Origin of the sequence: Lysobacter sp. S4-A87, assembly GCF_022637455.1 — a bacterium.
Taxonomy (GTDB): Bacteria; Pseudomonadota; Gammaproteobacteria; order Xanthomonadales; family Xanthomonadaceae; genus Lysobacter_J.
Map to the genome: position 1 here is coordinate 3,702,587 of NZ_CP093341.1, position 115,343 is coordinate 3,817,929.

87 protein-coding genes and 1 riboswitch (2 of these 88 running past the window's edge) are annotated in these 115,343 nt (G+C 67.8%); of the genes, 37 read left to right on the plus strand and 50 right to left on the minus strand.

Translation table 11 applies throughout. The features are described from left to right. Window positions 1-2,410, plus strand: the 3' portion of a protein-coding gene (locus MNR01_RS16715) for a M1 family metallopeptidase (protein WP_241918839.1). Its footprint begins 254 nt before the window's first position; only the last 2,410 of its 2,664 coding nucleotides appear in the window; its start codon lies beyond the left edge, outside the window; it ends in the stop codon at window positions 2,408-2,410. Window positions 2,411-2,706: 296 nt separating this feature from the next. Here MNR01_RS16715 and MNR01_RS16720 read toward each other — a convergent pair whose 3' ends face one another. Together MNR01_RS16720 and MNR01_RS16725 are read right to left on the minus strand one after the other, a co-directional pair. Continuing rightward, window positions 2,707-5,553, minus strand: a complete 2,847-nt coding sequence (locus MNR01_RS16720) for a PAS domain S-box protein (protein WP_241918840.1) — start codon at window positions 5,551-5,553, stop codon at window positions 2,707-2,709. 95 nt (window positions 5,554-5,648) lie between these two features. Further along, window positions 5,649-6,365: a response regulator gene (locus MNR01_RS16725; RefSeq protein WP_241918841.1), complete on the minus strand. Its 717-nt coding sequence runs from the start codon at window positions 6,363-6,365 to the stop codon at window positions 5,649-5,651. Between the two features lie 164 nt (window positions 6,366-6,529). Between MNR01_RS16725 and MNR01_RS16730 the strand changes: the two genes are divergently transcribed. The 3 genes from MNR01_RS16730 (at window position 6,530) to MNR01_RS16740 (ending at window position 8,411) form a co-directional block, all read left to right on the plus strand. Continuing rightward, a complete protein-coding gene (locus MNR01_RS16730) occupies window positions 6,530-7,345 on the plus strand; it encodes a methyltransferase domain-containing protein (RefSeq protein ID WP_241918842.1) in 816 nt (271 codons plus the stop codon). 29 nt (window positions 7,346-7,374) lie between these two features. Next, window positions 7,375-7,653, plus strand: a complete 279-nt coding sequence (locus MNR01_RS16735) for a DUF4242 domain-containing protein (protein WP_241918843.1) — start codon at window positions 7,375-7,377, stop codon at window positions 7,651-7,653. A 221-nt stretch (window positions 7,654-7,874) separates the two neighbouring features. Next, complete coding sequence (locus MNR01_RS16740) at window positions 7,875-8,411, plus strand: hypothetical protein (RefSeq protein WP_241918844.1); 537 nt, start codon at window positions 7,875-7,877, stop codon at window positions 8,409-8,411. 118 nt (window positions 8,412-8,529) lie between these two features. Here MNR01_RS16740 and gcvP read toward each other — a convergent pair whose 3' ends face one another. Next, window positions 8,530-11,409 (minus strand): aminomethyl-transferring glycine dehydrogenase, encoded by a 2,880-nt coding sequence (gcvP, locus tag MNR01_RS16745; RefSeq protein WP_241918845.1) that lies wholly within the window; start codon window positions 11,407-11,409, stop codon window positions 8,530-8,532. A gap of 34 nt (window positions 11,410-11,443) precedes the next feature. Next, a riboswitch (glycine riboswitch) is annotated at window positions 11,444-11,569 on the minus strand. A 263-nt stretch (window positions 11,570-11,832) separates the two neighbouring features. Between gcvP and MNR01_RS16750 the strand changes: the two genes are divergently transcribed. The 3 genes from MNR01_RS16750 to MNR01_RS16760 all read left to right on the plus strand — a co-directional run bounded on the left by MNR01_RS16750 (window position 11,833) and on the right by MNR01_RS16760 (window position 14,493). Next, window positions 11,833-12,606, plus strand: coding sequence for a hypothetical protein (locus MNR01_RS16750; protein ID WP_241918846.1), 774 nt, complete (start codon window positions 11,833-11,835; stop codon window positions 12,604-12,606). Window positions 12,607-12,702: 96 nt separating this feature from the next. Then, the gene (locus tag MNR01_RS16755) at window positions 12,703-13,158 is read left to right on the plus strand and encodes a VOC family protein (protein WP_241918847.1); all 456 of its coding nucleotides are present in this window, start codon (window positions 12,703-12,705) and stop codon (window positions 13,156-13,158) included. Between the two features lie 75 nt (window positions 13,159-13,233). Further along, window positions 13,234-14,493 (plus strand): multidrug effflux MFS transporter, encoded by a 1,260-nt coding sequence (locus MNR01_RS16760; RefSeq protein WP_241918848.1) that lies wholly within the window; start codon window positions 13,234-13,236, stop codon window positions 14,491-14,493. 126 nt (window positions 14,494-14,619) lie between these two features. On the opposite strand, the gene MNR01_RS16765 is transcribed toward MNR01_RS16760, so the two are convergent. Further along, entirely contained in the window at window positions 14,620-15,708 is a 1,089-nt protein-coding gene (locus tag MNR01_RS16765) for an aromatic ring-hydroxylating dioxygenase subunit alpha (RefSeq protein WP_241918849.1), read from the minus strand. Window positions 15,709-15,723: 15 nt separating this feature from the next. Beyond that, a complete protein-coding gene (locus MNR01_RS16770; RefSeq protein ID WP_241918850.1) occupies window positions 15,724-17,184 on the minus strand; it encodes an amidohydrolase family protein in 1,461 nt (486 codons plus the stop codon). 146 nt (window positions 17,185-17,330) lie between these two features. Here MNR01_RS16770 and MNR01_RS16775 point away from each other — a divergent pair, with 146 nt between their 5' ends. Further along, window positions 17,331-18,704, plus strand: a complete 1,374-nt coding sequence (locus tag MNR01_RS16775) for an MBL fold metallo-hydrolase (RefSeq protein WP_241918851.1) — start codon at window positions 17,331-17,333, stop codon at window positions 18,702-18,704. A 54-nt stretch (window positions 18,705-18,758) separates the two neighbouring features. Here MNR01_RS16775 and MNR01_RS16780 read toward each other — a convergent pair whose 3' ends face one another. Together MNR01_RS16780 and MNR01_RS16785 are read right to left on the minus strand one after the other, a co-directional pair. Continuing rightward, complete coding sequence (locus tag MNR01_RS16780; protein ID WP_241918852.1) at window positions 18,759-19,925, minus strand: low temperature requirement protein A; 1,167 nt, start codon at window positions 19,923-19,925, stop codon at window positions 18,759-18,761. A gap of 13 nt (window positions 19,926-19,938) precedes the next feature. Next, a complete protein-coding gene (locus MNR01_RS16785; protein WP_241918853.1) occupies window positions 19,939-20,292 on the minus strand; it encodes a DoxX family protein in 354 nt (117 codons plus the stop codon). Between the two features lie 471 nt (window positions 20,293-20,763). Between MNR01_RS16785 and MNR01_RS16790 the strand changes: the two genes are divergently transcribed. Continuing rightward, window positions 20,764-22,074 (plus strand): DEAD/DEAH box helicase, encoded by a 1,311-nt coding sequence (locus MNR01_RS16790; RefSeq protein WP_345779018.1) that lies wholly within the window; start codon window positions 20,764-20,766, stop codon window positions 22,072-22,074. A 269-nt stretch (window positions 22,075-22,343) separates the two neighbouring features. Here the strand turns inward: MNR01_RS16790 and MNR01_RS16795 are convergent, their stop codons facing one another. From MNR01_RS16795 to trxA, 9 genes are all read right to left on the minus strand, one after another. Next, a complete protein-coding gene (locus MNR01_RS16795) occupies window positions 22,344-23,393 on the minus strand; it encodes a L,D-transpeptidase (protein ID WP_241918854.1) in 1,050 nt (349 codons plus the stop codon). A gap of 76 nt (window positions 23,394-23,469) precedes the next feature. Next, window positions 23,470-24,246, minus strand: coding sequence for a murein L,D-transpeptidase catalytic domain family protein (locus MNR01_RS16800; protein ID WP_241918855.1), 777 nt, complete (start codon window positions 24,244-24,246; stop codon window positions 23,470-23,472). Window positions 24,247-24,489: 243 nt separating this feature from the next. Next, window positions 24,490-26,304 carry a DUF885 family protein gene (locus MNR01_RS16805; protein ID WP_241918856.1) on the minus strand — a complete coding sequence of 605 codons (1,815 nt, stop codon included), beginning with the start codon at window positions 26,302-26,304 and terminating at the stop codon, window positions 24,490-24,492. Window positions 26,305-26,378: 74 nt separating this feature from the next. Continuing rightward, the gene (locus MNR01_RS16810; RefSeq protein WP_345779019.1) at window positions 26,379-28,190 is read right to left on the minus strand and encodes a DUF885 family protein; all 1,812 of its coding nucleotides are present in this window, start codon (window positions 28,188-28,190) and stop codon (window positions 26,379-26,381) included. A 126-nt stretch (window positions 28,191-28,316) separates the two neighbouring features. Continuing rightward, on the minus strand, window positions 28,317-29,096 hold the full coding sequence (locus MNR01_RS16815) for a queuosine precursor transporter (protein WP_241918857.1): 780 nt from the start codon (window positions 29,094-29,096) through the stop codon (window positions 28,317-28,319). A 10-nt stretch (window positions 29,097-29,106) separates the two neighbouring features. Beyond that, a complete protein-coding gene (locus MNR01_RS16820) occupies window positions 29,107-29,799 on the minus strand; it encodes a DUF502 domain-containing protein (RefSeq protein ID WP_241918858.1) in 693 nt (230 codons plus the stop codon). A gap of 64 nt (window positions 29,800-29,863) precedes the next feature. After that, window positions 29,864-31,870: a bifunctional serine/threonine-protein kinase/formylglycine-generating enzyme family protein gene (locus MNR01_RS16825; protein WP_241918859.1), complete on the minus strand. Its 2,007-nt coding sequence runs from the start codon at window positions 31,868-31,870 to the stop codon at window positions 29,864-29,866. A 141-nt stretch (window positions 31,871-32,011) separates the two neighbouring features. Continuing rightward, entirely contained in the window at window positions 32,012-32,482 is a 471-nt protein-coding gene (locus MNR01_RS16830; RefSeq protein ID WP_241918860.1) for a DUF4442 domain-containing protein, read from the minus strand. Between the two features lie 118 nt (window positions 32,483-32,600). Then, complete coding sequence (gene trxA / locus MNR01_RS16835; RefSeq protein ID WP_241918861.1) at window positions 32,601-33,473, minus strand: thioredoxin; 873 nt, start codon at window positions 33,471-33,473, stop codon at window positions 32,601-32,603. A gap of 126 nt (window positions 33,474-33,599) precedes the next feature. Between trxA and MNR01_RS16840 the strand changes: the two genes are divergently transcribed. Then, window positions 33,600-34,211 carry a DUF998 domain-containing protein gene (locus MNR01_RS16840; RefSeq protein WP_241918862.1) on the plus strand — a complete coding sequence of 204 codons (612 nt, stop codon included), beginning with the start codon at window positions 33,600-33,602 and terminating at the stop codon, window positions 34,209-34,211. 72 nt (window positions 34,212-34,283) lie between these two features. Here the strand turns inward: MNR01_RS16840 and MNR01_RS16845 are convergent, their stop codons facing one another. Continuing rightward, window positions 34,284-35,609 carry an amidohydrolase family protein gene (locus MNR01_RS16845; RefSeq protein ID WP_241918863.1) on the minus strand — a complete coding sequence of 442 codons (1,326 nt, stop codon included), beginning with the start codon at window positions 35,607-35,609 and terminating at the stop codon, window positions 34,284-34,286. Window positions 35,610-35,889: 280 nt separating this feature from the next. Here MNR01_RS16845 and leuS point away from each other — a divergent pair, with 280 nt between their 5' ends. The 5 genes from leuS (at window position 35,890) to rsfS (ending at window position 41,645) form a co-directional block, all read left to right on the plus strand. After that, on the plus strand, window positions 35,890-38,616 hold the full coding sequence (gene leuS, locus MNR01_RS16850; RefSeq protein ID WP_241920664.1) for a leucine--tRNA ligase: 2,727 nt from the start codon (window positions 35,890-35,892) through the stop codon (window positions 38,614-38,616). A gap of 123 nt (window positions 38,617-38,739) precedes the next feature. Then, the gene (gene lptE / locus MNR01_RS16855) at window positions 38,740-39,393 is read left to right on the plus strand and encodes an LPS assembly lipoprotein LptE (RefSeq protein WP_241918864.1); all 654 of its coding nucleotides are present in this window, start codon (window positions 38,740-38,742) and stop codon (window positions 39,391-39,393) included. Window positions 39,394-39,415: 22 nt separating this feature from the next. Then, on the plus strand, window positions 39,416-40,492 hold the full coding sequence (gene holA, locus MNR01_RS16860) for a DNA polymerase III subunit delta (RefSeq protein ID WP_241918865.1): 1,077 nt from the start codon (window positions 39,416-39,418) through the stop codon (window positions 40,490-40,492). 11 nt (window positions 40,493-40,503) lie between these two features. Further along, window positions 40,504-41,181, plus strand: coding sequence for a nicotinate-nucleotide adenylyltransferase (gene nadD / locus MNR01_RS16865; protein WP_241918866.1), 678 nt, complete (start codon window positions 40,504-40,506; stop codon window positions 41,179-41,181). A 32-nt stretch (window positions 41,182-41,213) separates the two neighbouring features. Continuing rightward, on the plus strand, window positions 41,214-41,645 hold the full coding sequence (gene rsfS / locus MNR01_RS16870) for a ribosome silencing factor (RefSeq protein WP_241918867.1): 432 nt from the start codon (window positions 41,214-41,216) through the stop codon (window positions 41,643-41,645). A gap of 328 nt (window positions 41,646-41,973) precedes the next feature. Here rsfS and MNR01_RS16875 read toward each other — a convergent pair whose 3' ends face one another. Continuing rightward, the gene (locus MNR01_RS16875; protein ID WP_241918868.1) at window positions 41,974-43,527 is read right to left on the minus strand and encodes an alkaline phosphatase PhoX; all 1,554 of its coding nucleotides are present in this window, start codon (window positions 43,525-43,527) and stop codon (window positions 41,974-41,976) included. Window positions 43,528-43,643: 116 nt separating this feature from the next. Between MNR01_RS16875 and rlmH the strand changes: the two genes are divergently transcribed. Continuing rightward, window positions 43,644-44,114: a 23S rRNA (pseudouridine(1915)-N(3))-methyltransferase RlmH gene (gene rlmH / locus MNR01_RS16880; RefSeq protein ID WP_241918869.1), complete on the plus strand. Its 471-nt coding sequence runs from the start codon at window positions 43,644-43,646 to the stop codon at window positions 44,112-44,114. A gap of 163 nt (window positions 44,115-44,277) precedes the next feature. Here the strand turns inward: rlmH and MNR01_RS16885 are convergent, their stop codons facing one another. Both MNR01_RS16885 and MNR01_RS16890 read right to left on the minus strand, forming a co-directional pair. After that, window positions 44,278-44,955, minus strand: coding sequence for an energy transducer TonB (locus tag MNR01_RS16885; protein WP_241918870.1), 678 nt, complete (start codon window positions 44,953-44,955; stop codon window positions 44,278-44,280). Window positions 44,956-45,149: 194 nt separating this feature from the next. After that, complete coding sequence (locus MNR01_RS16890; RefSeq protein ID WP_241918871.1) at window positions 45,150-45,932, minus strand: SIMPL domain-containing protein; 783 nt, start codon at window positions 45,930-45,932, stop codon at window positions 45,150-45,152. A gap of 122 nt (window positions 45,933-46,054) precedes the next feature. Here MNR01_RS16890 and MNR01_RS16895 point away from each other — a divergent pair, with 122 nt between their 5' ends. The 4 genes from MNR01_RS16895 to tldD all read left to right on the plus strand — a co-directional run bounded on the left by MNR01_RS16895 (window position 46,055) and on the right by tldD (window position 53,725). Further along, a complete protein-coding gene (locus MNR01_RS16895) occupies window positions 46,055-46,639 on the plus strand; it encodes a Maf family nucleotide pyrophosphatase (protein WP_241918872.1) in 585 nt (194 codons plus the stop codon). Further along, window positions 46,636-48,129, plus strand: coding sequence for a ribonuclease G (gene rng, locus MNR01_RS16900; RefSeq protein WP_241918873.1), 1,494 nt, complete (start codon window positions 46,636-46,638; stop codon window positions 48,127-48,129). Before MNR01_RS16895 ends, rng begins: the two co-directional genes overlap by 4 nt. Window positions 48,130-48,255: 126 nt before the next feature. Then, entirely contained in the window at window positions 48,256-52,131 is a 3,876-nt protein-coding gene (locus tag MNR01_RS16905; protein WP_241918874.1) for a YhdP family protein, read from the plus strand. 151 nt (window positions 52,132-52,282) lie between these two features. Continuing rightward, the gene (tldD, locus tag MNR01_RS16910; RefSeq protein ID WP_241918875.1) at window positions 52,283-53,725 is read left to right on the plus strand and encodes a metalloprotease TldD; all 1,443 of its coding nucleotides are present in this window, start codon (window positions 52,283-52,285) and stop codon (window positions 53,723-53,725) included. Window positions 53,726-53,797: 72 nt separating this feature from the next. Here the strand turns inward: tldD and yjgA are convergent, their stop codons facing one another. Beyond that, window positions 53,798-54,355 carry a ribosome biogenesis factor YjgA gene (gene yjgA / locus MNR01_RS16915; RefSeq protein ID WP_241918876.1) on the minus strand — a complete coding sequence of 186 codons (558 nt, stop codon included), beginning with the start codon at window positions 54,353-54,355 and terminating at the stop codon, window positions 53,798-53,800. Between the two features lie 116 nt (window positions 54,356-54,471). Between yjgA and pmbA the strand changes: the two genes are divergently transcribed. Both pmbA and MNR01_RS16925 read left to right on the plus strand, forming a co-directional pair. Continuing rightward, window positions 54,472-55,839 carry a metalloprotease PmbA gene (gene pmbA, locus MNR01_RS16920; RefSeq protein WP_241920665.1) on the plus strand — a complete coding sequence of 456 codons (1,368 nt, stop codon included), beginning with the start codon at window positions 54,472-54,474 and terminating at the stop codon, window positions 55,837-55,839. Window positions 55,840-55,944: 105 nt separating this feature from the next. After that, window positions 55,945-56,388 carry a DUF4870 domain-containing protein gene (locus tag MNR01_RS16925; protein ID WP_256451852.1) on the plus strand — a complete coding sequence of 148 codons (444 nt, stop codon included), beginning with the start codon at window positions 55,945-55,947 and terminating at the stop codon, window positions 56,386-56,388. A 106-nt stretch (window positions 56,389-56,494) separates the two neighbouring features. Here MNR01_RS16925 and MNR01_RS16930 read toward each other — a convergent pair whose 3' ends face one another. The 3 genes from MNR01_RS16930 to tilS all read right to left on the minus strand — a co-directional run bounded on the left by MNR01_RS16930 (window position 56,495) and on the right by tilS (window position 59,078). Beyond that, window positions 56,495-57,379, minus strand: coding sequence for a farnesyl diphosphate synthase (locus MNR01_RS16930; RefSeq protein ID WP_241918877.1), 885 nt, complete (start codon window positions 57,377-57,379; stop codon window positions 56,495-56,497). A gap of 15 nt (window positions 57,380-57,394) precedes the next feature. Beyond that, on the minus strand, window positions 57,395-57,694 hold the full coding sequence (locus MNR01_RS16935) for an exodeoxyribonuclease VII small subunit (protein ID WP_241918878.1): 300 nt from the start codon (window positions 57,692-57,694) through the stop codon (window positions 57,395-57,397). A gap of 88 nt (window positions 57,695-57,782) precedes the next feature. Beyond that, window positions 57,783-59,078: a tRNA lysidine(34) synthetase TilS gene (tilS, locus tag MNR01_RS16940; RefSeq protein ID WP_241918879.1), complete on the minus strand. Its 1,296-nt coding sequence runs from the start codon at window positions 59,076-59,078 to the stop codon at window positions 57,783-57,785. A gap of 137 nt (window positions 59,079-59,215) precedes the next feature. Between tilS and MNR01_RS16945 the strand changes: the two genes are divergently transcribed. Continuing rightward, the gene (locus MNR01_RS16945; RefSeq protein WP_241918880.1) at window positions 59,216-60,277 is read left to right on the plus strand and encodes an NADH:flavin oxidoreductase/NADH oxidase; all 1,062 of its coding nucleotides are present in this window, start codon (window positions 59,216-59,218) and stop codon (window positions 60,275-60,277) included. 21 nt (window positions 60,278-60,298) lie between these two features. On the opposite strand, the gene MNR01_RS16950 is transcribed toward MNR01_RS16945, so the two are convergent. Further along, window positions 60,299-60,592 carry a hypothetical protein gene (locus MNR01_RS16950; protein WP_241918881.1) on the minus strand — a complete coding sequence of 98 codons (294 nt, stop codon included), beginning with the start codon at window positions 60,590-60,592 and terminating at the stop codon, window positions 60,299-60,301. 198 nt (window positions 60,593-60,790) lie between these two features. Next, entirely contained in the window at window positions 60,791-61,750 is a 960-nt protein-coding gene (locus MNR01_RS16955; RefSeq protein ID WP_241918882.1) for an acetyl-CoA carboxylase carboxyltransferase subunit alpha, read from the minus strand. A 234-nt stretch (window positions 61,751-61,984) separates the two neighbouring features. On the opposite strand from MNR01_RS16955, the gene MNR01_RS16960 reads away from it, so the two are divergent. Beyond that, entirely contained in the window at window positions 61,985-64,444 is a 2,460-nt protein-coding gene (locus tag MNR01_RS16960; protein ID WP_241918883.1) for a glycoside hydrolase family 31 protein, read from the plus strand. Window positions 64,445-64,518: 74 nt separating this feature from the next. On the opposite strand, the gene dnaE is transcribed toward MNR01_RS16960, so the two are convergent. The 3 genes from dnaE to MNR01_RS16975 all read right to left on the minus strand — a co-directional run bounded on the left by dnaE (window position 64,519) and on the right by MNR01_RS16975 (window position 69,787). Next, on the minus strand, window positions 64,519-68,046 hold the full coding sequence (gene dnaE, locus MNR01_RS16965) for a DNA polymerase III subunit alpha (protein WP_241918884.1): 3,528 nt from the start codon (window positions 68,044-68,046) through the stop codon (window positions 64,519-64,521). A gap of 189 nt (window positions 68,047-68,235) precedes the next feature. After that, window positions 68,236-68,868: a hypothetical protein gene (locus MNR01_RS16970; protein ID WP_241918885.1), complete on the minus strand. Its 633-nt coding sequence runs from the start codon at window positions 68,866-68,868 to the stop codon at window positions 68,236-68,238. Window positions 68,869-69,130: 262 nt separating this feature from the next. Continuing rightward, window positions 69,131-69,787, minus strand: coding sequence for a YkvA family protein (locus MNR01_RS16975; protein ID WP_241918886.1), 657 nt, complete (start codon window positions 69,785-69,787; stop codon window positions 69,131-69,133). A gap of 139 nt (window positions 69,788-69,926) precedes the next feature. On the opposite strand from MNR01_RS16975, the gene MNR01_RS16980 reads away from it, so the two are divergent. Beyond that, window positions 69,927-72,260, plus strand: a complete 2,334-nt coding sequence (locus MNR01_RS16980) for a tetratricopeptide repeat protein (protein ID WP_241918887.1) — start codon at window positions 69,927-69,929, stop codon at window positions 72,258-72,260. Window positions 72,261-72,315: 55 nt separating this feature from the next. Further along, window positions 72,316-72,735, plus strand: coding sequence for a hypothetical protein (locus MNR01_RS16985; RefSeq protein ID WP_241918888.1), 420 nt, complete (start codon window positions 72,316-72,318; stop codon window positions 72,733-72,735). A gap of 48 nt (window positions 72,736-72,783) precedes the next feature. Here the strand turns inward: MNR01_RS16985 and MNR01_RS16990 are convergent, their stop codons facing one another. From MNR01_RS16990 to pyrH, 13 genes are all read right to left on the minus strand, one after another. After that, window positions 72,784-73,416, minus strand: coding sequence for a ribonuclease HII (locus MNR01_RS16990; RefSeq protein ID WP_241920667.1), 633 nt, complete (start codon window positions 73,414-73,416; stop codon window positions 72,784-72,786). A gap of 10 nt (window positions 73,417-73,426) precedes the next feature. Further along, window positions 73,427-74,626 carry a lipid-A-disaccharide synthase gene (gene lpxB / locus MNR01_RS16995; RefSeq protein ID WP_241918889.1) on the minus strand — a complete coding sequence of 400 codons (1,200 nt, stop codon included), beginning with the start codon at window positions 74,624-74,626 and terminating at the stop codon, window positions 73,427-73,429. A 180-nt stretch (window positions 74,627-74,806) separates the two neighbouring features. Beyond that, a complete protein-coding gene (gene lpxA / locus MNR01_RS17000) occupies window positions 74,807-75,610 on the minus strand; it encodes an acyl-ACP--UDP-N-acetylglucosamine O-acyltransferase (RefSeq protein ID WP_241918890.1) in 804 nt (267 codons plus the stop codon). Between the two features lie 3 nt (window positions 75,611-75,613). Then, on the minus strand, window positions 75,614-76,069 hold the full coding sequence (fabZ, locus tag MNR01_RS17005) for a 3-hydroxyacyl-ACP dehydratase FabZ (RefSeq protein WP_241918891.1): 456 nt from the start codon (window positions 76,067-76,069) through the stop codon (window positions 75,614-75,616). A gap of 137 nt (window positions 76,070-76,206) precedes the next feature. Next, on the minus strand, window positions 76,207-77,223 hold the full coding sequence (gene lpxD, locus MNR01_RS17010; protein ID WP_241918892.1) for a UDP-3-O-(3-hydroxymyristoyl)glucosamine N-acyltransferase: 1,017 nt from the start codon (window positions 77,221-77,223) through the stop codon (window positions 76,207-76,209). 23 nt (window positions 77,224-77,246) lie between these two features. Further along, window positions 77,247-79,721, minus strand: a complete 2,475-nt coding sequence (gene bamA / locus MNR01_RS17015) for an outer membrane protein assembly factor BamA (protein WP_241918893.1) — start codon at window positions 79,719-79,721, stop codon at window positions 77,247-77,249. 74 nt (window positions 79,722-79,795) lie between these two features. Further along, complete coding sequence (gene rseP / locus MNR01_RS17020) at window positions 79,796-81,160, minus strand: RIP metalloprotease RseP (RefSeq protein WP_241918894.1); 1,365 nt, start codon at window positions 81,158-81,160, stop codon at window positions 79,796-79,798. A gap of 69 nt (window positions 81,161-81,229) precedes the next feature. Beyond that, a complete protein-coding gene (locus MNR01_RS17025) occupies window positions 81,230-82,423 on the minus strand; it encodes a 1-deoxy-D-xylulose-5-phosphate reductoisomerase (protein WP_241918895.1) in 1,194 nt (397 codons plus the stop codon). Window positions 82,424-82,425: 2 nt separating this feature from the next. After that, window positions 82,426-83,277: a CDP-archaeol synthase gene (locus MNR01_RS17030; protein ID WP_241918896.1), complete on the minus strand. Its 852-nt coding sequence runs from the start codon at window positions 83,275-83,277 to the stop codon at window positions 82,426-82,428. Next, on the minus strand, window positions 83,274-84,059 hold the full coding sequence (uppS, locus tag MNR01_RS17035; protein WP_241918897.1) for a polyprenyl diphosphate synthase: 786 nt from the start codon (window positions 84,057-84,059) through the stop codon (window positions 83,274-83,276). Before uppS ends, MNR01_RS17030 begins: the two co-directional genes overlap by 4 nt. A 19-nt stretch (window positions 84,060-84,078) precedes the next feature. Continuing rightward, window positions 84,079-84,636, minus strand: a complete 558-nt coding sequence (frr, locus tag MNR01_RS17040; protein WP_241918898.1) for a ribosome recycling factor — start codon at window positions 84,634-84,636, stop codon at window positions 84,079-84,081. 113 nt (window positions 84,637-84,749) lie between these two features. Further along, the gene (locus MNR01_RS17045; protein ID WP_241918899.1) at window positions 84,750-85,703 is read right to left on the minus strand and encodes a cation diffusion facilitator family transporter; all 954 of its coding nucleotides are present in this window, start codon (window positions 85,701-85,703) and stop codon (window positions 84,750-84,752) included. 83 nt (window positions 85,704-85,786) lie between these two features. Further along, entirely contained in the window at window positions 85,787-86,512 is a 726-nt protein-coding gene (gene pyrH, locus MNR01_RS17050) for a UMP kinase (protein ID WP_241918900.1), read from the minus strand. Between the two features lie 338 nt (window positions 86,513-86,850). On the opposite strand from pyrH, the gene MNR01_RS17055 reads away from it, so the two are divergent. The 5 genes from MNR01_RS17055 (at window position 86,851) to MNR01_RS17085 (ending at window position 99,135) form a co-directional block, all read left to right on the plus strand. After that, complete coding sequence (locus tag MNR01_RS17055; protein WP_241918901.1) at window positions 86,851-89,904, plus strand: TonB-dependent receptor; 3,054 nt, start codon at window positions 86,851-86,853, stop codon at window positions 89,902-89,904. Window positions 89,905-90,261: 357 nt separating this feature from the next. Further along, window positions 90,262-90,861 (plus strand): sigma-70 family RNA polymerase sigma factor, encoded by a 600-nt coding sequence (locus tag MNR01_RS17060; protein ID WP_256451853.1) that lies wholly within the window; start codon window positions 90,262-90,264, stop codon window positions 90,859-90,861. Between the two features lie 8 nt (window positions 90,862-90,869). Continuing rightward, the gene (locus MNR01_RS17065) at window positions 90,870-91,853 is read left to right on the plus strand and encodes a FecR domain-containing protein (RefSeq protein ID WP_241918902.1); all 984 of its coding nucleotides are present in this window, start codon (window positions 90,870-90,872) and stop codon (window positions 91,851-91,853) included. 127 nt (window positions 91,854-91,980) lie between these two features. Further along, a complete protein-coding gene (locus MNR01_RS17495; RefSeq protein ID WP_256451854.1) occupies window positions 91,981-94,812 on the plus strand; it encodes a TonB-dependent receptor in 2,832 nt (943 codons plus the stop codon). Window positions 94,813-95,943: 1,131 nt separating this feature from the next. Then, complete coding sequence (locus MNR01_RS17085; RefSeq protein WP_241918903.1) at window positions 95,944-99,135, plus strand: autotransporter serine protease; 3,192 nt, start codon at window positions 95,944-95,946, stop codon at window positions 99,133-99,135. 104 nt (window positions 99,136-99,239) lie between these two features. On the opposite strand, the gene tsf is transcribed toward MNR01_RS17085, so the two are convergent. Then, a complete protein-coding gene (tsf, locus tag MNR01_RS17090; RefSeq protein ID WP_241918904.1) occupies window positions 99,240-100,121 on the minus strand; it encodes a translation elongation factor Ts in 882 nt (293 codons plus the stop codon). A 150-nt stretch (window positions 100,122-100,271) separates the two neighbouring features. Beyond that, complete coding sequence (rpsB, locus tag MNR01_RS17095; protein WP_241918905.1) at window positions 100,272-101,096, minus strand: 30S ribosomal protein S2; 825 nt, start codon at window positions 101,094-101,096, stop codon at window positions 100,272-100,274. A gap of 331 nt (window positions 101,097-101,427) precedes the next feature. On the opposite strand from rpsB, the gene map reads away from it, so the two are divergent. From map to dapE, 5 genes are read left to right on the plus strand one after another with little or no spacing between them, the layout of a single operon-like run. After that, a complete protein-coding gene (gene map / locus MNR01_RS17100; RefSeq protein WP_241918906.1) occupies window positions 101,428-102,213 on the plus strand; it encodes a type I methionyl aminopeptidase in 786 nt (261 codons plus the stop codon). Next, window positions 102,135-104,867 (plus strand): [protein-PII] uridylyltransferase, encoded by a 2,733-nt coding sequence (glnD, locus tag MNR01_RS17105; RefSeq protein ID WP_241918907.1) that lies wholly within the window; start codon window positions 102,135-102,137, stop codon window positions 104,865-104,867. The genes map and glnD overlap by 79 nt, the downstream gene beginning before the upstream one ends. Beyond that, on the plus strand, window positions 104,846-105,775 hold the full coding sequence (gene dapD, locus MNR01_RS17110; protein WP_241920670.1) for a 2,3,4,5-tetrahydropyridine-2,6-dicarboxylate N-succinyltransferase: 930 nt from the start codon (window positions 104,846-104,848) through the stop codon (window positions 105,773-105,775). Before glnD ends, dapD begins: the two co-directional genes overlap by 22 nt. A 1-nt stretch (window position 105,776) precedes the next feature. Further along, window positions 105,777-106,142, plus strand: coding sequence for a Spx/MgsR family RNA polymerase-binding regulatory protein (locus tag MNR01_RS17115; protein WP_241918908.1), 366 nt, complete (start codon window positions 105,777-105,779; stop codon window positions 106,140-106,142). Window positions 106,143-106,147: 5 nt separating this feature from the next. After that, window positions 106,148-107,278 carry a succinyl-diaminopimelate desuccinylase gene (dapE, locus tag MNR01_RS17120; RefSeq protein WP_241918909.1) on the plus strand — a complete coding sequence of 377 codons (1,131 nt, stop codon included), beginning with the start codon at window positions 106,148-106,150 and terminating at the stop codon, window positions 107,276-107,278. Window positions 107,279-107,338: 60 nt separating this feature from the next. Here the strand turns inward: dapE and MNR01_RS17125 are convergent, their stop codons facing one another. Further along, window positions 107,339-109,681, minus strand: coding sequence for a penicillin acylase family protein (locus tag MNR01_RS17125; RefSeq protein ID WP_241918910.1), 2,343 nt, complete (start codon window positions 109,679-109,681; stop codon window positions 107,339-107,341). A gap of 355 nt (window positions 109,682-110,036) precedes the next feature. Between MNR01_RS17125 and asnB the strand changes: the two genes are divergently transcribed. Then, window positions 110,037-111,743 carry an asparagine synthase B gene (asnB, locus tag MNR01_RS17130; protein ID WP_241918911.1) on the plus strand — a complete coding sequence of 569 codons (1,707 nt, stop codon included), beginning with the start codon at window positions 110,037-110,039 and terminating at the stop codon, window positions 111,741-111,743. Between the two features lie 188 nt (window positions 111,744-111,931). On the opposite strand, the gene azu is transcribed toward asnB, so the two are convergent. The 5 genes from azu to fabB form a co-directional block, all read right to left on the minus strand. Continuing rightward, window positions 111,932-112,390, minus strand: coding sequence for an azurin (azu, locus tag MNR01_RS17135; RefSeq protein ID WP_241918912.1), 459 nt, complete (start codon window positions 112,388-112,390; stop codon window positions 111,932-111,934). A 33-nt stretch (window positions 112,391-112,423) separates the two neighbouring features. Further along, window positions 112,424-113,011: an SCO family protein gene (locus MNR01_RS17140; RefSeq protein WP_241918913.1), complete on the minus strand. Its 588-nt coding sequence runs from the start codon at window positions 113,009-113,011 to the stop codon at window positions 112,424-112,426. Continuing rightward, window positions 113,008-113,769 carry a formylglycine-generating enzyme family protein gene (locus MNR01_RS17145; protein ID WP_241918914.1) on the minus strand — a complete coding sequence of 254 codons (762 nt, stop codon included), beginning with the start codon at window positions 113,767-113,769 and terminating at the stop codon, window positions 113,008-113,010. The genes MNR01_RS17140 and MNR01_RS17145 overlap by 4 nt, the downstream gene beginning before the upstream one ends. A gap of 20 nt (window positions 113,770-113,789) precedes the next feature. After that, window positions 113,790-114,866, minus strand: a complete 1,077-nt coding sequence (gene nirK, locus MNR01_RS17150; RefSeq protein ID WP_241918915.1) for a copper-containing nitrite reductase — start codon at window positions 114,864-114,866, stop codon at window positions 113,790-113,792. 368 nt (window positions 114,867-115,234) lie between these two features. Continuing rightward, on the minus strand, window positions 115,235-115,343 hold the 3' end of the coding sequence (fabB, locus tag MNR01_RS17155; protein ID WP_241918916.1) for a beta-ketoacyl-ACP synthase I. 1,115 nt of this gene lie beyond the right edge of the window; the window shows 109 of its 1,224 coding nt (coding positions 1,116-1,224); its start codon lies off the right edge, out of view; it ends in the stop codon at window positions 115,235-115,237.

Sequence of the window (115,343 nt, forward strand, 5' to 3'; positions counted from 1 at the left end):
CGACATGACCTTTGCTTCGGCGAAGCTGTCGCCCGCCACCGGCAAGGGCAAGGCCGTCGCGGCAAAGGTCGGCGTCGACGCCGACGCGCAGACCGCCACCTTCACCTTCGACAAGCCGCTGGCCGTGGGCAGCTACCGCCTGGCAATGGAGTACACCGGCAAGATCGGCACGCAGGCCAACGGCCTGTTCGCGATCGACTACGACACCAGGGCCGGCAAGAAGCGCGCACTGTTCACGCAGTTCGAGAATTCCGATGCGCGCCGCATGATCCCGTCCTGGGACGAGCCGTCGCACAAGGCCACCTTCACCCTCGAGGCGACCGTGCCGAGCGGCGAGATGGCGGTCAGCAACATGCCGGCGACGGCGACCACCGACCTGGGCAACGGCCTCACGCGTGTGCGCTTTGCGCAGTCGCCGAAGATGTCGACCTACCTGCTGTTCTTCAGCCAGGGCGAGTTCGACCGCGCCACCGCCAAGCTGGGCGAGACCGAAGTCGGCGTGATCACACAGAAGGGCGTGGTCGACCAGGCGCGTTTCGCGCTCGATTCCTCGGTGGACGTGCTGCGCGAGTACAACGACTACTTCGGCACCCCGTATCCGCTGCCCAAGCTCGACAACGTCGCTTCGCCCGGCGCCAGCCAGTTCTTCAGCGCCATGGAAAACTGGGGCGCGATCTTCACCTTCGAACACACCCTGCTGCTCGATCCGGCCTTCTCGACGCAGTCCGACAAGCAGCGCGTGTTCTCGGTCGCCGCGCACGAGATCGCCCACCAGTGGTTCGGTGACCTGGTGACGATGAGCTGGTGGGACGACCTGTGGCTCAACGAAGGCTTCGCCACCTGGATGGCCTCGCGCACCACGCAGAAGCTGCATCCGGAATGGAACACCCAGCTGTATGCCGTGTCCGGCCGCGAAGGTGCGATGAGCCGCGATGCCGTGGCCACCACGCACCCGGTGGTGCAGCACGTGGAAACCGTCGAGCAGGCCAGCCAGGCGTTCGACGCCATCACTTACCAGAAGGGCGGCGCGGTGATCCGCATGCTCGAAGGCTACGTCGGTGAAGAGGCGTGGCGCGAGGGCGTGCGCAACTACATGAAGGCACACGCCTACGGCAACACCGCGTCGGACGACCTGTGGAAGCAGGTGCAGGCCGCCGCCGGTAAACCCATTCTCGACATCGCCCACGACTTCACCCTGCAGCCGGGCATCCCGATGATCACCGTCGCCTCGGCGACGTGCAGCGATGGCAAGACCACGCTCAAGCTGACCCAGGGCGAGTTCACCAAGGACCGTCCCGACAAGCAGCCGCTGTCGTGGCGCGTGCCGGTGATCGCGCAGGCGGTCGGCGGCGAAGCGGTGCGCACGATCGTCGAAGGCGGCGCCGGTTCGCTGGATGTGCCCGGCTGCGGCCCGGTCGTCGTCAATGCCGGCCAGAGCGGTTACTACCGCACGTTGTATTCGCCTGAGCAGTTCGCCTCGATCCGTGGCGGGTTTGCCAAGCTGCCGCCGATCGACCAGCTCGGCCTGATGAGCGACACCTGGGCGCTGGGCCTGGCCGGCCTGCAGTCGCCGGCGAACTACCTCGACCTGGTCAAGGCGACGCCGGCCGGTTCCGACCCGCAGATCTGGGGTGACATCGCTGGCAAGCTCGACAGCCTCAACGACTATTACCAGGGCGACGGCGCTCGCCAGGCCCGGTTCCGCAAGTTCGCCATCGCGCAGCTGGCGCCGGTGTTCGCGCGCATCGGCTGGGACGAGAAGCAGGGCGAGGCCGATCCGGTCAAGATCCTGCGCACGCGCCTGATCGACACGCTCAGCTCGCTGGGCGATGACAAGGTGGTCGCCGAGGCACGTCGTCGTTACGCGGCGCAGGACACGGACCCCGCCGCCGTGCCGGCGGCGCTGCGCAAGACCATCCTGGCGGTGGTTGCACGCCACGCCGACGCGGCGACCTGGGACCAGCTGCACACTTCCGCGCAGGCGGAAAAGACGCCGCTGATGAAGGACGAGCTGTACCAGATGCTGTCCTCGAGCGAGGACAAGGCACTGGCGCAGCGTGCCCTCGACCTGGCGCTGACCGATGAGCCGGGTGCGACCAACAGCGCCGGGATGATCCGCGCGGTCGCGTCGCAGCATCCCGAGCTGGCGTTCGACTTCGCCATGGGCCACATGAGCGACGTCGACAAGCGCGTCGATTCGTCCTCGCGCAGCCGCTACTACCCGGGCCTGGCCAATGGTTCGCTGGATCCGGCGATGGTCGGCAAGATCCAGGCGTACGCGGAACAGCACCTCGCCGCCGGTTCGCGCCGCGACGCCAATACCGCGGTCGCCAACGTGATCTATCGGTTGAAGGTGCGCAACGAGCGGTTGCCGGCAGTGGATGCGTGGTTGAAGACGCACGGCGGCTGAACGGTTGAGCGGTTCAGCGTGAAGGAAGGGCCCCGCAGTGCGGGGCCTTTTTTTCTCGTATCGGCCGTGACGTAGCGTGTCATCTCTCGCGCGTGCTCAGTGGGGGAGGAGGTGGGGTGCATTCCGCGAACGGAATACACCCGCCCCCTTCCTTCCGGAAGCTTCAGTCGTTTCACCGACTTCGCGCGTTGGCGCTATGCGTAGCCCGGGTAAGCGCAGCGCACCCGGGGCGGGGGCGCCATGCTCCCGTTTCCCCGGCCCGGCGGACAACGCCACTCCGGAGAGGGGCGCACGCGTCAGGTCACCGTGGACCGCAGGATCGCCGACAATTCGCGCGCGAGATGCGCGTGATCGATCGGCTTGCGCAACACCGTCTTCAGCATGTTCGCCGGCAGTGCCTGCTCGCTGACTCGATCGGCAAGTCCGGTGTAAAGCAACACCGGCAGCTCCGGCGCCACCGCCTGCAGCGACTGCGCCAGCTGGATGCCTGTGATCGACGGCATCGAGTGGTCGGTGATCAGCAGTTGATAGTGCTCTGGTGCCTGCCGCACACGCTCCAGCGCCTGCGCCGGCGCGGCGACGAAGTCCGCCTCCAGGCCCCAGCTCGACAGCAGTTCGCACATGAACTCGCCGACGCTACGCTCGTCGTCGACCACGAGCACTCGGCCCTGCAGTCGCGGATTCGTCGATGGTGCACTCGCGGGTTGCTGCTGCACGGCCTCGCCGGCCTCTGCTTCGCAGATCGGCAGCAACACCCGGAAGCGGGTGCCGCGACCCGGTTCTGACTCGACGACCAGATGCCCGCCATGCTCGTGCACGATGCCGTGCACGGTCGCCAGGCCCATGCCGGCGCCCTTGCCCGGTGGCTTGGTCGAGAAGAACGGATCGAAGATGCGTTCCAGCACCGCCGGTTCGATGCCGGGGCCGGTGTCGCCGATGGCGATCTCGACGAACGTGCCGGACACCGGCTGCTGGCAGGCGCTGCATAGCCGGCCGTCCTCGCTGGTTTCATGCAGCCCGATGTCGAGGCGGCCCTGGCCCTGCATCGCATCGCAGGCATTCAGGCACAGGTTCAGCATGACCTGGCCGAACTGGACCGGGTCGAAGCAGATGGCGCCGGCGCGCCCAACCGTATCGACGACGACGTCCACTTCGCAGGGAATGCTCGGGCGCAGCACCGCCAGGTTCTGCTCGATGCACTGTGCTGGATCCAGCAGGCGTGGCTCGCCCTTCTGTCCACGGCTGAACATCAGCATCTGCTGGATCAGGTCGCGCGCGCGTTCGCACGACTGCAGCGCGTGACCCAGGTAGTTCTCAAGCCGCGCGTCGCCGCCGCCGGCGCTGCGTTCGCTGGCCATCGCCACGTAACCCATGATGCTGGCCAGCAGGTTGTTGAAGTCGTGGGCGATGCCGCCGGTCAGATGGCCCAGCGCTTCCATCTTCTTGGCTTGCAGCAGTTGCGCCTCCAGCCGGCAGCGGCGCTGCTCGGCCTCGATGCGCTCGGTGATGTCGCGCAGGTAGCCGATGAAGATGCGCCCGGACGGACTCTCGTCGACGCCGATGGCAAGCTCCGCCGGGAACTCGCTGCCGTCGGCGCGCAGCGCTGTCACCTCCAGGCGCCTTTGCAGGTACGGGCCGGGGCCGCCTGAAAGGAAGCGCTGCATGCCCTGGCGATGACGCTCGCGGTAGCGCTCCGGGATGATCAGCTCGGCCAGCGATTGGCCGAGTGCCTCGCGCTCGCGATAGCCGAAACAGGTCTCGGCGGCCGGATTGAACTTGATGATGGTGCCGTGCTCGTCCATGGCGATGATGCAGTCGAGCGCGGCGCTTACGGTCGCACGCAGGTGCTCGGCATTGCGCTGCGCGGCTTCCTCGGCGAGTTTGCGCTCGGTGATGTCGCGCGTGAAGGCGAGGATCCGCGGCTCGCCGCCGATGCTGGCGGACTTGAGGAACACTTCGTCCCAGTACAGGCTGCCGTCCTTGTTGCGGCGACGCCATTCGAAACGGGCCGATCCGTGCTCGCGTGCGTGCTGCAGGTGGATGGCCGCATCGGCACCGGTATAGGGCGCTTCGCCCGAGCCGAGGTGGTCGACGGCAATGTGCAGCAACTCATCGTGGCTGTAGCCGGAGGTCACGCAGGCCTTCGGGTTGACGTCGACGATTCGGTCGGTGGCCTGGTCGTAGACGATGATCGCGTCCTCGCTGGCCTCGAAGATCTGCCGGTAGCTGACCTGCGAGGCCAGCAAGGCGGCATCGGCGCGCTGGCGCTCGATCTCCGCGGAAGCGCGCACGGCGAAGATCTTCATCACCGACTCGATGAACTCGGCCTGCTCCAGCGGCCGCCGCGAGACGATCGAGATCAGTCCCAGCGGGCGCCCCTGGGTGTCGGTGAGCGGGTACCCCGCGTAGCCCTCGGCGCCGAGTTCGATGAAGTCGTCATCCAGCGGGAACAGGTTGCCAAGGCCGGCGGGATAGATGCGGAAGCCGTGGCCGACGACCGTGTCGCAGGCAGTATTGGCCAGGGCGTAGTCGAAGTTCTCGCGAGGCGCGCTGTCGGCAACGAAGGCGAGCACGCGCATCATCCCCGGGTCTTCCTCGCGCATCTCGGCGATGAAGGACACGTCGACGTCGAGGATCGCGCCCAGGTAGCGCGACAGCTCGACGAACAGGTCTCGGCCGCGCGCATTCGACACCGCCAGTGCCGAGCTGCTCAGCGCAGTTTCGATTTGCTTGCGCCGGGTGATGTCGGTGGCGATGCCGCAGACGGCGTAGGGCACGCCATCGCAATCGAGCAGCGGGAACTTCGCCGAGAGGTAGGTGCGCTGCTCGCCGGCGAACACGCCGCTTTCCTCGAACTCCATCGCCCGCGCCTCCAGCAGCACGCGCATGTCGTTGCGGCGCAGTCCGGCGGCCTGTTCGGCGGGGAAGATGTCGCGGTCGCGGCGTCCGATCAGCGCTGCCGCGCCGTGCCCGGTGAGGCGTTCGAACTCGCGGTTGACGAACAGGTAGCGGCCGCTGCGGTCCTTGGCGAATACCGCCGCGGACGTGTTGTCGAGCACCTGCTGCAGGCGCAGTTCGCTGTCGCGCAGTGCGCGCTCGCGATCGTCGGCGAGGGCGTTGCTGGACAGGTCGCCGGGATTCATGGCGTGGCTCCGCTGCAGGCGTGGATCGAGTATAGGAGCGCGCAACCCGGGCGCGGGCCGCTGTTACTCGGCAGAAACAATTCCGCTCGCGGCAGTTACGCAGACGGCACGAACATGTAGCCGACGCCGCGGACGGTGCGGATCGCGCGCGGGTTGTCCGGGTCGACCTCGACCTTGCGCCGCAGCCGGGCGATGCGGATGTCGATCGAGCGGTCGAACGGCTCCCATTCACGATTGTGGGTGAGGGTCAGGATCTGGTCGCGCGAGAGCGCCTTGCCGGGGTGTTCGTACAGCACGCGCAGCAGGTCGAATTCCATGTGCGTGACCATCACCTCGGTGCCGTCGGCATCGAGCACCTGGTGTGCGTCCAGGTCGAGCGTGCAGCGGCCGAAGCTGACGCGGCGGCCAGCGACGCTGGCGACCGGGGCTTCGGGAGGCCGCGCCTGGATGCGGCGCAGCACGCTCTTGATCCGCGCCAGCAGCTCGCGCGGGTCGAAGGGTTTGGCCACGTAGTCATCGGCGCCGATCTCCAGCCCGACGATGCGGTCGATCACGTCGCCGGAGCCGGTGACCATGATGATGCCGACGTCGTAACGCTCGCGCAGGAAGCGCGCCAGGCTCAGGCCGTCCTCGCCGGGCAGGCGGATGTCGAGCAGGACGATGTCGGGCGCCTCGCGCTCGAGTTCGGCGCGCATCGCGGCACCGTCGCCGGCCTGCAGGGCGCGGAAATCGTGCGTGCTCAGTGCCTCCACGAGCATCTCGCGGGTCGCCTGGTCGTCGTCGACCACCAGAACACAGGGCGTATGCGCCATCACCTGCTCCTGCCTCCATAGCCGCGCCGACAGTATTGGCCGGCGTTACCAGCTGTTACAAACGCGCCGCGGGCGGACATCGGATCGATACGCGCGCTTTCTAGATTGGTCCCCATGCCGGCGGATTGGCCGTCGGCAATTCCGACAGGAACTGGGAGACCACCATGGGCCGTTGTCCGCTCGCGATCGACAGCAATCGGCTGCACAGGCAGGTCCGCGCCGTCTACGAGCGCGTCGCCCGGGACCCGGCCAGCGGCTTCCATTTCCATACCGGTGCAGCCTACGCCGTGCAGCGCCTGGGCTACGACGAGGCGGCGCTGGCGGCATTGCCGGCGCTGTGCACCGACCGCTTCGCCGGGGTCGGCAACCCGTTCCGGATTGGCACGATCCCTGCCGGAAGCGTCGTGCTCGACCACGCCTGCGGCGCCGGCATGGACCTGCTGCTGGCAGCGCGCGCGGTCGGCCCGAACGGACGCGCGATCGGCGTCGACCTGACCGCGGCCATGCGCACCTGCGCGATCTCGGCTGCGGCGCAGGCTGGCTTGCTGGAACGGGTGGAACTGCATGAAGGCACCTTCGAGGATCTGCCGGTTGCCGACGCCAGCGTCGACATCCTGATCTCAAACGGAGTTCTCAACCTCGCACCGGACAAGCCCCGGGTTCTGTCGGAGGTCATGCGCGTTCTGCGGCCGGGTGGCGCCCTGTACCTGGGCGACGTCGTGGTCGACCGCGAGCTGGCCGCCCGCGCCCGCAGCAATGCCGACCTGTGGGCGGCCTGCATCGGCGGTGCCTCGACCGAGGCGGCGCTGCTGCGGTTCATCGCCGACAGCGGCCTGGGCCAGGTCCGCGTCGGCGAACGCTTCGAGTCGTTCGCCGGCACCGGCATCGACCGCAAGTTCCACGGCCACCTGCATGCCTATGGCGTGAACGTACGCGCCGTGAAGCCGAATTTTCCGAAGAAGCAACAGCCGTCGGCCTGATGCCGGCATCCCGTCCAGGAGACATCGTCATGCTCAGAAAGTACGTCATCGAACGAAACATCAACGGCATCGGCAAGGGGCCCTACGAGGCACTGTGCGATGTCGCCCAGCGCTCCAACGAAGTGCTCGACCAGCTCGGCACCGGCGTGCAGTGGCTGCATTCGTATGTCGCCAACGACAAGACCTACTGCGTCTACCTGGCGAACGACGAGGCACTGATCCGCGAACACGCCGAACGCGCGGGCTTCCCGGCCGACGCCGTCGTCGAAGTGCAGTCCGTCCTTGATCCGACCATGGCACCTGCATGAGCCAGGGTCATTTCATGCCGGTGCAGTGGCACCCGCGACTCACCGGCATGACGAGGCAACGCAACAGCGCAGCTGCCTGGCATTGGTAACGATCCATCCGGCCTGAGGGCCGACCCGGTCCTTCAACGCTCCATCGATGTAACGCATGGCCTTTTCGGCCCCCGGCCCAGGGAAAGCGGGCAGGGCATCGCCGTTCGGCCACGAATAAAGGAATTGCCACAATGAACGTGATGACCCTGATTTCCGCACTGGCGATGATCGCTGCCACTCATTCGATCGCGACCCGCGTGGTTGCGCAGCCCGTGGGAGATGGGCCGGTCCAGACGATGCAGATTCACGACCTGCCGGGCGTGCGCGTGATCGCCACGCTTGAGCCCGAGCTGACGCCCTTGTCGTCGACGGCGGTGGTGTCGTCGACAGAACCCGAGCGCGTGTTCGATCTCCCGGCCGTGCGTGTGTATCCCAGCCATGACCAGGTCATGCAGTACCGCCTGGCGCGCTCGCGCACGGCGCTGGCGGTGCCCGGTGCGAGGACGCGTCGCGGCGCGTCGCCGCAGCGCACGCTGGCCAGCCAGTCGAGCAGCGAGCGCGCCGGCGACGAACGCCGTGACCGTTGGCAAGCGGTGGCCTGCATCGCCCGCATGCGCCTGTCGCGGGTGTGGCCTGTGTCGCGTTGCGACATCGCCGACAACGCACGGTCCGCGGCGCGCGTCGGGATGATGCTGGCAGGCCAGCCGGCCCCCGTGCGACGACGATGACCGTAGCCCGGGTAAGGCCGAAGGCCGCACCCGGGGGAATGTGGCAGGTCCCGGGTGCGCTGCGCTTACCCGGGCTACAAAAAAAGGCCCCGCATTGCGGGGCCTTTTCTTCTTGCGGTTACGCCTCGACCGGCTCGTCCTTGTACGCATCCACCGGGATGCAGGCGCACATGACGTTCTTGTCGCCGTAGACGTTGTCGACGCGGGCCACCGGCGGCCAGTACTTCTGCAGGCGCAGCGACGGCAGCGGGAACGCCGCCAGTTCGCGCGGATACGCGTGGGTCCACTCGCTGGCCGTGACCGCGGTGGCGGTGTGCGGCGCGTGCTTGAGCGGGTTGTCCTCGCGGTCCAGCTTGCCGTCCTCGATCGCACGGATCTCGTCGCGGATCTGGATCATCGCGTCGATGAAGCGGTCCAGCTCGTGCTGCGATTCCGACTCGGTCGGCTCGACCATCAGCGTGCCGGCGACCGGGAAGCTCAGGGTCGGGGCGTGGAAGCCGAAGTCGATCAGGCGCTTGGCCACGTCCTCGGCCGACACGCCGGTGGCGTCCTTGAGCGGGCGCAGGTCGAGGATGCACTCGTGCGCGACCAGGCCATTGCGGCCGGTGTAGAGCGTCTCGTAGTGCGGTGCCAGGCGGGTGGCGATGTAGTTGGCGTTGAGCAGGGCAACCTGGGTGGCCTTGCGCAGGCCCTCGGCGCCCATCATCGTCACGTACATCCAGCTGATCGGCAGGATCGAGGCCGAACCAAAGCTCGCCGCCGAGACCATGCCGACATCGCCTTCGCCGCCGAACGTGCGCGGCAGGAACGGGGCGAGGTGCGACTTGACCGCGCACGGGCCGACGCCCGGGCCACCGCCGCCGTGCGGGATGCAGAAGGTCTTGTGCAGGTTCAGGTGCGACACGTCCGAGCCCCACTTGCCGGGCTTGGCGACGCCGACCAGGGCATTCATGTTGGCGCCGTCGGTGTAGACCTGGCCACCGTGCGTGTGCACGATCTCGCAGATCTTGACGATGTCTTCCTCGAACACGCCGTGCGTGGACGGGTAGGTGATCATCAGCGCGGCCAGGCGCTCGCTGTACTTCTCGGCGGCGCGCTGGATGTCGTCGACATCGACGTTGCCGTTGGCATCGCACTTGGTCACCACGACCTGCATGCCGCACATCTGCGCCGAAGCCGGGTTGGTGCCGTGCGCCGATTCCGGGATCAGGCAGATGTCGCGGTGGTCTTCGCCGCGCGAACGGTGGTAGGCGCGGATCGCCAGCAGGCCGGCGTATTCGCCCTGCGCGCCGGAGTTCGGCTGCAGGCTCACGGCGTCGTAGCCGGTGCACTCGACCAGCATCGCTTCCAGGCCGTCGATCAGTTCCTTGTAGCCCTGCGCCTGCGTGGCCGGGGCCAGCGGGTGCAGGTTGCCGAACTCGGGCCAGGTCACCGGGATCATCTCGGCGGTGGCGTTGAGCTTCATCGTGCAGCTGCCCAGCGGGATCATGGTGCGATCCATCGCCAGGTCCTTGTCGGCCAGGGCACGCATGTAGCGCAGCAGCTCGTGCTCGCTGTGGTGGGTGTTGAACACCGGGTGCGCCAGGAAACCGCTGGTGCGCTTCAGGCCGGCCGGCAGGGCGTCGGCGGTGGCGCTGTCGAGTGCATCGATGTCGCTGATCGCGGCGCCGAACAGGCCCGCCAGTGCGATCACGTCGGCGCGCGTGGTGGTCTCGTCGAGGCTGATGCTGACGCTCTGGCCATCGATGCGGCGCAGGTTGATGCGCGCGACCTCGGCCTTGGCGTGGATCGCGGCGGCATCGACGCCGACCACATGCAGCGTGTCGAAGAAGTCCGGACCGACCGTGAGGCCGGCCTGGCGCAGCGCGCCGGCGAGGATCGCGGCGAGGCGATGGGTGCGGCGGGCGATGCGGGTCAGGCCCTCGGGGCCGTGGTAGACCGCATACATGCTCGCCATCACCGCCAGCAGCACCTGCGCGGTGCAGATGTTGGAGGTCGCCTTCTCGCGGCGGATGTGCTGCTCGCGCGTCTGCAGGGTCAGGCGGTAGGCGGCCTTGCCCTCGGCGTCGATGGATACGCCGATCAGGCGGCCCGGCATCGAGCGCTTGTAGGCGTCGCGGCAGGCCATGAAGGCCGCATGCGGGCCGCCGAAGCCGAACGGCACGCCGAAGCGCTGGGTGTTGCCGACGACGATGTCGGCGCCCCATTCGCCCGGTGCGGCGATCAGGGTCAGGGCGAGCAGGTCGGTGGCCACGGCCACCAGGCCGCCGCGCGCATGCACGGCATCGGCCAGCGCCTTGTAGTCGTGGACCTGGCCGAAGGTGTTGGGGTACTGCAGCAGCACGCCGAAGCTGTCGATGCTGATGGCTTCGGCGTCGTCGGCGACGACCAGCTCGATGTCGAGCGGTTCGGCGCGGGTGCGCAGCACTTCCAGCGTCTGCGGATGCACGCCGTTGGAGACGAAGAACACGTTCGACTTCGACTTGGCCGAGCGCTTGGCCAGGGTCATGGCCTCGGCGGCAGCGGTGCCTTCATCGAGCAGGGACGCGTTGGCGATCTCCATGCCGGTGAGGTCGGCGCACATCGTCTGGAAGTTGATCAGCGCTTCCATGCGGCCCTGCGAGATCTCCGCCTGGTACGGCGTGTAGGCCGTGTACCACGCCGGGTTCTCGAGGATGTTGCGCAGGATGACGTTGGGCGTGTGCGTGCCGTAGTAGCCCTGGCCGATGAAGCTGCGGAAGACCTGGTTCTGGTCGGCGATCGCGCGGATCTTGGCGATGGCCTCGACCTCGGTGATCGGCGCCGGCAGTGCCAGGGGCGAAGGCGACTTGATGTTCGCAGGCACGATCGCATCGGTCATCGCATCGAGCGAGTCGTAGCCGACCACGCTCAGCATCTGGGCGATTTCAGCGTCGTTGGGGCCGATGTGACGCTCGAGGAAAGCGTCGTGGTGCTCGAGGTCGCGCAGGGAAGCGGGCTGGGTCTGGCTCATTGGCATGGGGCGTCCGATAGTCTCGTGCTTGCCGCACGAAAGGCGCCCCTCTGTCCTTTTGCCTGAGAGTTTGGAAGCGTGCCACCCGGTGTGCTGGGCAGCGGGGGAGGGTGCGCTTCGTGCCCCTTCGGCGCCGGATTGAACCGGTCTCTCCAGAGTTGTTAGGCACGCGGCGGTAATGGGGCCTGAGCGATTACGGGCGATTGCGCCTTCGGCAGCAGCCTGGCCATGGTTCCGGCCGGCCGCTTCTCCCACCGCGTGCTTGACCGGTGAATTATAGCCGCTGTCGGGGTGATTCCGGTGCTGCCCGGCACGGCCGGAGCGTGCCCGTGTTCCCTGTTCAGATTCCCCGCGATGGCCGTACCATGGCCCGGAACCGTCGCATGGGCGGGCCGCCGGCGACGCCGGTCATCAGGGAGCGAGCAGACCATGAACGTCGAGACCGATCCGGCCGTGTCGCCCCCTGCGTCGCAGGCGGTCGTCGAAGCGCCGGCAACCGTGGCCGTCGCCACTCGCCAATCCGCGCCCTGGGTCACGCAGGCATGGCGACGGATGCTGCGCGAGCCCAGCCTGTTGTTCAGCGCGGCCTATTTGTTTGTCTCCTTCCTCGGGCTGTGGGCCAACTACTGGTTCTATCGCGGTTTCGACCTGCCGATCCTCGAGTACATGCAGGCCAGCGACTACCTCGTCGCCGGCCTGCGGGACCCGGTCTACGCGCTGCTGCTGCTGAGTTCGGTGCTGGTGGCGTTGCTGGTGTCGTGGCCGGAGACATTTCGCCGTGATCATCCCGAGCGGGTGGTCGAGCTGCGCCGGCGCTGGTGGGGCCGCCTGGTCTTCATGGACGTGCGCGGGCTGTACTGGAAGGGCGTGGGTCTGGCGCCGGAAACGGGCATCGTGCTGGCAGTGTTCTGGGGCGTGGTGATGGCCTCGGCCGCCTACGTTGCGTCGAAGGCCAGTTACATCCGCGAGGGCACCTCGGGCAACCGCGTCGAGGTGACCCTGGCCGGCGATTCGCGGCCGCAGCCGCACAGTGCGCGCCTGCTCGGCACCAGTGGTGCGTTCGTGTTCCTGTGGTGGCCTCACGCGCACCGCGCCGAAGCAGTGCCCATCGAGAGCATCGCGCGCTTGCAGACGTGGATTGCGCCGGTTGCGGTCACCGCCAAGCCTGCGGCAAGGCCCGTGGGCCAGGCAGCAAGACGCTGAACGACGTCACCCCTCCTGTCGTCAGCGCGTCCGTCGTCGCACGCCGCGTGCACCGGTGAGGCGTATTCTTTGCGGCCCGCTTGCAGGATGCACGATATGAGCGCTGCACCGTTCCGGTTGCTGCAACTCGACCATGTGGTGTTGCGCGTACGCGACCCGGCACGGATGGAGGCGTTCTACTGCGATGTGCTGGGTTGCGTGGCCGAGCGCCGGGTGGAGGCGGTCGGCCTGGTGCAGTTGCGGGCAGGCAATTCGCTGATCGACCTGGTGGCCGTGTCCGGCAAGATCGGGCGCATGGGCGGCGCCGGGCCGGGCGCCGAGGGGCGCAACATGGATCATCTGTGCCTGCGTGCCGATCCGTTCGACCGCGAGGCGATCGTGGACTATCTGCTGTCGCGTGGCGTGCAGGTCGGCGAGTTCGGGCGGCGCTACGGTGCCGAAGGTGAAGGTCCGTCGCAGTACCTGCTCGATCCGGAAGGCAATCTGGTCGAGCTCAAGGGGCCGCCGGATGAAGTGCCGATCGATACTGCTGCGTCGAACGCCAGTACCTGAGCTACGCCGCCTGGACCCTGTGTGGGAACCCGGGTGCGCTTCGCTTACCCGGGCTACTGACTTAAGAGATTTGTGATGCCTACTGCTGCACCTGCGCCTTCGCTGTCCATTTCCATTCGCCTGCTGGCCTTGCTGCTTGGCGGACTGGCGATGTTCGGGCCGTTCTCGATCGATACGATCTTCCCGGCGTTCCCGGCGATCGGCACGCAGTTCGGCGCCGACAAGCTGGCGATGCAGCAGACCATCAGCGTCTATCTGATCGCGTATGCGGCGATGAGCATCGTGCACGGGCCGCTGTCGGACGCGATCGGGCGCCGGCGGGTCATCCTGGGTGGGCTGACGGTGTTCACCGCGGCCTCGGTCGGTTGCGCCCTGGCAACCGACCTGACCACGCTGCTGGTGTTCCGTGCGCTGCAGGGTCTGTCGTCGGGCGTGGGCCTGATCGTCGGTCGCGCAGTGATTCGCGACGTGTTGCACGGCCATGATGCGCAGCGTCTGATGAGCCAGGTGTCGATGATCTTCGGCGTGGCGCCGGCGGTGGCGCCGGTGATCGGTGGCTGGATCCTGGGCTGGAGCCATTGGCCGGCGATCTTCTGGTTCCTGGTGGCGTTCTCGCTGGTGTTGCTGGTATTCACCTGGCGGACGCTGCCGGAAACCCATCCGCCGCAGGCACGCCTGCCGATGGTGCCGCGCCGGTTGCTGCGCGACTACATCGCCATCGTCATCAATCCGCGCTTCCAGCGCCTGGCTGCGGCCAGTGCATTCAATTTCGCCGCGTTGTGGCTGTACATCGCCTCTGCGCCGGCGTTCGTGCTCGACATCCTCAAGCTCGATGAGCGCCAGTTCGGCTGGTTCTTCGTGCCGATGATCAGCGGCATGGTGCTGGGTGCATTCGTGTCCGGTCGTGCCGCAGGCAAGGTCAGCGGCGAGCGGCTGGTGGCGATCGGTTTCGCCTGTTCGGCCGTGGCGATGCTGCTCAACCTGGGCTACAACCTGTGGACCGATACGCCGCAGGTGCCGTGGGCGGTGTTGCCGATGATGCTCAATGCATTCGGCATTGCCCTGGTGTTCCCGATCGTGACCCTGGCCATCCTCGACATGTATCCGCGCCAGCGCGGTTCGGCCTCGTCGATGCAGGCCTTCACCAGCCTGGTGCTCAACGCGCTGATCGCTGGCGTGCTGTCGCCGTGGATCAGCGACCACATGCTGTGGATGGTGGGCGTGGCCAGCGCGTTCCTGCTGATCGCGTGGGGGTTCTGGCGCTGGGAGGCGAGGGTGGTGCGGACGCAGTGCCCGGCCGAGCCGAGCGCGACGGTGCCGGAAGAGAGCCTGTAACGCGCGACATGGCCCACCGGTGTCCGCGAACGCCCGATCCCGGGTGCGGCCTACGGCCTTACCCGGGCTACCAGACGCGGCCCAGCGACGTAGCCCGGGTAAGCGAAGCGCACCCGGGTCCGCCGGTCACGCCTCGCGATATACCCGGCGCAGCAGCTCGTGGAAGTGGTGCACCGCGGTCTCGCGCAGCGGATTCAAGCGGCCCGGCTGGTACGAGCCCGACGCCATGCCGCGTTGCACGTCCTCGCAGATGGTCAGGTCCTCGAACTGCACTTCGTCGCTGAAGTTGAGGTCGGCCAGGCGTCGCGCCGCGGCCTCCTCGGACTCGTCCATTGCGTAGTAGAAGTCGAACTCGACGCGGCAGCGGTCCACGCCCTTGGCGATCACGCGGTTGGTCTGCAGGCGGCCGGGGACGATGTTGAGCATCGTGTTCGGCCAGATCCAGTAGTACAGCGCATCGCCGCTGCCATAGAGATCGTCCCCGCTCTCCAGCGGACTGAACTGCAGCGAGTACCATTCGTGCGTGTCGGTCGTGTAGCTGCGGTAGTCGAGCAACCGGTTCAACCCGGGGTGCACGTGCGGGACGTGGTAACCCTCCAGGTAGTTGTCGATGTAGATCTTCCAGTTGCAGTTGATGTCGTAGCCGACGCGGCGGTGGTGGCCGTAGCGCTCCAGGTGGCGATCGGCGCCGATGCGCTCGTCAATGCCGGCGACCATTGTGTCGAAGTCGATGGCATGCGCGGCATCGACCGCGGCGAACACCAGCCCTTGCCACACCCGCACCGCCAGTTGCGGCAGCTTGACGTCGGCGACATTGAAATCCGGCGCCGTGCCCATCTCCGGCGCCGAACGCAGCGTGCCGTCGAGGGTGTAGGTCCAGCCGTGGTAGCGGCAGCGCAGCGACTTGGCCGCCAGGCCGTCGCAGGCCGCCAGCGGTCCGGCGCGATGGCGGCAGACGTTGTGGAAAACGCGGATCTCGCCGTCGGCACCGCGCACGGCGATCACCGGCAGGCCGTTGAAGTCACCGACGACGTGGTCGCCGGCGTTCTGAAGCTGGCAGACATGGGCCAGGATCTGCCAGCCGCGGTCGAAGATCCGTTCGCGGTCCAGCGCTACCGTCGCCGGATCGGCGTAGTAGCGCGCGGCGAGGGAGGTGGCACGGTCAGCCGACTGGGCGGCGAGAGCGGCGGGATCGAGCAGGTCAGGGCGGTCCATCCGCCAAGTATGCCTTCACTGCGCCTGCTGCGCGGCCACCCGGGCCTCGACGTCGGCCAGCATCGCGTCCAGGTGGCTGCGGTCGTAGGCATGGCCTTTCATCACCACCGTGTCGATGCGACGGGTGGCCGTGATGTCCTGCAGCGGGTCGGCGTCGAGCAGCACCAGGTCGGCGGCCTTGCCCGCTTCGAGCGTTCCGTTGGTGTCCGCGTGGCCGAGGAAGCGCGCGCCGTTGATGGTCGCCGCCTGCAGGGCCTGCAGCGGCGTCAGGCCGTACTTCACCAGCAGTGCCAGCTCGTCGTGCAGGCCGATGCCCGGGTAGTTGTACGAGTTGAGGAAACCGGCGTCGGTGCCGGCCAGGATCGTCACGCCGGCCTGCTGCAGCAACGGCAGCACCGAGGCGTTGCGTTCGAAGCGCAGGTGGCGCGCGGCAATGGCCGCCGCATCGTCCTTGGCCGCGCGCTCGACCCGCCAGGTGTAGGTTGCCCGCAGTCCCGGGCCGATGTACTTCAGGTAGGCGTCGTTGCGATGGTCGTCCTGGTCGAGCCAGGCCACGACCTGGCTGCCGTTGAGGGTCGGCGTCACCGCCGTGCCCCGCTGTGCCATGCGCTTGTAAGTGGCATTGGCGAGCTTCGGGTCGAAGGTCGCATTCCACTGGGTCCACGCGTCGCGGCTGTTGATTTCGCCGCGGGCGATGGCCTGGCCCAGTTCCTTTTCCTTCGGTGAGCCGGCCTTGAAGGCGTAGTCGATGTGTTCGACCGAACTCAGGCCGGCGGCGCTGACCTCGTCAATGGTGATCGGGTAGGGCACGTGCGCGGACGTCTTCAGGCCGCGGCGACCGGCTTCCTTCACCGCGGCCATGAACAGCTCCGGCGACAGCGTGTTGTCGGTGATCTTGACGAAGTCGACGTTCCAGCCCTGCAGCTTGTCCAGGGCCTGGTTCAGTTCGGCAATCGTGCCGATCTCCAGGTCGCCGGGCCAGATGGACTTGTAGCCTTCGATCTTCGGCCCGGAAGTGAAGATGCGGGGGCCGAGCAGGGTGCCGGCGGCGGTCGCGGCGCGCCATTCGAACACGCTCGGGCTGAGGTCGCCGGCGGCATCGCGCACGGCGGTGATGCCGTGGGCCACATACAGCGGCAGCAGGTTGCGATTCTCTTCGATCAGGGCCTCGCCGCCACCGAAATGCACGTGCATGTCCCACAGCCCTGGGATGGCGAACTTGCCGCTGGCATCGACGGTCTGCGCGGCATCGAAGCGGCTGGCGCGGGCGTCGTCGACGATGGCGACGATGCGCGTCCCGCGCATGGCGATGGCCTGGTGCGGATGCCGCTGGCCGCCGACGACGTCGATCACGGTCGCATCGCGCACCAGCAGGTCGACATGTTCGGCTGCGTGGAGGGTGCCACTGGCCAGGGTCGTGGCGAGGGCGGCGGCGAGGGCCGTTGCGAGGACGGGGGACCGCAGGGGCGTGTTCATCGAGGGGTGGTACCTGGCAATGCGGCAAAGCGGACGGACGGCAATTGTGGACGCGTTGGCCGGGGGGCGGGGCGATGGCGGTCACGGCGCCTGTCGATGCCCATGCTAGGTTTCGCCTGTCACCACGACGGGCAAAGGATGCGGCGATGCGCGTGCATTTCCATGGGGCGGCGGGCGAGGTCACCGGTTCGCTGCACGAGGTCGAGGCGGCCGGGCGGAGGCTGCTGCTCGACTGCGGGTTGATCCAGGGCAGTCCGGAAGCGGAGCGGCGCAACCACGAGTCGTTTCCGTTCGACCCGGCCGCGCTGGATGCGCTGGTCATCAGCCATGCCCACATCGACCACATCGGGCGCGTGCCGTTGCTGGTGCAGCGCGGCTTCAAAGGGCCGATCTATGCCCAGCAGGCCACCGCCGAGCTGATGCCGGTGATGCTGCTCGATGCCGCCTCGATCCAGGAAGGCGACGCCGAGCGTGCCAACCGCCATCGCCGCCATGGCGAGGCCGAGGTGCTGCCGCTGTACACGCGCGACGATGTGCAGGCGGCGATGAAGCAGGTGCGCACGCTGCCGTACGACCAGCGCAGTGAAGTGCTGCCGGGCATCGACATCGCCTTCCGCGAAGCCGGCCACATCCTGGGTTCGTCGAGCGTGGAAGTGTGGGCCGACGGCCGCAAGCTGGTGTTCTCCGGCGACCTCGGCCCGAAGGGCACGCCGATCCTGCGCGACCCGGCCACCATCGATCGCGCCGACCTGGTGCTGATGGAGTCCACCTACGGCGATCGCCTGCACCGTGATCGTGCCGAGACCATCCGCGAACTGGGTGGCATCTTCGACACGGCCTGGCGCGAGGGCGGCAACGTGCTGATCCCGGCGTTCGCGGTCGGTCGCAGCCAGGAGCTGCTGTACTGGTTCGCGCGGCACTGGGACGAATGGCAGATGTCGCGCTGGCAGATCTTCCTCGACAGTCCGATGGCGGCGAAGGTGGTCGACATCTACGACCGTCATGCCGAACTGTTCGACGAGGACGCGCGGCGCGTGTGGCAGGACAAGCCCAAGCCGTTCCGCCTGCCGAACCTGCACATCACCGCTTCGCGCGAGGAGTCGATGGCGATCAACCGGATCGAGCGCGGCGCGATAGTCATTGCCGGCTCCGGCATGGCCAACGCGGGGCGGATCCTGCATCACTTCCGCCATCGCCTCGATCGCCGGCAGACGCACGTGGTGTTCGTCGGTTACCAGGCCGAAGGCACGCTGGGTCGCAGGCTGGTCGATGGTGCTTCGTGGGCACGCATCCACGGCTCGGACGTGCGCGTCAACGCGCAGCGCCACACGGTGGGCGGCTTGTCGGCGCACACCGACCAGCGCGGACTGATGGAGTGGTACGGCGCCATCGGCGGGCATCCGCCGCTGGCACTGGTGCATGGCGAAGACAAGGCGCGCGAGGCGCTCGCAGGCGAGATAGGCGAGCACTTCGGCGTCCAGCCCCTGCTCGCGCGCCCCGGCATGACAGTCGAAGTCTGAGCAACGCACCGTAGCCCGGGTAAGCAAAGCGCACCCGGGATGCCCTCACCCGAGTTACGCCCGCCGCACCGCAATAGTCTCCCAGCCCGCCACCAGCACCAGCACGACCGTCGTAGCCGCGCCCAGCGCCAGCGGCGACAACAGGTGCGAATACGCCGCAGGTGTGAGCGCGGCCAGCAGCAGCACGCCCACGCAATGCGACAGCGGCGGCGAGCGTCGATCGTTGCTTGCCCACTTGAACAGCGCATTGCCCACCAGGTACAGCGCCGGTCCGCCGAGGATCGCGGCGATGCCGGCATTGCTGGCGTGGCCGGGGTGCGAAAGCACCAGTTCGTCGGCCACCGCGCAGACGATCACGCCACCGATGATCGGCATGTGCAGGTAGGTGTAGTTCAGCCGCGCCTGCCGGCCCGGGTCGTCGGAGTGGGCGATGCGGTGGCTGGCGCGCTCGGCGCCGCTGTCGAAATAGATCCACCACATCGCCACGCTGCCGAGGAATGCGCTGGCGAATGCGGTGACCGTCGGCGCGGTCCAGGGTTGCCCGGCAAAGGTCGCGCCGGTGACGAGGATCGATTCGCCCAGGGCAATGATCACGAACAGCGCGCAGCGTTCGGCCAGGTGATGGCCGTCGACGTCCCAGTCGTGGCTGTCCGCGCGCCCCAGTCCCGGCACCCAGAAGTACAGCAGCGGCGAGGCGTATTCGATCGCGACAGCGGCAATCCAGTAGCCGACGCGGCTCGACCCGTCGCTGAGGCCGCCGAGGATCCAGAACACGGCCGACAGCGACAGCCACAGCGCGATGCGGATGAAGTTGCGGTAGTGGACTTCGCTGCGGCCGCGCATCACGAAGGTGACGAACACCGTGCGGCCGACCTGCATCGAGGCGAACACCACGCCAAAGACCAGGCCGCGGCCGTCGAACGCCTGCGGTATCGACGATGACAGCAGCAGGCCGCCAAGCATCAGCGCGAACAACATGACCCGTACCGGTGCACGGTCCGGATCGAGCCAGTTGGTGACCCACGAGGTGAAGATCCACAGCCACCACACCGCCAGGAACAGCAGCAGGGTCTGCAGCGCGCCCTGCACGCTGAGGTCGGCGAGCAGGGCATGCGAAAGCTGGGTGACCGCGAACACGAACACCAGGTCGAAGAACAGTTCGACCATGGCGACCCGGCTGCTGTCCTGGTCGCCGCGCCGCCGCAGCAGGGAGGAAGTCATGGTGCGCGAGGGCTCAGTGGCGTCGGTGGCGATTGGCGAAGGCCAGCAGCAACAGGCCGCCGATGATCGACAGGTTCTTCATGAAGTGCAGCAGCTGCGCGCCGCGCTCGGGCCCGGCCAGCGACCAGAAGGGATGCGAGACCAGCGCGTCGACGAGCATGGCGATGGCGGCCAGTGCGGAGGTCCAGCGCTGTTGCCAGCCTGCGGCGATCAACAGCCCCAGCACCAGCTCGGCCGCGCTGGCGACCGCCGCGGCGGTGCCGATGGCCTCCCCGCCGGCCCAGGACAGCAGGCGGTAGCTGCCCATGGCGATGAACACGCTGGCCACCAGTACCCGGCCTGCCAGCCAACCGGCGTTGCGCTCCATGAGTCCGTCCTTCCGCGATCTGCCGGGAAGGGTCGCACAAAACTGCCCGTGATCGCCGCGAGCGCCTCTGGGGGGCCTCCAGCCGCTTTCGGGCGACCGGAAGGGGGCGGGAGAGGGGGTGGCGGGGTGGCCGCGCCTTAACCGCGGGTCCCGGTCCAGGCCCGCGGACTGGCAGCGGCCCCGCCTTTCGCGTACAGTCCGCCCCGTTCAGCGCACGGCTGCCTCCCGCAAGGGTACGTTTCCCAGGTATGCCCGCCGTAGGCCCAGCACATTGGGCCATCCATCACGGCTTTTATCCCGCACGTCTTTCGTCGCGCAGACACGGTCCGGAGCATCCGGCAGCCGTTCAATTCGATCACTCACAGCGCGGTTTTAGGGAACGCTGGAGTCATCACCGCGACAATCGATCGCGCGTCCGCGTTTTTTTGCGTGGGCGTTGACGGGCGTCGCGAGCACAAGGAGTTCCACCACATGACGTTCGAATCCCTCGGGCTTTCGCCCGCGCTGCTGCGCGCGCTCGCCGATCAGAACTACACCACCCCCACGCCGATCCAGGCCGAAGCGATCCCGCTGGCCATGGCCGGCCACGACCTGCTCGGCGGCGCCCAGACCGGCACCGGCAAGACCGCGGCCTTCGGCCTGCCGCTGCTGCAGCGCATGTCCAAGCAGACGCCGTCGAACGGCTTCCGCCGTCCGCGCGCGCTGATCCTGGTGCCGACGCGCGAGCTCGCGGTGCAGGTCACCGAGAGCCTGCGTGGCTACTCGCGCCACGTGCGCCTGAACATCGCCGCCATCTTCGGTGGCGCCGGCATGGGCCCGCAGGTGGAAATGTTCCGCCGCGGCGTCGACGTGCTCGTCGCCACCCCGGGTCGCCTGATGGACCACATGGAGCGCGGCACCTGCAAGCTCGACGCGATCGAAGTGCTGGTGCTGGACGAAGCCGACCGCATGCTCGACATGGGCTTCCTGCCGGCCATGAAGCGCATCCTCGCCAAGCTGCCGCGCGAGCGCCAGACGATGCTGTTCTCGGCCACGTTCGAGTCGCAGCTCAAGCAGCTGGCGCTCGAGTTCATGCATCACCCCAAGCAGGTGCAGGTCGCGGCGCAGAACACCATCGCCGAGACGATCGTCCACCGTGCCCACCCGGTCGATGTCGCCAAGAAGCGTGACCTGCTGGTATCGATCCTGGCCTCGCGCCACACCGATCGCGCGATCGTGTTCGGCCGCACCAAGCACGGCTGCAACCGCCTCGCCGAGCAGCTCGAAGAGTCGGGCCTGGCGTCGGTCGCCATCCACGGCAACAAGAGCCAGGCACAGCGCCAGAAGGCCCTGCGCGACTTCAAGTCGGGCAAGGCTCGCGTGCTGGTCGCCACCGACGTCGCCGCGCGCGGTCTGGATATTCCCGACCTGCCGCTGGTGATCAACTACGACCTGCCGATGGTGGCCGAGGACTACGTGCACCGCATCGGCCGTACCGGCCGCAATGGCGCCAGCGGTGAAGCGCTGTCGCTGGTCGCACCGGAAGAGGGCGGTCTGCTGCGCCAGATCCAGCGCATGCTCAAGGCCGACATCGAGCTGGTCTCGGTACCGGGCTTCGAGGCGAGCCGTCCGATCCAGATGAACGCTCCGATCCCGAACCCGCGCGGTGCCAGCCAGCCGCGCAAGCCGGCCCATCGCCCGCACGGCAAGCCGGCGGCGCGTCACGCCCATGCCGGTCCGAAGCAGCATCGCAGCGGCGGCCAGGGCGCCGGCCGCGGCTCGCGCAGCGGCTTCAGCGGCTGATCGCAGCTGTAAGTGAAATAAAAAACCCCGGTCGCAGGACCGGGGTTTTTTCTTGCCTCGGGCTTCCGGGCTTCGGTGGGGCGCCATCCGCCGGGCTGGGGACGGCTCGCTCGTCATTCCCGCGAAGGCGGGAATCCATGGACGTTGCCCTGCCGTCGTAGCCCGGGTGCGACTCAAGACTGCCTGTGGACCAGGCGCCATGATGGCGAACCAGCGGTCGGACGAAAACCGCGATAATTAAACAAGCGGTCCCTGATCAAGCGGTCCGACTACGTCTCCGGCGGATCCGAATCGAGCACCTGCACAGGCGCGCCACCAGTGGTGTCTTCGGTCATCCTCGCGTCGGTCACCAGCATCACCACGCCGGGGCTCAGCAGTGGCAACACCGCGGCGACGAAGTCATGCGGAATCACCACGCGATTGATCGTTTCCGGTCCCAGCAGCATGCCCGACGGATCGGTGCCGCCCGGGATGCCGATCGCGCTCCAGTTCGGCATCTGCGTGCCCGGCAGCAGCGGGTTGTCGCCGGGCAGGTAGCCTTCCTTGACGATGTAGGCGTGCGTGCCCAGCGGTTGCTCGGGGTTGCGGATCAGCACGCGCGAGCGGCCGATCTCGATGCCGTTGCGGTAGACGATCACGCGCTCGTCGGCGCCACTGAGCAGGATCGACACCGGACCCTCGGTGGAGATTTCCGGTCGCCAGCGATACTTCTGTCCGTTCTCGAGCGGCGGAATCGCCGCTTCGGCACCGGTGTGCGGATCAATCGGGCTGAGCGCGCCAGGATGGACGATGTCCTCCGGCGATTTGCCTTCCTGCGATACCACCACGGTCATGCCCATGTTCGACGAACCGAACAGCAGTCGCGCGAACTCGGACGGGAGATGCACGCAGCCGTGCGACTCGGGATAGCCGGGCAGGCCACCGGCATGCAGGGCGACGCCGTCCCAGGTCAGCCGCTGCATGTACGGCATCGGTGCGGCGTTGTACTTGCTGGAACGGTGGTCCTTGTCCTTCTGCAGGATCGTGAACACACCGGTCGGCGTTTCGTAGCCCTTCCTGCCGGTGCTGACCGTGCTGACGCCGATCGGGATGCCGTTGCGGTACACGTATGCGCGCTGCTCGGTCAGGCTCACCACCACCGCCAGCGGCCCGGCCCGGTTGTCGCCACCCCAGATCCACTGCCCGGGCTTGAGCTGCGTCGGCGGCGTGTTGGCGGGACTGGATTCGCGTGCGCCCCAGGAGGGCACGGCGGCATGGGCGGTCACGCACAAAAGCAGGGACAAACTGGCGGCGAGCAGGCGCGGGGTGAAGCGAGGCATCATGCAATCCGTTCTTTGATGTGACACAAGCCTAGCGCACGCATGTGTAGGCGCCAGCAAGGCGGCGCCCGCCGGATCAACCCGATGCCGGGCGAGCGGCGATGTCGTGGTGGGCGACGGTGTCGTGCTGGCGTCGTGCGGCGGGGCAGTTGAGCAATGCCGAGCGCGCCAGCCAAGCCTGGTCGGGGTAGTACGAGAATACGAACTGGCCGCCCTTGAGCAGGTCGATGATGGGTTTTGCCACCGCGTTGCGCACGGCCGGGCAACCCCAGCTGCGACCGAGGCGACCCATGCGCTTGCCTTGCGTCGGGTCGACGTACGGTGCGCCGTGCATGACGATCGCGCGCGCCATCGCGGCGTCGTTCACGCCGGGCTCCAGGCCCTGCATGCGCAGCGAGTAGCCGTTCTTGCCGGTGTAGGTGTCGGCGGTGACGAAGAGTCCAAGACTCGATTGGTGGCTGCCGTCGCGATTGGAAAAGCGCGTGGCCAGGTTGTCGCCCGAGCCCTGGCCATGGGCCACGACCTCTTCGTAGAGCAGCTTGCCGGCGGCGATGTCGAAGACCCACAGGCGCGGCAGCAGCGACGGTCGGCTGTAGTCGATGACGGCCAGCCGGCGTGCGCTCGCGCCCACGCCGCTGGCCTGCGCGCATTGCATTGCGGCCTGTGCCAGGTCGAGCACTTTCGGGTCGGCGCCGGGGGCGAGGCGTGCCAGCGGCGAAGCGGGCAGCGTTGCGCCTTCGACCGGCGGCGAGAACTTCACGGCCGCGGGCTCGCCGGCCTTTCGGGTGGCGAGACCGGGTGTGGCCGGCAGCAGGGCAGCGGCGGCCAGGAGGAGGGTGCGGGGCTTGAACATCCGGCTATTGTCGTAAGGCATTGCTGAACCACGTATTTTGCGGCTGAAATCTCGAATTCAAGCTTGCCCCGTCGATCGGGAGGCTGTTCAGGTTTGAGGGCTTTGATGGCGCTTGAGCGCTTCCTGCTCCGGTCGGCGATGCGTCACGCAAAAAAAAACAGGCCGGCAAAAAGCCGGCCTGTTCGTGTACTGCTGGTCCTTCGACTTCGGCCCACTGGGCCTACACTCAGGACGAACGCAGGATCAGCCCTTCTTGGACGCGATCCAGCGGTCGATCTTTGCTTCCAGGATGCTCAGCGGCACAGCACCGTCCTTGAGTGCCTCAGCATGGAACTCGCGGATGTCGAACTTCGGGCCCAGCTCCTTCTCGGCCTTCGCGCGCAGCTCCTTGATCTTCAGCTCACCGATCTTGTACGCCAGCGCCTGGCCCGGCCAACCGATGTAACGCTCGGCCTCGGCAGTGGCCTGCGTTTCGCTCTCGGCCGAGTTGTCGAGCATGTACTTGATCACCTGCTCACGCGTCCAACCCTTGCTGTGCAGGCCGGTGTCGGTGACCAGGCGGATCGCACGCCACAGCTCGTTCTGCAGATAGCCGAAGTAGTTGTAAGGATCGGTGTAGACACCCAGGTCCTTGCCCAGCGACTCCGCATACAGGCCCCAGCCTTCAGCAAACGCCGTCTCGCCACCGAAGCGGCGGAACGCCGGCAGGTTCTTCAGCTCCTGCTGCAGCGCCAGCTGGAAGTGGTGGCCCGGGATCGCCTCATGCAGGTACAGATCCTCCGCATCCCACGTCTTGCGCGTCGGCAGATCGAAGGTGTTGACGTAGAAGATGCCCGGACGCGTACCGTCTTCGCTCGGCGTCATGTACTCGCCACCGGCAGCGGACTCCGCACGGAACGGCTCGACCGGACGGATCTCGAACGGCGACTTCGGAATCAGCGAGAACTGCTCCGGAATCTTCTGGTTGATCTTCGCCTCGAGCGCACGGTAGTACTCCAGCAGCGCCTTCTCGTCCTTGAAGCTGAAACGCGGATCGTTCTGCATGAACTTGAAGAAGTCCTGCATCGAACCCTTGAAGCCGACCTGCTCCATGACCTTGTGGATCTCGCCATGGATGCGCGCGACCTCGTCCAGGCCGATCTTGTGGATCTGCTCCGGGGTCAGATCGGTGGTCGTGCTCTGCTTGGCGTTGAACGCGTACCAGGCCGCACCGTTGGGCAGCTTGTCCAGGCCGACCGTGTCACGGGTCTTGGGCAGGTAGTCGTTGTTGATGTAGTCGCGCAGCTTCTTGTACGCCGGCATCACCTGGTCGGCGATCATCGCCCGGTAGGCGTCGGTCAGGCGCTTCTTGTCGGCGTCGGAGAAGTCCTTGGGCATCTGCGTGATCGGACCCCAGAACAGCGTGTCCTCGGGCTTGGCCTTGATCAGCGCGTCAAGCTGCGGGATCACCTTGACCATCAGCGCCTTGGGCTGCACCACGCCGGCAGTGATGCCTTCCTGCATGCTGGTGATGGCCGAGTCGAACAGCGTCGGCAGCTTGCCGGCGCGCGCCAGCCAGTTGTCGTAATCCTTGACGGTCTTGAACGGCTGCGCGCCGGTGCCCGAGCCGAGCTGCACGGCCAGCGACGGCAGCGAATGCATCTGGTTGATCGGCAGCTGCCAGTCCGGGAACTTGAACGACTCCAGCGTGTCCTTGGCGTCTTCGACGAAGATCTCGTAGCTCAGCAGGTCCTGGCCGGTGAGGCCTTCGCTGCCGACGGCTTCGACCTTGGCCAGCCACTCGGTGACGAACTGTTTGGTCTGCTCTCGGTACTGCGCGGAGAAGTAGTCGGGCAGCTGGTCGTTGTAGCGCGGGTCGCCCTGGAAGGTCGCCGCGATCGGGTTGAGCTTGAGGTTGGCTTCCCAGTAGTCGGCGTACAGCTTGTTGAGCTGGTCGGCCTTGGCCTGGGAGTTCTGGGTAGCGGCCGGTGCGGCGGGAGTGGCCGTCTCGGTGGAGGGCTTGCAGCCGGCGATCGCAGCGGTGACGGCGATGGCGAGCAGGAGCGGGCGAAGCTTCATGGATGGATCTCCTGGTGAATGCGGAACCTGGTCCAGCACCCTCGGGCGAGGGGCGGGGCAAAAAAGTGGTGGCTTCAGCCGGCTGCCTTCTCCGAGGCAATCCAGCGGTCGATCTTGCCCTCGAGAATCTCAAGCGGCACTGAACCGTCCTTGAGCACTTCGGCATGGAACCTGCGCACGTCGAACTTCGCACCCAGGGCCTTCTCGGCACGGTGGCGCAGCTCCTGGATCTTCAGCTCGCCCATCTTGTAGGCGAGCGCCTGCGCCGGGATGGCCATGTAGCGTTCGGCTTCGGCAGTGGACTGGGTCTCGCTCTCGGCGGAGTTGTCCAGCATGTACGCAATCACCCGCTCGCGGGTCCAGCCCTTGCTGTGCAGGCCGGTGTCGACGACCAGGCGGATCGCGCGCCACAGCTCGTTCTGCAGATAGCCAAAGTAGTTGTACGGGTCGCTGTACACGCCCAGGTCCTGGCCGAGCGATTCGGCATACAGGCCCCAGCCTTCGCTGAAGGCGGTCTCGCTGCCGAAGCGGCGGAACTTGGGCAGGTTGGTCAGCTCCTGCTGCAGCGCGAGCTGGAAGTGGTGGCCCGGGATTGCTTCGTGCAGGTACAGGTCCTCCGCATCCCAGGTCTTGCGGGTCGGCAGGTCGTAGGTGTTGACGTAGAAGATGCCCGGACGGCTCCCGTCCTGGCTCGGGCGCTGGTACGAGCCGCCGGCCGCGGACTGCGCGCGGAACGCCTCGACCGGACGGATCTCGAACGGCGCCTTCGGCGTCAGCGAGAACTGCTGCGGGATCTTCTCGTTGATCTTCGCTTCCAGGCCGCGGTAGTAGGCGAGCAGCGCCGGCTCATCCTTGAAGCTGAAGCGCGGGTCGGTCTGCATGAACTTGAAGAACTCTTTCATCGAGCCCTTGAAGCCGACCTGCTGCATGACCTTGCCGATCAGGCCGTGGATGCGCGCGACTTCATCCAGGCCGATCTGGTGGATCTGCGCCGGGGTGAGGTTGGTCGTGGTGGAGTTGCGCGCGTTGAACGCATACCAGGCTGCGCCATTGGGCAGCGAATCCAGTCCCGACGTAGTGCGCGTGGCCGGCAGGTACTCATCGTTGATGAAGGCGCGCAACTGGCGGTAGGCCGGCATCAGCTGGCCTTCGATCATCGTCTTGTACTCGGCGGTCAGGCGCTGCTTGTCGGCATCGGAGAAGCCGGTCGGGAACGTCTTGACCGGGTTCCAGAACAGCGTGTCCTCGGCCTTGTCCTTGATCAGTGCATCGAGCTGCGGGATCACCTTCACCATCAGCGCGTGCGGCTGCACGACGCCGTTCTTCATGCCCTCGCGGCTGTTGGCGATGGCCTGGGCGAACAGCACCGGCACCTGCGCCGCGCGCTTGCGCCAGCTCTCGTAGTCGGCCGGCGTCTTGAACGGTTGCGCGCCGGTGCCGGAACCGAGCTGGGCGACGGTGGCGGCGAAGTTGTAGAACTGGTTGACCGGCTGCTGCCAGGTCGGGAACTGCTCGGATTCCAGCGACTTCTCGCGGTCGCGCACGAAGATCTGGTAGCTCAGCAGGTCCTGGCCGGCGAGGCCGTCGCTGCCGACCGTCTTGACCGACTGCAACCAGCGCGTGTTGAAGTCGTGCATCTGCTGGCGGTATTGCGCCGACAGGGTGTTTGGCAGTTGATCGTTGTAACGGTTGTCGCCCTGGAACGTCGCCTGCAGCGGGTTGAGCTTGAGCAGCTCTTCCCAGTACTGCTCATAGAGCGCATTGAGGCGGGCGGTTTTGGCCGACTGCGAAGCGGAAGCCGGAGTGTCTGCGGCGAGGACCGGCGCGGTTGCGGCGGAAGCGAGGGTCAGGGCAAGGGCGAGGGCAAGCGGGCGCAGCAACGGCATGTAGGGTCCCCGGGCAAGGCCGAATGGCCAAGCATGGCCGAGGCGGGCGAGGGGCGCTTAGGTCGGAAGTCACGGAATGTGAATCCGTTCGTCCTGGCCGCAGGCCGGAACTGGTCGGCGCAGCGGCTACACCAGCGCCGCTTCCTCACGCAGCTGCTGCGCACGGGCTTCGCCCAGATACCGGGTGATCCCCGCACGTACCAGGTAGATCAGCGGAATAAGCGCGATCGCGGCCAGCATCTTGTAGGCATAGTTGACCGTGCTGACCGCCAGGAACAGCGAGGTCGGCCACTTCTGCGGGCCCAGCACGAAGGCGATGTAGAGCACGACGAAGCTGTCCACCAGCTGCGACACCGCGGTCGAACCGGTCGCGCGCAGCCACACATACTTCTCGCCGGTGATATTGCGTATGCGGTGGAACACGGCGACGTCGATCAGCTGGCCGAGGATGAAGGCCACCAGCGAGCCGGCAATGGTCCACAGACCCTGGCCGAACACCGCGGCGAATGCGGCCTGGTAGTCGCTCACGCCCTGCGGCTGTGCCGCCTTGACCCACCAGTCGGCGGGCGCGATCGCGATGGCGGCAAATGCGAACACGAAGCCGTAGACGATCAGCACCGCCGCCAGCCACGAGATCATGCGCACGCCGCGGCGGCCGAAGAACTCGTTGATGACGTCGGTCATCAGGAACACCACCGGCCACAACAGCGTGCCGGCGGTGAAGCTCAGCGAACCGGTCTGGCCGAACAGGTTCCATTCCAGCGGTGCAATGCCCAGGGTGTCCTCGAGCGCGAAGATCTTCACGCCGATGAACTCGGCCAGCACCGCGTTGACGCAGAAGAACGCACTCAGGACGATGAACAACCACACCGCGCGGTCGTGCAGGGTGCGTCCCTGGATGCTCATGCCAGGCAGCTCATGCGCGCGGCGCGGCCGGTGGCGAGAACGGGATGGTGTCGGGCGACACCGCGCCGCCGGAAATGATGAAGCTCATCGCCTGGTCGACGCTCCAGTCGGTCGGCGTGATCTTCTCCACCGGCACGATCTCCAGGTAGCCGGAGGTCGGGTTCGGCGTGGTCGGCACGTACACCGCTGCAAGTTCACGCCCGGTGCCCTGTTCGCGCAGGACGCGGGTGACGAAACCAATCGACTTCATCTCGGTGTGCGGGAAGTCGATCAGCACCACGCGCTGGGTGCCGTCGGGCTTGGTCTGCAGGATGTCGAGCAACTTGCGCGCGCTGCCGTAGATGGTGCTGGCCAGCGGAATGCGGTCGATCAGCGCCTCGAACCAGCGCAGCATGCGCTGGCCGAACACGCGGCGTGCCATCACACCGGAGAACAGGATCACCGCGACGGTGGCCAGCATCGCCAGCACGGTCGACACCCACGGCTCGTCCAGCCACGACAGCGTCTGCGGGTAGGTCGATGCCATGTTCTGCAGCACCGGCGTGATCAGCGGCTGGCTGATCCCCGACAGCAGCACGAATACGAATTTGACGACGACCCAGGTCAACCAGATCGGCAGCAGCGTGAGCAGGCCGGTGAGGAAGAGTCTTTGCAGACTGGGACGGTTCGGGGCGGGTCGGCCGCCGGGGATGGTGTCGGGCATGGCGCGGATTGTAGGGCACCGCCCGCGCCCGCGTGCTGGCAGGCCATGCAGCCGCCAGATGAGGTCAGCGCTCGCGAACCAGGCGGAAGCCGACGTCGTCGTAGCCGCGCTCGGCCACCAGCGTGCGCTGGTCCTGGCGGCTGCGCCAGGATTCGCCGGCCACCTGGCGCTGCTGGCAGTTGCTGCCGCAGTCGCGCAGCCACATCGACAGGGCGCGGTTGCCGGCGTCACTGCGAAGGTGGGCCGCTTCCTCGGCGCTCGGCAGGCGGTAGCGGCGGCCGGTCTGGGCGCTGTACCACTGCGCGTAGGCCTGTGCATCCTCGAGCGAGATGCACACCACCGGGTCGTTCTCTTCCTGGTTGAAGCCGGGCTTCTGCCAGTCGCGCGGGTCGATCATCCGCAGCAGCGAGGCGCGCTCGCGGCACAGCGCCGGGGTGCGGCCGTTGGAGGCGGCGAAGCGTGCGTACTCGCGGCGCGACACCGGGCGCGGCGTCATCGTCACGCTGACCTTGGCGCTGGCCTGCGAGGTGACGTCGATGGTCGTGCCGCGGGCCAGTCCGGTGGGCATCGTCCTGGCCTGCGCGAGCAGGCGCGGGTTGAGCTTGCGCGGCAGGTCCATCTGCCCGGCGAGGGCGGTCGTGCGCTGGACGTCGGCCTTGTCGCGGCGGCGGATCGCCGTTTCCAGGCGGGCGTCGAGCGCCTTGCCGGCCTGGTCGCGCAGTTCGGCCTGGGCCTTGGAGCTGGCGGTGCCGGTCTGCTGGCCAAGGTTGTTGGCATGCGTCAGCAGGTCGCGCGCGCGCTGGTCCTTGCCTTCTTTCACGCTGCGCACGATCTGGGTCGACAGCGCGAGCGTGAGGTCGTCGATGGCCTTGGCCACGTCGGGATGGGTGCTGTCGGTGTGCCAGGCCAGCAGCACGCTGTCGAAGGCGTTGGCATCGTCGGGTTCGGTCAGGCGGCCGCGCGCGATCTGCTGGCGGGCGTCGTCGAGTGCCCGCTGGAGCGGGGCTTCCGGCAGCGGCTGCAGCATTGCGTCGGTCGGATCGTCGGTGGTCGTCGCCGTCGGTGAGGTGGCGACGATCTCGGCCGGGGCCAGTGCTTCGCTGTCGTCGTCGCGACCGATGCTGAAACCCAGCACCACCAGCGTGACCGCGGCGACGGCCAGTGCCGCCCACATCGGTGTCGCCCAGCGCTTGGAGGGACGCAGCCGCTCGAACATTTCCAGCGCGCCGGTCCACGGCTTGCGCTGCTGCACGGCGCGGATGGCGTTGGCCATCTGTGCGGCATCCTGGAAGCGGTTGGCCGCCTGCTTGGTCAGCGCGCGATTCATGAAGCGCTGCCAGTGATGCAGGTGCTGCGGCAGCTTCGGGATCGGGTCCTGCGCGTGCATCACCGCCATCGACAGCGCATCGGCGGCTTCGAAGGGCAGGCGGCCGGTGAGCATCTCCCACAGCAGCACGCCCAGGCTGTAGAGATCGGCGCGGCCATCGACGTCTTCGCCGCGTGCCTGCTCCGGCGCCATGTAGGCGGTGCTGCCCACGGCCAGGCCGGCGGCGGTGACGCGCGGGCCGAAGCCGCGACGCAGGGCAATGCCGAAGTCGGCGAGCAGCACGCGTTCGCTTTCGTCGAACAGCACGTTCTCGGCCTTGACGTCGCGATGGACGACGCCGCGCGCATGCGCGTAGTCGAGTGCAGACAGCAGCGTCAGCGCGACTTCGACCGCGCGCGGTTCGTCCTTGCTCAGGTCGCGCTGGCCGAGATGGCCGCGCGGCAGGAACGGCATTGCGTAGTACGGCAGACCTTCGCGGGTGCGGCCGACTTCATGGATGGTGACGATGTTGGGGTGTTCGAGGCGCGCGATCGTGCGCACTTCATTCTCGAAGCGGCGTCGGCTCACTTCGTCTGCCAGTGCCAGCGGCAGCATCACCTTGATGGCAACTTCGCGCGACAACGCGATCTGGTTGCCCAGATACACGGTCGACATGCCACCGTGGTTGATCACCTTGTGCAGGTGAAAGCCGGTGATCTCCGGTAATGGCGATGCGTTGTCGATGTTGGATGTTGATCCGGACATCGCGTCCCCCTGTCGCGAAACGGGAGCATACGCCGTAGATTCGCAAAGCTCACGACGCCATCCTCACATCTGGGATGTGAAGACAGATGTGATGACGCACAGCGTCAGTTTTGGTCGAAAACAGGGCAAATGTCGCTTGTTTTAAGGCACTTCCGGCGCGTCCCGATGCTTGGGTTTTTGCCGCACGTAGAGCTGTTTGCGCAAACGCGCGACGACATCGCCGTCGCTGTCGACGACGTCGGTGTTGAACCAGCGCAGCGTCTTGGCGCCGGTGGCGGTGGCCTGGCGCAACTCGACGAGCGTGCGATCGTCGAGGCGGAAATCGGCATGGACCGTGCCGCGTCCGGGCTTCACGAATTCGATCTCCGCCGCCTTGTCCCAGACCCAGTACTCGCTGCCCAGGGCGTTCATCGTCAGCAGCATCCAGAACGGGTCGGTCATGGCGAACAGGCTGCCGCCGAAATGGGTGCCGACGTAGTTGCGGTTCCAGGGGCGCATGCGCAGCTCGACATGGGCATGGCGGTAATCGGCGGCCAGGGCGGTGACGCGGATGCCGCTGAACAGGAACGGTGGCCAGAGGTTCAGGCCGAGGCGCAGGTGGCTGGATTTCATTCGGCAGGGGAGGCGGGTGGGGCCGATAGCCTGCCATACGGATGCGTATTGAGGAAGCGCTGCGCCTCTCCCGCCGCGTCCGGCCCCTCTCCCGCCAGGAGTGGGGCCACTTGAGCCGTCAGAACAGCAGCGAAGACATCCTGCGGCGATAGCGCCCGACCAGATCCTCGTCCTCGACCACCCGGAAGGCATCGATCAGCGCCTTGCGCGGCAGGCCATCGGCGTACGTGCGGTCGCGCCGCAGCATCTCCAGGAACTGCTCCAGCCCGGCCTCGGCATTGCCGTCGACGATGTGCAGGGCGCCGAGGATGTGGCGGGCGCGCAGGTCGTCGGGATTGCTGGCGATCGACGCCTCCAGCACCGCGGCCGGCGGCGCGTCCTTGAGCAGCGAGGCGAACTCCAGGCGCGAACGCGCGCGCTGGGCGCGGTCGTCGGTGGCCAGGTTGGCGGGCAGGCCGTCGAGCAGCTGCTCGGCTTCCTGCGCGGCGCCGGTCTTGAGCAGGGCCAGGGCCAGCTCCAGGCGCAGCTCGGCATTGTCGGCATTGGCGGCGACTTCGCCGCGCAGGCGCACCACTTCCTCGTGCGGGTCCAGCACCGGCGCCGGCGCTTCAACCGCGTCCGGCTCGCCAGCGGTGCCCGGCTCGACGCCGTGATGCTTGAGGAATTCGCGGATCTGGCCTTCCGGCAGCGCGCCGGGGAAGCCATCGACCAGTTGCCCGTCCTTGACCAGGAAGACGGTCGGGATCGAACGCACCTGGAAGGCACCGGCCAGCTGCGGCTCCTTGTCGACGTCGACCTTGGCCAGCTCGAAGGCGCCGTGGTAGTCGGCGGCCAGCTTCTCCAGGATCGGCCCGAGCGTCTTGCACGGGCCGCACCACTCCGCCCAGAAGTCGACCAGCACCGGCGTCTGCAGCGATTTCTGCAGTACTTGCGCCTCGAAGTTGTCGGCGGTGGCGTCGAAGACGTAGGCGGGGGCGGTTTCAGTCGTCATCAGCGGTGCTCGGCTCGGCTCGGTGGACAGTCGCAGGAGATGGGGGCGGGCGGGATGCTTGGCAAGCATCGCCGGGGCGGCGGCACGCTAGCATGAAGCGCCGCTCCCCCGATCTGCCGGACCCCCGTGAACCCTAGCGCACACAGCCGTATCGTCGCGTTGTTCGATCGCCATGCCGGCACCCTGGCGGTGCTGTGCTGTGCCGGCACGATTTTCGCCTTCGCCGCGGCGTTCGAGCCGTTCTCGCATCGGCAGCACCCGGTCGCGCTGCTCGGTGCACGCGGTGTGCCCGGGGCGGTCGCCTTCAACCTGCTGTGCTTCGTCGTGCCGGGACTGCTTGCCGCAGGCGTGGCCGTGCGACTGCGCGCGCGCTTGCCCGCAGGCGCCGGCCGCACCGCCGCGATCGGCGTCTGGATGCTGGCGATCTCCGCACTGGCGTTCGCGGCGCAGGGGCTGTGGCCACTCGATCCTGCCGACCTGGAGAATGCCCGCAGCCAGCGGCATGCGACCGCGTGGCTGCTGTGGTGGTTGTCGTTCGCGCCTGGCGCGGTGCTGCTGGGGCTCGGCGTGCGCAGCGTTCAGGGCTGGCGCAGCTGGGCGGGTCTGTTCATCACCGCGGGATTGCTGGCGATCGTTCTGAACGCCTTGCCGGCGACATGGTTGCCGGGGCCGATCGCGCAGCGCGTGCTGCTGGCGCTGTGGCTGGCGTGCGTCTGGGGCGCTTCGCGGCGTCGCTGACGGGGAAATGGGCTGGAGGCCCACGGCCTGCGTCCCGGCATGCGCCAGGACGCAGGGGCAGGGGCAGGGTAGTTACAGCGCGGCCGATGCAGCGGCCGGCTGCGACCCCGGCTGGCGATAGACCTTGCCATCCTTCATCACGAAGTCGACCTTCATCACCGCGCTGATGTCCTCGACCGGATTGCCGGGCACCGCGACGATGTCCGCGCGCTTGCCGATCTCGATCACGCCCTGGTCGTCGACGCCCAGCACTTCGGCGGCGCGGATCGTCGCTGCCTGCAGCGCCACCGCCGCCGGGATGCCGGCTTCCGTCATGTAGATGAACTCGCGCGCGTTGTCGCCGTGCGGGCCCACGCCCATGTCCGTGCCGAAGGCGATCTTGACGCCGTTCTTGTAGGCCTTGCTGGCCGTGTCCTGGATCAGCGCGCCGATGCGGATCGCCTTGGGCCGCACCACCTCGGGGAAGTAGCCGTCGATCTTGGCCTTGTCGGCGACGAAACGGCCGGCGTAGATCGTCGGCACGTACCAGGTGCCGTGCTGCTTCATCAGCGACATCACCTCCGGACTCATGTAGGTGCCGTGCTCGATCGAGGTGACCCCGCCGAGCACCGCGCGCTTCATGCCTTCCTCGCCGTGGGCGTGGGCGGCGACGCGGTAGCCGTAGTCCTTGGCGGTGTCGACGATCGCCTTGACCTCCTCGACGGTGAACTGCGGCGCGTCGCCGGACTTGGCATACGACAGCACGCCGCCGGTGGCGGTGATCTTGATCACGTCGCTGCCTTCCTTGTAACGCTGGCGCACGGCCTGGCGGGCATCGTCGATCGAATTGATCACGCCCTCGGTCGGGCCGGGCGGGCCGATCAGGTGCGACAGGGCGTCGTTGTAGCCATTGGTGGGGTCGGCGTGACCGCCGGTGGTGGCGATCGACTTGCCCGCGGCCCAGATCCGCGGCCCATCGACCAGGCCCTGGTTGATGGCGTCGCGCAGGTGCGGACTGACCTCGCCACCGAGGTCGCGCACGCTGGTGAAGCCGGCCATCAGCGTCTTGTTGGCGAAGCCGACGGAGCGGAAGGCGAAATCGACCTCGTCCAGGCGGAAGCCTTCCGAGTAGCTCTGCGCGCTGGACTGGTTGCCCAGGTGCACGTGCAGGTCGGTCCAGCCGGGCGTACAGGTGTGGCCTGAAAGATCGATGCGCTCCAGTCCCGCGCTGTCGGCGGCGCCAGAAGCCACCTCGGCGACCTTGCCGGCACGCACGATGATCGTGTGCGGGCCCAGCACCTTGCCGGCGCGGGCATCGAACAACTGCCCGCATTGCAGTGCATAGCTGTCGGCGGCGGCAGAGGCCGGCAGAGCGGCCAGGGCGGTGCTCAAGGACAGGACGAGTGTGGACAGGCGCATTCGGTATCTCCCCAGATGAAGCGCCTACTCTAGCCGCGCGGGCCGCCGGGGCTCCTGGGCCATTGGTCTAAGGCGCCGTGCCGGCGGTCACGATGCGGCGGCCCGCGGCGGCCCGCTGCGGCCGGCGGCGGCCGGATGCAGAGCGCGCATGCCGCCGGCACCGGAATAGCGGCCATTTGTGCACTGCGGTAGGCTTGGCGGTCTTCCCCTAGCTTTCCCTTGCCCCGTGTCCACTGACGCCGAAGCCGCTCAAACCGTCGCCGATCCGAACGCCACCGACATCCGGGCCTTCGATCCGCTTGCCATCGAGGCCGCTGCCCAGGGGTACTGGGACGGCAGCCGCGCCTTCGAGGTCGACGAGCGCTCGGACAAGCCCAAGTACTACTGCCTGTCGATGCTGCCGTACCCATCGGGCGCGCTGCACATGGGCCACGTGCGCAACTACACCATCGGCGACGTCATCAGCCGCTTCAAGCGCATGACCGGCCACAACGTGCTGCAGCCGATGGGCTGGGACGCATTCGGCCTGCCGGCCGAGAACGCCGCGATCAAGAACAGGACCGCGCCGGCGAAGTGGACCTACGCCAACATCGCCCACATGAAGGCCCAGCTCAAGCAGATGGGCTATGCGATCGACTGGTCGCGCGAGTTCGCCACCTGCCAGCCGTCGTACTACGTGCACGAGCAGCGCATGTTCGTGCGCCTGATGAAGAAGGGCCTGGCCTACCGCAAGAACTCGGTGGTGAACTGGGATCCGGTCGACCAGACCGTGCTGGCCAACGAGCAGGTCGTCGACGGCCGCGGCTGGCGCACCGGCGCGCTGGTGGAAAAGCGCGAGATCCCGCAATGGTTCCTCAAGATCACCGATTACGCGCAGGAACTGCTCGACGGCCTGGACGCATTGCCGGGCTGGCCGGATGCGGTCAAGACCATGCAGCGAAACTGGATCGGCCGCAGCGAAGGGCTGGAGATCCGCTTCGGCGTGCGTGATGGCGACGGCAACGCCGTTGCACCGCTCAGCGTGTTCACCACGCGCCCGGACACGCTGATGGGCGTCACGTTCGTCTCCATCGCCGGCGAGCACCCGCTGGCATTGGCGGCGGCGCAGCAGGATGCCGGACTGGCAGAATTCCTGGCCGACCTCAAGAAGGGCGGCGTCACCGAAGCCGAGCTGGAGACCCAGGAAAAGCGCGGCCGCGACACCGGCCTGCGTGCCATCCATCCGATCACCGGCGAGGAGCTGCCGGTGTTCGTCGCCAACTTCGTGCTGATGAACTACGGCACCGGCGCGGTCATGGCCGTGCCCGCGCACGATCAGCGCGACTGGGAATTCGCCCAGCGTTACGCGCTGCCGATCCGCATGGTGATCGTTCCGGCCGAAGTGCGCGACGCGCTGGCCGAGATCGGCCAGCACCTGGCCCGCCACGACGACCCGATGCGCAGTGCGCTCGGCGGCGCCGGCGCGGTCGATGTCTACGAGACCTCGGCCGCGGTCCAGGTGGTGGAGGAGTTCCAGCGTCGCATCGCCGAGGAATCGGCCTACACCGAGCGCGGCTGGCTGGTAAATTCCGGCGAGTTCGACGGCATGGAATTCCAGCAGGCACTCGATGCGCTGGCGACCCGCTTCGAAGGCGAAGGCAGCGGCCAGCGCCGCGTCAATTTCCGCCTGCGCGACTGGGGCGTGAGCCGCCAGCGCTACTGGGGTTGCCCGATCCCGGTGATCCTGTGCGGCAAGTGCGGCGACGTGCCCGTGCCGGAAGACCAGCTGCCGGTGGTGCTGCCCGAAGACGTCGCCTTCAGCGGCGTGGCCTCGCCGATCAAGTCCGATCCGACCTGGCGCCAGACCACCTGCCCGCAATGCGGCGGCGCGGCCGAGCGCGAGACCGACACCTTCGACACCTTCATGGAGTCGAGCTGGTACTACGCGCGCTATACCTCGCCCGGCGCGGAGCAGCAGGTAGACGAGCGTGCCAAGTACTGGACGCCGGTCGACCAGTACATCGGCGGCATCGAGCACGCGATCCTGCACCTGCTGTACTTCCGCTTCTACCACAAGCTCATGCGCGACCAGGGCCTGGTTGCCAGCGACGAGCCGGCGATCAACCTGCTCACCCAGGGCATGGTGATCGCCGAGACGTTCTATCGCGACAACGCCGACGGTTCCAAGGACTGGATCAACCCGGCCGACGTCGAAGTGATCCGCGACGAGCGCGGTCGCATCACCGGCGCCACGCTGAAGGCCGACGGCAAGCCGGTGGTGATCGGCGGCACCGAGAAGATGTCGAAGTCGAAGAACAACGGCGTCGACCCGCAGCTGATGGTCGGCAAGTACGGCGCCGACACGGTGCGCCTGTTCTCGATGTTCGCCGCGCCCCCGGAGCAGTCCCTGGAATGGAACGAGGCGGGCGTTGAAGGCATGTCGCGCTTCCTGCGCCGCTTCTGGCGCGAAGTGCTCGAGCACGTCTCCCAGCCGGATCATCCGCAGGTCGACGTGGCGCAGCTTGACGCTGCGCAGAAGACCCTGCGCCGCCAGCTGCACGAAGCCATCCAGAAGGTCGGCGACGACTACGGCCGCCGCCACAGCTTCAACACCGCCATCGCGGCGCTGATGGAACTGCTCAACCATGTCTCCAGGTTCGACGACATGAGCGACCAGGGCCGTGCCGTGCGCCATGAAGCGCTGCAGGCGATGGTGCTGTTGCTCAACCCGGTCACGCCGCACGTCTGCCACGCGCTGTGGCAGGCACTGGGCCATGCCGAGACGCTGCTGGAGGACGTGCCGTTCCCGGTCGCCGATCCGGCTGCGCTGGTGCGCGATGCGGTGACGCTGGCGGTGCAGGTCAACGGCAAGCTGCGCGGCACCATCGACGTGCCGGTGAACATCAGCAAGGAAGAAGCCGAGCGCCTCGCCCTGGCCGAACCGAACGTGGCCAAGTACATGGAAGGCCTGGCGGTGCGCAAGGTGATCGTCGTGCCCGGCAAGATCGTAAATATCGTTGCCGGCTAGCCCATGCCAAAGCCCTCTCCCGCTCGCGGGAGAGGGGTTGGGGTGAGGGCCGCCCGTCGTCACTGGCTGAACGAGCCGTCGCCCGCTATTGATGGCCACCCACGCCTCGTCCAGACTGCCCGCATGATCCGTCCCTCGATCCGTCACTCGATCCGTCGCCTGGTCCCCGCCAGCGCCGCGCTGGCCATCACCCTGGCCGTGTCGGCTTGCGGCTTCCATTTGCGCAGTGCCCTCGTGTTGCCGCCCGACATGGGTCCGGTCCGCGTGGTGTCGGCAGACCGATACAGCCCGTTGGCCGAATCGCTGGCGGACGCGTTGACCCGCGCCGGTGCCACGCCGGCCACCGAGGACACCGACGAGGCCACCGTGCTCGACCTGCTCGGCGAGCAGTGGGGCGACCGCCCGATCGCGCTCGACGAACTCGGCCGCGCTCAGGAGTACTCGCTGCGCTATGCGGTGACGTTCGAAGTGCGCAAACCCGACGGTTCAACACCGGTGCCGCGCCAGACCATCGAGCTGGCGCGCGACTACGTGTCCAACCCGGTGCAGTCGATCGGTACCGAAGGCGAGCGCGAGATCCTGCAGGGTGAAATGCGCCGCGAGATGGTGGCTTCGGTGCTGCGCCGCCTCGATGCCGTTGCCCGTCACACGGTCGAGGTTCCGGCGACGACGCCGGCACCGACACCGGTAACGACACCCGTACCGTCTGCCGAAGGGACGCCGGCGCCCGCCGCAGCGGCCACTCCGACAGAGGGCGGCGGCGACACGCCGCGCTGAACGCGCAGCCCGCGCCGCTGAAATGGAACTGAAACCGGAACAGCTGGTCGCCCAGCTTGGCCTCGACCAGGCCACGCCGCCGCCGCTGCGCCCGGCCTACCTGATTGCCGGCCCGGAACCGCTGCGCGTGCTCGAAGCCGCTGATGCGGTGCGCGCCGCCGCGCGCCGCCAGGGCATCGCCGAACGCGAAGTCTTCGAAGCCGAGGGAAACCAGCGCGAGCCGGACTGGAATGGCCTGTCCGCCAGCTTCCGCGCGCCGAGCCTGTTCGCCAGCCGGCGCCTGGTCGAAGTGCGCCTGCCCAGTGGCAAGCCGGGCAAGGAAGGCGCCGAGGTCATCAGCGATTTCTGCGCCGATCCGCCGATGGACGTGGTCCTGATGGTCACCGCCGGCGAGTGGAGCAAGCAGCACGGCGGCAAGTGGAGCGAAGCGATCGGCCGCATCGGCCTGGTCGCCGTCGCCTGGGCGGTCAAGCCGCACGAATTGCCGGACTGGATCGAGCGCCGCCTTCGCCAGCACGGCCTGCGTGCCGATCGCGATGCCGTGCAGAATCTCGCCGATCGCGTCGAGGGCAATCTGCTGGCCGCTGCCCAGGAGATCGACAAGCTCGCCCTGCTGTCCGATGGCAGCACCCTCGACAGCGCGAAGATCACCGCCCTGGTCGCGGACGCCGCGCGCTACGACGTGTTCCGCCTGGTCGACGCGGCGATGAACGGCAGCGGCGCGCAGGTCGCGCACATGCTCGCCGGACTGCGTGCCGAGGGCGAGGCGGTACCGGCGCTGCTGGGCATGGTGGTGATGGAGCTGCAACGCGCCGCAGCGCTGGCCCGTGTGCAGGCAAAGGGCGGCAATCTGGCCAACGAATTCAAGGCGCAGCGGATCTGGGATTCCAAGCAGCCAATGTACCGGCGCGCGCTGCAGCGCCATGCCGCGCCGCGCTGGGACGCGTTCGTGGCCGAAGCCGGCCGCGTCGACCGCATCGCCAAGGGACGCGGACGCATCGGCGAGGAGCCGACCGACGCCTGGCTCGCGCTCGAACGACTGCTGCTGGCCGTGGCGGAGCCGCGCGCGGCAAAGCTGCTCTCGGCTCCGCGCGGCTGAGTCCCCGGGCCATGACGCTGCGGATCTACTACGGCGGCACCTTCGACCCGGTCCATTGCGGCCACCTGGCGGTGGCCTGCGCCGTCCGTGACGCGCTGGCGGCGCAGGTGCACCTGATCCCCGCGGCCGACCCGCCGCACAAGGACGCGACCCACGCCGATGCCTGGGCGCGTGCGCGCATGCTCGACCTGGCGCTGGCCGGGGAGGCGGGGCTCAAGGTCGATCGCAGGGAGCTGCGCCGGGAAGGGCCGTCCTATACGGTCGACACCCTGCGCGAGCTGCGCCAGGAGCTGGGCCCGGGTGCGCCGATCGTGTGGATGCTCGGCGGCGATTCGCTGCTGCAGTTGCACACCTGGCACCGCTGGCAGGAACTGTTCGAATTCGCGCACGTCCTGGCCGTGGCACGGCCGGGATCGCACCTGGACGTGGCCACGATCGGTGAGCAGTCGCCGCGGGTCCATGCCGAGGTGGTTTCGCGCTGGCGCGAGGCCACTGAACTCTCGCAAGCCCCTGCAGGCGGCTTCGCGGCGTTCGAACTGGGCGTGCAGCGCCCCGAGTCATCCACCGAGCTGCGCCGCCGGATCGCCGCTGGCGAGGCCTGGCAGGACTGGGTGCCGGCCGCGGTGGCCGAGTACATCCGCCGTCACGGGCTGTATGCCGTCCGGGACGTCACACCCGCTCCGTTATAATCTTCATAACCCCGCGCCGAGACCATTGCCCCTTGAGTACCGAAGCACAAGTCATCAAGACCCGCTTGCCCGACCCGCCGCCGCCGGTAGATCTCCTGCTCAAGACGGTCCACGCCGCGGTCGAGGAACTGAAGGCCAAGGATGTCGTCGAGATCGATGTGCGCGGCAAGAGCAGCGTCACCGATTACATGGTGATCGCTTCGGGTACCTCGACGCGCCATGTCAAGTCGATCGCCAACGAAGTGGTCAAGTTCGCCAAGAACCTGGACGTCCAGCCGCTGGGCGTGGAAGGCGAGCGCGAAGCCGAATGGGTGCTGGTCGATCTGGGCGATGTCGTCGTCCATGTGATGCTGCCGCGCGTTCGCGAGTTCTATGCGCTTGAGCGTCTGTGGACGGTTGGCGACCAGCCGCCGGGCATGGAAGAGGACGAGGAATACGAGGTCGGTTACGGCCGGCGGCGCTGAGTCGCAGCTTTCCTTCGTCCATGAATGACGGCGCCTTGCGGCGCCGTTTTCATTTGTGCTGACGGGGTTGGCGTCGTCATCGCCGTTGCCGTCGGTGCGGCGTTGTCCGCCGGGCCGGGGATTGCTCCGCCCCTTAATCGGACATCCTGTCCGAATGCGGGGCGCGGGCCATCCATGGCCCGCTGCTGCGCAATCCCCGGCCCGTCGGACAACGCTTCGGCAATTCACTGCCTGGTCTTCGTTGGCACGTAGCCCGGGTAAGCGCAGCGCAACCGGGGTTGATGCGCGTCGGAACCCGGGTGCGCTGCGCTTACCCGGGCCACGGCGGTCAAAGGTGCCCGCGCTCCCACGGCCCCGTGATCGCCACCGTGATCCCAGGCGTCTGGATGTTGACGAACAGCGTCTGGCTGAAAGGATCCCAGCATGCGCCGCAGAATTCGCTGTCGCGGTAATCGCCTTCGGGAATGACCTTGCCGGCATTGCTGATCTGGGTCGAAGTCAGTTCGATGTTGTTTTTGCAGAAGTAGAACGACTCGCCCTGCCGGGTCAGCCCGATCAGTCTTGCACCGGGGCCGTACTGGTCCGGGCTTTCGCCGCCGTCCTCGCACAGCAGTACGCCGCCGCGGCCGCTCACCGTGATGTTGTCGGGATTGTGCGCGGCCAGCTGGTTGCCGCTGACGAACAGTGCGCGCATGCGCTGGGTGAGCAGGTCGAGCACCCACACCGCGCCGTTGCCGCGGCCCTTGCGGCCCTGTGCGTCGACGCCGGTGCTGGTGTCGACGATGAACATCTTGCCGTAGCTGTGCCAGATGCCTTCGCCGCGACTCATGCGCAGCGCGCCCGCGCTCCAGGCCTGTGCGAACGGGCCGCTGAGGGTCTCGCCTGCGGAAATGTCGGGGAAGCCGGACGGGGCGGCGATGCTGTCCAGGTCCGGATCGGGGATGTCGACCCATTCCAGTGCGTACTCGTCGCCGATCGCCGCGACGGTGAGGTCGGCGTTGGGCTGGCGACGCACGCGCGCGGCCTGCAGGCGGCCGCCGTGTTCGAGCGAGCCGTAACGGCCGGCGCGGTCGTTGGGGATGAAGCGATACAGGCCGGCCTTGTTGCGGTCGTCCTCGGTCAGGTAGACGACGCCGGTGCGCGGATCGATGGCGACGGCTTCATGGCTGAAGCGGCCCAGGCCGATCAGCGGCCTGCCGCTGGTGCGCTCGGCTTCGGCGTGCACTTCGAAGACGTAGCCGTGCTTCTTGCCGGTGCTCGACACTGCATCGGTCTTGATTTCCTCGCAGCTCAGCCAACTGCCCCAGGGAGTAGGGCCGCCGGCGCAGTTGACCAGGGTGCCGCCGAGGCTGGCCTCGATGCTGCGCCATTCGCCGTGGCGCCAGGTCATCGTCGTGGTGCCACCGCCGGCGACCTGGCCGCCGCCGATGTCGCCGCTGTCATACATGCCCGGTGCGTTGATCGGGGTTGCAGCGCCGCGTTCGTGGTTGCGGATCAACACGAGTTCGTGGCCGCGGCCGTGGTCGCCGCCATGGTGGTGCCTGTTGTCGCGCGGTCCCGAACCAGGGCGGCGCAAGCCGACCACGGCCATGCCGTCGTGGCGATCGGGGCAGGGTTGGCCATCGCTCATCACATCGCCGCTCCAACCGAAGGAGCGATAACTGAAGCCGCGCGGCAACTGCAGCAGCGGCAGGCCGGTGGCGCGGTCGGCGACCGGCGCGAGCGGGCCGTAGCGGCCGGGAATCGGGGCAAGTCGGGTAGGGTCGCCGGCGGCCAGCGCCTGACGCGAGTACAACGCGCCAAGGCTGCCCATGGCGCCAACCGCCATGGCGGCGGCGCCACCTTTGAGGACCTGGCGGCGGGAGAGATCCAACGCATTCATCTGCGGCTCCTGCGGGGCTGGGGGAGCCTGCAACCTAGGTGCCCGGCGTGGCCGGACGATGACACCGCCAAGTCAGTCCGCCGGAACGTGACGCGCTACCGGTAACATTCACGCAGATGAAAGCGAAACTGATCGCCGTCGGTGAACGTGCCCCACGCTGGGTGGCCGAGGGTTTCGGCGAGTATCAAAAGCGCCTGTCGCACTGGCTTCCGCTGGAGCTGGTCGAGATCGAACCCGGCCTGCGCGGCAAGGGCCGCGATGCCGCGCGCGCAACCCAGGACGAAGGCGCACGCGTGCTGGCCGCGTTGCCGAAGAATGCCTGCGTGGTCACCCTCGATGGTCGCGGCCGCACCTGGTCGTCCGAGCAGCTGGCGCAGCGGCTGGAGCATTGGCGAGGGCAGGGTCGCGATCTGGCTTTACTGATCGGTGGTCCTGAAGGGCATGCGCCGGACGTGATCGCGCGCGGTGACGAATCGTGGTCGCTTGGGCCGCTGACGCTGCCGCACATGCTGGTGCGCCTGGTCGCCGCCGAGCAGTTGTATCGGGCGGCGGCGTTGCTGGCGAACCATCCGTATCACCGCGCCTGACGCGCACTTCCCCGTGCGCTCCGCTTACCCGGGCTACACAGACCCGCCGCGGATCCACGCAACACAGACCCACGTAGCCCGGGTAAGGCCGCAGGCCGCACCCGGGGCCCACCCAAATGGAGTAGCCCGGGTAAGGCCGCAGGCCGCACCCGGGGCACCGCGCTCAACGATCCAGCTTGAACTCGATCGGCACGCGCCCCAGCGCCTGCACCGCCTGGCCATCGCGGAACGCCGGCTGGAACGTCCACTGCGTCAGCACCGCACGCCTGGCCGCCTGATCGAGGGCGCGATGGCCGCTGCTGCGGACCACGCGCACTTCCAGCGGACGGCCGTCGATGCCGACCAGTATCTCCAGCTCGACCGTGCCCACCAGGCCCTGCCGCACAGCCTCGCGCGGGTAGGCCGGCGCGGGTGCCGACAACGCCTGCAACACCGACGCGCTGGCCGGCTGCGCCGGCTCGCCCACCGACCCGTCCGGAGTGCCGCGATCCAGCGGCGGCAACGCTTCATCACCCGGCTGGGCGTCGACCACGGCTTCGGTAACGGCAACGTCCGCCGGCGCCAGTCGTTGCGATGACGTGGACGTGGGCTGGGGCGGCGTCCGTTCGATCGTCACCTTCTCGGGCGGCGGCGTCTCGACCATTTTGCGCGGCAGGATCTCGATGACCTGGATGGCGGTTTCCTCCACCGGCGGCGTGTAATCCGCCAGCGGCACCATCAGCAGCATGGCGATCACCGCATTGACGGCGATCGCGCCGGCGCCGGCAGCGATCCGGCTGCCGTCGAGTTCGGGGGCGTGGAACGAACCGGCCTGGTGACGCAGGGCAATGGCATTCGACATGGCGTGCCTCCTGGTGTGGTCTGCATTTGCGGCAAACGCACCAGTGGCGACGACGGGGTTGCAGAAAAGAACGGGCCCGCTCGCGGCGGGCCTGAAGTACAAAGATCGGGCCCGCTCGCGGCGGGTCTGAAGTACAAAGATCGGGCCCGCTCGCGGCGGGCCCGATGGGTACAGCGTGCCGGCGCGCGCCGGGGTCAGTTGCCCAGTTCGAAGACGATGTCGAGGCTGACCGACAGAGTGTTCTCGCCCGCGGCGATCGGCGTGCTGTCAAAGGCTTCCTTGCCGCGGGCCATCGCCATCATCGGCATCGGCCGCGGCGGCGCGAAACTGCCGCCCTCGCTGATGCTGACGATGCGGCGGACCTTCAGGCCCAACGTCTTGGCGTACATCTGCGCGCGGGTCTGCGCCTTCTCGACCGCGGCACGGCGCGCCTCGTCGTAGGCCTCGCCCTTGTTCGCCTCGTCGATGTCGAAAGTCGGGCCGTTGATCTGGTTGGCGCCGGTGGCGGCCAGCGCATCCATGATCTTGCCGAGCTTGCCGATGTCGCGGACGGTGATGTTGACGGTGTTCTGGGCCTGGTAGCCGGTGATCGTCGGCGGCTGGTTCTCGCCGTACTTGTACTGCGGGTTGAGGTTGACGCCGCTGGTCTGGATGTCGCGTTCGGCAATGCCGGCGGCCTTGATTGCCGAAACCACCTTGGTCATCTGCTCGGCATTGGCGCGCATGGCCGAATTGGCGTCGGCGGCCTGGGTCACCACGCCGGTGGAAAGGGTGGCGATGTCCGGTGCGCGGCGGGTCTCGGCCTGGGCCGACACCGACAGCAGGGTTCCGTCGGTCGCAACGTACGGTGTGGTCTGGGCGGGACTCACGGCGGGGATGGCTCCGAAGGCGAGGGCGGCGGCCAGCACGAGCGGCCGCAGGGCGAGGCGGGAAGACTTGGTCGGCGTGGACTTCATCCGGGTGGACAGCTGGGACATGAACGACTCCTTGGGGTTGGGGGTAGGGTCTGGATGGTGCAGTGAACGATTCGTGAGCCCGGTCGGGGTTGAATGAGGTTGCGCGCGCTGCCGCGCAGTCAGCGCGGGTTATGCTTTCGCAGATGCTTTACCTCGCCTCCAAATCCCCCCGCCGGCACGAGTTGCTGGGCCGGCTCCTGTCGAGCCAGCCCGGCCTGGAGTTCGGCGTGCTCGACCTCGACATCCCCGAGCACCCGCAGCCCGGCGAGCCGGCCGAATCCTACGTGCGCCGCGTCGCCCGCGAGAAGGCCGGAGCCGGCCTGCTCAGGGTGGTGGGCAACCCCAGCGCGGTCGTGCTCGGCTCCGACACCGAGGTCGTGCTCGACGATGAAGTGTTCGGCAAGCCGGCCGACGATGCCGATGCCGCGGCGATGCTGCGCAGGCTCTCCGGACGCACCCACCAGGTGATCTCGGCAGTGTCGCTGGTTTCGCCGTCGCGCGAGGCGCAGGCCGTCTCGGTTTCCGAAGTCACCTTCGCCCAGCTCAGCCAGTCGCAGATCGACGACTACGTTGCCAGCGGCGAGCCGCACGGGCGCGCGGGCGCGTACGCGATCCAGGGACTGGCCGAAGCGTTCACCACGCGCCTGTCCGGCAGCTACTCGGGCGTGATGGGATTGCCGCTGTACGAAACTGCCACCTTGCTGCGCCAGTTCGGAGTGTTGAAGTGACCGAAGAAATACTGGTCAACGTTACGCCCCGCGAAACCCGCGTTGCCGTCGTCGAAAACGGCATGCTCCAGGAACTGCACATCGAACGCGGCTGGCGCCGCGGTGTCGTCGGCAACATCTACAAGGGCAAGGTCCAGCGGGTCATGCCGGGCATGCAGGCGGCGTTTGTCGAGATCGGGCTGGAGCGCGCGGCGTTCCTGCACGCGGCCGACATCGTCAAGCCGGTGCCGGTCGCCGAAGGCGCCAGCGAAGGCGAGGAGGCCCCCCTGCCGCCGACGCCGACGCGGCCGATCGCCGAGCTGCTGCGCGAGGGCCAGGACATCATCGTTCAGGTGGTCAAGGACCCGATCGGCAGCAAGGGCGCGCGACTCACCACCCAGCTGAGCATTCCCTCGCGCTACCTGGTGCTGCTGCCGCGCACGCGCGTGGTCGGCGTGTCGGCGCGCATCGAGGACGAGGCCGAGCGTGCCCGCCTGAAATCGCACATCACCTCGCTGGCGCCGTCCGGCGACAGCCACGGCTACATCGTGCGCACCAACGCCGAAGGCCAGCCGGAGGAACAGCTGGCCGAGGACGTGGCCTACCTGGGCCGGGTCTGGGGCCTGATCGAGGAGCGCTCGCGCAGCGCCCGCGTCGGCGAGCGCGTGTATGAAGACCTGAACCTGCCGCTGCGCGCGGTGCGCGACCTGATGCGCAAGGACGTCGAGAAGGTGCGCGTGGACTCGCGCGAGACCTGCGAGCGCCTGCGCGTGTTCGCGGCGCAGTACATGCCCGGCCTGGACGAGAAGATCGAGCATTACACCGGTGCCCGCCCGATCTTCGACCTGTACGGCGTCGAGGACGAGATCCAGCGCGCACTGGACAAGGAAGTGCCGCTGAAGTCCGGCGGCTATCTGGTGATCGACCAGACCGAGGCGATGACCACGGTCGACATCAATACCGGTTCCTTCCTCGGCCAGCGCAACCTGGAGGAAACGGTGTACCGCACCAACCTCGAGGCGGCGCAGTCGGTGGCACGCCAGCTGCGCCTGCGCAACCTCGGCGGCATCATCATCATCGACTTCATCGACATGACCGATTCCGAGCACAAGCGCCAGGTGCTGCGGCAGTTGGAAAAGTCGCTGGCGCGCGACCACGCCAAGACCACGGTGTACGAGTTCTCGCCGCTGGGCCTGGTCGAGATGACGCGCAAGCGCACCACCGAAAGCCTGGAGCGCCAGCTGTCGGAGGCGTGCCACGAGTGCGGCGGGCGCGGCACGCTGAAGACGCCGGAAACGGTGACGTACGAGATATTCCGCGACATCGTCCGCCAGGTGCGCCAGTTCGACGCGCAACGGCTGCTGGTGATCGCCTCGCCGAAAGTGGTCGCCCGCATCACCGACGAGGAGTCGGCGGCGGTGGCCGAGCTCGAAGAGTTCCTTGCCAAGTCGATCCGCTTCCAGGCCGACGACCAGTACGCGCAGGAGCAGTTTGATGTTGTCCTGCTCTGACAAGTGCCTGGGTCGGCAGTGGACGACGGGCAACGCTAGCGGGCAGGGACATCAGGATTGCCGGAGGCCGGCGATGCGTTCGCGGCGCAACGGCTGCCTGTCGCCGTTCGCGCACGGAGCCGGTTGATGCCGACCCCCATGCGCCGCCGTCTGCGCATCGCCCGTCGCGGCCTGGTCTACACCACCGCGCTGGTGCTGGTGCTGATCGCGCTGGTGCTGGCCATCGCCAGCCAGTTGCTGCCGTTGGCGGAGAGCAACCCCAAGCGCGTCGCGGCATGGCTCAGTGAGCGTGCCGGCAGGCCGGTGTCGTTCGACAAGGTCGAGACGGACTGGACCCGGCGCGGGCCGCTGCTGCGACTGGACAACCTGCGCGTGGGTGCCGGCGATGAAGCCTTCACGGTCGGCGACACCGAAATGCTGGTGTCGGTGTACGCCGGCCTGCTGCCTGGCCATGCATTCTCGGAGCTGCGCCTGCGCGGCCTCGACCTGACCCTGGAGCGCAGCGACGACGCGCGCTGGAAGGTGCGCGGCCTGCCGGGCCAGGAACAGGCTGCACGCGATCCGCTGTCGGCGCTGGAAGGCCTGGGCGAGTTGCAGGTCATCGGCGGCAAGCTGACCATCATGGCGCCGCAGCTGGGCATCGACGCCCGCATTCCCCGCATCGACCTGCGCCTTCGCGTCGACGGCCCGCGCGTGCGCGCCGGCGTGCGCGCCTGGCCGAGCGTGGGCGTGCCTGGCGCGGCCATGTCGCCGCTGGACGCGGTGTTCGACTTCGATCGCAAGCAAGGTGATGGCAGGGCGTACCTGGGCACGCGCCGCGCCGACCTGGCCGCGTGGGGGCCGTTGCTGCAACTGGCCGGTGTCGGCAGCGAGTCCGGACAGGGACGCGCGGAAGCATGGGCGCAACTGCGTGGCCACCGCATTACCGAAGTCATCGTTGATGCGGCGCTCGACCGTGTCGGCCTGCGTGGCGCGGCATTGGCCAACGGCTCGGTGCCGCGCGTGTTGTTTCCGCACATCGAGACGCGGGCGCGCTGGCGCCTGGTCGATGGCGGCTGGCGCGCGGACGCACCCAGGCTGCGCATCGACAGTGCCGGCCACGCGCAGAAACTCGACGGCCTGGCCATCGCCGGCGGTACCCGTTACGCGATCGTGGCCGATCGTATCGACGCCGGCCCGCTCCTCGCTGCCGCCGCACTCAGCGATCGCCTCGAGCCGGGGCTGCGCCAGTGGCTCTACAGCACCGCGCCGCAGGTGTCGCTGCAGCGGATAGAAGTTGCCGGCGTGCGCGGTGGACCGATGCGCACGCATGCGCGCATCGCTGCATTCGGATTCAAGCCCGCCGGCAATGCTCCGGGCCTGAGCGGACTGGCCGGCGAGTTCGATGGCGATGCCGATGGCTTCAGCCTCGTGCTCGACCCCAAGTCGCCGATGGTGTTCGACTGGCCGCGCGGTTTCGGCGTCGCCCAGACCGTTGCCCTGCAGGGCCTGGTCAGCGGCTGGCGCGAGGGCGCTGGCTGGCGCGTCGGCACGCCGGCGCTTGCGATCAAGGGCAACGGTTTCGGCGTGCAGGCGCGTGGCGGACTGTGGTGGCAGGGCGATGGTTCGCGGCCCTGGATCGACATCGCCGCCGACATCGATGAAACCCAGGTGCCGGTCGCCAAGGGCTTCTGGATCCACCACAAGATGGCGCCGCGCGTGATCGAGTGGCTCGACTCGGCGCTGCAGGGCGGCCGCCTGCGCAACGGCCACGCGGTGGTGTCGGGCGACCTCGACGATTGGCCCTTCCGCGACCGCAACGGTCGCTTCGAGGCGGTGGCGCAGCTGGAAGATGCCGTCGTCAAGTTCCAGCCCGGTTGGCCGGCGGCGGAAGGACTCGATGCCGATGTCGCCTTCATTGCCGACGGTTTCACGGTCGAAGGCCACGGCAGGCTGGCCGGTGTCGCGATCGACCAGATTCGCGCGGGCATCGACCATTACGGTGGCGGCGCGTTGACGGTGAAGGCCCAGGGCGGCGCCGATGCCGCCCAGCTACTGGCACTGCTGCGCGACAGCCCGCTGCAGCACGATCACGCCGACACCCTGAACAACGTCGTGGCCGGTGGTGCCGCCCGCGTCGGCTTCGACATGAACATGCCACTGGTGCGCGGCGCGGTGACGGACATCGGCGGAACGGTCGAACTCAAGGACGCCAAGCTCGCCGACCCGCGCTGGAAGCTGGCCTTCGACCAGGTCAACGGTCGCGCCGAGTATGCGCGCGGCGGTTTTGGCGCGAAGGATCTGCGCGTACGCCACGACGGCCAGCCCGGGCGCCTGACCCTGCTTGCCGGCGACCAGTACGTGAGCGACAAGACGCACGTATTCGAGGCCGACCTCGACGCCGACATGGCCATCGCCGACCTACTCGATCGCGCACCGGAAATGGCCTGGCTCAAGCCGCACGTCGACGGTCGTTCGCGCTGGACGGTCGGCATCGGCATTGCGAAGGCGGCGAAGGGTCGTGCCGCGCCCACGATGCTGCAGCTTCGCTCGGACCTGGTCGGCACCTCGCTCAACCTGCCGGCGCCGCTGCGAAAGCCGGCTGGCGATGCGCTTGCCGCGTCGATCGATGCACCGCTGCCGATGGGAAGCGATGACATCCGCGTCACCCTCGGCGACCTTGTCTCGGTGCGCGCGCGCAGTCGCGACGACGCGGCGGGCAAGTCGCAGACCGGTGTGCGCATCGCCCTGGGCGGCGCGCGGGTCGACGAAGCGCCGCCGGCACACGGCCTGGTGGCGACCGGACGAGCTCCGGTGCTGGATGCAATCGACTGGGTTGCCATGATGTACGGCGGCAGTGGCGGCGGCCTTGCCCTGCAACGTATCGATGTCACCGCGCAGCGCCTCAACCTGGTGGGTGGCGCCTTCGCCGACACGCGCCTGATCGTCGTGCCGGCGGCACAGGGCGCCACCGCCGTGCAGGTCGATGGCGCCGCCTTGCGCGGTGCCGTGCTGATCCCCGCGGGTGAGGGTGCGGCCATCGCGGGACGGTTCGACCGCGTGTACTGGCGTGCGCCCAAGGCGCCCGCCGCAGCGACAGGCGCGGCCACGCCGGCGCCCGCTTCACCCGTGCCACCTGCACCCGCTGCGACGGCAGGCAACGATGGCTTCAATCCGGCAAGGATTCCGCCACTCAACATCGACATCGCCGACCTGCGCATGGTCGACGCGCGCCTGGGCGAGGCAAACCTGCGCACGCGGCCGTCCAGCAACGGCATGCGTTTCGAACAGCTGCGCATGCGCAGCCCCGGCCAGAACCTCGACGTCAGCGGCGACTGGAGCGGACGCGGCGCTGCCGCGCGCACGCAGATGGACGTGAAGATCGACAGCAAGGATCTTGGCGCGTTGCTGGGCGGCTTCGGCATGAGCCAGCAGCTGGCCGGCGGTATCGGCACGATGCACTTTGCGGCCGGCTGGAACGGCAGTCCCGCCGATTTCAACCTGGCAACGCTGGAAGGCTCGCTGGATGCCGACCTCCGTGACGGTCGCCTGCTCGAAGTCGAACCCGGTGCCGGTCGCGTGCTCGGCCTGCTCAGCCTGGCGCAGCTGCCGCGCCGGTTGATGCTGGATTTCCGCGACTTCTTCTCCAAGGGCTTTGCCTTCAATCACGCCGGCGGCAAGGTGCGTTTCAGCGCGGGCACCGCCCACAGCGACGCCATTTCCATCGACGGTCCGGCCGCGCAGATCAGCATCAGCGGCAGTGCCAACCTGCGCGCGCAGAGTTTCGACCAGACCATCGAAGTGCGGCCCAAGGCCGGCAACCTGTTGACCGTGGCCGGCGCGATTGCCGCGGGGCCGGTCGGCGCGGCAATTGGCGCTGCCGCCAATGCGGTGCTGCAGAAGCCGCTGGGGCAGATGGCCTCGCGCACCTACCGCGTCACCGGGCCGTGGAAAGAGCCCAAGGTCGAAGTGGTCGGAAGCGAGCAGGGCAGGGCCCAGACCACGGTGCCGCCCTCGCGTTGACTCAAGGTGACTCTGGGGGAGGGCTGAAGCCCCTCCCGCAGGCCCCTTGCCAGTTCCTGCCTTGGAAGATGGCCACTTCGCCCGCATCTTGTCCGGCGTATAACGTCATTTCCCGCATCCAAAGCCCCAGACCTCCGAGCCCCCTGACCCGATGACCCTGCCCATCCAGATCGCCGAAACCCGCCTGCTGCTGCCCGCCGGGCTCGATGCTGGCGGCCTCGAACGCACCTTCGGCACGCTGCTTGGACCGGGCGTCGACTTCGGCGACCTGTACTTCCAGCACGCCCGTCGCGAGAGCTGGACGGTCGAGGACGGCATCGTCAAGGACGGTGCGCATTCGATCGAGCAGGGCGTGGGTGTTCGCGCGATCAGCGGCGAGAAGACCGGCTTCGCCTATTCCGACGAGATCAACACGCAGGCATTGCTGGCCGCATCGAAGTCCGCCCGCGCCATCGCGCGCGACGGTTCGACCCAGTCACCGCACGCGCTGGTGCGCGGCGGCGGTCGCGAACTCTACGTACCCGAAGATCCGATCGACGGTTACGCCAACGAGGCCAAGGTCGAAGCGCTGCGTCGCATCGACCGCATGCTGCGCGCCGCCGACCCGCGCGTGCAGCAGGTGATGGTGAGCCTGTCCGGCGGCGTCGACACCATCCTGGTGGCGCGCAGCGACGGTGTGCTCGCGGCCGACGTGCGACCGCTGGTGCGCCTCAACGTGCAGGTGATCGTCGAGCACGGCGGCCGTCGCGAAAGCGGCTACGCCGGTGGCGGCGGCCGCTACAGCTACGCCGAGCTGCTCGATGGCGACAAGCCCGAGCAGCTCGCACGCGAGGCGCTGCGCCAGGCGCTGGTGAATCTCGAAGCGATCGATGCACCGGCCGGCATCATGCCGGTCGTGCTCGGCAGTGGCTGGCCGGGCGTGCTGCTGCACGAAGCCGTCGGTCATGGACTGGAGGGCGACTTCAACCGCAAGGGCACCTCGACCTACGCCGGCCGCATGGGCCAGCGTGTCGCATCGCCGGGCGTCACCATCGTCGACGACGGCACCCTGCCGGGCCGGCGCGGTTCGCTCAACGTCGACGACGAAGGCACGCCGACCAACTGCACCACGCTGATCGAGGACGGTGTCCTGGTCGGCTACATGCAGGACACGCTCAACGCACGCCTGATGGGCATGGCACCGACCGGCAATGGCCGTCGCGAATCGTTCGCGCACCTGCCGATGCCGCGCATGACCAATACCTACATGCTGGCCGGCCAGCACGATCCGGAAGAGATGATCCGTTCGGTGAAGAAGGGCCTGTACGCGGTCAACTTCGGCGGCGGCCAGGTCGACATCACCAGCGGCAAGTACGTGTTCTCGGCGACCGAGGCGTACCTGATCGAGGATGGAAAGATCACCGCGCCGGTGAAGGGCGCCACGCTGATCGGCAACGGCCCGGAAACGATGCAGCGGGTGAAGATGATCGGCCACGACCTCGCGCTGGACGAAGGCGTGGGCGTCTGCGGCAAGGACGGCCAGAGCGTGCCGGTCGGCGTCGGCCAGCCATCGCTGCTGATCGACCAGCTGACGGTGGGTGGTACGCAGGCGTGATGTCCGCGTCAGTCCCTATCCCTTTTCCCGCATGCGGGAGAAGGGGCCCGGAGGGCGGATGAGGGCAAACGGCTATTCGTCGTTGTCGTTGTCGTCGGCGGAGTCGCCGGCCGCACCCAGGATCACTCCGCGCAGCTCCCGATACAGCTCGCGGAACGAATGCGGCGGCTTGTTGCGGTTGCGCTCGTCGATGGTATTGCGCACCAGCTGGCGCAGGCGCTGTCGGTCGGCCGCCGGGTATTCGTCGAGCAGCTGCGCCAGGGCCGGGTCGCCGTCGGCGATCAGGCGCTCGCGCCAGGCTTCGACGCGGTGCATGGCCGCGACTTCGCGCCTCGCCGCCTCGCCGTCCTCGTCGAGCGCATCGCGCAGCGCATCCAGGACCTCGTCGTCCTCGCGCCGCATCTGCTTGGCCAGGAACGCCAGCTGGCGCTTGTGGGCGATGTTGGCGGTGATGCGCTTGCACTCGCGGATGTGCGGCAGCAGCGAGTCGGGCACCGGCAGCTTGGCCAGCTGCGCCTCGGTCAGCGCCACAAGCTTCTCGCCCAGGGCCAGCACCTCCAGCGCCTCGCGCCGGTTCTGGCTGCGGCTGGGGCTGAGGAACTCGCCGGATTCTTCGTCTCTACCACGCATGACACTTCTTCCCGAAATCTCCCCGGACGCCGTCGTCGGCGCCGCGGAGGGCAAAAACAGGTTCCAGGGCCCAGGCCCGCGGAACGGCAGGCAACAAGGATAAGCCATTGAACGAACTGACTCCCCAATACGCTGCATCCCTCGGTGACAGCCATGCCCGCCTGGAGTCCCTGGCGGAGGTGTCGCAGCGCCTGCTGGAGCGCTGCCGCGCCAGCGGCGCCACCCAGGCCGAGGTGTCGTGCTCGGAGGAATCCGGGCTCAACGTGAACGTCCGCATGGGCGAGGTCGAGACGGTCGAATCGACCCGCGACCGCGGCATCGCCGTCACCGTCTATTTCGGCCAGCGCAAGGGCAGCGCCAGCACCGCCGACCTGCGCGAGGAAAGCCTGGGCGCCACCGTCGAGCAGGCCTGCGCGATCGCCCTGCACACTGAGGACGATCCGGCCGCCGGCCTGGCCGAGGCCGGGCTGATGGCGCGCGACCTGCGCGAGTTCGACTCCTGGCACCCCTGGGTGATCGATGCCGACCGCGCGATCGACCTGGCGCTGGCCTGCGAGCAGGCCGGGCGCGAGTCCGATGCGCGCATCGAGAATTCCGATGGCGCTTCGGTCGGCACCGGCGAGAGCATCAGCGTCTACGCCAACTCGCACGGTTTCATCGGTCGCGAGCGCAGCACCCAGCACAGCCTCGGCTGTGCCCTGATCGCCGGCCGCGGCGACGCGATGCAGCGCGATGGCTGGTACAGCATCGGCCTGTCCGCCGACGACCTCGAGTCGGCCGCGACGATCGGCCGCAAGGCCGCCCAGCGCGCCGCCTCGCGCCTGCAGCCGCGGCAGATTGCCACCGGCGAATACCCGGTGCTGTTCGCCGCCGAAATGTCGCGCTCGCTGATCGGGCATCTGCTCGGCGCCGTCTCGGGCGGTGCGCTGTACCGTCGTGCCAGCTTCCTGGTCGATTCGGCCGGCACGCAGTTGTTCCCCGACTGGTTCGCCATCGACGAACTGCCGTTCCTGCAGCGCGGTTTCCGTTCCAGCTCGTTCGACGCCGAAGGCGTGGCCACGCGTGAAGCGCCGCTGGTGAAGGGCGGCGTGCTGCAGCGTTACATCCTGGGCAGCTACTCCGCGCGCAAGCTCGGCCTGCAGACCACCGCCAATGCCGGCGGCGTGCACAACCTCCAGGTCGAGGCCAACGCCGGCGACTTCGAATCGATGCTGGCCGGGATGGGGCGCGGCCTGCTCGTCACCGAGCTGATGGGGCAGGGCGTCAACACCGTCACCGGCGATTACTCGCGTGGCGCCGCCGGTTTCTGGATCGAGAACGGGCAGATCCAGTACCCGGTCGACGGCATCACGGTCGCGGGCAACCTCAAGTCGATGTTCGCCGCGATCGAGGCGGTCGGCAGCGATGTCGACCCGCGCTCGCACCTGCGCACCGGCTCGATCCTGGTCAGTCGGATGACGGTGGCGGGAGAAACCACCGAGTGATGCTCAGACCCTCCCTTTCGCATGGCGAAGGGGAGGGGGGAAGAGGCTTGACCCGGCCCGGTCCCAAGCGGAAAGTGACCCCAACAGTCGAGGGAGCAGACCGTAATGAGCGAAAACCCGAACGATCCGAGCCCGTACTCCGCGCCTCCGCCGCCGCCGGAAAGCCATGCCGGCGACATTTCGGCAGAGCAACGGCAGTGGGCGATGTTCGCGCACCTGTCGGCGATCGCCGGTGCGGTGCTGACGTCCGGCATCGGCGGCTGGGGCACCTTCCTCGGCCCGCTGATCATTTGGCTGCTGAAGAAGGACACCATGCCCTTCGTCGAGGACCAGGCCAAGGAAGCACTGAACTACAACATCACCATCGCGATCGTGTTCTTCGCGCTGTGGGTGCTGGTGTTCATCACCCTGGGCATCGGCTTCCTGATCGCGATCCCGGCATGGGTGGTGATCGGCGTGGCCTGGCTGGTGTTCACGATCATCGCCGCGGTGAAGTCGAACGAGGGCGTCAGCTACCGCTACCCGTTCACGCTGCGCCTGGTGAAGTAGCCGCTCGACATCGGTACCCGGGTGCGGCCTTTGGCCTTACCCGGGCTACTTCCGCCCGGTAGCCCGGGTAAGGCCAAAGGCCGCACCCGGGACACCCAAGGACAGCTCAGCGATCGCGCTCGATCGCCAGCCTGCCCAACGCGGCCAGCGCATCCGCGCGTGCGCCGAACGGCGCCAGCGCGGCCGTCATCGCCGCGCTCAATTCCTGCAGCCGCGCACGCGAAGCGCCCAGGCCGATCAACGCCGGGAAGGTCGCCTTGTCCTGGGCGACGTCCTTGCCTGCAGTCTTGCCTAGGGTGGCGCTGTTGCCCTCGATGTCGAGGATGTCGTCGCGCACCTGGAACGCCAGGCCGAGCGCATCGGCGTAGCGATCCAGTGCGTCCAGTTCGAGATCGGACGCGCCACCGCACAGTGCGCCCATGCGCACCGCCGCACGGATCAGCGCGCCGGTCTTGAGGGCGTGCAGGCGCTCCAGATCGGCGACCGATAGCGCAGCGCCATTGCCGGTCGCGGCCAGGTCGAGTGCCTGGCCACCGCACATGCCGCCGACACCAGAAGCGGTGGCGAGCGTGCGCAGCAAAGAGACCCGGATGGCGTCGGCCACCGGCGCCGCCGCCAGCACTTCGAACGCCAGCGATTGCAGGGCGTCGCCGGCGAGGATCGCAGTGGCTTCGTCGAAGGCGACGTGCACGGTCGGCTGGCCGCGGCGCAGGGCGTCGTCGTCCATGGCCGGCAGATCGTCATGCACGAGCGAGTAGGCGTGGATCAGTTCGACCGCCACTGCCGGTGCATCGAGCGCATCGACCTTGGCGCCAAGTGCGACACCGCTGGCGTAGACCAGCAGCGGGCGCATGCGCTTGCCGCCGAGCAGCACGGCGTGGCGCATGGCGGCAGTCAGGCGCTGCGGCGGCAGCGAAGGGTCGGGCAGGGCTCGCGCGAGCGCGGCGTCGGCGCGCTCGCGCCAGCCGGCCAGGTCAGACTTCACGTGCATCAGGCATCGTGGGTGTCAGACATCGCGGAAGTCAGACGGCGTGGGCGACTGCGGCGTCAGTCCGGCGAATGGCTCGGCGGCGGCCGGATTCTGCGGATCGCTGAGCAGGCGCACGCGAAGCTCGGCCTGCTCGAGTGCCGTCTGGCAACGACGGTAGAGACCCACGCCGCGTTCGTACGCGGCCAGCGAGTCCTCGAGGCTCATCTCGCCGTGTTCCATCTTCTCGACCAGTTGTTCGAGTGCATCGAGCGATTGTTCGAAATCGCTGACGGGCGAGGCGGAAGCGGCAGCTTCATTGGCGGTTTTGCGCGACATGGGCGAAGTTTGCGACCGTGCCCGGCGGGGGTCAATTGCCGCAGCCGGCCAATGTGCCATCCGGCGCGGTTCCGCCGGGCCGGCGGCCTCAGGTATCGCCCCAGACCAGCCGCGCCCCGCGCTGGCGGAGCCAGGCATCGAACGGCGCCGAATAGGCCAGGTCGGCGATGGCGAGCAGCTGGCCGGCGGCATCGCTCAGCAGGGGCAGGCGCTCGCGTTGCCATGGCGGGATGCCGAGATCCTGCAGCACGTGCTTGAGCGCGTGCGAATGGGGGCGGCCGGGCTGGATGAAGCGTTCGCCGCCGTGGCGCGCATGCACGATCACCTCGCCGTCGAGTGACGGTGCACCTTCCAGGCTCAGCAGCCCACCTTGGGGCAGCGCCAGTGGCGCTTGCCCGCTCCACGCGCCACGCCAGTCCAGGGGCATGTGCGGGCGGATGGCATCGGCATGCAGCAGGTCTCGCCAGCTGCGCACCGCCGCGCCCTGCCAGGCGAACAGCGCCTGCGCGTCGTCGTCGGCGGCGAGCACGTCGGTTTCGATGCAGGCGATGCCATTCGCCGGCAGCGCAGGCAGGCCGAGGCCCGTGATCCAGCGTCGCAACGCGCGCGCGCGCCGGGTCGCCGGCATCGCCAGCAAACGCTGGCGCGAGAGGCAGTGCGGATCGGCGGTGGCGACGCTGGCCAGCGCCTGGGCGTCGCCTGCTTCGAGCAGGTCGCGGGCCTGTGCCGACAGGGCTGCAGACTGAGCCAGTGCAGCGTCGGCGTGCGGCCAGCGCTCGCGCAACAGCGGCATCACGCGCTGGCGCAGGAAGTTGCGATCGAAGCGGGTGTCGCTGTTGCTGGGGTCGTCGATCCAGGCCAGGCCCTGCGCCTGCGCGTAGGTCAGCAGATCGGCGCGGCCATGGTCGAGCAGGGGGCGCCACAGCCGGCCGGCGCCGAAATCGCGCCAGCGCCGCATCGCCGCCAGGCCGTCGCTGCCGGAGCCGCGCAGCGCGCGCAGCAGGAGGGTCTCGGCCTGATCGTCGCGGTGGTGCGCCAGCGCCAGCACTTCACCCGGCGCCAGCGCCTCGGCAAAGGCGCCGTGCCGAGCCACGCGGGCCGCCGCCTCGGGGCCGTCGCCGTCACGGATCACGCTGACCCGCACCACCGTCAGCGGCACGCCCAGCGTTGCGCAGGTCCGCGCGCAGTGTTCCGCCCATGCGTCGGCCTGTGGATGCAGGCCGTGATGCACGTGCAGCGCCCGCAGCCCCCGACCCCCGGCCGTGCTCGCCAGCAGGTGCAGCAGCACGCCCGAATCCAGGCCACCGCTATAGCCCACGCACAGCGGCGCATCGGGCCGGTCATGGAGGGCTGCAGGCAACAGGGGCGTGGGTGCGGGAGGCATCTGCCGATGGTGCCACGGCATTGGAATGCAGCAACCCATCGTTGGTGCTGTGTTGCCGGCGCGGTGGACGCACCATCTACCTGCAACTACACGCACCTTTGCGCAGCTTCCCGCGCACTTTCCATGGAGAGACGGTTTTGGCCCGGCTATTCGACCCCTTCCAGCAACGTTCGCTGACCCTGCGCAACCGACTGGTGGTGGCACCGATGTGCCAGTACTCGGCGGTCGATGGCGTCCCCAATGACTGGCACCTGGTGCACCTGGGCAGCCGCGCCGTCGGCGGCGCCGGGGCGATCATCGCCGAGGCCACGGCCGTATCGGCCGAAGGCCGCATCTCGCCAGCCGACACCGGCCTGTGGAACGACCGCCAGGCCGAAGCCTGGGCGCGCATCGCCCGCTTCATGGCCTGCCAGGGCGCCGTGCCGGGCATCCAGCTCGGCCACGCCGGGCGCAAGGCCAGCGTCGCGCCACCATGGCTGGGCGGCATCGCGGTGACCCATGCCGATGGCGGCTGGACGCCGGTGGCGCCGTCGGCGCTGGCCTTCAGTGAAACCTCGCCGGTGCCGGTCGCGCTCGATGAGGCGCAGTTGAAGAACCTCGTCGACGACTTCGCCGCGGCCGCGTGGCGCGCGCATGCCGCCGGCTTTCGCCTGATCGAGCTGCACGCCGCGCATGGCTACCTGCTGCATCAGTTCCTCTCGCCGCTGTCGAACCAGCGCGACGACGCCTACGGCGGCAGCTTCGAGAACCGCACGCGGCTGTTGCTGGAAGTGCTCGACGCGGTGCGCAAGGTCTGGCCCGAACGCCTGCCGCTATGGCTGCGCATTTCCGCGACCGACTGGGCCGAGGGCGGCTGGGACGTCGAGCAGAGCGTGGAACTGGCGCGGATCGTGTCCGCGCGTGGTGTCGACCTGATCGACGTGTCGAGCGGTGGCCTCGTCCACGGTGCGAAGATTCCGCTGGAACCTGGCTACCAGGTGCCGTTCTCGGCGCGCATCCGTCGTGAGGCGGCGGTCGCGACCGGCGCCGTCGGCCTGATCACCGAGCCCGGCCACGCCGAGTCGGTAATCGAACGCGGCGATGCCGACGTGGTGCTGCTGGCGCGTGAACTGCTGCGCGATCCGTACTTCCCGCGTCGCGCCGCGCGCGAACTCGACGCCGAACTGCACGCGCCGGAGCAATACCTGCGCGCGTGGTGAGGCGACCGGCAGGCCGCGCCGTCAGCGCGTCTCGATCTCGATGCCGCCGACAAAGCGCGCGGCGACGTTGTAGACCCATGCATAGAGCGCGCCGGCGATGAAGCCCAGCACGCCGTAGAAGATCGGCAGGATGACGATGGCGAGCGCGCCCATGCCGGCGATCCAGGCCATGCCCGGGTCGGCCTGCGCCACCTCGGACATGCCGCCGACGGAGAACGACAGGAACATCAGCACGCCAGCGATCAGGCCGAACACGGCCGAGATGATGGCGAAGATCTTGGCGACCGACAGCACGCCGACGCGGGTGATGACCATGGCAACGCTCCCGCCCGGCGTCATGCCGGGCCCGGGCGCGAGTAATACCGGCTGCTGGGCCGCGTCGATGTGAAGGTGCCGCCGCCCATGCAATGAGGGACCTGCTTCATGCTCCGGTTCGCGGGAGCAGCAGGTCCCTCAGTGGGGCGCGGCAGCCAGGCCGCGCCAGCAGGCCCTCAGGCCGGCACAGAAGGCAGATCAGGCCGCTTCGTACGCGCCGTAGCTGCGCAGGCGACGGTAGCGGCGGTCCAGCAGATCCTCGACGGGCAGCGCCTCGAGCATGTCGAGTTCGTTGAGCAGCACCGCCTTCAGGCGGGTGGCCATCTGTCGCGGGTTGCGGTGGGCGCCGCCGATCGGCTCGCGCACCAGCTTGTCGACCAGGCCCAGGCCGAGCAGGCGCTTGGCGGTCAGGCCGAGCTGCTCGGCGGCGTCCTTGGCCTTGTCGGCCGACTTCCACAGGATCGAGGCGCAGCCTTCCGGTGAGATCACCGAGTAGGTGCTGTACTCGAGCATCAGCGTGCGGTCGCCGACACCGATCGCCAGCGCGCCGCCGGAGCCGCCTTCGCCGATCACGGTGCAGATCACCGGCACCTTCAGTTCGCTCATCTCCAGCAGATTGCGGGCGATGGCTTCGGACTGGCCGCGCTCTTCGGCGCCGACGCCGGGATAGGCGCCGGGCGTGTCGATGAAGGTCAGGATCGGCAGGCGGAAACGTTCGGCCAGCTTCATCAGGCGCAGCGCCTTGCGGTAGCCCTCCGGACGCGGCATGCCGAAGTTGCGCTTGATCTTGCTCTTGGTATCGCGGCCCTTCTGATGGCCGATGATGACCACGCTGCGGCCGTTGATGCGGCCCAGGCCGCCAACGATGGCGGCATCGTCGGCGTAGGCGCGGTCACCGGCGAGTTCCTGGAACTCGTCGCAGATGATGCGGATGTAATCGTTGGTGTACGGGCGCGCCGGATGGCGGGCCAGCTGCGACACCTGCCACGGGGTCAGGTCGCGGAAGATCTGGGCGGTGCGCACGCGCAGCTTGTCCTGCAGCGCATGTACTTCGGCATCCACGTCCACGGCCGGGGCGTTGCTGGCGTGGCGCAGCTCCTGGATCTTCGCTTCCAGGTCGGCGATGGGCTGCTCGAAATCGAGGTAGTTCGGGTTCATGCGTGGGCCATTGGCCGGAAAGCCGACAGTCTAGCCGAGGCAGGGCGACCGTACCGAGACGTGTGGCGGGAGCCGCTCGGCCGCCCAACCGCGGCCAATCCCACCGATCGCCGTCGATCGGCGGCCAACGGCAATGAAGTCGTATTCATCGGCTGCTGGCGCCGGGCCGGCGCGGGCGCGTGTTTGAATCCCCTTGCCGCGCTGGAGCGGGAGGGGCGAGTCTTGGGAGCCGTGATGAAGGGACGTGGGTGGGCCGCTCTGGCGGCGATGGCGTGCGCGCTGTCCGGCATCGCGCCGGTGGCCGCGCAGGGCTGGCGGCATGTCGGCGCGGTCGACCGGGTGGACGTGCAGGCCAAGGGAGCCGTGGTCGCCTCGGGGCCGGCGCGGGTGCGGGTGAGCGCGGTCTGCGAGGGCATCTTCCGGGTCACGCTGGCGCCTGACGGCCGCTTCGACGAAACCGCCTCGTGGGCGGTGCTGCCGGCCGCGACCCCTGCGCGCGTCGACGTCGCCGATTCGGCCGATGCGGTCCGGATCAGCGCCGCGGAGGTCGTTGCCGTGATCCGCAAGCAGCCGCTGCGGGTCGAGTTCACCGACCGTGCCGGCAATCTCCTGCTCGCAGATTCGGAGCAGATGCCGATGGCCTGGTCCGACAGCCCGCATGGTCCGCGCGTGCGCAGCTGGAAGGCGATGCCGTCCGACGCGCATTTCTACGGACTGGGCGACAAGGCCGGTCCGCTCGACCGCCGCGGACGCGCCTTCACAATGTGGAACTCCGACGCCTACGGCTGGCAGGGCTACAGCGATCCGCTGTACAAGTCGATCCCGTTCTTCATCGGCCTGCGCGCCGGAACCGCCTACGGCCTGTTCTTCGACAACACCTCACGCAGCAGCTTCGACTTCGGCAAGGAGTCGGAGGAGTACTTCACGTTCGGCGCAGAAGGTGGCGCGCTCGACTATTACTTCATCGCCGGCCCGCAACCGGCGCGCGTGCTCGAGCGCTACACCGCGCTGACCGGACGCACGCCGCTGCCGCCGATGTGGGCGCTCGGTTTCCAGCAGTCGCGCTACAGCTACAAGCCGGAAAGCAAGGTCCGTGAGATCGCCACGCAGTTGCGCGAGCACCGCATTCCCAGCGACGCGATCTACCTCGACATCGACTACCAGCAGGGCTACGCGCCGTTCACGGTCGACCGCAAGCAGTTTCCGCACTTCGAGCAGATGATCGCCGACCTGCGCGCGCAGGGATTGCGCACGGTGCTGATCACCGACCTGCACATCAAGCACGCACCGGGCACCGGCTATGCGCCGTTTGACTCGGGACTGGCTGCCGATGCCTTCATCCGCAACCCCGACGGTTCGCTTTACATCGGGGAGGTGTGGCCGGGCGACGCGGTCTTCCCGGACTTCACCCTGACGCGCGTGCGCGACTGGTGGGGCGGGCTGTACCGCGACTTCAGCGCGATGGGCGCGGCCGGCTACTGGAACGACATGAACGAGCCGTCGGTGTTCAACGTGCCCGGCAACACGATGTCGCCCGACGCGGTGCATCGCATGGACGACGGCAGCCAGCGCGACCACCGGGCCATCCACAACGTCTACGGCATGCTCAATGCCCGCGCGACCTACGAGGGCCTGCTGAAGCTGCAACCGGAGCAGCGGCCGTTCGTGCTGACGCGTGCCGCCTATGCCGGAACGCAACGCTATGCGGCGACCTGGACCGGCGACAACAGTGCGACCTGGCACCACCTGGCGCAGAGCACGCCGAACCTGCTGAGCCTGGGACTGTCGGGCATGGCGCTGGCCGGCGACGACGTCGGCGGCTTCATCGGCTCGCCACCGCCGGACCTGCTGACGCGCTGGTTCCAGCTGGGCGCGTTCAATCCGGTGTTCCGCAACCATGCCGCGACCGATACGCGCCCGCACGAAGCCTGGGTGGACGGTCCGCAGCATGAGGCGCTGCGTCGCGAGGCGATCGAGCTACGTTACCGGTTGATGCCGTATCTCTACACTGCGGCCGAGGAGAATTCGCGCAACGGCCTGCCGATCATGCGGCCGGTGTTCCTGCAGTACCCGCAGGCGGAAGCGTTCTACGGCAACGATCGCGATTTCCTGTTCGGTCCGGACCTGTTCGTCGCGCCGGTGAGCAACGAGCGGATGGATGCGCACCAGATCGTGCTGCCGCCGGGCGAATGGTATGCGTTCGGCACCTCGCAACGCCATGTTGCCCAGAAGGATCCGATCAAGCTCGACCCGCGCCCGGCGGCGACGCCGCTGTTTGCGCGCGCCGGGGCGATCGTGCCGATGCAGGCGGTGGTGCAGCACACCGGCGAGAAGCCGGCAGGGCCGTTGCAGCTGCAGGTGTACCTGCCCAGGGCCGGTGGCGAGTGCGGCGGGTCGCTGTACCAGGACGATGGCGAGAGCCTGGCCAACAAGGGCGGGGCGCTGCTGCGCGTGGCGTATGCGTGCGAAGTGTCCAGGCGCGGGGCAGCAGTGACTTCGCACGTCGTCCACGATGGGTTCGCGCCGTGGTGGGGCGATGTCGAAGTGACGGTATATGGGGTTGTGCGCAAGCCTTCGTCGATAAGCGTCGACGGCAAGGCGATTGCCGACTGGAACTTCGATTCGCAGCAGCAGGCGGTGGTGCTGGTGGTGCGCGATGCGCGGCGTGACTGGCGGGTGCAGGTGGCCTACTGACGCCTGACCCTTCTCCCGTTGCGGGGAAGGGTCCCAAGGGCGGAAGCGGGCGTTCCGCTGCGCCCTGGTTCGCCCTAGCTGGCCCAGGGCTTGGCCAGGGTCACCTTCACCGCCCGCACGCCTGGCGTCGCCCGCAGCTTCGACGCCAGCTCCGCATCGATCCGCACCGACTGCGTGCCGTTGAGATCGAGCATGCCCGCGCTGCCCTTGCGCACCAGCAGGTCGAGGCGGATCGGCGTGGACCCCGGGCGATTGCCGGCCAGCACCGTATCGACGCGCTGCCACGTACCCGGCTCGCGCAGGTCCAGCCGCAGCGACAGCCGCTGCGCGTTGCGCGTGCATACCTGCTCGTAATCCCAGCAGCGCACCGCACGCAGCGCGAAGCCGCCGCTGAAGGTGTCCTCGCGCAGGTTGCCCTGGATCACCAGCAGGCGATCGCGCACCAGCAACTGCGCGAACTCGCTGTAGGTCTCGTTGAAGAAGGCGCATTCGATGCGGCCGCGGCCGTCCTCGATCTGCACGAACATCTGGCTGTCGCCCTTCTTGCGCAGGCCGACGACCTGGCCGGCGACGACCGTCTCCACTTCCTGGCGCCAGCTGCCGCGCGCCGGCTCGGGCCGGTTCTCCCAGATCTTCTCGAGCCCCGAGAGGTCGTTGCCGATGAGGGCACGGACTTCATCGCGGTAAGGATCGAACGGATGGCCGCTGAGGTAGTGGCCGAGCGTGTCGCGTTCGCCGTTGAGGATCTGCGTCAGCGGCCACTCGTCGGTTTCGGGCAGGTCGATGTGCAGCGCCGGCGCCGTCGTGTCGAAGCCGCCGAACAGCGACACCTGGCCGGCCTCGCGTTCGCGCGCCAGCTGGTCGGTGGCCTTGAGCACTTCCGGCAGCTGCAGCATCAGGCTTGCGCGGTTCTTGCCGAGCTTGTCGAGCGCGCCGGCCTGGGTCAGTGCTTCCAGGGCGCGGCGGTTGAGCTTGCCGCTGTCGACGCGCTTGGCGAAGTCGAGAAGGTCAGCGAACGGACCGGCGCGGCGCGCTTCCACGATCGCCTCGCAGGCGCCGCGGCCGACACCCTTCACCGCGCCAATGCCGTAACGGATCGTGGTCGCGTCCTTGGCCTCGAACATGTAGGCCGATTCGTCGACGTCCGGACGCAGCACCGTCAGCCCCATCACCCGGCATTCGTCGAGGAAGGAGGTGACCTTGTCGGTATTGTCCATGTCCGACGACAGCACCGCGGCCATGAACTCCGACGGGTAGTGCACCTTCAGCCAGGCGGTCTGGTAGGCGACCAGCGCGTAGGCGGCCGAGTGCGACTTGTTGAAGCCGTACTCGGCGAACTTCTCCATCAGGTCGAAGATCGGGCTGGCCTGGCGCGCGGCGATGCCGCGCTCGGCGCAGCCGGCTTCGAACTTGGCGCGCTCCTTGGCCATCTCCTCGGGCTTCTTCTTGCCCATCGCGCGACGCAGCATGTCGGCGCCGCCGAGCGTGTAGCCCGCCAGCACCTGGGCGATCTGCATCACCTGTTCCTGGTACACGATGACGCCGTAGGTCGGCGACAGCACCGGTTCCAGCGATTCGTGCGGGTAGGAGACTTCGGTGTTGCCGTGCTTGCGGTCGACCCATTCGCGGTCCATTCCCGAGCCCAGCGGGCCGGGACGGAACAGCGCGGCCAGCGCGATGATGTCCTCGAAGGTGTCGGGGCGTGCGCGCTTGAGCAGCTCGCGCATGCCGCGCGATTCGAACTGGAACACCGCGACCGTGTCGCCGCGCGCGAACAGCTCGTAGCTGGCCTTGTCGTCGAGCGGCAGCGTGGCGATGTCGAGCGGTGGCTCAGCGGCCGCTGCGCGGCGCTTGTTGATCGCCTTCACCGCCCAGTCGATGATCGTCAGCGTGCGCAGGCCGAGGAAGTCGAACTTGACCAGGCCGACCGCTTCGACGTCGTCCTTGTCGAACTGCGTGACCGGGTTGCGGCCGCGGCCTTCGCCGTCGTGTTCGGCGAACAGCGGGCAGAAGTCGCTCAGCGGGCTCGGCGCGATCACCACGCCGCCGGCGTGCTTGCCGGCGTTGCGGGTCAGGTCCTCGAGGCTGCGCGCCAGGTCGAGCAGGTCGCGCACGTCCTCTTCGGCGTGGTAGCGCTGGATCAGGTCGGGCGAGGCGAGGTTGCTGTCGGACTTCGCCGCTTCGGATTGGCCGAGCGCATCGTCGAGCGAGATGCCGAGTGTGTTCGGGATGAGCTTGGCGATGCCGTCGACGAAGCCGTACGGATGGCCGAGCACGCGCCCGCTGTCGCGCACCACGGCCTTGGCCGCCATGGTGCCGTAGGTGATGATCTGGCTGACGCGGTCGCGGCCGTACTTGCGCGCAACATAGTCGATGACCTCGTCACGTCGATCCATGCAGAAGTCGATGTCGAAGTCGGGCATCGACACGCGTTCCGGATTGAGGAAGCGCTCGAACAGCAGGTCGTACGGCAGCGGGTCCAGGTCGGTGATGCCCAGTGCCCACGCCACCAGCGAACCGGCGCCGGAGCCGCGGCCCGGGCCGACCGGGATGTCATGGTCCTTGGCCCAGTTGATGAAGTCGGCCACGATCAGGAAGTAGCCGGGGAACCCCATCTTGAGGATGACGCCGAGCTCGATCTCCAGGCGCTCGTCGTACTCTTCGCGCGTCTTGCCCGGTGCGAGCGGGGCCTTTTCCAGGCGCTTTTCCAGCCCCTCGCGCGCGCTGTTGCGCAGCCACGATTCGATGGTGTGGTCGCTCGGCACCGGGAACGCCGGCAGCGCGTACTCGCCGAGTTTCATCTCGACGTTGCAGCGTGTGGCCAGCGCGACGGCATTGTCGATCGCATCGGGGACGTCGGCGAACAGCTGCGCCATTTCCTCCGACGACTTCAGGTGCTGCTCTTCGGTGTAGTCCTTGGGCCTCTTGGGATCGTCGAGTACGCGGCCGGAGGCGATGCACACGCGTGCTTCGTGGGCCTCGAAGCCGTCGCGGTCGAGGAAGCGCACGTCGTTGCTGGCGATGACCGGAATGCCGCGCGTGGAGGCCGCATGCAGCGCGAACGAATTGAATGCGTCCTCGCCGTCGCGACCGGTGCGGGTCAGCTCCAGGTGCAGGCGCTCGCCGAACGAGCCGCGCCAGTCGGCCAGCCAGGCCTCGGCCAGTTCGTGGCGGCCGCCCACGGCCATGCGTCCGGCCAGGCTGTGGCGCCCGACCAGGGCGAACAGGCCGGCGTTGTCCTCGCGCAGCCACTCCGGGCGCAGGGCGACGCCGTCGGTGCGATGGCCTTCCATCCAGGCGCGGCTGAGCAGGCGCGACAGCGTCAGGTAGCCGTTGCGGTCCCGGCACAGCAGGGTCATGTGCGAGGCGGTTTCGTTGCCGTCGGCCAGGCCGACGTCGGCACCGATGATCGGCTTGATGCCGGCGCCCTCGGCGGCCTTGTAGAACTTGACCGTCGCAAACAGGTTGTCGAGGTCGGTCAGCGCGACCGCCGGCTGCGACAGCGCCACGCAGCGTTTGACCATCTCGGCGATGCGGATCGTCGAGTCGGCGAGGGAGTACTCGCTGTGCAGGTGGAGATGAACGAAACGGGGTGCTGTCATGCTGTCCTGGACGTCGGGCGACTCGGTCGAACCACGACCGGCGCGGCACAGGCCAGCCTATCAGTCCGGCCGGCGCGTACAAGCCTTGACAGCCGCCCCACGTAGCCCGGGTAAGCGCAGCGCACCCGGGACACGGGCGCACTCGACCCGGGTGCGCTGCGCTTACCCGGGCTACGTGGCCGGCTGGGGTCAGCTGACGCGGAACAGCTGGGCCGGCAGGTTCCACGGCGCGTAGTGCTGCTCGCGGACCCACAGCATGTGCTGCCACAACGCCAGCTCGTCGAGTCGGTCGCGCACCCACGCCGCGCGCCTGTCCGGCGGCGGCCCGGCCGGGTGCTCGATGCGGCGGTAGTCGCAGTAGTCGCGGTAGTCCTCGACATCGTCGGCGAAGGCCGGCCAGGCCAGCTCGATCATCAGCACGTCGTCGAGCTGGCCGAGCACCGGTGTGTGGTCGGCGATCAGGTCGTCCTCGCGATCGATGTAGGCCAGCAGCTGGTCGATGCGCGCGCGCGTCGCCGCGTCGCTGTCCCAGTCTTCGTCGGCGAGCATCAGGCGCAGCTCGTGCACGCGCTGCAGGCGCGAATCGATGACGTCGTGGGCATGCTCGGCAGGCAGCTTCAGCAGCCAGGCCGCCAGTTGCTGCAACCGGTCGGCGTTGACGCGCGGGGCATCGGCATGGATCTCGTGCAGCAACTGGTCGAAGCGGGCGACTGCGGCTTCGGCCAGCGGGATCCCGTCGGCACTGCGTCGCGCCTGCATGCCGCTGTACATGTGGTCGAACGGCAAAGGTTCGGGGGTGGGTGTCGGATGGTGCTGACGCATGACACACCTCGCTTCCGGCCGGGTGGGTCTGGGCTCGCTGGGCCGGCGGCGCGCGAGCCGGGAAACCCATGATGCGCCTGCGGCCATCGGGTGTCGCCGGTCGATGGTGGCCGTGACCGATGGCGCAGTGCGCTGAACGGGAGAGGCCGCCTTGCGGCGGCCTCTGGTTCCCTATCAGGCGCCTTCGCAGGGGCCAGCTTGCTGGCGACCGCGCGCGGCGTCGCTGGTTCGCCAGCAAGCTGGCTCCGACGATGCCGCCATCTCAGTGCACCCGGAACACGGACACTGAATTGGGCAGGTAGCTGCTCTCGCGGATCTGGCGCTCGTGCTCGGCATAGACCGCTTCCTCGTAACGCATCTGCTCCCAGTCCTTGCGGCTGAACTCGAACGCCGCGACCGCGCAACCGCGGCGCTGCGCTTCCATGCTGCGCAGGCGGACGTAGTCGAGGTAGTCCTCGACCTCGGTGACCAGGCGCGGCCACGCGGTGTCGACCACGATCGCGTCGTCGAGACGGCCGACCTTGGGCAGCCAGTCCGGGATCAGGTCGTCGCGGCTGCGCGCGTAGTCGACGATCAGCTGGGCGGTATGGACCGAGTCATTGGCCGGTTCCCACTGGGCGTCGCCGACCATCTGTTCGACAGCGGCGATCCGGCGCAGGCGCTGGCGGATGCTCGGCGGCGAGAAATCGTGGATGCTGCGATCGCACAATTCGCGTGCCGCGCTGGCCAGCTGGTCGGCTTCGAACGGGGTCTGGGTCCGGCCAAGGCGGGCGAGCAGGCCGTTGAAACGATCGACATCGGCGTTGCGCAGGTCGAAGCCATTGATGTTGTGGCGGCGGCCCGACCCTTCAAACGGCGCGTCCAGGATCGACGGCAGGGCGGCGGACAGCGAGGTCGGGGCGGAATAAATGGCGTTCATGACGGTCTCCGTGGGGGGATGGCACCGTTCTTGCGGCGCCGGATCAGGTTCCTCCACCGGCAGACATGAGTCATGATGGCCGTGCGTGCCTTTCCTCATCGTCCGCTCTGGAAGATGAGGGCGCCATGAGGTTTTGCCGATGAATCCGAACGGGATGGCAGGCCAGGGCGGGCTAACCACCGAAAGTTACCGATTCGACGACATCGTGGTCGACGCGACCGCGCATACCTTGTCGCGTGCGGGAACGCCGCAGACAGTCGAGCCGAAGGCCTTCGCGGTGCTGCTGATGCTGCTGCGCCGGGCCGGCGAGCTGGTCGGCCGGGACGAACTGCTGGACCAGGTCTGGGGCCATCGCCATGTCACCCCCGGTGTCCTGACCCGCGTCATCGCCCAGCTGCGCCATGCCCTGGGCGACGACTCGCAGCGGCCGCGCTACATCCAGACGCAACACGCCCTGGGGTACCGCTTCATCGGCCAGCTCAAGGTTGGCGCCGACGCCGTCCCCGGGTCGCCGGAACATGCCGACCGGGCCGAGCCGGCGTCCGACCCGCTCGAAGGCGTCGCCGCAGTCAGGCAATCGGTGCCGGCGTCGCTGAATGTGGCGGCAAACGAGGCCGAGGCACCGGCGGCCGACGGGGTAGGCGACGCTGCCGGCTATATGCCCGCCAGCGCCGGGACGGCCGACGAGGCCGCCTTCGCACCGTCGCCGCTGGGTGACGCGCAGGTGGCCGCGCCGGCTGGCGCGCTGAGCGTGCCGAACATGTTCCGCACCCGGCGGCGGGCACTGGCACGGCGCAAATGGTGGATGGTGGCTGCGGCGCTCCTGGTCATCGCCGCCGGCGGCTACTGGTTCGGCCAGCGCGAGCGGGCCGCCGCGCCGGTGGCCGAGGCCTCGATCGCGGTGCTGCCCTTCGTCAGCCTCAGCGCAGACAGCCAGGACAGTTACTTCGCCGAGGGACTGGGCGTGGAGATGCACGACGCGCTGGCCGGCGTGCCCGGCCTGCGCGTGGTCGCCGCGCCCGGACGCGGCAAGCAGCAGGTCGACATCAAGGCCCTGGGCGCCCAGCTCGGCGTGGCCACGCTGCTGGACGCGAGCGTCCGCCGCGAGGGGCCGCGGGTGCGGATCAGCGCGCGTTTGTCCGATACGCGCACGGGTTTCACGTTGTGGGCACATAGCTACGATCGCGAGACCGGTGACGTGTTTGCCCTGCAAAGCGACATTGCCAACGAAGTGGTGCAGGCGCTGGTGGGCGTGTTGCCCGGCAGCGGGCTGGACTCGGCGCGGCAGGCATTGGCACGGCGTTTGACGCCGACCCGCAACGTCGCCGCGTACGACGCCTACCTCAAGGGCCAGCAGCAGATCCGGGTGCGTGGCGACAAGGCCAATCCCGACAGCGCGATCACTTACTTCCGCGGCGCGCTGGCCATCGACCCGGGCTTCGCCCGTGCCCAGGCCGGCATCTGCCGCGCCGAGATCGACCGCTTCGAGGGCGCACGCGATGCGGCCGCATTCGAACGCGCGCAGTCGGCCTGCAAACGTGCATCTGACATGGATCCCTCGCTGCGCGAAGTGAGCCTGGCCATGGGCGACCTGCACCGCGCACGCGGCGAGTCCGACGCCGCGGTCGAGCAGTACACGCATGCGCTTGCCGATCCGGTGCTGCGCGCGGACGCCTACCTGGGCATGGCGCGCGTCGCCAGCGCGCAAGGTCGAGGCGATCTCGCCACCGATTATTTCGAGCGTGCACGCAAGCTGCATCCGCGCGATCCGGCCGTGTTCCAGCAGCTCGGCTACCACCAGTACACCAGTGGCGATGTGCCGGCCGCAATCGAGTCGTACCGCACCGCCGTGACGCTGCAACCCGACGACGAGGATCTGTGGAGCAGCCTGGGCGGGCTCTACCAGGCCAACGGCAATGTCAGGCAAGCCATCGCCTCCTACGAACGCTCGCTGGAGATCAGGCCCAACTACGGGGCATTGAGCAACCTGGGCTCGGTGAAATACGACAACGGTTCCTTTGAAGAGGCCGCTGCGCTGTTTCGCCACGCCGCGGAACTCGATGGCAGCGACTTCCGGTTATGGGGCAACCTGGGCGATGCGTTGTCGGCATCGGCCACGACTGCGGCGCAGGCACGCGAGCCTTACCAGCGCGCGGCGCAGATGGCCGACCGCTATCTCAAGCTGAAATCCGACGATGCGCAGGGCTTCGCCCTGCTCGCGTGGTACCTGGCCAACCTCGGCGAAGGCGACAAGGCACGGTCAATGCTGGCCAGGGCGGAGTCGATCGCGACAGAGCGCGGCGAGGTTGCCTTCTATGGCGCACAGGCCATGGCCGTGCTCGACGACCTGCCCGCGGCGCGCAAGCAACTCCAGGCCGCGCGCCAGGAAGGCATTCCCGAAGTGCGGATCGCTGCCACGCCGGTGCTGCGGCGACTGGCGGCGCAGGACATGACGGCATCGCGCGCCCCCTGAGCGGGGCAGTGATATCCAGCCCGTTCCCCCGCGGGCACAACCGAGGAGAAAACGAATGAATGCACTATCGATTGCGGTAGCGGCCGTGGCCGCCGCCGGTTGCATTGTGTTGTCGGGATGCAGCAGCAAGGCGGTGGCTGCCGAGTGCGGCAAGCAGCGGTCGGCCTCCGAGCCGGTGACGATCACGGTCACTCCCGGCCCCAAGGTCAGTTCGGATGTGTGTGTGGTGCTGCCGCTGACCAAGATCACCTGGGTCAATGCCAAGGACAACAGCGCGCAGTTCGAACTGAAGTTCCGCACCGCCAATCCCGGCGGACAGAACCAGCCGCTGAAGGTTCCTTCGAAACTGCAGAACGGCAGCTACTCGGTCACCATCGATGCCATGCCGTTGAGTTCCGGCGAGCAACGCTACGATTACGACATCGTGAGTGCTGGCATGCGCGGTGACCCGGCAATCATCATCAAGGCGCAATAGTAAAAGTTGTCAGTGTTCGAGGGCCCGCAGGATGCGGGCCTGTTCTTTTCAGGGCGCTGCGTGGCTGGCCTTTGCACTGGCAAGTGCCTCGCGCACCGGGGCGAAGCTGCGGCGGTGTTCCGGGCACGGTCCGTGACGGGTCAGCGCAGCCAGGTGTTCAGGCGTGCCGTAACCCTTGTGCTGGTCGAATCCATACTGCGGCCACTGCGCATGCAACTGTTGCATGTGGCGGTCGCGCGCCACCTTGGCGAGGATCGATGCGGCCATGATGGTGCGATCGCGTGCATCGCCACCGATCCAGGCCTCGGCCAGGCAGGGCAGAGAGCGCGGCAGGGCATTGCCGTCGACGCGCGCCAGGTCGGCGACGTGGCTGACGGCCATCAGTGCCCGGCTCATGCCGGACATCGTCGCCTGGTAGATGTTGATGCGGTCGATCTCCTCGACCGTGACGAACTCGATGTGCCAGGCCAGCGCGCGTTCGACGATGCGGTCGAACAGGGCTTCGCGCCTTGTTGCCGTGAGCTGCTTTGAATCGTCCAGGCCGTTGACCGGCGTGCGCCCGGGGGCGAACACGACTGCAGCAACCACCACCGGGCCGGCCAATGGCCCGCGTCCGGCTTCGTCGACACCGGCGATGCGTGGCGGCGCCTGGTCGCGGCGCGCGCTCAGGTCCAGGGGCAGCTGCGAGCCGTCATTGGCCACGACCGGCCTCGAGCAGTTCGGATACAGCATCCGCAGCGCTGGCGGATGCATCGCGACGCAGCTGCAGGTGCAGCTCGCGGAAGCGCGGTTGCAGCGCGGCGGTCGCGGCCGGATCGTGCAGCCAGGTCGACACCGCGGCGGCGAGGTTCTCAGGCGTGCAGTCACCCTGCATGAGTTCCGGCACCACGCGCTCGCCGGCGAGCACGTTGGGCAGGGCGTAGTTGTCGACCTTGAGCATGCCCAGGCCCTTGACCAGCGCGTAGGTGCTGGCCGCGACCTTGTACGCCACCACCATCGGCCGTTTGGCCAGCATCGCCTCGAGGGTGGCGGTGCCAGAGGCCAGCAGCACGACATCGCTGGCGATCATCAGTGTGCGCGCCTGGCCGCGGATGACGCGCAGCGCGGCGGTCAGGGTGAGGCTGTCGGGGTCTGCGGCCAGCACGCGCTGGAATGCCGCGCTGGCCTGCTCGTTGGCCATTGGCACCACGACCTGGAGTTGCGGGTCCTGCTTGAGCAGCAGCGCGGCGGCGGCAAGGAAGTCGGCACCCAGTCGCTCGATCTCGCCCACGCGCGATCCGGGCAGCAGCGCCAGCAAGGGGCGCGAGGGGTCGAGTCCGAGCTGGCGGCGGGCAGCGTCGCGATCGGGATCCAGCGGCATTTCGTCGGCGAGCGGATGGCCGACGAAGCGCGCATCGACGCCATGTCTCGCATAAATCGCAGGTTCCATCGGGAACAGGCACAGCACGCGGTCGGCGCTGCGTCCGATCTTTGCGGCGCGCTTCTCGCGCCACGCCCATACCGAGGGACTGACGTAGTGGACGGTACGCACGCCGCGCTCGCGCAGCCATTTCTCCACGCCGAGGTTGAAGTCGGGCGCGTCGATGCCGATGAACTCATCCGGTCGCCAGTCGAGCAGGCGCTTGCGGAACTGGCGGCGCAGCCGCAGCAGGCGGGGCAGGTGGCGCAACACTTCGGCCAGGCCCATGACCGCCAGTTCCGATGCGTCGTTCCAGGCCTCCAGGCCCGCGCCGCGCATCTGCTCGCCGCCGATGCCGGCGAACTCGGCACCGGGGTAGCGCTTGCGCAGTGCTTCGATCAGGCCGGCGCCGAGCAGGTCGCCGGAGGCTTCGCCTGCGCACAGGGCGATGCGCGGGGCGGTGATGGACGATGGACTGGCGGGATGCGTCAAAGCGGGCTCGGGTGGTGGGGCTGTGGGGCCGCGATTGCGATCGGATCATAGCCCAGGTGCTTGACGCCGATCCGCGCCGCCTGCGCAAAGCGAAAGCAACGCGATCCCGGTTTTCAGGATCGCGATGGCTGTGTGGCAAGTTCAGGTCGGGTCCCGACTGCTGTCGGGACGATCACGCGCTCAGCGCAGCAGCGGTCGCTCGCCGGCTTCGACGAACTCCAGTACTGAGCGCACGTCGTCGCTGTCGCCTGCGAGCTCGGCGAGCTTGGCGCGCGATTCCTCGAGCGTGCCGCCGGACATGTACAGCGCCCGGTAGGCGCGCTTGATGGCGCTGATGCGTCCGGCGTCGAAGCCGCGGCGCTTGAGGCCTTCGCTGTTGATGCCGCGCGGGCGGCCGTAGCCGTCCTGGGCCACCATCACGAACGGCGGCACGTCGCCGTTGACCAGCGCGCCCATGCCGATGAAGGCGTGCGCACCGATGCGGCAGAACTGATGGATGCCGGCGAAACCGCTGAGGATGACGTGGTCGCCGACCTCGACGTGGCCGGCCAGCGTGGCGTTGTTGGAAAACACGCAGTGGTTGCCGACGACGCAGTCGTGGGCGACGTGGGTGTAGGCCAGCATCCAGTTGTCGTTGCCGACGCGGGTGATGCCACCGCCAGTGCCGGTGCCGCGGTTGACCGTGACGAACTCCCGGAACAGGTTGCGGTCGCCGATCACCAGTTCGACGCGCTCGCCCTGGTACTTCTTGTCCTGCGGTTCGCCGCCGATCGCGCAGTGGCCGATGAAACGGTTGTCACTGCCGATGCGGGTCGGGCCGATCACGCTGCAGTGCGGGCCGAACACCGTGTTCTCGCCGACGTCGACCTCGGCACCGATGAAGCACAGCGCACCCACCTGCACGCCCGCAGCCAGGCGTGCACCGGGTTCGACCACGGCGCTGGCGTGGATACTGGCGGTGGGATGGATGTGCGGTACGGCCATGGCTCAGGCCTTCGCTTCGGCGCAGACGATCTCGGCGCAGGCGACCTGTTCGCCGGCGACGCTGGCGATGCCGGTGTAGATAGCGACGTTGCGGATCACGCGCTTGAGCGTGACATCCAGGTCGAGGCGGTCGCCCGGGACGACCATCTTGGAGAACTTGGCGTTGTCGATCTTCACCAGGTAGAACAGCCGGCCGTCGGCCGTGGTCTGGCTCGACAGCTGGGTCAGGATGCCGCCGGCCTGGGCCAGCGCTTCCACCACCAGCACGCCCGGCATCACCGGGTGGCCGGGGAAATGGCCCTGGAAATACGGCTCGTTGCAGGTGACGTTCTTGTAGGCAAGCACGCGCTTGTGCGCTTCGAACTCGACCACGCGATCGACCAGCAGGAACGGGTAGCGATGCGGAAGCAGCGTCTGGATGGTGTTGACGTCGATCGGTAGTTGCACGGTATGGCTCATCAGTGGTCCTTTCAGCCGGTCCAACGCCTGGGATCGGTGTCCGTCGCGGGGGCCAGCATTGCAGTAATCGGGGGCAAACCGGGTGAAGGTGCCCGGGTCGAAATTCCAACGTCAGGGCGCCCGGGCAGGGCGCCGGCTCAGTCCTCGCGCCGACCCGGCAGCCTTCGCGCGATCGCGTCGAGCTGCTTGAAGCGCGCGGCATTCTTGCGCCAGCTGCGATTGTCCATCAAGGGCGTGCCGGAGGAGTACTCGCCCGGCTCGCGGATCGAGCTGGTGACCAGGCTCATCGCGGTGATGACGACCTTGTCGCAGACTTCCAGGTGGCCCAGCACGCCGGCGCCACCGCCAATGAGGCAGTAGCGGCCGATGCGCGCGCTGCCAGCGGCGGCCGAGCATCCGGCCATGGCCGAATGGGCGCCGATGAAGACGTTGTGGCCGATCTGGATCTGGTTGTCGAGGCGGACGTCTTCTTCCAACACCGTGTCCTCGATCGCGCCGCGGTCGATGGTGGTGTTGGCGCCGATCTCGCAGTCGTCGCCGATGACCACGCCACCCAGCTGCGGCACGTTGAGCCAGCGTCCGGCTTCCATCGCCAGGCCGAAGCCGGCGGCGCCGATCACCGCACCCGGATGGATGACGGCACGCTGGCCGATGCGGACCCGGGTGACCAGGGTGACGCGGGCGATCAGCTCGGTGCCGGCGCCCACCACGCAATCGTCGCCGATCACGCAGCCGGCCCCGACTATCGCGCCGGCGTCGACGCGGCTGCGCGCACCGATGCTGACGAACGGACCGATATGCGCCGTGGCGTCGATGCTGGCCGTCGCATCGATGGCCGCCGAGGGGTGGATGCCGGGATCGCGGACCGGCCGGGGTTCGAACAGGGCCGACATCTTGGCGAAGGCGGCGTACGGGTCACGCGCAAGCAACGCCGTGCCGGCAAATCCGGCGGCGTCGTCCTCGCGCATGACCACGATGCCGGCGGCGCTGGCGGCCAGCTGGCTGCGGTACTTCGGATTGGCCAGGAAGGCCAGCTGTTGCGGCCCGGCCTTGGCCAGCGTGCCCACGCCTTCGACACGGGCGGCGCCGTCGCCCTGCAACTGCAGGGCGAAGCGCTGTGCCAGTTCGGCTGCGCTGAAGGACGGGCTGTGCATGTTCTAACCCGCTGCCTGCTGGCTTAGAACGTGCCGCCGAAGGTGAACTGCAGGCGCTCCAGTTCGTCGCCCTCCTCGATCACCGTGCCGTTTGCATTCCTGACGTCGTCCTGCTTCTTGAGCGGGTAGGCGTAGCTGATTGAGATCGGGCCCATCGGCGAGCGCCACATCAGCGCGATGCCGGTCGAAGCGCGCAGCTCACCGGCGTCGAAGCTGTCGTAGTCCTTGTAGACGTTACCGAAGTCGACGAACGCCGAAACGCGTGCCGCCGGCGTGTCGAGCAGGGTCGGGAAGTACATTTCCAGCGAGCCCACCGTCTTGAAGGCGCCACCGAGGGGCTGGTTCAGCTCGCGCGGACCCAGCGTGTTGTCGGTGAAGCCGCGGACCGAGCGCACACCACCGGCGTAGAAGTTCTCGAAGAACGGCAGGCCGTCGGCGGTGATGGTACGCAGGTAGTCGGCAGTGCCCGGCGCACAGTTGTAATTGCCCGGTGTGCGGCACAGGTCACGCGAGGTCGCATCGCCATAGCTGTCGCCGTAGCCGAGTTCGGCGCGGGTGTTGAGCACGAAATGGCGCGAGAACGGCCAGAACTTGGAGATGTTGTAGTTGAGCTTGTAGTACTCGACGGTCGACCCGGGCAGGGTCGTTTCCAGCCAGACGCGCTGCTGCATGCCGCGGGTCGGGGTCAGGAAGCTGTCGAGCGAGTTGCGGCCCCAGCCCAGCTCCGCGCGCCAGGCGTGGAACGTGCTGCGGTCGAGCGCGTTGATGTAGTCGACGATGCTCGGCGGGGTGCCCAGCGACAGCAGGATCTCGTTGGTGTCGATGCCCAGCATCGCCGTGACCGTGTCGGTCTCGGTGATCGGCAGGCCGAACACCGCCTGCGCGGCACCGGAGTTGGTCGAGTACTGGGCGGTGTTGAAGTCGGTGTAATCGAGTTCGCGCCACCACAGGTTGTAGCCCAGCGACAGGCCGTCGTCGGTGAAGTACGGGTTGCGGAACGAGAAGTCGTAGCGCTGCATGTAGTCGTTGCGCTGCGCCTGCACCGAGACCTGGTTGCCGCTGCCCAGGAAGTTGGTCTGCGACAGCTGCACCTGCGCGGTCAGGCCCGACAGCTGCGAGAAGCCCAGGCCGAACACGAAGCTGCCCGAGGTGGTTTCCTTGAGGTTGTAGACAACGTCGACTTCGTCGTTGCTGCCGGCGACCGGCACGGTCTCGACGTCGACGGTCTCGAAGTAGCCCAGCTGCTGCAGGCGGATCTTGGAACGGTCGATGGCCGCCTGCGAATACCAGGAGCCCTCGAACTGGCGCATTTCACGACGGATCACTTCGTCGCTGGTACGGCTGTTGCCCTTGAAGGCGATGCGGCGCACGTTGACGCGCGGACCCGGCACGACCTGCATGTTGATGCCGACCGTCTTGTCTTCGCGCTTGACGTCCGGGATCGGATTGACCTGGGCGAAGGCGTAGCCGACGTTGCTGAGCGTGGCGATGATCGAGTCGGAGCTGATCTCGAGCAGGCGACGGGAGAAGATCTGGTCCGGCTTGACCAGCACCAGGCGCTCGATCTGCTCCTTGGGCAGGATCGTGTCGCCGGTGACCTGCACGCTGGACACCTTGTACTGCTCGCCCTCGGTCACGCCGGCGGTGAGGAACATGTCCTGTCGGTCGGGGCTGATCGAGACCTGGGTCGAGTCGACCGAGAAGTCGACGTAGCCGCGGTCGAGGTACCAGGAATTGAGCTTCTCCAGGTCACCCGACAGCTTCTCGCGCGAGTACTGGTCGTCGCGCTTGTACCAGCTGAGCCAGTTGTGCTCGCGCGATTCCCACTGCTCGAGGATCGCCTTGTCCTCGAACTTCTCGTTGCCGATCAGGTTGACGTGGCGGATCTTGGCCGCCTTGCCTTCCTTGACGGTGATGGTGACGTCGACGCGGTTGCGGTCCAGGCGCGAGACGGTCGGGCTGATCTCGACGTTGTACTTGCCGCGGTTGTTGTACTGGCGGGTCAGTTCCTGGGTCACGCGGTCAAGGGCGAGGCGATCGAAGGTGTCGCCTTCGGCCAGGCCGGCTTCCTTCAGGCCCTTGAGCAGGTCCTCGGACTTGATGTCCTTGTTGCCGGTCAGCGTCAGCTTGTTGATGGCCGGGCGCTCGGTGACGGTGACGACCAGGATGGTGCCCTGGCGGCCGACGTCGACGTCCTCGAAGAAGCCGGTCTTGTACAGCGCGCGGATCGCTTCGCCGGCACGCGAGGAATCCATCGTGTCGCCGCGCTCGACCGGCAGGTAGGTGAACACCGTACCGGCGGAGATGCGCTGCAGGCCATCGATGCGGATGTCGCTGACGGTGAACGAGCCGATCGGCGCGGATTGCGCGCCAGCCGTGTCCGGTGCCGCCGACAGTGCGAACGGGTCCGCCGACTGCGCCATCGCGGGCAGGGCTGTGGCGTTCAGCGCCGCGACGAGGGCGAGGGCAAGCAGGCGGCGATTAGGTGTTCGCGTCATTAGTACGTCCGGAAGAGGGTCTTGGAGGCCCGGAGCCGGGCGTCGGGTCGAGAAAGCAGGTCGCGTCGCCGGCATCAGTGCACCAGGTTGTTCACGATGTCGTTGAAGAACGCCAGGCCCATCAGGCCGGCGATCAATGCCAGGCCGACGTACTGCCCGGCCGCCATTGCGCGCTCGCTGACCGGGCTGCCCTTGACCAGCTCGATAAGGTAATACAGCAGGTGACCGCCGTCCAAGATCGGGATCGGCAGCAGGTTCAGGATGCCCAGGCTGAGCGAGAGCATCGCCAGCATCGACAGGTACCAGGCGGTGCCATGGTGGGCATAGGCATTGGCCGCGCGGGCAATGGTGATGGGCCCGGCGACGGTGTTCTGAACCGACACGCGGCCGCTGAAGGCGCGGCCGATCATGGCGAACAGCTCGTTGGCCTGGTGCACGCTCTCGCGGATCGCGGCCGGGACAGCGTCGATCGGGCCGTAGCGGAGCAGGGCGTCCTTGGCCGGTTCCTGCGCGCGGGCCGACTTCAGGCCCAGGCCCCAGTACTGCTGCCCGGTCTGCGGATGCGTCAAACGCGCCGGCTTGATTTCCAGCGCCAGGCGCTCGCCCTTGCGCTCCACCTCGACCATGGCGATGCCACCGCGGTCACCGAGCTTTTGCACCAGCGGGCCGATGTCGTCCCAGGAGCGCACGGGCTCGCCGTCGATGGCGGTGATGCGGTCACCTTCGTTGAGCACGCCGAAGGCCGGCTTGTCCGTCTCCACGTGCCCGATCACCGCCGGCACCAGGCCGTGGCGCGGGATCAGGCCGATGGCTTCCACCGCGCGACGCTCGTCGAACGAGGCAGGCAGGTGTGACAGCGGCAATTGCCGTGTGACTTCGTCGCCGCCCTCGGTGCGCACGCGCAGGCGGATGTCGCTGTGGTCGAGTGCGGCGGGAATCAGCGCCAGCTGCGCCTCGCTCCAGGTCGGGGTGTCGCGGTCACCGACGGCCAGCAGCGTGTCGCCGCTGTGCAGTCCGGCGCTGGCGGCGATGCCCTGCGCCTGTCCGACCACCGGTGCGTAATCGGGCCGGCCGATCACGAACATCGCCCAGAACAGGCCGACGCACAGCAGCAGGTTGGCGGCCGGCCCGGCAATCACGATCGCGATGCGCTTGAACACCGACTGGCGATTGAAGGCCTGGTCGACTTCGCTGGCAGCGACGTCGCCTTCGCGCTCGTCGAGCATCTTGACGTAGCCGCCGAGCGGGATTGCAGCAATCACATACTCGGTGCCGTCCTTGCCACGGCGCGACCACAGTGCCTTGCCGAAGCCGATCGAGAAGCGCAGCACCTTGACGCCGCAGCGGCGCGCGACCCAGTAGTGCCCGAACTCGTGGAACGTGACGAGCACGCCGAGGCTGACGAGCAACCACCAGATCGAGCCGATGAACTCACTCATGATTGGACGCTCTGCACGGGCACGCTCCGGATGGACACGATCATGAAGGTCACGATCATATGGACGCGATCATGCGCGGGCCCCGACTGCGCCGGAACCGACGGCCCGGGCGGCATGATGCCGTGCCTGGGCATCGGCGTCGCGCAGGGCTGCCAGCGAGGTCGCCGGGGTGGATGGGAGCGCGGCGAGGGTGTCCTCGACGAGCGCCGGTATGGCTAGGAAACCGATCCGGCGCTGAAGAAACGCTGAAACAGCCACTTCGTTGGCGGCATTGAGGACCGCCGGGGCGGTGCCGCCCGCGGCCAGGGCCTCGAAAGCCAGGCGCAGGCACGGGAAGGCCTGAAGGTCCGGCGGTTCGAAATCGAGCCGGCCCTGGGCCAGCAGGTCGAGTCCGCCGACGCCCGATTCCATCCGTTCCGGCCAGCCGAAGCCGACCGCCAGCGCGGTGCGCATGTCCGGCAGGCCGAGCTGGGCGAGGGTGGAGCCGTCGACGAATTCCACCAGCGAATGCACCAGGCTCTGCGGATGCACCAGCACCTGGATGCGGTCGCCGTCGACGCCGAACAGGTGGTGGGCCTCGATCACTTCCAGGCCCTTGTTCATCAGCGTGGCCGAGTCGACCGAGATCTTCGGCCCCATCGACCACTTGGGATGGGCGACCGCCTGTTCCGGCGTCACTGCGGTCAGTTCCTCGCGCGCACGGCCGCGGAACGGACCACCCGAGGCGGTCAGCAGGATCCGTCGCAGGCCTTCGCGCGCATGCGCGTCGGGCAGGCACTGGAAGATCGCGTTGTGCTCGCTGTCGATCGGCACGATCGTGGCGCCACCGGCGTGGGCGGCCTGCATCAGCAGTTCGCCGGCGAGCACCAGCGACTCCTTGTTGGCAAGCAGGATGCGCTTGCCGGCCCTGGCAGCGGCCAGCGTCGAAGGCAGTCCGGCCGCACCGACGATGGCAGCGACGACGGTGTCGCAGGCGTCGCCCGACACCAGTGCGTCGAGTGCCTCGTCGCCGCAATGCGGCTGCGTGCGCAGGCCGGCTTCGCGCAGGCCATCGGCGAGCGCCTGCAGGCCGTTGCCGTCGGCGATCACGGCATGGTCGGGGCGGTGGCGCCGGCACAGTTCGACCAGGGCGGCGACATTGCTGCCGGCCGCCAGGACACTTGCGCGCAGGCGTTGCGGGTGGCGCGCGATCACGTCCAGCGCCGACGCGCCGATCGAACCGGTGGCACCAAGAACAGCGACATTGCGCGTACTGACGGACATGTTCAGAAGCCCAGCACGGCCTTGCCAAGTGCAAACACCGGCAGTGCGGCCAGCACGCCGTCGACACGGTCGAGGATGCCGCCGTGGCCCGGGATCAGGTTGCCCGAATCCTTCACGCCGACATGGCGCTTGAGCAGGCTCTCGAACAGGTCGCCGACCACCGAGAACAGCACCGCCACCAGCGCGACCACGGCCACCGCCGGCAGTTGCGACGGCGCTGCGCCGGCGAAGAGGGCAAAGACGATGCCGACGATGACGCCGGCGACCACGCCGCCGAGCAGGCCTTCGTAAGTCTTGTTGGGGCTGATCCGCGGGGCCAGCTTGCGGCCACCGAACAGGCGCCCGCCAAAGGTGCGCCCGGCGAAGTAGGCGCCGGTATCGGCCGCCCAGACGATCGCCAGCGCGGTCAGCAGCCAGCGGTGGCCGTTGGGCGGGGTCGAGTGGATCCACGCCAGCGCGCACCAGGCCGGAATCATGCTCAGCGCGCCGGCGGCGAGCTTGAACACGCGCGCATTGGTGTCGTGGTCGCTGGCGAATTCGTAACGGCCCAGCCAGAGCAGCGCCAGCAGCCACCAGATCACGCCGATCATGCTGGCCAGCTGGAACAGCGCCATGGTGTAGCTGCCGCTGGAGCGCGATGCCCACACCAGCGCCACCATCACCGCCAGGTTGGCCACCAGCAGCACGGTGCGAGCGAGCGTGTCCTCGATCTGCGCCAGGTCGAACCATTCCCACAGGCCGGCCAGGAACAGCACCGCGGCCAGGGCCACCATCCACGGCGTCGGCAGCAGCAGGATCGCGGCAATCGCGAGCGGCGCCATCACCAGGGCGGCGAGCAGGCGGGTTCGGGTCATTCGGAAGTCTCTTTGGTGGCGGGCCGTGCCGGCGCGGGTGCCGGCGCGACCTGGGCGCCGGTCAGGCCGAAACGGCGCTGGCGGCCGGCGTAGTCGTCCATGGCGCGCTGCAGTGTCGCCGCATCCAATTCGGGCCACAACAGGTCGGTGAACCACAATTCGGTATAGGCCAGCTGCCACAGCAGGAAATTGCTGATGCGCGTCTCACCGCCGGTGCGGATGAACAGATCCGGGGCAGGCAGCTCGGCCAGGCAGGTGCGGGCACCGATCGCGTACTCGTCGATGTCTTCAGGCGCCAGCCGCCCGGCGGCGACGTCCTGCGCCAGCGAGCGGGCCGCCTGTGCGATGTCCCAGCGACCGCCGTAACTGGCGGCGATGGTCAGGTGCAGGCGGGTGTTGGCGCGGGTGCGGTCCTCGGCTGCGGCCATCTGCTTGCGGATGGCCTCGGCGAAGCGCTCGCGCTCGCCGATGAAGCGCACGCGCACGCCACGCCGGTCGAGCTCGTCGACCTCGCGTTCCAGTGCGCCCAGGAACAGCTTCATCAGCGCGCCGACCTCCTCTTCCGGCCGGCCCCAGTTCTCGCTGGAGAAGGCGAACAGGGTCAGCGCCTCGATGCCCTGGTCCAGGCAGAAGTCGATGCAGACATTGACCGCGCGCGCACCGGCGCGATGGCCGATGACTCGCGGGCGGCGGCGGCGCTCGGCCCAGCGACCGTTGCCGTCCATGATGACGGCAAGGTGGCGCGGGACGCGCGCGACGGCAATGGCAGGTTCGGAAGACATGACGGGACGGGTAGACCCGTCAAACCGCCATAAGTTCTTGCTCTTTGGCCTTGACCACTTCATCGACGTCCTTGATGGCGGCGTCGGTGATCTTCTGGATCTCGATCTCGGAGCGGCTGACTTCGTCTTCGGTGATCTGCTTTTCCTTCAGCAGTTCCTTGACCTGGTGGTTGGCATCGCGACGGATGTTGCGGATGGCGACCTTGGCGTCCTCGCTCTCGGAGTGCACGAGCTTGGACAGTTCCTTGCGGCGCTCCTCGGTGAGGGCGGGCAGGTTGAGGCGGATCACGGTACCGGCGGTGTTCGGGGTCAGGCCGAGGTCGGAGGCGAGGATCGCCTTCTCGACGGGGCCGACCATCTGCTTCTCCCACGGCGTGATGAGCAGCGAACGCGCGTCGGAGACCTGGACGGAGGCGACCTGCGACAGCGGCATGTCGGAACCGTAGTAGTTGACCTTCAGGTGGTCGACCAGCGCGGTCGAAGCGCGCCCGGTGCGGATCTTGATCAGGGTGTGGCGAAATGCTTCGACGCTCTTGGCCATGCGGGTCTGGGCATCTTTCTTGATCTCGTTGAGCATCGCCGGCTCCGTTCCATTAGCGGTAATCGCGGGATTATAGCCAGCCGGGGCGGCCCCAGCGACCCGAAGCGCTCGTACGGGGGCGGCAGGAGCCGGTGGAAGGGTTCCCGCCCTCAGTGGTCGTGGCCGTGCCCGTGCCCGTGGTCATGGGCGTGGTCATGCGTGTGGCCGTGCGGCGCACGATCGTGGCGGTCGTGCTCGCAGGCGCGGCCCAGTTCGACCTGCAGGGTCGGGTGGTTGATCCCGAAGCGCTCGTCCAGCTCGTGGTTCAGCTTGTCGATGAACTCGTCGTGGTCACCCTGGTCGGGGCGGACCAGGTGCGCGGTCATGGCGATCTCGCCCGCGCCCAGCGACCAGATATGCAGGTGGTGCACGGCCTGGACACCCGCCTGCGAGGCCAGGAAGCCCTGCACCTGGCCGCGGTCGATGCTCGAAGGCACTGCGTCCATGGCGGCATTGAAGGCATCGCGCAGCAGGCCGAAGGCGCCGATGGCCACGACCGCGCCGATCAGCACTGCGATCGCCGGGTCCAGCCAGGCCCAGCCCAGCCACCACATGCCGGCGCCGGCCAGTACCGCGGCCAGCGACACGGCGGCGTCGGCGATCAGATGCAGGAAGGCGCCACGGCGATTGAGGTCCTGGTCGTGGCCGTCGCGCACCAGCCAGGCCGCGCCGAGGTTGACGGCGATGCCCAGCGCGGCGACCAGCATGACCGGCAGGGCCGGGATTTCCGGCGGCGCGTTGAAGCGACGCACCGCTTCCCAGGCCAGCGCGCCGGAGAACGCCACCAGCAGCAAGGCATTGGCCAGCGGCGAGAGCAGGGTGGCGCGGCGCCAGCCATAGGTATGGCGATCGGTCGGCGCGCGCTTGGCCAGCACCGCAGCACCCCAGGCCAGGCCCAGTCCGAGCACGTCACCGAGGTTGTGCAGCGCATCCGACAGCAGCGCCAGCGAATTGGTGGCGAAGCCATACCCGGCCTCGACGACCGTGTAGGCAAGGTTGATCAGCGTGACCGCGGCAAAGGCGCGGGTCGCGTTGGCGGCGTGGTGGTGGTGTCCGTGGCCCATGCGCGCATGGTGGCACGGTCCTGCGGGCGGACTCTATTACAGCGGCGTATCCGCTCCCCCGCTCGCGGGGGAACGGATCACGTTCAGGCCTTGCGGCCCTGCACCAGCGTGCCGATGTGCTCGCCGTGGAGGATCTTCAGCAGCGTGCCCGGCTGGCCCATGTCGAAGATGCGCAGCGGCAGGTCGCTGTCGCGGCACAGCGCGAACGCGGCGGTGTCCATCACCTGCAGGTTGCGCGCGATCACTTCGTCGTAGGTCAGCTTGTCGTAGCGGACCGCGTCGGCATGCTTCTTCGGGTCCTTGTCGTAGACGCCGTCGACCTTGGTCGCCTTCAGCAGCAGGTCGGCGCCGATCTCGATCGCGCGCAGGGCGGCGCCGGAGTCGGTGGTGAAGAACGGGTTGCCGGTGCCGGCGGCGAAGATCGCCAGTCGGCCCTTTTCCATGTGGCGGATGGCGCGGCGGCGGATGTAGTCCTCGCACACGTCGTTGATCTTGATCGCGCTCATCACCCGGCACTTGGCGCCGAGCTTCTCCAGCGCGTCCTGCATGGCCAGCGCGTTGATGACCGTGGCGAGCATGCCCATCTGGTCGCCCGTGACCCGGTCCATGCCGCCGGCCGCCAGGCCTGCGCCGCGGAAGATGTTGCCGCCGCCGATGACCAGCGCGACCTCGGCACCGGCCTGCTGGGCCTCGATCACCTCGCGGGCCAGCCGGCTGATCATCTTCGGGTCGATGCCGTAGTCCTCGTCCCCCATCAACGCCTCGCCAGACAGTTTGAGCAGGACACGGCGATAGGCGAGCTGGGACATGGCGACCTCGTTGAGATGGGCAAACAGCGGAATTGTACGGGATCGGCGGGCCGGTCCTGCGTGAGGGCGCGCCGAGGGGGCCGAAAGGGGCCGAAAGGGGCCGAAAGAGGGCATTCGCGGAAATCTCGCGCAGGCAAGGGGCATTGGTTCGTGCTGACCGTCGAAACATTTGCCGAATCGGTTCTCGGTTATTTCGATATCCGGCGGCAGTCGTGAATTGTTCATAAAAAGGCACTTGACACATTGAATGCCGCGCATGACGAAAGTCATAGTCGGGACGCCCTCGGGAGAAGGGCAATCACTGACTTTGGGGAGAGAACAAAGTGGCAAGAACAACGATGAATCGTGCGCTGCGACGCAGCGCGCTGACGGTGGCGCTTGGCCTGTGTTTCGCATCGACCGTCCAGGCGCAGTCCAATACCGCCGGTGCCGTATTCGGCCAGGCAGCCGCAGGCGACACGGTGCTGGTTGAGAATCCGGCGACCGGTTTCAAGCGCACCATCACGGTCGGCGGCGACGGCCAGTACCGCGCATCGGCACTGCCGACCGGCAACTACCGGGTGACCCTGCAGCGCGCTGACGGCACCAGCACCACCCGCGAAAACGTCACCGTCAATGTCGGCACCGGCACCTCCGTCAACTTCGCCGCAGCGCCCACGGGCGAAACGACCACGCTCGATTCGATCCGCGTGACCGGCGCAGCGCTGGTCAATCCGATCGACGTGTCGTCGGTCGAGTCCACCACCATCCTCACCGCTGCGCAGATTGCCAAGATCCCCGTGCCACGTGACCTGACCAGCGTCGCGCTGCTGGCCCCGGGCACCGTGAAGGGCGACGCCGCGTTCGGCAACCTGCCGTCGTTCGGCGGCGCATCGGTCGCCGAGAACGGCTACTACGTCAACGGCTTCAATGTCACCAACTCGTTCAAGGGCCTGAACTTCGCCAACATTCCGTTCGAGGCCATCGCCGAGCAGCAGATCAAGACCGGCGGTTATGGCGCCGAGTTCGGTCGCTCCACCGGCGGTGTCATCAACGTCATCACCAAGCGCGGTACCAACGACTTCGAGGCCGGCGGCAACATCTTCTGGGAACCGGAATCGCTGACCGAAACCGACCCGAACCTGTATTACCCCAGCGGTGACCTGGTCGAGGTCAACTCCAGGGACAAGGGCTCCAACACCACCGCTTCGGTGTGGGCCAGCGGCGCGCTGGTCAAGGACAAGCTGTTCGCCTACGGCCTGCTGCAGTACGGCATGGACGACCGCGATGTCTATCCGGGCACGTTCGACGGCGTCGTCGGCGACCGCAACTACACCGACGAGACCAAGTCGCCGATGTGGCTGGTCAAGCTCGACTGGAACATCAACGACAACAACCTGCTCGCGCTGACGGCGTTCTCGGACAAGCGCAAGACCGAGTCGAAGTACTACCACACCGTGTTCGGAACCGATGCGGCTCCGGACTGGACGCCGAGCCGCGGAAGCTACGCCGGCACCGACAACTTCGAGAATGGTGGCACCAGCTACTCGCTCAAGTACACCGGCTATCTGACCGACACCTTCACCCTGTCGGCGCTCGCCGGCCATGGCGAGTTCCGCCGCTTCAACTACGGTGTCTCGGCCGGCGGCATCAGCCAGGAATACACCGGCAACGTCGGCGGCCCCGTCGCCGGCTGCCCGTGGGTGGTGGATGCGCGTCCGTCGGTGGTCAACGGCATCAACCAGGAAATCACCGGTTGCTGGTTCGTCGACAGCCTCGGTCGCACCGATGCCAAGGACACCCGCGACCAGTTCCGCATCGATGCCGAATGGCAGCTGGGCGACCACCTGCTGCGCGGTGGTGTCGACATCGACAACTTCGAGACCGTCGACGGCACTTCCTATGCTGGCGGTGAACAGTGGCGCTACGGCCGCTATACGCCCATCGGCGGCACCCCGACCGAGAGCGTCGTGCGTCGCCGCGTGTTCCAGTCCGGCGCGACCGTGAAAGTCGACCAGCGCGCTTACTACATCGAAGACAACTGGAGCATCACCGACACCTTCAACGCCTACCTGGGCCTGCGCTGGGATACGTTCGACAACAAGAACGGCGTCGGCGACACCTACGTCAAGATCGACAACCAGTTCGCCCCGCGCCTGGGCTTCTCGTGGGACGTCAATGGCGATTCGTCGCTGAAGATCTTCGGTAACGCAGGCCGCTACGCGCTGCCGCTGACCGCCAACGTCGCCATCCGCGGCGCCAGCGCTTCGCTGTACAGCGAGCAGTTCTACTCCTACACCGGTGTCGACCCGGTCACCGGTGCGCCCACCGGCCTGGTGCAGATCCTCAACCCGGCCAATGGCGAGCCGATCCGCTACCTCAACAACGAGTTCGGCCTGGGCAAGGATGCCAAGACCATCGCCTCGTCCAACCTGGAGCCGATGTACCAGGACGAGTACATCCTGGGTTTCCAGACCCAGGTCAGCGAAGGTTTCTCGGCCGGTGCGCGCGCGATCTATCGTGACCTCAAGCGTGCGATCGACGACACCTGCGATTACCGTCCGGTGTTCGAGTGGGCCGAGCAGAACGGCTACGAGATCAACGACGTCAACCCGGGCTTCCCGTACTGCCGCCTGTACAACCCGGGCAGCGACGGCGAGTTCACGATGGACGTCGACGGCGACGGCACCTTCGAGCACATCACCATCCCGGCCGACGTCCTGGGCCCGAAGGCCAAGCGCACCTACAAGGCCGTCGAGCTGTTCGCCGAAGGCCAGCTGACCGACAAGTTCTTCCTGCAGGGTTCCTATACCTGGTCGAAGAACAAGGGCAACACCGAAGGCGGCGTGAAGTCGGACATCGGCCAGGCCGATACCGGCACCACCCAGGACTTCGACTACCCCGAGCTGATGGTCGGCGCCGACGGTTACCTGCCCAACGACCGCCGCCACTCGTTCAAGCTGTTCGGCAACTACGAGTTCAACGACCAGTGGAGCGCCGGCGCCAACCTGCTGGTGCAGTCGGGCCGTCCGATCAACTGCTTCGGCTACAACGGTGCAGGCGACAGCGGTTACGCCAACAGCTACTTCTGGTGCGACAAGGGTGATGGCAGGGGCAGCCAGCCGGTCCCGCGCGGTACCGCCGGCCGTACGCCGTGGACCCGCACGCTCGACCTGAACGTTGCCTACTCGCCGTCGATCGCCAACGGCGAGCTGACCTTCAAGGTCGACGTGTTCAACGTCACCAACGAGCAGGAGCCGGTGGCCGTGTACGAGTACGGCGAGGATGCCGGCGGCACGCCGCAGCAGGGCGGCACCGCTCCGGACGGCACGGCGTACGCCAACATCTACGGCTACCCGACCGCCTGGCAGGCCCCGCGTTCGGTCCGCTTCATGGTGCAGTACCGCTTCTGATCCTCTGAAGTGTTCGAAGGAACGGCCGCCCCTCGGGGCGGCCGTTCTGTTTGGGCAATCCGTGACCGCGGTCGGCAACTGAACGATCGCAGGCCGCGCCAGGTGGGGTGTCGACGTGGCCGCTGCGTTGTGGAGGTCATGGGAATGCCACTGTCGACGCCAGCCACACCAGGGATGGGCGCATGCGCTGCGCGGGCAGCCGTACCCGACCTGCCGGGCTCATGCTACAAATTGCGCGTTCGCGGCCGCCCTTTCCGTACCGGAGCCACTCATTCCTGCCATGCGACCGAGCATTCGCCTTCCGTCCGCCTCAAGCCGGCGCTGTCGCCGTTCGGCTTGCGTACGCTGCGTGACGGAGTGAATGACGCAATGGTCGAGGCGATGGCGCCGTCCCCACCGCGAGACGAAGAGCCTGTCACCGTTGCGCCGGTCGCGGACGGCGATGGCTTCGACCAGTTCCTGCGCGAACACCAGGCGGCGCTGATCGGATTCCTGGCGCGACGCGCCGGCGACGAAGACGCCAAGGACATCGCCCAGGAGGCGATGGTCCGCCTGATGCGCTACCGAGCCCAGCCCGCCGACCAGCTGCGGCCGCTGATGTACCGGATCGCACTGAACGTACTCAACGACCGCGGTCGCCGCGACTCGACGCGCCAGGCATCGGCGCATGTCAGCCTCGACCAGGATTTCCCCGGCCTGGCTTCGTCGGAGCCCAGCCACGACCAGCGCATCGCCCACGAGCAGGAGCTGGCGCTGGTGCGCGCGACCATCCTGCAAATGCCCGAGCGCTGCCGCCAGGTCTACCTGCTCAACCGGATCGAAGGCATGAGCTACAGCCAGATCGCAAGCCACTGCGGAATTTCGGTGAAGGCCGTCGAGAAGCACATCGGCAAGGCACTGGGGTTGCTGCGGCTGAAGCTGAAGCAAAGCGGCATCAGCCGCGAGGACCAATCATGAGTACAGGGATGTTCGAGCATGACACCGGTGTAAGTCAGGCCGATGCCTGGCTGGCGCGGCTGATGTCGCCCGAATGCGCGCCCGATGAGCGCGCCGCATTCGAGGACTGGCTGGCGCAGTCGCCCGACAATATCGCCGCTTACCTCGAGGCCGAGCGGATCCATGCCCTGGCAGCCGGCCTGGGCTCGGAGGATCTGCTGCGCGCCGCTGCCCATGCGGCCCGGCGCAAACCCGCCCCGGCGCAGCGCAACTGGCGGGAGTGGGTGCCTGCCGCCGCCGCGGCCGTGCTGGTGGTGGCAGTGGCCACGACAACCCTGTGGCCGCGCCCGGCCGAGAAGGCCATCGTCCAGCAGTTCATGACCGCGCAGGGCGAGCAGCGCGAGATCACCTTGTTCGACGGCACCGTGCTGCGCCTGGACACGGGGTCGGAAATCACCACCGACTTTGACGGCGACCAGCGGCTGGTCGAACTGGTACGCGGTCGCGCGCAGTTCGTGGTCGCGGCCGACCCGGACCGGCCGTTCCTGGTCAAGGCAGGCCCCGGCACTGTGCGCGACATCGGCACGACCTTCCAGGTCAGCCGGATCGACGGGCAGGTCAATGTCGGGCTGCTGGAAGGTCGGGTCGACGTATCCGTCGGTTCCGGAGCCCAGGTCCGCAGGAGCGAACTGGCGCCCGGCGAACAGCTCACCATCGATGGCCGTGGCGTCATCGGCGCCAGGCAACTGCTCGACCTGGCGGCGGCGCATGCCTGGCCGCAGGGCGACCTGGTGTTCCGCCAGCGGCGGCTCGACGAGCTGCTGGCCGAGATGAACCGCTATTCGCCGGTGCAGCTGCGACTGCAGGACCCGGCCCTGGGATCGCTGCAGGTCAGCGGCGTGTTCCATGCCGGAGACCAGGAAGCGCTGGTGGCCGCACTGGAGCGCGGCTGGTCGCTGCGGGCGCAGCGCGAGGGCGCCGAAGAGATCGTCCTGTCGCGCCCGACGCAGTAGCCGTCCGGCGCCGGAACCGCTGCCCGCGCCATCGGCAAGGCGCGGGGCAGGCGTCGCGGGTGAGCGCATTGCCACCCCAGTCGGGCTCCCGTAATGTGCGCCACAGGGCAGCCCGTTCACCGGACGAATGGCCAGGTCGTACCGCTTCACCCTTGCCATCGTCGGCGCACTGTCATGGGGCTGCCTGGCGGCTGTCAGCCCTGCGGCCGAAGGCGAGCCCGCCGCGCCGGTACGCCTGGTCGTCCCGGCCGGCAAGCTCGATCGCGCCCTGCAGGCGCTGGCGACGCAAAGCCACACTCAGATCCTCTACGCCCCCGGGCTGGTCGAAGGGCGCAAGGCGCCCGGCCTGCAGGCACGCATGGCGCCGGAACAGGCGTTGCAGCTGCTGCTGCAGGGCTCGGGACTGCGCGCGGTGCAGGTCAACGCCAACACGTACCTGATCGAGGCCGGGAGCGCGTCGGCCGCCGGATCGCCGCAGGCGCGAGCCGATTCGCCCACCGAACTGGCCACCGTCCAGGTCACCGGCACGCACATTCCGCGCTCCAGCATCGAGGCGGTGACGGCGGTTCCGTTGACCCGCATCAGCCGCGCCCAGATCGAGGCCAGCGGTTACCAGACCCTGTTCGAGCTGCTGAGCTATCAGCCCGGCATGGTCAGCCATCACCCGGTCGACGTTGCCACCGACGGTGGTTTCCAGTCGCAGCAGCCGTTCGCCGCCGCGGCCACGACCAGCCTGTACGGGCTGGGTCCGCGCGCGACGTTGTTCCTGCTCGACGGTCGGCGCATGGCCAACTACGGCCTGGCCTCGGCCGACCTGGGCGGCCTGACCGACCTCAACGGCATTCCGCTGAGCATGGTCGAGCGCATCGAGATCATCCGCGGAGGTGCCTCGGCCATCTATGGCGCCGATGCGATGGCGGGCGTGGTCAACATCATCCTGCGCAAGGGGCAGGTGGGCGGTGAAGCGGTGGCGCGCTACGGCCTGTCCGAGCGTGGCGATGCCGAGCAGCGACGGTTCTCCTTCAACTACGGCCAGGTCGACGATGACGGCGGCAGCTGGTCGATCAGTGCCGACTACCTGCATCGCGATGCATTGCTCGGCTCCGACCGGAGCTGGCGCAGTGCCGACCTGCGACGCCTGGGCCTGCGCGACCAGCGCGTCCAACTGGCGTATTTCAGCAGCCAGGGATTGGAGCAGTGGGCCTGCCCGGATGCGGTCCGCGACGAGGCGGGCGAGTGCTACCTCGACAAGCCGCGCTACGTCACCCTGCAGCCGGAGCTGGAAAGCACCGCGGTGTACGGGCAGATGCGGGAGCCATTGAGTGACACGGTGGACCTGAGTGCCTCGGTGCGGCTGAGCCAGGTCCAGCAGCGATTGCAGGGCGCACCGTTCCACGCGGCCGTGTTCCTGCCGTTCGGCCATCCCGACGACTGGTTCCAGGGCAACGCCACGGTCCTGAACTACGCCTTCTTCGACATCGGCCCGGTGCGCAGCCGCAGCACCGCGCTCAGCAGCGACCTCACGCTGGGCCTGGACGGGTATCGCGGCGAGTGGCAATGGCGTTTCGATCTCGCCCACCACCGCAACGATGTCGACAACTCGATCGACGGGCTGGTCAGCAACAGCGTGCTGGATCGCGCGATCGAGGACGTGACCTACCGCTTCAACGGCGCCGCCAACCCACCCGCGCTGCTGACCGCACTGTCACCGCGCGTGCATGTGCAGGGCGATGCGCAGTTCGACCAGGTGGCCTTCAGTGCCAACGGTCCCGGCTTCTCCTTGCCGGGCGGGCAGTCGCAGGCCGCGGTCGGCGTGGAATGGAATCGCGACGCGCTGGAAAATCGCCCCGACGCGCTGATGATCGCCGGCGACATCGCCCTGGGCGCGCAGAAGATCGATATCGACGAGCACCGCTACAGCTCGGCCCTCTATGCCGAACTGAGCATGCCGATCACGACCTGGCTCAATGCCGACCTGGCCTGGCGGATCGATCATCGCCAGGGCTATGACAGCAAGTCCTCGCCGATGCTCGGCGTGAAGTGGAAACTGTCGCCGTCGCTGACGGTGCGCGGCACCGCCGCAACCGGGTATCGCGCCCCGACCCTGTTCGAACTGCGCCGCCCGACCGTCTCCGATTCGATCGACATCGTCGAGCTGACCGACGCGCTGGCCCCCTGCCAGTTGCCCCTCATGGCCGACGACGGGATCACCTATTGCCTGGTTTCGCTGGGAGCGACGGAGAACCCGGACCTGCAGCCCGAGACGTCCCGCAGCTACATCCTCGGCATGGTGTGGGCGCCGACGACGGACTTCGAACTGAGCCTCGACCGCTTCCGCATCCTGCGCCGCAACGAGATCCTCAGCACCAATGCCCTGGCCAATCCGGAGGCGTTCCCGGATGCGCTGGTCCGCGACGAGCAGGGTGGGCTGTACGCCATCAACGACTACTTCACCAACGTCGGCCGCACCGAAGTGGAAGGCTGGGAGCTGCAGTCGGAGTACCGGATCAACACCGACAAGCGAGGTCGCTTCGTCCTGCGCCTGGCCGCCAGCTACCTCGACCACCTCTATCGCAAGGCCAACGCGGGCAGTCCAGAGCTGGACTACGCCGGACACGGCGCGCCCCAGCGCTCGGTGCTGGCCGGCGTGGAATGGACCGTGGGCGACTGGGTCACGACATTGAACCTGCACGAGATGGGGCCGTCGGAGGTGGCGCTGGCGGGCGAACCGTGCCCGCAGACCAACGCGAGCGTGCGCAAATGCCGCACGCCGGCGTGGACGACGGCCGACCTGTACCTGGCCTACGTCGGCCTGGCCGGCTGGCGGTTCTCGCTCAACATCAACAACCTGGCCGACCACCAGCCGGTCAACTACGACCCCGACAAGCTGGGCTACGACATCGCCTACGACGAACCGCGTGGTCGCTACTACCTGCTGAGTGCGGGCTACCGGTTCTAGATAGCTGCTGTCGTGCGGGCGTCGGGACGGCGGCCGTGGTCCGGGCCGTTGCTGGGGTGGAGAAAAAATCCTCATCCGGGGTAGGGGGGTAGGGCATCGCCTGCGTTACTGGCCATGACCTTCCGAAAGGAAGGCTCACGCGCCATGGATGGCGCACCTATTCGTCGCCTTGACAACGTTCGCGCTGCCCCGCGGGCTGTACTGGTGGTAAAGGCTTCCGGACGAAGCATCTCGCGCCACGGATGGCGCAATTCAATTCATTGGGCCGGTCCGTCATGGGCCGGACCCTGCGACCCCGTTCCCCTCGCGGAACGCGGCGGCCGCACATGCAGTCTTCCGGATGAAGCATGGGGCGCCAGGGATGGCGCCAATCTCTTCCCGAGCCGATCCACGAAATCCTGACCACTGTGCACTGCACGTTCGTCGTGCAACCAGCGCATTGCGGAAACGTGTGTCCAGGCCAATCTGCCGAACGTACATTCGCGTCGTGGTCAGAATCTAGGACGATTCTCATATACGCCGGGTGATCGTAATGGTCAGATGAGGCGTCCGCGAATTTCGTTGTTGGGGACAGTGACGCAGCATCAGTGGCCTGGTTCTTTCGACTGGCCTTCGAGCGGTCGCGGTCGTCGCTTCAGCAAGTTCTGCCTCCATGTGTTCACCAATGAAGGCAGGAAGAACTGCGTACTTTGCGCGCCAGGAGGGTGCGTAGCCGGGTGGGTTACCACGGACCCACACCGGTATGTGCCGGGGGCTCCCCCCCTGCGTCCGGCATGTCTGGAGAGGTCGACGGAACGGCTTCTCCAGACTCTTCATTGGACCCCCGATGCCACGAATCCTGCGCGCCCGTAGGATCGCGCGTGAGCGCATGAAATTCGTGCCACCGAAGCCCCACTCCCCGATGACTTGCCGCCTGGTTGCGGCCGCTTTTGTGCGAGCTGCAACAACTGCGTGCGCCCTCATGCAGATATGGCGTTTCAGATGATTCTCATTCTTTGACATGGATCCAACCTGATCAGCTGCTTCGGTTCCGCCCGGGGCTGGAATCGACCGGGTTGATCATCGGTTAACGACATCCATGTCAACAAGGAGCGTCATGACATGCAGGGAAACGCAAGCAGCAAGACCGCAATGGCAGTACGCAGGAAGCACGAACGCTCCGCCCTGTCGACGGCAATCGCCGGGGTAATCTTCATCGGCGGGCTCGCGACCGCGACCGCGAACGCGCAAGTGAGCGAACCCGGTCGCGCCGGCGACGCCGCCAGCTGGCGCACGCAGGAGTTCAGTGCGGACTGGGGGCTTGCCGCCATCCGTGCCGAATATGCCTACGCACGCGGCCTGAGCGGCCGCGGAGTGCGCACCGGAATCTTCGACAGTGGAACCGGCCTGGATCATCCGGAATTCGCAGGCAAGGACCATCGCAGCCTGCAGATCGCCGACACCCTCGCCGACGGGAGCAGGTGCACCAATACGACCTTCCTTTCGGGCCCTGGCGCTTGCTTCTCGTCGCGGGGCGATGAAGTTGCGGTCGACTATGTTGGTTTTCACGACAGCGTGCCGGAGCGGATCCGCGAGATCATCCGCAACGGAAACTATGTCCAGCCAGGCTTTACCTACGGCAGTCACGGAACGCATGTCGGCGGAACGATTGTCGCCAACCGCGACGGACAAGGCCGCCATGGCGTCGCTTTTGGTGCAGACCTGACGACGGCCCGCTTGTTCTTCAATACTGCCTCACAGTGGCAGCCGGACGGAGAAGGGTATTCGGTGGTGCGACTTGGGGGCGTTGGGCCCGATATATCGGCCTTCGCTGACATGTACCAGCAGATGAACCAACAGAGTGTCCGCGTCATCAACCACAGCTGGGGCTTGCCAAATAATCCCGATACGGTCGACCAGCTGGACCGCTTACTGAGGGACCCGGAGTGGGCCGATTACTGGAACGTCATCACCGACGGTTCCCGAGCGGGTGGCTTGATCCAGGTATGGGCCGCAGGCAACACCGACGCGGCGACCGCCAACCCGGCAGCCAGCCCGTTCGCGGGTACCCATGCCACGCTACCGCGCGCATTCTCCGACATCGAGCCGTATTGGCTCAGTGTGGTCAACGTCAACCGCGACCTCGTCCTGAGCAATCGTTCGCACAAATGTGGGCTGAGCATGAACTGGTGCGTTGCCGCGCCGGGTACCGATATCCGGTCGACCGTCTACGAGGGGGATGAAAACACCGTAGGGGAGCTGACGACCGGTGCGGACGGCAGCATCAGTCTGGAAGTCCGCACGCGGTTGCCCGCCTATGGCTACGCCAACCTCAACGGCACCTCGATGGCCGCTCCGCACGTGACAGGGGCGTTGGCACTGCTGATCGAGCGCTTTCCGTACCTCGACAACCCGCAGGTGCGCGATGTCCTGCTGACCACCACCACCGACCTCGGTGCGCCTGGCGTCGACGACATCTACGGTTGGGGGCTGGTCAATCTGGAGAAGGCGATCGATGGTCCCGGCCAGATTCGTGTCGACACCAACGTGGTGATGAACCAGCGCGCCGGCGGCAACAAGGTCTGGGAAGGTGAGGCCTGGGACGATTGGCGCAACGACATCGGTGGCAGCGGCCGGCTGACAAAGTCGGGCGTGGGCTGGTTGCGGTTGAGTGGCGACAACACCTTCGGTGGACTTGACGTCAGGCAGGGCGTGCTGGAACTGGACGCCGACAATCGACTGGGTGATGTCGAAGTCAACGGTGGCCTGTTCGTGCTCAATGGGAAGCTCACCAGCACCGACTTGCTGGTGAACAGCGGCGTCGCCAGCATCCAGGGGCGGGTCGCCGGTGGCGCCACGCGGGTTGCAGCCGGCGGCAGCCTGCACGGCATTGGCACCCTGGGCGACACGGTGGTCGAGGGGACGATCGCCCCGGGCAATTCGATCGGCACGTTGCGCATCGAGGGCACCTACACCCAGGCGCAGGATTCGGTCTACGAGGCGGAGATTGCAGCGCCATTGGCGTCCGATCGCATCGATGTCAGCGGACGTGCCAGCCTGCTCGGCGGTACGGTCCGGGTGTTCAATGCGCCGGGCCAGTACCTGCTGGGACAGCGCTTCAATGTCCTCACCGCCAGCGATGGCGTGTCGGGCCAGTTTGCCCGGATCGACGCGTCAGCCATTTCGCCGTTCCTGAAGTTCGACTTCAACTATGGGGCGAACGAGGTGGACGTCGACGTCGCCCGCGGCATGGCCCTCGCCGCAGCTGCGCGCACCCGCAACCAGCGCTCGGTCGCGACGTCGGCGGATGTCCTGCCAATCGATGCACGACTGGCGCAGACCCTGACGCAGCTGTTCCCGCAGCAGGCCCTCGACGCGCTGGACTCGCTGAGCGGCGAGCTCCATGCCAGCACGCAATCGGTCCTGGTCGAGGGCAGTCGCCACGTGCGTGATGCCGCGCTGGCCCGGGCTCGGGCCGGCACCGGCGAGTTTGCCGCGGCCAATGGTGACGCGCCGTCGGCCGCGTGGATCCAGGCGCTGGGCAGCGGCGGCACGCTGCATGCAGACGGCAATGCCGGCGAGGTCGACTACAACGGCAGCACCACGCTGCTCGGTTACGACGTCCGCTTCGACAACGGCTTTCGCGTGGGCGTGCTTGGCGGTCTTGGCCGCGATGACGTGGAGTTGCGGAGCCGGCGTTCGAAGGGAGACATCAACACGCGCCACCTCGGCCTGTATGCGGGCCAGGCCTGGGGCGGATTCGGCCTGCGCGCGGGCCTGGGCTATGCCACGCATGACGTCGACGTCGAACGGACCATCGCGTTTCCCGGCGTGCAGGATCGCACGCGTGCCGACTACGACGCCGACACCCGCCAGGCCTATATCGAAGGCGGCTATCGCTTGGCTGCCGGGGCTTGGGAATGGGAGCCATACGGTCAGTTTGCCCAGGTCCGCACGAGCTCGGAGGGCATCGCCGAAAGCGGTGGCGTAGCCGCGCTGACCGGGCAGGTCGCAGACAGCCGGGCCAACCTGTCGACGCTGGGGCTGCGCTTCAACCTCAACCTCAAGGGCGCTGGGCAGCAGGAGAGCGCGCTGAGCCTGCGCGGTGGGGTCAGCCGTCGCCATGCCAGTGGCGATCTGTCGTCGACGGCGTCGCTGGCCTGGCAGGGCGGCGGAGCGTTCGATGTCCATGGCGCCCCGTTGGCCGAGAACGCGAACCTGGCCGAGGTCGGCCTGGGGGCACGGGTGAGCCGCAACGGTCTGGTCGAGTTGAACTACAGCGGCCAGTTCGCCGACGAGTCCCGCGACCAGGGCGTCAACGCGCGTTACACCCTCAACTTCTGATCGGTGGGGTGGGGCGCGCTGATGCCAGGCGCCGTTCCAAAGCAGAAAGGCCGCGATCGCTCGCGGCCTTTCTGTTTGCTGCCTGCGCCAGAAGCGCCGGTGGCTTACGCCAGGCCGGCCTGCTTCATCACTTCGGCAGCGTAGTCCTCGACGACCTTCTCGATGCCTTCGCCGACGGCCAGGCGCTGCATGGTGACGACGTCGGCACCGGCAGCCTTGAGCACCTGCTCGACGGTCTGGTCGGTGTTGAGCACGTACGGCTGGCCGTACAGCGTGACCTCGTTGACGATCTTGGCGATCTTGCCGCTGATGATCTTCTCGAGGATCTCGGCCGGCTTGGCCTTGTCCTTGTCGGACATCTTGGCCAGCTCGATTTCCTTTTCCTTGGCCACGAACTCGGCCGGGACGTCGGACGCCTTGATGTGCGGCGGGTTCATTGCGGCAACGTGCATCGCGATGCCGCGGGCCAGTTCGGCGTCGCCGCCCTTGACCTCGACCAGCACGCCGATGCGGCCGCCGTGGACGTACGCGGCAACGTTGTTGGCGCTGTCGACACGGGCCAGGCGACGGACCTGCACGTTCTCGCCGACCTTGGAGATGACGGCGGCGCGGGTTTCCTCGACGGTGTCGCCGCCGGCAACCTTGGCCGACTTCAGTGCTTCGGCGTCGGCGGCGTCGGAGGCCAGGGCGGCCTTGGCGACGGCTTCGGTGAAGCCCAGGAAGTTGTCATCCTTGGCGACGAAGTCGGTCTCGGAGTTGATCTCGACCAGCACGGCCTTGCCGCCGTCCTGGGCAACCGCGATGCGGCCTTCGGCGGCGATGCGGCCGGCCTTCTTGTCGGCCTTGGCCAGACCCGACTTGCGCAGCCACTCGGCTGCCGTGTCGATGTCGCCGTTGTTCTCGACGAGTGCCTTCTTGCACTCCATCATGCCGGCGCCGGTGCGCTCGCGCAGTTCCTTGACGAGGGAAGCGGTGATTTCAGCCATGGGGATTACCTCGGAATTCGTTGGATGTGCGGATGGCGCCAATAGTCACCCGGGCCATGGCTGGCTCGTGCGTGGCGCGTCCGCGAAACAATTTCGGTACGACCGGTGCGATGCGACCGCGCATGATCGCGCGGCCGCATGACGCGGGTCTTACTCGGCGGCGTCGGCCTTCTTGGCCGGTGCCTTCTTGGCCGGGGCGCGGCCACGCGGGGCCTTGCGCTCGGCGCCGTTCTCTTCGCCTTCGGCGGCGGCTTCGGCGAAGTCTTCCTCGCGCACGCCAGCCGGCGTCGGCGCAGCGGCCTTGCCTTCCAGCACGGCGTCGGCGGCGGCGCGGGCGTACAGCTGCACGGCGCGGATGGCGTCGTCGTTACCCGGGATGGCGTAGTCGACCAGGGCCGGATCGTAGTTGGTGTCGACGACGGCGATGACCGGGATGCCGAGCTTCTTGGCTTCCTTGATCGCGATGTCTTCGTGGCCGATGTCGATCACGAACAGCGCGTCGGGCAGGCGGTTCATTTCCTTGATGCCGCCCAGCGAGGCTTCCAGCTTGTCGCGCTCACGGCGCAGGCCCAGCACTTCGTGCTTGACCAGCTTCTGGAAGGTGCCATCGGTCTCGGCCGCTTCCAGCTCCTTCAGGCGCTGCACCGACTGCTTGACGGTGCGGAAGTTGGTCAGCGTGCCGCCCAGCCAGCGCTGGGTCATGTACGGCATGTTGCAACGCTCGGCTTCTTCCTTGATCGACTCGCGCGCGCTGCGCTTGGTGCCGATGAACAGGATCATGCCGCGCTTCTGCGCGATACCCGAGATGAAGTTCATCGCGTCATTGAAGAGCGGAACGGTCTTCTCGAGGTTGATGATGTGGATCTTGCCGCGGGCGCCGAAGATGTACGGGCCCATCTTCGGGTTCCAGTAACGGGTCTGGTGGCCGAAGTGGACGCCTGCTTCGAGCATCTGGCGCATGGTGATCTGGGGCATTGCTTAACTCCAAGGCAGTGGAACCGGCCGCCGGGTAGGGTATGGCGGCTGCCCGCGGCAGGGCCGGGGGCGATGGTTCCGGGGTTGGGCCTCCCCGCTGCTTCCGTGACCGAACCACATGCGTCCTGGGACGTCATGCGGCACCCCGGCACGAAGGGTTGCAGCGGGTGTGTATTCGCCTGCCCGGGGCCTGCTGGCCCGGTTGCTGCGCCCGGCGTGGGCGGTTGGAAGGGCATGAAGGCCGACCAAGCCGCGGGATTGTAGCCGTAACGCTCTGTTGCGGGCAAGCTGGGGGTCGGTTGGACCCTGAACGGGCCGCAGATAGGCGATAATGGCGTCCATGGCCATCACCATCAAAACCCCCGAAGAGATCGAGAAGATGCGCGTCGCCGGCCGCCTGGCCGCCGAGGTCCTCCAGATCGTCGCCCCGCATGTGAAGGCGGGCGTGACCACCGAGGAACTGGACCGCATCTGCCACGATCATATCGTCAACGTGCAGAAGGCAATCCCGGCCAACGTCGGCTACAAGGGATTCCCCAAGACCGTCTGCACCTCGGTCAACAACGTCATCTGCCACGGCATCCCGAGCCCGGGCAAGGTCCTCAAGGACGGCGACATCGTCAATATCGATGTCACCGTCATCAAGGACGGCTGGCACGGTGACACCAGCCGCATGTACCTGGTCGGCGAGCCGTCGGTCATGGCAAAGCGCCTGGTCGACGTGACCCGCGAGGCGATGTTCCGCGGCATCCGCACCGTGCGGCCGGGCGCGACCCTGGGCGACATCGGTGCGGCGATCCAGCAGTTCGCCGAAGCTGAACGCTTCAGCGTGGTGCGCGAGTACTGTGGCCACGGCATCGGCCGGATCTACCACGAAGACCCGCAGGTGCTGCATTACGGCCGCGCCGGCGAGGGACTGGTGCTCAAGCCGGGCATGACCTTCACCATCGAACCGATGATCAACGAGGGCGCGCGCCACACCAAGCTGCTGCCCGACGGCTGGACCGTGGTCACCAAGGACCGCAAGCTCTCGGCGCAATGGGAGCACACGGTCGTGGTCACCGACGACGGCGTCGAGATCCTGACCCGCGTGCCCGGGGACGACAACGACCTATGACGTCTCCGGTCGCCGACGCCGGATCCGCCGGAGGATCCTCCGCGAGACCGGCGGCGCGACCGGCGGCGCAGGAGCCGGGCGACCAGGCGGTCGCCATCCGCAGTGCGCTGGCTGCAGTGAATGCCGGCCTGGCGCAACGTTTCGACAGCGACCCGGACGCCGACATCGATCGCCTGCTGCAGGCGCGAACCGGCGCGGTCGACACCCAGGTGCGCGCCGCCTGGGCCAGCTGCCTGCCGGCGGATGCACCGCTGGCGCTGTTCGCCATCGGCGGCTATGGCCGCGGCGAACTGTTCCCGCAATCGGACATCGACCTGCTCGTGCTCGCCGAGCCCGACGCCCAGGCCGAGCATGCCGAAGCACTGGCCGCGTTCGTTGCGTTGCTCTGGGATGCGGGCCTGCCGGTCGGCCACGCCGTGCGTTCGGCGGCGCAATGCACCCAGGCCGCCGCCGACATCACCGTGCTCACCGCGATGCTGGAGGCGCGCCCGCTGATCGCCGGCGTCGAGCACATGCATGCGCTGCAGGTCGCGACGGCGCCAAGCCAGGTGTGGCCGGCACGCGAGTTCTTCGGTGCCAAGCGCGAAGAGCTGCGCCTGCGCCACGCCCGCTATGACGACACCGCCGACAACCTCGAGCCGAACCTGAAAGAGGGGCCGGGCGGCCTGCGCGACGTGCAGACATTGCGCTGGATGGCGCTGCGCATCGTTGGCACCGGTGACCTGGAATCGCTGGTCGCGATCGGCCAGTTCGGCGCCGACGAGCTGGCCACGCTCGAGCGCGAACGCAAAGCCCTCTCGCGGCTGCGCTTCGGCCTGCACCTGGTCGCGGGCAAGCGCGAGGAGCGCCTGCGCTTCGATTACCAGAAGCTGCTCGCCGAACGCCTGGGGCATGTCGACAACGCCGACAACCTCGCCGTCGAACAGATGATGCAGGGCTTCTACCGCAGCGCCGCGCTGGTGCTGCGCATCGGCGAACGGCTGCTGCAGCGCTTCGAGGAGCAGATCGAGGGCGAGACCGCACCGGTCGCCATCGACCACGCCTTCGAGCTGCGCCGCGATTACCTGGCCGCGCGCGATCCGCAGTGGCCGCGCGATGCCTATGACGTGTTCGCGTTGTTCGCGGTATGGGCCGCGCACGATGCCATCCGCGGGCTGCACTCGCAGACGGCGCGCGCACTGGCCGAGTCGCTGTCGCGCGTGCCGGCGTTCCAGCAGGCCGAGCCGGCCCTGCGCGAACGCTTCATCGCCTTGCTGCGCGGCCCGCATCCGGTGCATGCGCTTGAGCGCATGGCCCGGCTGGGCGTGCTCGGGCGGTGGATCCCGGCGTTCGCCAAGGTCTCCGGGCGCATGCAGTTCGACCTGTTCCATGTCTTCACGGTCGACCAGCACACGCTGGCGGTGCTGCGCAATCTCGCGCGCTTCGCGTCGGGCATCGTCGACGAGCGCTTCAGCATCGCCCATGAAGTCTGGCCGCGCCTGCGCAAGCCGGAACTGCTGCTGCTTGCTGGCCTGTTCCACGACATCGCCAAGGGACGCGGCGGCGACCATTCCGAACTCGGTGCCGACGACGCGCGGATCTTCTGCAGCACGATAGGGTTGTCGCGCGCCGACACCGCGATGGTCGAATGGCTGGTGCGCCAGCACCTGCTGATGTCGGTGACCGCGCAGAAACAGGACATTGCCGACCCGGAAGTGATTCATCGCTTTGCCGGCAAGGTCGCCGACCGCGACCACCTCGATCATCTCTACCTGCTGACCTGCGCCGACATCGCCGGTACGTCGCCAAAGTTGTGGAACGCGTGGAAGGATCGCCTGCTGGCCGATCTCTACACGGCCACGCGCCTGGCCCTGCGGCGCGGGCTCGAGCATCCGGTGGCCGGCGTGGAGCGCGCCACCGAGACCCGCGATGCCGCACGCGCGATGCTGGCCACGCTCGGTTTCAGCGAGGACGAAGTCGATCAGCTCTACGAGCGCATGCCCGAGATCGGTTTCCAGCGCAGCCGCCCCGACCAGATCGCCTGGCAGGCGGCCTCGTTGCGCGGCGTGGCCGTGGGCGAGACGCGGGTTCGTGCGCGTGCGGTCGGCGAGCATGCCGGCGCACTGGAAGTGTTCGTGCATTGCCAGGATCGCGACGGCCTGTTCGCCGCGATCGTGGCCACGCTCGATCGCCTTGGCCTGGCGATCCAGCAGGCGCGCGTGCTCGATGGCCCGCACGCGATGATCTTCGACAGCTTCGAAGTGGTGCCCATCGATCCGCGTTGCCCGCCGGGCATCGACGAGGTCGAGCACCGCCTGGCCGCGGTCCTCGATGGCCCGCTCGACCGCATCAAGCCGACCCGACGCACGCAGCCGCGCCACCTGCGGCATTTCCGCATCAACGCGCAGGTTGGCTTCGATACCCTCGACGACGGTCGCTCGATGCTCAGCCTGGTCTGCACCGACCGGCCGGGCCTGCTGGCCGACGTCACACAGGCCATCCGCAGCCAGGGCCTGCGCGTGCATGACGCGCGCATCGCCACCTTCGGCGAGCGCGCCGAGGACGTGTTCCAGCTCACCAGTACCCAACCCGACGGGCGCGACGGCGCGCTCGATCAAACGCAACAGGAGGCCCTGCGCGATGCGCTGCTGGCCTGCCTCGAAGGAGATCGTTGATGAGTTCCGAGAAGAAGCCCACCCGCAAGTCCGTCCGCAAGACCGTGCGCAAGAAGGCCGCGCCGAAGGGCCCGGGCGTCGATGAACTGAAGTTCATGATCGACAGCGCCTTCGAGCGCCGGGCCATGCTGACTCCCGACGAGCTCGAAGGCTCGACGCGACCGACCGTCGAGCGCGTGATCTCGGGCCTGGAAAGCGGCGAGTTCCGCGTCGCCGAGCCGGACGGCAAGGGCGGCTGGACGGTCAACGAGTGGTTGAAGAAGGCCGTGCTGCTGTACTTCCGCGTCAACGACATGCAGCTGGTGGAAGGTTATCCGGCGCCGTTCTGGGACAAGGTCCCGGCACGCTTCGAAGGGTTTGGCGAGGCCGATTTCCGCAAGCTCGGCGCACGCGTGGTGCCCGGTGCGATCGCCCGACGCGGTGCCCATATCGGCAAGGACGTGGTGCTGATGCCGAGCTTCGTCAACATCGGCGCGCACGTCGGCGAGGGCACGATGGTCGACACCTGGGCCACGGTGGGCTCGTGCGCGCAGGTCGGCAAGCATTGCCACCTGTCCGGCGGTGCCGGCATTGGCGGCGTGCTGGAGCCGCTGCAGGCGTCGCCGACGATCATCGAGGACCACTGCTTCATCGGTGCCCGTTCGGAAGTCGTCGAAGGCTTCGTTGTCGGCCATCACAGCGTGATCGGCATGGGTGTGTTCCTTGGCCAGAGCACGCGCGTGTACAACCGCGCCACCGGCGAGGTCACCTATGGCTATGTGCCGCCGTACAGCGTGGTCGTGTCCGGGCAACTGCCGGCCAAGGACGGTTCGCATTCGCTGTACTGCGCGGTGATCGTCAAGCAGGTCGACGCCAAGACGCTGTCGAAGACCAGCATCAACGAACTGCTACGCGGGCTGGCGGACTGAAATGACCACCCTCTACGGCCTCAACAACTGCGACACCTGCAAGAAGGCCCGCAAGTGGCTCGACCGGTTCGGTCTGGGCTATGCCTTCGTCGACTACCGCGACGAGCGCCAGTCCCCTGACACGCTGGTCGCCTGGAAGGAACAGCTGGGCGGATGGGACGCGATGATCAACAAATCGTCCACCACCTGGCGCGCGCTGCCCGAGAATCGCAAGACGCCGGGTTCCGACGCCGAATGGAAGTTGCTGCTGAAGGAATACCCGCAGCTGATCCGTCGTCCGCTGGTGATCACCGACGACGGCAAGGTCAGCCAGGGCTTCAGCGACAACGGCTTCAAGCAGCGCTTCGGAGTCGGCGCGCTGGGATGAATGGCATGAGCGACGTACTCGACTTCACCTGCGATCTCATCGCCCGTGCCTCGGTCACGCCGCACGACGCCGACTGCCAGTCGGTGATCGCCCAGCGCCTGCTGGCGGCCGGATTCCGTTGCGAACACCTGCACTACGGCGACGTCGACAACCTGTGGGCCGTGCACGGCAGTGACGGGCCGACCCTGGTGCTGCTGGGCCACACCGACGTAGTGCCACCCGGTCCGCGCGATGCCTGGGGCAGCGATCCGTTCCTCCCCGAGATCCGCGACGGCGTGCTGTACGGACGCGGTGCCGCCGACATGAAGGGCAGCGTTGCCGCGTTCGTGGTCGCGCTCGAGCGCTTCGTCGCCAGCCATCCCGACCATCCGGGCCGGATCGCGCTGCTGCTGACCTCCGACGAGGAAGGCGACGCCATCGATGGCGTGCGCCGCGTCGCCGAGACCTTCCGTGAGCGCGGTGAGCGCCTCGACTGGTGCATCACCGGCGAACCGTCATCGATGGCCAAGCTGGGCGACCTGCTGCGCGTTGGCCGTCGCGGCACGCTGTCGGCGACGCTGACGGTGCGCGGCGTGCAGGGCCATGTCGCGTATCCGGACAAGGCGCGCAACCCGATCCACCAGGCCATGCCGGCCCTGGCCGAACTGACGGCGCGGCGCTGGGACGACGGCTACGAGACGTTCCCGCCGACCAGCCTGCAGATCAGCAACATCCACTCCGGCACCGGTGCCAACAACGTCATTCCCGGCGAGCTCGAAGTGCTGTTCAACTTGCGCTTCAATCCCAGCTGGAGTGCGGCGCAGCTGGAGCAGGAATGCGAAGCGGTGCTGCGCCGGCACGGGCTGGAGTTCGATGTGCGCTGGCATCGTGGCGGCGAGCCGTTCTACACGCCTGAAGGCCCGCTGCGCGCAGCCGCGCGCGATGTGCTGGGCCAGTACTGCGGTGCCGCGCCGGAGGAAAGCACCGGCGGCGGAACGTCCGACGCGCGTTTCATCGCACCGCTGGGCGCGCAGTGCATCGAGATCGGGCCGGTGAATGCCAGCATCCACAAGGTCGACGAGCATGTGTCGGTGGCCGATCTGGAGGCGCTGCCGGATCTGTACCAGGCGCTGATCGAGCGGATGCTGCTGCGCTGACAGCACTCACCCCGACGCCTCTCCCGCAAGCGGGAGAGGGGCTCTGCAGCTCGGGAACCCTTACCGCGGCGACAGCTTCAGCGTATGCCGCGTCTCACCGGGCAGGAACGACGTCGGCCGGCCATGCACCCAGTCGTCATGACCGGCACCCCAGAACGGCGACATCAGGTGGCCGCTCTGTCCGCCCGGCATGTGGATGATGCCGTCGGCCTCGTGGCCCGGTGAAACCACCATGCGTTCGGACGCGCCGAAGTTCGGGCCCTGCACGCGCGGCATGCCGCTGTCGCCGGGCAACTCATCGGCCACCATGCACAGCGCCGGCTTGGCGAAGGCGGGCAGGGCGCGACTGAGCGGATGGCAGATCTTCGCGGTGTTGCGCTCGCCCCAGCTGCGCTGCGCGATCGGGCCCTTCTCCTGCAACTTGTCTCGCACTTCAAGCGCGGCATCCTCGAACAGCGCGTCCCACGATGCGAACCGGCGCGGCAGCAGGTTCGCCGGACGCTGGGTCACCAGCGGCCAGGCCACGCCTTCGAAGTGCGACAGGTTGGGCATCTGGAAGTCCTTGCCCAGCGCCGCCTGTGCCGGCGCGGTCAGGCCATCGAGCAGGCGATCGTGCACAGCCAGGCGCCAGGCGCGCACGACCCGGTAGCTCACCGAGTCGGTGCTGGCGTGGCCTTGCCAGGTCGGCGATGCCGCGGCGAGTTCGTGCAGCGCCGGTGACTTGTCCGAAGCCCCCGCGTCGCGCAGCAACTGCCACCAGCGGGTCAGGAACAGCGCGCGGTCGTCGAGCTGGATCGCCAGCAGGTCGCGCTCGCTGAAACGTTCCCGGGCAAACAGGTCGTCGCGAATCTGCCGCGCACGCGCGCCGTTGGCGTAGCCGCCGTCGCCGACGCGGGTGAGCAGTGCACCGTCGACGACGCGGGCGTTGGCAGACCACATGCGCTGCACCGTGCCGGCCGGAAGGGCGATGCCCGATGCGGTGGTGATCGGCCACGGCGCACAGGTTGCCGCTTCGCTGACGGTGGTCGCCGTGCAGCTGGCCTGGCGCAGCGGCACCGGTCCGAGCAGGCGCCAGGTGATGCGGCCGTCGCGACCGCCGATGGCGAGGTTCTGTCCGGGGATCGCGGTGTGGTCGGCCATCTGCAACGCATCGTCGAGCGAGTTGGCGTGCAGGAAGTTCGCAAGTCCGATGTTCATCGAACCGGGCTGGTGCGCGACCCAGCGCAGGGCCAGGCCGCTGCCATCGGGCTGGCGGAACAGGATCGGGCCCCAGGCGGTTTCGTCCACCGGGAATTCGACATCGGCCTGGCCGGCGACACGGATGCGTTCGACGTGACGGGTCACGCCCGCGCAGGGTTCGGCGCAGGCCGGCTGGCGCTGCCAGTCGAGCCAGTCGCCGTAGCTGTTGGTGAAGCCCCAGGCCACCTGGCCATTGCTGCCGACCACCAGCGCCGGCAGGCCGGGCAGGGTGAAGCCGGTGGCGTCGACGTGGCCGCCGACGGCGCGCGTGTCCGGGTAGCGCAGGCGTGCGCGGAACCAGATGTTCGGCGCGCGCAGGCCCAGGTGCATGTCGTCGGCGACGATGGCGCGGCCGTCAGCGGTGAGCTGGCCGGAGACGGCGAAGTTGTTGCTGCCCACGTCCGAGCGCTCGGGCACATTGGCCGGACGGTCGCTGGCGGATGGCATCGGCAGCGTCCGCAGGTCGAGCGTGGCCGCGTCGGGCAGGGTGGCGTCGCCGCGCGGCCTGCCGGCCAGCGGTGCATCCCAGCTGCTGCCGTCGTGGTCGAGCAGCGTGTACAGCGCTGCCGGCACGTGCGGCTTGAGCCTCCACATCGCCAGTTCGCGGGCGTTGCTGGCGTCCTGCAGGTCGAAGTACATGGCGTAGCCGGCCAGCGCCGAGTCTTCCAGGCGCCACGGCTCAGGCTGCGTGCGCAGCAGCAGGTAAGGCCACGGGCGCACCTTCAGAGCGGCCACCCCGGCATTGACGCCATCGACATAGGCCTGCGCCATCGGTCGCTTGTCGCCCAGGATTGCATCGAGGTGGGCCGTCACGCGTGCGCGCATGCGGTGCACGCGACGCTGCTTGTCGGTATCGATTGCGGCCGCGCCGAACAGCGCCGACAGTTCGCCGGCCGAGGCGCGGCGCAGCAGGTCCATCTCGAAGTAGCGTTCCTGGCCATGGATGTAGCCGAGCGCGCGCATCGCATCGGTTTCATTGGCGGCATCGACGGTGACCACGCCGAGCGCATCGCGCTGGATCGAAACCGGTGCCGACAGGCCGGGCAGGGCGAGTTCGCCGTCCAGGCTCGGCAGGCTGCCGCGCATCAGCCACCAGATCGCCAGCGCGACTGCCACCAGCAACAGCAGCAGCACGAGCAGGCTGCGTTTGATCAGTTTCTTCATGGTCCCCATCGATGGTCTTGTTTCCCCGGCCTAGTTTGAGCGCAATTGGGTCATGCCGGGAGGCCCGGCGGGGGCGGGGCCCAAAAGGGGGAGGGGCTTGCAAGTGGCCACGACCTGACGCAGGATCGACCCATGACTTCCGTCCAGGCCCTCGCCCACGCCCGCAACGCCGCACTCCGCGGCGGCGCTCCCGTGGCCGGCCTGAACAATAACAATCGCAATAACGCCAGCCACCCGCGGGCCGGCGATTAGCGCGCGCAAGACACGCTAACTCGCTCACGAAGCCCGCGCCAAAAGCGCGGGCTTCTTCGTTTCTGCCTCCCCTTCCCCGAAGAACCCACCCAGGAGTCCTCCCATGTGTTCCATCCTCGGCATATTCGGCCTGCAACCCGGTGACGACGTGCAGGCCCTGCGCCGGCGTGCACTGGAGCTGTCACAACGCCAGCGCCATCGCGGTCCCGACTGGAGCGGCGTGCACCTGGACGACCAGGTGATCCTCGTCCACGAGCGCCTGGCCATCGTCGATCCGGCCGGCGGTTCGCAGCCGCTGCACTCGGCAGACGGCGAACTGGCACTGGCCGTCAACGGCGAGATCTACAACCACCGCGAGCTCGAGCAGCGCCTGGCCGCGCCCTATGCATTCCAGTCCGGCTCGGACTGCGAAGTGATCAGCGCGCTTTACCGCGAGCGCGATGACATCGCCGCCTGGCTCAACGAGCTCAACGGCATCTTCGCGTTCGCGCTGTGGGATGCCGGCAGCAAGCGCTACCTGATTGCCCGCGACCCGATCGGCGTCTGCCCGCTGTACTGGGGACACGACCACGACGGGCGACTGTGCGTGGCTTCGGAAATGAAAGCACTGGCCGATGTCTGCGCCGACGTCGCCCAGTTCCCGCCGGGACACTACTACGACAGCGCCAGTGGCGAGCTGGTGCGTTACTACATCAAGCCGTGGCGCGATTACGACGAGACGAAGGGCGTGGAAGTGGCGAAGCAGGAACTGCGCGAGGCCTTCGAACGTGCCGTGCACCGGCAGATGATGAGCGACGTGCCCTACGGCGTGCTGCTGTCGGGCGGTCTGGACTCGTCGCTCGTCGCCGCGGTCGCCGCGCGCTATGCGCGCAAGCGCATTGAGGACAACGATGCCAGCGAGGCCTGGTGGCCGCGCCTGCATTCCTTCGCGATCGGACTGGAGGGGTCGCCCGACCTGGCCGCGGCGGAGATCGCGGCGAAGGCCCTGGGCACGGTCCACCACGGCTTCACCTACACCTTCGAGGAAGGCCTGGATGCACTGCCGGAAGTGATCCGCCACATCGAGACCTACGACGTCACCACGATCCGGGCCTCCACGCCGATGTTCCTGCTGGCGCGGCGGATCAAGGCGATGGGCGTGAAGATGGTGCTGTCGGGCGAGGGCAGCGACGAGATCTTCGGCGGCTACCTGTACTTCCACAAGGCGCCCAACGCACGCGAGTTCCATGAAGAGACCGTGCGCAAGATCGACGCCCTCTACAACTACGACTGCCTGCGCGCCAACAAGTCGATGATGGCCTGGGGCGTGGAGCCGCGCGTGCCGTTCCTCGATGTCGAGTTCCTCGACGTGGCGATGCGCATGGACGCGCAGTACAAGATGGCCGGGACCGGGCCGGATGGAAAGCGTCGCATCGAGAAGTCGATCCTGCGCGAAGCGTTCGACGGCTACCTGCCGGAGTCGATCCTGTGGCGGCAGAAGGAGCAGTTCAGCGACGGCGTCGGTTATGGCTGGATCGACGGCCTCAAGGCGCATGCGCAGGCGCAGGTCAGCGACCGCGTGTTCGCCGCGGCCGCCAGCCGCTTTCCCGTCAACCCGCCGCAGACGAAGGAGGCCTACCTGTACCGGCACGTGTTCGAGCAGTTCTTCCCGAGCGCCGCCTGTGCCGAGACGGTGCCCGGCGGCAAGTCGATCGCCTGCTCGTCACCGGCGGCGATCGCCTGGGACGCGGCATTCGCGACCATGGCCGATCCATCGGGCCGTGCGGTCGCGGGGGTGCATCAGGCCGCGCTCGGGCATGTGCCGGGATGAGGGGCCGGATCGCTTGGCCTCTCTCCTGCGAAATACGCCCCGCATCGGACAGGATGTCCGACTTGGGAGCGGAGCACTCCCCGGCCCGGATTGACGACGCCCCACCGAAACCCGTACGCGCGTCTCGGCGGACGGTGCCATTCCGAGGAGCCCTGCGGGCACGCAATCCCTCAGCCGGTGGAAGAGCGTTACTTGGTGACCGTCAACTTGCCCTTCATCAGCATCGAGTGACCGGGGAAGCTGCAGAAGAACGTGTAATCGCCACCGGCCGTGAGCTTCTTGCCGGGAAAGCTGACTTTGATCTTCTCCCCGCCGCCGACCAGCGTCGTCGCGGCGATGACACGGGCATCGCCTTTGGTAACGTAGTTGTTCGCCACGCCGGCCTTGATGCCGTCGCGCGCGATTGCATCCATGTCCTTGGTCGCGCTGATGACCACGTTGTGGCCCATGGCCGCAGCCGGCAGCTTGCCGGCGTGTGTCAGTTCGACAGTGATGCTGGAGCAGGCGGCCGAGACGGTTGCCGTCTTCAGATCGAACTTCATTGCATCGTCGCCCTTGAGCGAAATAGTGCAGTTGCCGGCTGCCTGGGAAACGCCGGTCGCGCCGAGCAGTCCGAGGCAGAGCAGTGAGACGGAAAGGATCTTCATGGGCAACTCCTGGGGGATGGGATGGACGGGTCGTCAGGGCGAAGCAGCGAGGTACTTCTTCACTTCGGCGACGAATTCCGGATCGGGCTGCAGGTCGGTGACTCCGCTGCGGGCGAGGATGCGGCCGTCGCGGTCGAGCAGGATCAGCGTACTGGTGTGGTTGAAGGTTCCGTCGGGCTGGGCGCGATAACGGATGTCCAGCACTGCAGCCAGCGTACGCACGTCAGCGTCGAGCGGGCGCAACAGGCGCCACCGCGGGTCCAGGTGGTGGGCCTCGGCCACGGCCCGCAGTGCGGCCGGTGTGTCACGCGCCGGATCGATGCTGAGCACAGCAAGGTCCAAGGCGTCGCGGTCGCTGGCGGAGAGCTGCGACTGCAGCGCCTTGCCGCTGCCGATGATGAGCGGGCACATCAAATGGCAGTTGCTGTAGAACATCGACACCACGACCGGCCGGCCGCGCAGGTCCTGCCAGGCGAGGCTGCGGCCGTTCTGGTCGGTCAGCGCTGCTGCCGCCTGGTAGACAGAATCTCCAGGAAGCTCGTTGGCGGTGGCAAGCGAAGACATCGAGGAAAGCAGCCCCGCTACGACGCTCAGAACACGACCGCCCAAGGCAGGTCTCATGGTCGACTCCTGGCGCAGCGAAAGCCGAGGTTGCCCAGCGTGCTGCGCGGTTGCATGGCCGACAACAGGGCCACGCGCTTGAGCGCGGCATAGTCGTCGCGGTTGTTGAAGGAAAGACCGGTGGCGCCACAGAACTGCAGCCGGTCGCCGTCATCGGCGCCGCGCTTGTCGCTGTCGCCCAGCAGCGTGGAGAAGTCGCCGACCCATTCCCATGACGCGCCGTGAAGCCCGTGGACGCCGTAGGCATTGGCAGGCGAGTCGCCGGCCGCATCGACCGCGCGTGCGGTACCGTCGGCAAACAGACGCTTGCGCCAGGCCGGATCATGGCGGGCATCGTGCCGTTGAGTGTCGGCCGCGGCTACGTACTCCCATTCCGCCCAGTCCGGCAGGCGTGCCTGCTGCGCCTTGCAATAGGCATCCACGGCAAACCAGCTGACGCGCGTTACCGGGCGGTCCGCATCCAGCGGCTCGGGCGCGCCGGCCGCCCGCCAATGCAACAAGTAGCCCGAGTCGGCGAACAATGCCGGAACGCGATCTCGGCGCCAGTGCGGGTGCTGCTGGACGAACGCCTGGAACTCCCGGTTGCTGACCGCACGCTGCATCAGAGCGAAGTCGGCGACCACGCGATTGCCGTCATTGCCCTCGTGACGGATCGTCGAGCGGAACGCAGCGCCGGGGATCTCCATATACGTGGCCTGCGATGTTGCCGGCGACGAAGTCGCCAGCAACACGAACCAGAGCGTGGTGGACGTGAGCATGGTGGCTCTGCGCGTCGCCGTCAGTGGCCGGAACTAGCCGGCGGCGAGTACTCCTGGTTCGACTGCTGCCCGGTGTAGATGGACGCGTCCTTCTCGCCGTCGACCTTGAGGATTCCGAGCGTGCCCTTGTGGAACGTACGGAAGATGCTGTGGTCGACGAGGATGTAGTTGCCCGGCACGTCGGTCTTGAACTCGATCATGGCCGAGCCACCGGCGGGCACCAGCGTGGTCTGCACGTTTTCCTGGTACTTGCTTCCGCCTTCGGTATAGACCTTGTCGAAGATCTCGCCGATCACGTGGAAGCTCGACACCAGGTTCGGGCCGCCGTTGCCGACGAACAGGCGCACGGTCTCGCCGGCCTTGGCGGCCAGTGCCTTGTCGCCCGTCAGTGAACCTTCTGCGCCGTTGAAGAGTACGTAGGTCGGATGCTCGTCGATGGCCTTCTCGAGACTGAAGGGTTGCAGGCCGGGTTCGCCGTACTTGCCCTCGGTGTAGAAGTCGCCCTGCATGACGTAGTACTCCTTGTCTACCTTGGGTAATCCCTGCGACGGCTCCACCAGGATCAGGCCATACATGCCGTTGGCGATGTGCATGCCGACCGGTGGCATCGCGCAGTGATAGACGTACAGGCCCGGATTCAGAGCCTTGAAGGTGAACTTCGTCTGGTGGCCCGGCAGCGTCAACGTCGCCTCCGCACCACCGCCGGTACCGGTGACGGCATGCAGGTCGATGTTGTGCGGCATGTGTGAGTCGTGTGCATTCTTCAGGTTGAACTCGACCGTGTCGCCCTGGCGCACCCGGATGAAGCTGCCGGGAACGGTCCCGCCGAATGTCCAGAAGTTGTAGGTGACGCCGGTGGAGATCGGCATCTCCTTCTCGACCACTTCCAGTTCGACGATCACCTTGGCCGGTGCGGTACGGTTGGTCGGTGGCGGTACCATCGGGGGTGAAGTCAGCACGGCCTTGATGGGCTCGCCCAACGTCGCGTCCGCGTGGTTCGCCGCTGCGCGGCTGGACGCTGCGATGGCAACCGGTGCGCCGACGCCGAAGGCGCAAACGAGTGCATGGAACAGCAGGTGATGAGATACACGACTCATGTTTGACTGCCTTGCCAATGGCCTTGGGGCCGATGGCGGCAAGGTAGTCCCCGGATCACTTGTTCGCCTTGATCAATGTCAAACCAGCCAGCGCGGGCGGGTCGGCTGAAGATCGTCAACAAGTATCGAGCCGGGAAGCTGGACAAGCAGGATTCAACTGCTCGACGCGGGCCCCGATCGCAGTCGCGCCGGCAGCTACCTGACTGGTCGCCATCGCCACCGAGACAATGGGGGGCGGGTACATCGCACCGGCGACTTACCGGTTCTGCGACGGCTGGAATTGTGCGACGTCGGCGCTGATCGTGGTCGACGGGCACGCCCGCATGCGCTGGCGTCACCGAAGTGGTGACGCCAGGCAGCGTTGACGGCTATTGCACCCGCTTGAACACCAGCGTCGCGTTGGTGCCGCCGAAGCCGAAGCTGTTCGACATCATCGTCGTGCACTGCTGCTTGCGGCTCGCACGCACGATCGGGAAG

Bases quoted from the DNA above. Each gene is read 5' to 3' on its own strand.
- MNR01_RS16720 (WP_241918840.1), bottom strand. From the start codon at position 5,553: ATGAATCCCGGCGACCTGTCCAGCAACGCCCTCGCCGACGATCGCGAG.
- MNR01_RS16725 (WP_241918841.1), bottom strand. From the start codon at position 6,365: ATGGCGCATACGCCCTGTGTTCTGGTGGTCGACGACGACCAGGCGACC.
- MNR01_RS16730 (WP_241918842.1), top strand. From the start codon at position 6,530: ATGGGCCGTTGTCCGCTCGCGATCGACAGCAATCGGCTGCACAGGCAG.
- MNR01_RS16735 (WP_241918843.1), top strand. From the start codon at position 7,375: ATGCTCAGAAAGTACGTCATCGAACGAAACATCAACGGCATCGGCAAG.
- MNR01_RS16740 (WP_241918844.1), top strand. From the start codon at position 7,875: ATGAACGTGATGACCCTGATTTCCGCACTGGCGATGATCGCTGCCACT.
- gcvP (WP_241918845.1), bottom strand. From the start codon at position 11,409: ATGCCAATGAGCCAGACCCAGCCCGCTTCCCTGCGCGACCTCGAGCAC.
- MNR01_RS16750 (WP_241918846.1), top strand. From the start codon at position 11,833: ATGAACGTCGAGACCGATCCGGCCGTGTCGCCCCCTGCGTCGCAGGCG.
- MNR01_RS16755 (WP_241918847.1), top strand. From the start codon at position 12,703: ATGAGCGCTGCACCGTTCCGGTTGCTGCAACTCGACCATGTGGTGTTG.
- MNR01_RS16760 (WP_241918848.1), top strand. From the start codon at position 13,234: ATGCCTACTGCTGCACCTGCGCCTTCGCTGTCCATTTCCATTCGCCTG.
- MNR01_RS16765 (WP_241918849.1), bottom strand. From the start codon at position 15,708: ATGGACCGCCCTGACCTGCTCGATCCCGCCGCTCTCGCCGCCCAGTCG.
- MNR01_RS16770 (WP_241918850.1), bottom strand. From the start codon at position 17,184: ATGAACACGCCCCTGCGGTCCCCCGTCCTCGCAACGGCCCTCGCCGCC.
- MNR01_RS16775 (WP_241918851.1), top strand. From the start codon at position 17,331: ATGCGCGTGCATTTCCATGGGGCGGCGGGCGAGGTCACCGGTTCGCTG.
- MNR01_RS16780 (WP_241918852.1), bottom strand. From the start codon at position 19,925: ATGACTTCCTCCCTGCTGCGGCGGCGCGGCGACCAGGACAGCAGCCGG.
- MNR01_RS16785 (WP_241918853.1), bottom strand. From the start codon at position 20,292: ATGGAGCGCAACGCCGGTTGGCTGGCAGGCCGGGTACTGGTGGCCAGC.
- MNR01_RS16790 (WP_345779018.1), top strand. From the start codon at position 20,764: ATGACGTTCGAATCCCTCGGGCTTTCGCCCGCGCTGCTGCGCGCGCTC.
- MNR01_RS16795 (WP_241918854.1), bottom strand. From the start codon at position 23,393: ATGCCTCGCTTCACCCCGCGCCTGCTCGCCGCCAGTTTGTCCCTGCTT.
- MNR01_RS16800 (WP_241918855.1), bottom strand. From the start codon at position 24,246: ATGTTCAAGCCCCGCACCCTCCTCCTGGCCGCCGCTGCCCTGCTGCCG.
- MNR01_RS16805 (WP_241918856.1), bottom strand. From the start codon at position 26,304: ATGAAGCTTCGCCCGCTCCTGCTCGCCATCGCCGTCACCGCTGCGATC.
- MNR01_RS16810 (WP_345779019.1), bottom strand. From the start codon at position 28,190: ATGCCGTTGCTGCGCCCGCTTGCCCTCGCCCTTGCCCTGACCCTCGCT.
- MNR01_RS16815 (WP_241918857.1), bottom strand. From the start codon at position 29,096: ATGAGCATCCAGGGACGCACCCTGCACGACCGCGCGGTGTGGTTGTTC.
- MNR01_RS16820 (WP_241918858.1), bottom strand. From the start codon at position 29,799: ATGCCCGACACCATCCCCGGCGGCCGACCCGCCCCGAACCGTCCCAGT.
- MNR01_RS16825 (WP_241918859.1), bottom strand. From the start codon at position 31,870: ATGTCCGGATCAACATCCAACATCGACAACGCATCGCCATTACCGGAG.
- MNR01_RS16830 (WP_241918860.1), bottom strand. From the start codon at position 32,482: ATGAAATCCAGCCACCTGCGCCTCGGCCTGAACCTCTGGCCACCGTTC.
- trxA (WP_241918861.1), bottom strand. From the start codon at position 33,473: ATGACGACTGAAACCGCCCCCGCCTACGTCTTCGACGCCACCGCCGAC.
- MNR01_RS16845 (WP_241918863.1), bottom strand. From the start codon at position 35,609: ATGCGCCTGTCCACACTCGTCCTGTCCTTGAGCACCGCCCTGGCCGCT.
- lptE (WP_241918864.1), top strand. From the start codon at position 38,740: ATGATCCGTCCCTCGATCCGTCACTCGATCCGTCGCCTGGTCCCCGCC.
- holA (WP_241918865.1), top strand. From the start codon at position 39,416: ATGGAACTGAAACCGGAACAGCTGGTCGCCCAGCTTGGCCTCGACCAG.
- nadD (WP_241918866.1), top strand. From the start codon at position 40,504: ATGACGCTGCGGATCTACTACGGCGGCACCTTCGACCCGGTCCATTGC.
- MNR01_RS16875 (WP_241918868.1), bottom strand. From the start codon at position 43,527: ATGAATGCGTTGGATCTCTCCCGCCGCCAGGTCCTCAAAGGTGGCGCC.
- rlmH (WP_241918869.1), top strand. From the start codon at position 43,644: ATGAAAGCGAAACTGATCGCCGTCGGTGAACGTGCCCCACGCTGGGTG.
- MNR01_RS16885 (WP_241918870.1), bottom strand. From the start codon at position 44,955: ATGTCGAATGCCATTGCCCTGCGTCACCAGGCCGGTTCGTTCCACGCC.
- MNR01_RS16890 (WP_241918871.1), bottom strand. From the start codon at position 45,932: ATGTCCCAGCTGTCCACCCGGATGAAGTCCACGCCGACCAAGTCTTCC.
- MNR01_RS16895 (WP_241918872.1), top strand. From the start codon at position 46,055: ATGCTTTACCTCGCCTCCAAATCCCCCCGCCGGCACGAGTTGCTGGGC.
- MNR01_RS16905 (WP_241918874.1), top strand. From the start codon at position 48,256: ATGCCGACCCCCATGCGCCGCCGTCTGCGCATCGCCCGTCGCGGCCTG.
- tldD (WP_241918875.1), top strand. From the start codon at position 52,283: ATGACCCTGCCCATCCAGATCGCCGAAACCCGCCTGCTGCTGCCCGCC.
- yjgA (WP_241918876.1), bottom strand. From the start codon at position 54,355: ATGCGTGGTAGAGACGAAGAATCCGGCGAGTTCCTCAGCCCCAGCCGC.
- MNR01_RS16925 (WP_256451852.1), top strand. From the start codon at position 55,945: ATGAGCGAAAACCCGAACGATCCGAGCCCGTACTCCGCGCCTCCGCCG.
- MNR01_RS16930 (WP_241918877.1), bottom strand. From the start codon at position 57,379: ATGCACGTGAAGTCTGACCTGGCCGGCTGGCGCGAGCGCGCCGACGCC.
- MNR01_RS16935 (WP_241918878.1), bottom strand. From the start codon at position 57,694: ATGTCGCGCAAAACCGCCAATGAAGCTGCCGCTTCCGCCTCGCCCGTC.
- tilS (WP_241918879.1), bottom strand. From the start codon at position 59,078: ATGCCTCCCGCACCCACGCCCCTGTTGCCTGCAGCCCTCCATGACCGG.
- MNR01_RS16950 (WP_241918881.1), bottom strand. From the start codon at position 60,592: ATGGTCATCACCCGCGTCGGCGTGCTGTCGGTCGCCAAGATCTTCGCC.
- MNR01_RS16955 (WP_241918882.1), bottom strand. From the start codon at position 61,750: ATGAACCCGAACTACCTCGATTTCGAGCAGCCCATCGCCGACCTGGAA.
- MNR01_RS16960 (WP_241918883.1), top strand. From the start codon at position 61,985: ATGAAGGGACGTGGGTGGGCCGCTCTGGCGGCGATGGCGTGCGCGCTG.
- dnaE (WP_241918884.1), bottom strand. From the start codon at position 68,046: ATGACAGCACCCCGTTTCGTTCATCTCCACCTGCACAGCGAGTACTCC.
- MNR01_RS16970 (WP_241918885.1), bottom strand. From the start codon at position 68,868: ATGCGTCAGCACCATCCGACACCCACCCCCGAACCTTTGCCGTTCGAC.
- MNR01_RS16975 (WP_241918886.1), bottom strand. From the start codon at position 69,787: ATGAACGCCATTTATTCCGCCCCGACCTCGCTGTCCGCCGCCCTGCCG.
- MNR01_RS16980 (WP_241918887.1), top strand. From the start codon at position 69,927: ATGAATCCGAACGGGATGGCAGGCCAGGGCGGGCTAACCACCGAAAGT.
- MNR01_RS16985 (WP_241918888.1), top strand. From the start codon at position 72,316: ATGAATGCACTATCGATTGCGGTAGCGGCCGTGGCCGCCGCCGGTTGC.
- lpxA (WP_241918890.1), bottom strand. From the start codon at position 75,610: ATGGCCGTACCGCACATCCATCCCACCGCCAGTATCCACGCCAGCGCC.
- fabZ (WP_241918891.1), bottom strand. From the start codon at position 76,069: ATGAGCCATACCGTGCAACTACCGATCGACGTCAACACCATCCAGACG.
- lpxD (WP_241918892.1), bottom strand. From the start codon at position 77,223: ATGCACAGCCCGTCCTTCAGCGCAGCCGAACTGGCACAGCGCTTCGCC.
- bamA (WP_241918893.1), bottom strand. From the start codon at position 79,721: ATGACGCGAACACCTAATCGCCGCCTGCTTGCCCTCGCCCTCGTCGCG.
- rseP (WP_241918894.1), bottom strand. From the start codon at position 81,160: ATGAGTGAGTTCATCGGCTCGATCTGGTGGTTGCTCGTCAGCCTCGGC.
- MNR01_RS17025 (WP_241918895.1), bottom strand. From the start codon at position 82,423: ATGTCCGTCAGTACGCGCAATGTCGCTGTTCTTGGTGCCACCGGTTCG.
- MNR01_RS17030 (WP_241918896.1), bottom strand. From the start codon at position 83,277: ATGACCCGAACCCGCCTGCTCGCCGCCCTGGTGATGGCGCCGCTCGCG.
- uppS (WP_241918897.1), bottom strand. From the start codon at position 84,059: ATGTCTTCCGAACCTGCCATTGCCGTCGCGCGCGTCCCGCGCCACCTT.
- frr (WP_241918898.1), bottom strand. From the start codon at position 84,636: ATGCTCAACGAGATCAAGAAAGATGCCCAGACCCGCATGGCCAAGAGC.
- MNR01_RS17045 (WP_241918899.1), bottom strand. From the start codon at position 85,703: ATGGGCCACGGACACCACCACCACGCCGCCAACGCGACCCGCGCCTTT.
- pyrH (WP_241918900.1), bottom strand. From the start codon at position 86,512: ATGTCCCAGCTCGCCTATCGCCGTGTCCTGCTCAAACTGTCTGGCGAG.
- MNR01_RS17055 (WP_241918901.1), top strand. From the start codon at position 86,851: ATGAATCGTGCGCTGCGACGCAGCGCGCTGACGGTGGCGCTTGGCCTG.
- MNR01_RS17065 (WP_241918902.1), top strand. From the start codon at position 90,870: ATGTTCGAGCATGACACCGGTGTAAGTCAGGCCGATGCCTGGCTGGCG.
- MNR01_RS17495 (WP_256451854.1), top strand. From the start codon at position 91,981: ATGGCCAGGTCGTACCGCTTCACCCTTGCCATCGTCGGCGCACTGTCA.
- MNR01_RS17085 (WP_241918903.1), top strand. From the start codon at position 95,944: ATGGCAGTACGCAGGAAGCACGAACGCTCCGCCCTGTCGACGGCAATC.
- tsf (WP_241918904.1), bottom strand. From the start codon at position 100,121: ATGGCTGAAATCACCGCTTCCCTCGTCAAGGAACTGCGCGAGCGCACC.
- rpsB (WP_241918905.1), bottom strand. From the start codon at position 101,096: ATGCCCCAGATCACCATGCGCCAGATGCTCGAAGCAGGCGTCCACTTC.
- map (WP_241918906.1), top strand. From the start codon at position 101,428: ATGGCGTCCATGGCCATCACCATCAAAACCCCCGAAGAGATCGAGAAG.
- glnD (WP_241918907.1), top strand. From the start codon at position 102,135: ATGGGAGCACACGGTCGTGGTCACCGACGACGGCGTCGAGATCCTGAC.
- MNR01_RS17115 (WP_241918908.1), top strand. From the start codon at position 105,777: ATGACCACCCTCTACGGCCTCAACAACTGCGACACCTGCAAGAAGGCC.
- dapE (WP_241918909.1), top strand. From the start codon at position 106,148: ATGAGCGACGTACTCGACTTCACCTGCGATCTCATCGCCCGTGCCTCG.
- MNR01_RS17125 (WP_241918910.1), bottom strand. From the start codon at position 109,681: ATGAAGAAACTGATCAAACGCAGCCTGCTCGTGCTGCTGCTGTTGCTG.
- asnB (WP_241918911.1), top strand. From the start codon at position 110,037: ATGTGTTCCATCCTCGGCATATTCGGCCTGCAACCCGGTGACGACGTG.
- azu (WP_241918912.1), bottom strand. From the start codon at position 112,390: ATGAAGATCCTTTCCGTCTCACTGCTCTGCCTCGGACTGCTCGGCGCG.
- MNR01_RS17140 (WP_241918913.1), bottom strand. From the start codon at position 113,011: ATGAGACCTGCCTTGGGCGGTCGTGTTCTGAGCGTCGTAGCGGGGCTG.
- MNR01_RS17145 (WP_241918914.1), bottom strand. From the start codon at position 113,769: ATGCTCACGTCCACCACGCTCTGGTTCGTGTTGCTGGCGACTTCGTCG.
- nirK (WP_241918915.1), bottom strand. From the start codon at position 114,866: ATGAGTCGTGTATCTCATCACCTGCTGTTCCATGCACTCGTTTGCGCC.